128 protein-coding genes are annotated in these 109,451 nt (G+C 58.9%); 61 read left to right on the top strand and 67 right to left on the bottom strand.

What is annotated here, in order from left to right; genetic code table 11:
• Positions 1-694 precede the first annotated feature (694 nt).
• From ACR0EN_RS15875 to ACR0EN_RS15825, 11 genes are all read right to left on the bottom strand, one after another.
• Positions 695-1,249 (bottom strand): DUF333 domain-containing protein, encoded by a 555-nt coding sequence (locus tag ACR0EN_RS15875; RefSeq protein WP_480587681.1) that lies wholly within the window; start codon positions 1,247-1,249, stop codon positions 695-697.
• 86 nt (positions 1,250-1,335) lie between these two features.
• Positions 1,336-1,680, bottom strand: coding sequence for a DUF427 domain-containing protein (locus tag ACR0EN_RS15870; RefSeq protein WP_170392698.1), 345 nt, complete (start codon positions 1,678-1,680; stop codon positions 1,336-1,338).
• 63 nt (positions 1,681-1,743) lie between these two features.
• Positions 1,744-3,534 (bottom strand): aminopeptidase P family protein, encoded by a 1,791-nt coding sequence (locus ACR0EN_RS15865; protein WP_480587678.1) that lies wholly within the window; start codon positions 3,532-3,534, stop codon positions 1,744-1,746.
• A gap of 77 nt (positions 3,535-3,611) precedes the next feature.
• Entirely contained in the window at positions 3,612-4,778 is a 1,167-nt protein-coding gene (locus ACR0EN_RS15860) for an alpha/beta hydrolase (protein WP_480587675.1), read from the bottom strand.
• 265 nt (positions 4,779-5,043) lie between these two features.
• Positions 5,044-6,921, bottom strand: a complete 1,878-nt coding sequence (gene cobT / locus ACR0EN_RS15855) for a cobaltochelatase subunit CobT (protein WP_170392695.1) — start codon at positions 6,919-6,921, stop codon at positions 5,044-5,046.
• 121 nt (positions 6,922-7,042) lie between these two features.
• Entirely contained in the window at positions 7,043-8,029 is a 987-nt protein-coding gene (gene cobS / locus ACR0EN_RS15850) for a cobaltochelatase subunit CobS (protein ID WP_010437533.1), read from the bottom strand.
• A gap of 145 nt (positions 8,030-8,174) precedes the next feature.
• A complete protein-coding gene (locus tag ACR0EN_RS15845) occupies positions 8,175-11,522 on the bottom strand; it encodes an error-prone DNA polymerase (protein ID WP_480587671.1) in 3,348 nt (1,115 codons plus the stop codon).
• Positions 11,519-12,994, bottom strand: coding sequence for a Y-family DNA polymerase (locus ACR0EN_RS15840; protein WP_170818899.1), 1,476 nt, complete (start codon positions 12,992-12,994; stop codon positions 11,519-11,521). The genes ACR0EN_RS15845 and ACR0EN_RS15840 overlap by 4 nt, the downstream gene beginning before the upstream one ends.
• A 101-nt stretch (positions 12,995-13,095) precedes the next feature.
• Positions 13,096-13,827, bottom strand: a complete 732-nt coding sequence (locus tag ACR0EN_RS15835) for an amino acid ABC transporter ATP-binding protein (protein WP_480587668.1) — start codon at positions 13,825-13,827, stop codon at positions 13,096-13,098.
• Positions 13,827-14,660, bottom strand: a complete 834-nt coding sequence (locus ACR0EN_RS15830; protein WP_480587665.1) for an amino acid ABC transporter permease — start codon at positions 14,658-14,660, stop codon at positions 13,827-13,829. Before ACR0EN_RS15830 ends, ACR0EN_RS15835 begins: the two co-directional genes overlap by 1 nt.
• A gap of 1 nt (position 14,661) precedes the next feature.
• The gene (locus ACR0EN_RS15825) at positions 14,662-15,477 is read right to left on the bottom strand and encodes an ABC transporter substrate-binding protein (RefSeq protein ID WP_170662947.1); all 816 of its coding nucleotides are present in this window, start codon (positions 15,475-15,477) and stop codon (positions 14,662-14,664) included.
• A 322-nt stretch (positions 15,478-15,799) separates the two neighbouring features.
• On the opposite strand from ACR0EN_RS15825, the gene ACR0EN_RS15820 reads away from it, so the two are divergent.
• Positions 15,800-16,360, top strand: coding sequence for a CHAP domain-containing protein (locus tag ACR0EN_RS15820; protein ID WP_170392689.1), 561 nt, complete (start codon positions 15,800-15,802; stop codon positions 16,358-16,360).
• Positions 16,361-16,907: 547 nt separating this feature from the next.
• On the opposite strand, the gene ACR0EN_RS15815 is transcribed toward ACR0EN_RS15820, so the two are convergent.
• A complete protein-coding gene (locus tag ACR0EN_RS15815; RefSeq protein WP_170392687.1) occupies positions 16,908-18,299 on the bottom strand; it encodes an aminotransferase class III-fold pyridoxal phosphate-dependent enzyme in 1,392 nt (463 codons plus the stop codon).
• Positions 18,300-18,520: 221 nt separating this feature from the next.
• Between ACR0EN_RS15815 and ACR0EN_RS15810 the strand changes: the two genes are divergently transcribed.
• Positions 18,521-20,149, top strand: a complete 1,629-nt coding sequence (locus ACR0EN_RS15810; RefSeq protein ID WP_480587661.1) for an acyl-CoA synthetase — start codon at positions 18,521-18,523, stop codon at positions 20,147-20,149.
• Here ACR0EN_RS15810 and ACR0EN_RS15805 read toward each other — a convergent pair.
• The 6 genes from ACR0EN_RS15805 to ACR0EN_RS15780 form a co-directional block, all read right to left on the bottom strand.
• Positions 20,146-20,478 carry a DOPA 4,5-dioxygenase family protein gene (locus tag ACR0EN_RS15805; protein WP_170402428.1) on the bottom strand — a complete coding sequence of 111 codons (333 nt, stop codon included), beginning with the start codon at positions 20,476-20,478 and terminating at the stop codon, positions 20,146-20,148. The two genes, ACR0EN_RS15810 and ACR0EN_RS15805, sit on opposite strands and share 4 nt — an antisense overlap.
• An 88-nt stretch (positions 20,479-20,566) precedes the next feature.
• Positions 20,567-21,205 (bottom strand): maleylacetoacetate isomerase, encoded by a 639-nt coding sequence (gene maiA / locus ACR0EN_RS15800; protein WP_480587659.1) that lies wholly within the window; start codon positions 21,203-21,205, stop codon positions 20,567-20,569.
• Positions 21,206-21,212: 7 nt separating this feature from the next.
• Complete coding sequence (locus tag ACR0EN_RS15795; protein WP_170392683.1) at positions 21,213-21,755, bottom strand: VOC family protein; 543 nt, start codon at positions 21,753-21,755, stop codon at positions 21,213-21,215.
• 4 nt (positions 21,756-21,759) lie between these two features.
• Positions 21,760-21,957 carry a DUF2783 domain-containing protein gene (locus ACR0EN_RS15790; RefSeq protein WP_170392682.1) on the bottom strand — a complete coding sequence of 66 codons (198 nt, stop codon included), beginning with the start codon at positions 21,955-21,957 and terminating at the stop codon, positions 21,760-21,762.
• Between the two features lie 5 nt (positions 21,958-21,962).
• A complete protein-coding gene (locus ACR0EN_RS15785) occupies positions 21,963-23,573 on the bottom strand; it encodes an FAD-dependent oxidoreductase (RefSeq protein WP_480587656.1) in 1,611 nt (536 codons plus the stop codon).
• Positions 23,574-23,707: 134 nt separating this feature from the next.
• Complete coding sequence (locus ACR0EN_RS15780) at positions 23,708-24,658, bottom strand: MBL fold metallo-hydrolase (RefSeq protein ID WP_039541551.1); 951 nt, start codon at positions 24,656-24,658, stop codon at positions 23,708-23,710.
• Between the two features lie 52 nt (positions 24,659-24,710).
• On the opposite strand from ACR0EN_RS15780, the gene ACR0EN_RS15775 reads away from it, so the two are divergent.
• A complete protein-coding gene (locus ACR0EN_RS15775; protein ID WP_170818894.1) occupies positions 24,711-25,274 on the top strand; it encodes a DUF2585 domain-containing protein in 564 nt (187 codons plus the stop codon).
• 20 nt (positions 25,275-25,294) lie between these two features.
• Here the strand turns inward: ACR0EN_RS15775 and fahA are convergent, their stop codons facing one another.
• The gene (gene fahA / locus ACR0EN_RS15770; RefSeq protein ID WP_480587652.1) at positions 25,295-26,554 is read right to left on the bottom strand and encodes a fumarylacetoacetase; all 1,260 of its coding nucleotides are present in this window, start codon (positions 26,552-26,554) and stop codon (positions 25,295-25,297) included.
• Between the two features lie 22 nt (positions 26,555-26,576).
• Complete coding sequence (locus ACR0EN_RS15765; RefSeq protein ID WP_480587649.1) at positions 26,577-27,200, bottom strand: LysE family translocator; 624 nt, start codon at positions 27,198-27,200, stop codon at positions 26,577-26,579.
• Between the two features lie 65 nt (positions 27,201-27,265).
• Between ACR0EN_RS15765 and ACR0EN_RS15760 the strand changes: the two genes are divergently transcribed.
• Both ACR0EN_RS15760 and ACR0EN_RS15755 read left to right on the top strand, forming a co-directional pair.
• A complete protein-coding gene (locus tag ACR0EN_RS15760; RefSeq protein WP_170392676.1) occupies positions 27,266-27,718 on the top strand; it encodes a MarR family winged helix-turn-helix transcriptional regulator in 453 nt (150 codons plus the stop codon).
• Positions 27,719-27,780: 62 nt separating this feature from the next.
• Positions 27,781-29,016, top strand: a complete 1,236-nt coding sequence (locus tag ACR0EN_RS15755; RefSeq protein ID WP_170818891.1) for an adenylate/guanylate cyclase domain-containing protein — start codon at positions 27,781-27,783, stop codon at positions 29,014-29,016.
• 56 nt (positions 29,017-29,072) lie between these two features.
• Here the strand turns inward: ACR0EN_RS15755 and ACR0EN_RS15750 are convergent, their stop codons facing one another.
• Entirely contained in the window at positions 29,073-30,011 is a 939-nt protein-coding gene (locus ACR0EN_RS15750; protein ID WP_480587646.1) for a hydrogen peroxide-inducible genes activator, read from the bottom strand.
• Between the two features lie 122 nt (positions 30,012-30,133).
• Between ACR0EN_RS15750 and ACR0EN_RS15745 the strand changes: the two genes are divergently transcribed.
• A complete protein-coding gene (locus ACR0EN_RS15745; protein ID WP_170818890.1) occupies positions 30,134-30,820 on the top strand; it encodes a GNAT family N-acetyltransferase in 687 nt (228 codons plus the stop codon).
• A 46-nt stretch (positions 30,821-30,866) separates the two neighbouring features.
• On the opposite strand, the gene ACR0EN_RS15740 is transcribed toward ACR0EN_RS15745, so the two are convergent.
• Positions 30,867-31,676, bottom strand: coding sequence for a division plane positioning ATPase MipZ (locus ACR0EN_RS15740; protein WP_170402416.1), 810 nt, complete (start codon positions 31,674-31,676; stop codon positions 30,867-30,869).
• Between the two features lie 218 nt (positions 31,677-31,894).
• Between ACR0EN_RS15740 and ACR0EN_RS15735 the strand changes: the two genes are divergently transcribed.
• The 3 genes from ACR0EN_RS15735 to ACR0EN_RS15725 all read left to right on the top strand — a co-directional run bounded on the left by ACR0EN_RS15735 (position 31,895) and on the right by ACR0EN_RS15725 (position 35,219).
• Positions 31,895-32,782 (top strand): AEC family transporter, encoded by an 888-nt coding sequence (locus tag ACR0EN_RS15735; protein ID WP_170818889.1) that lies wholly within the window; start codon positions 31,895-31,897, stop codon positions 32,780-32,782.
• 118 nt (positions 32,783-32,900) lie between these two features.
• Positions 32,901-34,490 carry an MFS transporter gene (locus ACR0EN_RS15730; RefSeq protein WP_480587643.1) on the top strand — a complete coding sequence of 530 codons (1,590 nt, stop codon included), beginning with the start codon at positions 32,901-32,903 and terminating at the stop codon, positions 34,488-34,490.
• Positions 34,491-34,541: 51 nt separating this feature from the next.
• A complete protein-coding gene (locus ACR0EN_RS15725; protein WP_480587640.1) occupies positions 34,542-35,219 on the top strand; it encodes an SOS response-associated peptidase in 678 nt (225 codons plus the stop codon).
• A gap of 85 nt (positions 35,220-35,304) precedes the next feature.
• Here the strand turns inward: ACR0EN_RS15725 and rpmE are convergent, their stop codons facing one another.
• Positions 35,305-35,526, bottom strand: a complete 222-nt coding sequence (gene rpmE / locus ACR0EN_RS15720; protein ID WP_170392669.1) for a 50S ribosomal protein L31 — start codon at positions 35,524-35,526, stop codon at positions 35,305-35,307.
• 11 nt (positions 35,527-35,537) lie between these two features.
• Positions 35,538-35,921: a 50S ribosomal protein L19 gene (rplS, locus tag ACR0EN_RS15715; RefSeq protein ID WP_170328369.1), complete on the bottom strand. Its 384-nt coding sequence runs from the start codon at positions 35,919-35,921 to the stop codon at positions 35,538-35,540.
• A 370-nt stretch (positions 35,922-36,291) separates the two neighbouring features.
• On the opposite strand from rplS, the gene ACR0EN_RS15710 reads away from it, so the two are divergent.
• Positions 36,292-37,092 carry a glycoside hydrolase family 25 protein gene (locus ACR0EN_RS15710; RefSeq protein WP_170508530.1) on the top strand — a complete coding sequence of 267 codons (801 nt, stop codon included), beginning with the start codon at positions 36,292-36,294 and terminating at the stop codon, positions 37,090-37,092.
• Positions 37,093-37,094: 2 nt separating this feature from the next.
• On the opposite strand, the gene trmD is transcribed toward ACR0EN_RS15710, so the two are convergent.
• The 12 genes from trmD to ACR0EN_RS15650 form a co-directional block, all read right to left on the bottom strand.
• Entirely contained in the window at positions 37,095-37,898 is an 804-nt protein-coding gene (gene trmD / locus ACR0EN_RS15705) for a tRNA (guanosine(37)-N1)-methyltransferase TrmD (protein WP_170392667.1), read from the bottom strand.
• Positions 37,895-38,710, bottom strand: coding sequence for a hypothetical protein (locus tag ACR0EN_RS15700; RefSeq protein ID WP_170425117.1), 816 nt, complete (start codon positions 38,708-38,710; stop codon positions 37,895-37,897). The genes trmD and ACR0EN_RS15700 overlap by 4 nt, the downstream gene beginning before the upstream one ends.
• Complete coding sequence (rimM, locus tag ACR0EN_RS15695; protein WP_170425120.1) at positions 38,710-39,213, bottom strand: ribosome maturation factor RimM; 504 nt, start codon at positions 39,211-39,213, stop codon at positions 38,710-38,712. The genes ACR0EN_RS15700 and rimM overlap by 1 nt, the downstream gene beginning before the upstream one ends.
• Positions 39,206-39,352 (bottom strand): hypothetical protein, encoded by a 147-nt coding sequence (locus ACR0EN_RS15690; RefSeq protein ID WP_170818886.1) that lies wholly within the window; start codon positions 39,350-39,352, stop codon positions 39,206-39,208. Before ACR0EN_RS15690 ends, rimM begins: the two co-directional genes overlap by 8 nt.
• A 2-nt stretch (positions 39,353-39,354) precedes the next feature.
• Positions 39,355-39,990, bottom strand: a complete 636-nt coding sequence (gene bluB, locus ACR0EN_RS15685) for a 5,6-dimethylbenzimidazole synthase (protein WP_170392663.1) — start codon at positions 39,988-39,990, stop codon at positions 39,355-39,357.
• A gap of 12 nt (positions 39,991-40,002) precedes the next feature.
• The gene (gene rpsP, locus ACR0EN_RS15680; protein ID WP_010437590.1) at positions 40,003-40,392 is read right to left on the bottom strand and encodes a 30S ribosomal protein S16; all 390 of its coding nucleotides are present in this window, start codon (positions 40,390-40,392) and stop codon (positions 40,003-40,005) included.
• A 42-nt stretch (positions 40,393-40,434) separates the two neighbouring features.
• On the bottom strand, positions 40,435-40,731 hold the full coding sequence (locus ACR0EN_RS15675) for a chorismate mutase (RefSeq protein ID WP_170392662.1): 297 nt from the start codon (positions 40,729-40,731) through the stop codon (positions 40,435-40,437).
• Complete coding sequence (locus ACR0EN_RS15670) at positions 40,728-41,267, bottom strand: GNAT family N-acetyltransferase (protein ID WP_170818884.1); 540 nt, start codon at positions 41,265-41,267, stop codon at positions 40,728-40,730. Before ACR0EN_RS15670 ends, ACR0EN_RS15675 begins: the two co-directional genes overlap by 4 nt.
• Positions 41,264-41,815 carry a GNAT family N-acetyltransferase gene (locus tag ACR0EN_RS15665; RefSeq protein WP_170625087.1) on the bottom strand — a complete coding sequence of 184 codons (552 nt, stop codon included), beginning with the start codon at positions 41,813-41,815 and terminating at the stop codon, positions 41,264-41,266. Before ACR0EN_RS15665 ends, ACR0EN_RS15670 begins: the two co-directional genes overlap by 4 nt.
• On the bottom strand, positions 41,812-42,324 hold the full coding sequence (locus ACR0EN_RS15660; protein WP_170776226.1) for a GNAT family N-acetyltransferase: 513 nt from the start codon (positions 42,322-42,324) through the stop codon (positions 41,812-41,814). The genes ACR0EN_RS15665 and ACR0EN_RS15660 overlap by 4 nt, the downstream gene beginning before the upstream one ends.
• 41 nt (positions 42,325-42,365) lie before the next feature.
• Positions 42,366-43,874: a signal recognition particle protein gene (ffh, locus tag ACR0EN_RS15655; protein ID WP_170402391.1), complete on the bottom strand. Its 1,509-nt coding sequence runs from the start codon at positions 43,872-43,874 to the stop codon at positions 42,366-42,368.
• Between the two features lie 160 nt (positions 43,875-44,034).
• A complete protein-coding gene (locus ACR0EN_RS15650) occupies positions 44,035-44,553 on the bottom strand; it encodes a hypothetical protein (protein WP_170818880.1) in 519 nt (172 codons plus the stop codon).
• An 89-nt stretch (positions 44,554-44,642) separates the two neighbouring features.
• Between ACR0EN_RS15650 and ACR0EN_RS15645 the strand changes: the two genes are divergently transcribed.
• Positions 44,643-45,173: a prolyl-tRNA synthetase associated domain-containing protein gene (locus ACR0EN_RS15645; protein ID WP_480587635.1), complete on the top strand. Its 531-nt coding sequence runs from the start codon at positions 44,643-44,645 to the stop codon at positions 45,171-45,173.
• On the opposite strand, the gene ACR0EN_RS15640 is transcribed toward ACR0EN_RS15645, so the two are convergent.
• Both ACR0EN_RS15640 and ACR0EN_RS15635 read right to left on the bottom strand, forming a co-directional pair.
• Positions 45,174-45,914 (bottom strand): aspartate/glutamate racemase family protein, encoded by a 741-nt coding sequence (locus ACR0EN_RS15640; RefSeq protein ID WP_170465150.1) that lies wholly within the window; start codon positions 45,912-45,914, stop codon positions 45,174-45,176. It lies immediately after the preceding gene.
• Positions 45,915-45,978: 64 nt separating this feature from the next.
• The gene (locus ACR0EN_RS15635) at positions 45,979-46,560 is read right to left on the bottom strand and encodes an FMN-dependent NADH-azoreductase (protein ID WP_170392654.1); all 582 of its coding nucleotides are present in this window, start codon (positions 46,558-46,560) and stop codon (positions 45,979-45,981) included.
• A gap of 120 nt (positions 46,561-46,680) precedes the next feature.
• Between ACR0EN_RS15635 and ACR0EN_RS15630 the strand changes: the two genes are divergently transcribed.
• From ACR0EN_RS15630 to ACR0EN_RS15615, 4 genes are all read left to right on the top strand, one after another.
• Positions 46,681-47,559 carry a LysR family transcriptional regulator gene (locus ACR0EN_RS15630; protein WP_170513380.1) on the top strand — a complete coding sequence of 293 codons (879 nt, stop codon included), beginning with the start codon at positions 46,681-46,683 and terminating at the stop codon, positions 47,557-47,559.
• Positions 47,556-48,467, top strand: coding sequence for a DMT family transporter (locus tag ACR0EN_RS15625; RefSeq protein WP_480587632.1), 912 nt, complete (start codon positions 47,556-47,558; stop codon positions 48,465-48,467). Before ACR0EN_RS15630 ends, ACR0EN_RS15625 begins: the two co-directional genes overlap by 4 nt.
• A gap of 57 nt (positions 48,468-48,524) precedes the next feature.
• Complete coding sequence (locus tag ACR0EN_RS15620) at positions 48,525-48,803, top strand: hypothetical protein (protein WP_480587629.1); 279 nt, start codon at positions 48,525-48,527, stop codon at positions 48,801-48,803.
• An 81-nt stretch (positions 48,804-48,884) separates the two neighbouring features.
• Complete coding sequence (locus tag ACR0EN_RS15615) at positions 48,885-49,298, top strand: universal stress protein (protein WP_480587626.1); 414 nt, start codon at positions 48,885-48,887, stop codon at positions 49,296-49,298.
• Here ACR0EN_RS15615 and ACR0EN_RS15610 read toward each other — a convergent pair.
• Complete coding sequence (locus ACR0EN_RS15610) at positions 49,295-49,627, bottom strand: ArsR/SmtB family transcription factor (RefSeq protein ID WP_170392649.1); 333 nt, start codon at positions 49,625-49,627, stop codon at positions 49,295-49,297. The two genes, ACR0EN_RS15615 and ACR0EN_RS15610, sit on opposite strands and share 4 nt — an antisense overlap.
• Positions 49,628-49,858: 231 nt before the next feature.
• On the opposite strand from ACR0EN_RS15610, the gene ACR0EN_RS15605 reads away from it, so the two are divergent.
• From ACR0EN_RS15605 to ACR0EN_RS15585, 5 genes are all read left to right on the top strand, one after another.
• Positions 49,859-50,191, top strand: coding sequence for an AtpZ/AtpI family protein (locus tag ACR0EN_RS15605; RefSeq protein WP_170392648.1), 333 nt, complete (start codon positions 49,859-49,861; stop codon positions 50,189-50,191).
• Positions 50,192-50,193: 2 nt separating this feature from the next.
• On the top strand, positions 50,194-50,952 hold the full coding sequence (locus ACR0EN_RS15600) for a F0F1 ATP synthase subunit A (RefSeq protein ID WP_170392647.1): 759 nt from the start codon (positions 50,194-50,196) through the stop codon (positions 50,950-50,952).
• Between the two features lie 48 nt (positions 50,953-51,000).
• The gene (locus ACR0EN_RS15595) at positions 51,001-51,225 is read left to right on the top strand and encodes a F0F1 ATP synthase subunit C (protein ID WP_005981269.1); all 225 of its coding nucleotides are present in this window, start codon (positions 51,001-51,003) and stop codon (positions 51,223-51,225) included.
• An 86-nt stretch (positions 51,226-51,311) separates the two neighbouring features.
• Positions 51,312-51,863, top strand: coding sequence for a F0F1 ATP synthase subunit B' (locus ACR0EN_RS15590; protein WP_480587623.1), 552 nt, complete (start codon positions 51,312-51,314; stop codon positions 51,861-51,863).
• Between the two features lie 5 nt (positions 51,864-51,868).
• A complete protein-coding gene (locus tag ACR0EN_RS15585; protein WP_170818875.1) occupies positions 51,869-52,429 on the top strand; it encodes a F0F1 ATP synthase subunit B in 561 nt (186 codons plus the stop codon).
• 81 nt (positions 52,430-52,510) lie between these two features.
• Here the strand turns inward: ACR0EN_RS15585 and ACR0EN_RS15580 are convergent, their stop codons facing one another.
• Positions 52,511-53,281: a FadR/GntR family transcriptional regulator gene (locus ACR0EN_RS15580; RefSeq protein WP_170392644.1), complete on the bottom strand. Its 771-nt coding sequence runs from the start codon at positions 53,279-53,281 to the stop codon at positions 52,511-52,513.
• A gap of 151 nt (positions 53,282-53,432) precedes the next feature.
• Between ACR0EN_RS15580 and ACR0EN_RS15575 the strand changes: the two genes are divergently transcribed.
• The 5 genes from ACR0EN_RS15575 to ACR0EN_RS15555 all read left to right on the top strand — a co-directional run bounded on the left by ACR0EN_RS15575 (position 53,433) and on the right by ACR0EN_RS15555 (position 59,994).
• Complete coding sequence (locus ACR0EN_RS15575) at positions 53,433-54,626, top strand: aminotransferase-like domain-containing protein (protein WP_480587620.1); 1,194 nt, start codon at positions 53,433-53,435, stop codon at positions 54,624-54,626.
• Between the two features lie 45 nt (positions 54,627-54,671).
• Positions 54,672-55,067: a hypothetical protein gene (locus tag ACR0EN_RS15570; RefSeq protein WP_170392642.1), complete on the top strand. Its 396-nt coding sequence runs from the start codon at positions 54,672-54,674 to the stop codon at positions 55,065-55,067.
• Positions 55,068-55,208: 141 nt separating this feature from the next.
• Positions 55,209-58,664 (top strand): chromosome segregation SMC family protein, encoded by a 3,456-nt coding sequence (locus tag ACR0EN_RS15565; RefSeq protein ID WP_480587617.1) that lies wholly within the window; start codon positions 55,209-55,211, stop codon positions 58,662-58,664.
• 53 nt (positions 58,665-58,717) lie between these two features.
• Entirely contained in the window at positions 58,718-59,071 is a 354-nt protein-coding gene (locus ACR0EN_RS15560) for a hypothetical protein (RefSeq protein WP_170625094.1), read from the top strand.
• A gap of 125 nt (positions 59,072-59,196) precedes the next feature.
• Entirely contained in the window at positions 59,197-59,994 is a 798-nt protein-coding gene (locus ACR0EN_RS15555; RefSeq protein WP_170402350.1) for a class II glutamine amidotransferase, read from the top strand.
• Positions 59,995-60,004: 10 nt separating this feature from the next.
• Here the strand turns inward: ACR0EN_RS15555 and ACR0EN_RS15550 are convergent, their stop codons facing one another.
• Genes ACR0EN_RS15550 through cobD form a run of 3 tightly spaced genes read right to left on the bottom strand, consistent with a single transcriptional unit; the run spans position 60,005 to position 63,063 of the window.
• Positions 60,005-61,168, bottom strand: coding sequence for a lytic murein transglycosylase (locus tag ACR0EN_RS15550; protein ID WP_480587614.1), 1,164 nt, complete (start codon positions 61,166-61,168; stop codon positions 60,005-60,007).
• 12 nt (positions 61,169-61,180) lie between these two features.
• Complete coding sequence (cbiB, locus tag ACR0EN_RS15545) at positions 61,181-62,101, bottom strand: adenosylcobinamide-phosphate synthase CbiB (RefSeq protein ID WP_480587611.1); 921 nt, start codon at positions 62,099-62,101, stop codon at positions 61,181-61,183.
• The gene (gene cobD, locus ACR0EN_RS15540; RefSeq protein ID WP_480587608.1) at positions 62,098-63,063 is read right to left on the bottom strand and encodes a threonine-phosphate decarboxylase CobD; all 966 of its coding nucleotides are present in this window, start codon (positions 63,061-63,063) and stop codon (positions 62,098-62,100) included. The genes cbiB and cobD overlap by 4 nt, the downstream gene beginning before the upstream one ends.
• Positions 63,064-63,244: 181 nt before the next feature.
• Here cobD and ACR0EN_RS15535 point away from each other — a divergent pair, with 181 nt between their 5' ends.
• The gene (locus ACR0EN_RS15535; protein WP_008756687.1) at positions 63,245-63,607 is read left to right on the top strand and encodes a response regulator transcription factor; all 363 of its coding nucleotides are present in this window, start codon (positions 63,245-63,247) and stop codon (positions 63,605-63,607) included.
• Here the strand turns inward: ACR0EN_RS15535 and ACR0EN_RS15530 are convergent.
• Positions 63,589-64,578, bottom strand: coding sequence for a glutathione S-transferase family protein (locus tag ACR0EN_RS15530; RefSeq protein ID WP_480587605.1), 990 nt, complete (start codon positions 64,576-64,578; stop codon positions 63,589-63,591). The genes ACR0EN_RS15535 and ACR0EN_RS15530 overlap by 19 nt on opposite strands.
• Positions 64,579-64,790: 212 nt before the next feature.
• Between ACR0EN_RS15530 and ACR0EN_RS15525 the strand changes: the two genes are divergently transcribed.
• Complete coding sequence (locus ACR0EN_RS15525; protein ID WP_170513411.1) at positions 64,791-65,144, top strand: hypothetical protein; 354 nt, start codon at positions 64,791-64,793, stop codon at positions 65,142-65,144.
• Between the two features lie 91 nt (positions 65,145-65,235).
• On the opposite strand, the gene ACR0EN_RS15520 is transcribed toward ACR0EN_RS15525, so the two are convergent.
• Together ACR0EN_RS15520 and ACR0EN_RS15515 are read right to left on the bottom strand one after the other, a co-directional pair.
• Positions 65,236-65,934, bottom strand: coding sequence for a fumarylacetoacetate hydrolase family protein (locus tag ACR0EN_RS15520; RefSeq protein WP_170733734.1), 699 nt, complete (start codon positions 65,932-65,934; stop codon positions 65,236-65,238).
• 30 nt (positions 65,935-65,964) lie between these two features.
• The gene (locus tag ACR0EN_RS15515; protein WP_480587896.1) at positions 65,965-67,137 is read right to left on the bottom strand and encodes a MalY/PatB family protein; all 1,173 of its coding nucleotides are present in this window, start codon (positions 67,135-67,137) and stop codon (positions 65,965-65,967) included.
• A 93-nt stretch (positions 67,138-67,230) separates the two neighbouring features.
• Here ACR0EN_RS15515 and def (ACR0EN_RS15510) point away from each other — a divergent pair, with 93 nt between their 5' ends.
• The 6 genes from def (ACR0EN_RS15510) (at position 67,231) to speB (ending at position 70,543) form a co-directional block, all read left to right on the top strand.
• Positions 67,231-67,749: a peptide deformylase gene (def, locus tag ACR0EN_RS15510; RefSeq protein ID WP_170818870.1), complete on the top strand. Its 519-nt coding sequence runs from the start codon at positions 67,231-67,233 to the stop codon at positions 67,747-67,749.
• Positions 67,746-68,240, top strand: coding sequence for a peptide deformylase (gene def, locus ACR0EN_RS15505; RefSeq protein WP_170818869.1), 495 nt, complete (start codon positions 67,746-67,748; stop codon positions 68,238-68,240). The genes def (ACR0EN_RS15510) and def (ACR0EN_RS15505) overlap by 4 nt, the downstream gene beginning before the upstream one ends.
• 23 nt (positions 68,241-68,263) lie before the next feature.
• Positions 68,264-69,178: a methionyl-tRNA formyltransferase gene (fmt, locus tag ACR0EN_RS15500; protein WP_170818868.1), complete on the top strand. Its 915-nt coding sequence runs from the start codon at positions 68,264-68,266 to the stop codon at positions 69,176-69,178.
• 6 nt (positions 69,179-69,184) lie between these two features.
• Positions 69,185-69,421 (top strand): hypothetical protein, encoded by a 237-nt coding sequence (locus tag ACR0EN_RS15495; RefSeq protein ID WP_170392629.1) that lies wholly within the window; start codon positions 69,185-69,187, stop codon positions 69,419-69,421.
• A gap of 1 nt (position 69,422) precedes the next feature.
• Positions 69,423-69,659: a GlsB/YeaQ/YmgE family stress response membrane protein gene (locus ACR0EN_RS15490; protein WP_170818867.1), complete on the top strand. Its 237-nt coding sequence runs from the start codon at positions 69,423-69,425 to the stop codon at positions 69,657-69,659.
• Between the two features lie 62 nt (positions 69,660-69,721).
• Positions 69,722-70,543: an agmatinase gene (speB, locus tag ACR0EN_RS15485; RefSeq protein ID WP_170818866.1), complete on the top strand. Its 822-nt coding sequence runs from the start codon at positions 69,722-69,724 to the stop codon at positions 70,541-70,543.
• Here speB and ACR0EN_RS15480 read toward each other — a convergent pair.
• From ACR0EN_RS15480 to ACR0EN_RS15450, 7 genes are all read right to left on the bottom strand, one after another.
• Positions 70,540-71,139, bottom strand: coding sequence for a Clp protease/crotonase-like domain-containing protein (locus ACR0EN_RS15480; RefSeq protein ID WP_170818865.1), 600 nt, complete (start codon positions 71,137-71,139; stop codon positions 70,540-70,542). The two genes, speB and ACR0EN_RS15480, sit on opposite strands and share 4 nt — an antisense overlap.
• A gap of 24 nt (positions 71,140-71,163) precedes the next feature.
• Entirely contained in the window at positions 71,164-71,787 is a 624-nt protein-coding gene (locus ACR0EN_RS15475) for a trimeric intracellular cation channel family protein (RefSeq protein WP_170392625.1), read from the bottom strand.
• A complete protein-coding gene (gene rnhA / locus ACR0EN_RS15470; protein ID WP_170402325.1) occupies positions 71,784-72,251 on the bottom strand; it encodes a ribonuclease HI in 468 nt (155 codons plus the stop codon). Before rnhA ends, ACR0EN_RS15475 begins: the two co-directional genes overlap by 4 nt.
• Complete coding sequence (locus ACR0EN_RS15465; protein ID WP_480587597.1) at positions 72,244-72,831, bottom strand: class I SAM-dependent methyltransferase; 588 nt, start codon at positions 72,829-72,831, stop codon at positions 72,244-72,246. Before ACR0EN_RS15465 ends, rnhA begins: the two co-directional genes overlap by 8 nt.
• Positions 72,828-73,280, bottom strand: a complete 453-nt coding sequence (locus ACR0EN_RS15460; RefSeq protein ID WP_480587594.1) for a DUF3429 domain-containing protein — start codon at positions 73,278-73,280, stop codon at positions 72,828-72,830. Before ACR0EN_RS15460 ends, ACR0EN_RS15465 begins: the two co-directional genes overlap by 4 nt.
• The gene (gene ispH / locus ACR0EN_RS15455; protein WP_170392621.1) at positions 73,277-74,227 is read right to left on the bottom strand and encodes a 4-hydroxy-3-methylbut-2-enyl diphosphate reductase; all 951 of its coding nucleotides are present in this window, start codon (positions 74,225-74,227) and stop codon (positions 73,277-73,279) included. The genes ACR0EN_RS15460 and ispH overlap by 4 nt, the downstream gene beginning before the upstream one ends.
• A 202-nt stretch (positions 74,228-74,429) precedes the next feature.
• Positions 74,430-75,005 (bottom strand): LabA-like NYN domain-containing protein, encoded by a 576-nt coding sequence (locus tag ACR0EN_RS15450; protein ID WP_039541714.1) that lies wholly within the window; start codon positions 75,003-75,005, stop codon positions 74,430-74,432.
• 126 nt (positions 75,006-75,131) lie between these two features.
• Here ACR0EN_RS15450 and folK point away from each other — a divergent pair, with 126 nt between their 5' ends.
• The 15 genes from folK (at position 75,132) to ACR0EN_RS15375 (ending at position 86,163) form a co-directional block, all read left to right on the top strand.
• Positions 75,132-75,713, top strand: coding sequence for a 2-amino-4-hydroxy-6-hydroxymethyldihydropteridine diphosphokinase (gene folK, locus ACR0EN_RS15445; RefSeq protein WP_170818862.1), 582 nt, complete (start codon positions 75,132-75,134; stop codon positions 75,711-75,713).
• 94 nt (positions 75,714-75,807) lie between these two features.
• Complete coding sequence (rpoZ, locus tag ACR0EN_RS15440) at positions 75,808-76,161, top strand: DNA-directed RNA polymerase subunit omega (protein ID WP_010437681.1); 354 nt, start codon at positions 75,808-75,810, stop codon at positions 76,159-76,161.
• Positions 76,162-76,186: 25 nt separating this feature from the next.
• On the top strand, positions 76,187-78,319 hold the full coding sequence (locus tag ACR0EN_RS15435; RefSeq protein ID WP_170392619.1) for a RelA/SpoT family protein: 2,133 nt from the start codon (positions 76,187-76,189) through the stop codon (positions 78,317-78,319).
• A gap of 16 nt (positions 78,320-78,335) precedes the next feature.
• Positions 78,336-79,034, top strand: a complete 699-nt coding sequence (locus ACR0EN_RS15430; RefSeq protein WP_170392618.1) for a DUF2062 domain-containing protein — start codon at positions 78,336-78,338, stop codon at positions 79,032-79,034.
• On the top strand, positions 79,027-79,773 hold the full coding sequence (locus ACR0EN_RS15425) for a pyridoxine 5'-phosphate synthase (protein ID WP_170392617.1): 747 nt from the start codon (positions 79,027-79,029) through the stop codon (positions 79,771-79,773). Before ACR0EN_RS15430 ends, ACR0EN_RS15425 begins: the two co-directional genes overlap by 8 nt.
• The gene (locus ACR0EN_RS15420) at positions 79,770-80,393 is read left to right on the top strand and encodes a LysE family translocator (protein WP_170425202.1); all 624 of its coding nucleotides are present in this window, start codon (positions 79,770-79,772) and stop codon (positions 80,391-80,393) included. The genes ACR0EN_RS15425 and ACR0EN_RS15420 overlap by 4 nt, the downstream gene beginning before the upstream one ends.
• 16 nt (positions 80,394-80,409) lie before the next feature.
• On the top strand, positions 80,410-80,736 hold the full coding sequence (locus ACR0EN_RS15415) for a Dabb family protein (protein ID WP_170636242.1): 327 nt from the start codon (positions 80,410-80,412) through the stop codon (positions 80,734-80,736).
• Between the two features lie 27 nt (positions 80,737-80,763).
• Positions 80,764-81,741 (top strand): NADPH:quinone reductase, encoded by a 978-nt coding sequence (locus ACR0EN_RS15410; protein WP_480587591.1) that lies wholly within the window; start codon positions 80,764-80,766, stop codon positions 81,739-81,741.
• A gap of 1 nt (position 81,742) precedes the next feature.
• Positions 81,743-82,162 carry a holo-ACP synthase gene (acpS, locus tag ACR0EN_RS15405; RefSeq protein ID WP_170392613.1) on the top strand — a complete coding sequence of 140 codons (420 nt, stop codon included), beginning with the start codon at positions 81,743-81,745 and terminating at the stop codon, positions 82,160-82,162.
• Positions 82,163-82,221: 59 nt separating this feature from the next.
• Positions 82,222-83,061, top strand: coding sequence for a signal peptidase I (gene lepB / locus ACR0EN_RS15400; protein WP_170625107.1), 840 nt, complete (start codon positions 82,222-82,224; stop codon positions 83,059-83,061).
• Entirely contained in the window at positions 83,058-83,735 is a 678-nt protein-coding gene (gene rnc, locus ACR0EN_RS15395; RefSeq protein WP_480587588.1) for a ribonuclease III, read from the top strand. Before lepB ends, rnc begins: the two co-directional genes overlap by 4 nt.
• 19 nt (positions 83,736-83,754) lie before the next feature.
• On the top strand, positions 83,755-84,267 hold the full coding sequence (locus tag ACR0EN_RS15390) for a GNAT family N-acetyltransferase (protein WP_170425217.1): 513 nt from the start codon (positions 83,755-83,757) through the stop codon (positions 84,265-84,267).
• Between the two features lie 168 nt (positions 84,268-84,435).
• On the top strand, positions 84,436-85,344 hold the full coding sequence (gene era, locus ACR0EN_RS15385) for a GTPase Era (RefSeq protein WP_170392609.1): 909 nt from the start codon (positions 84,436-84,438) through the stop codon (positions 85,342-85,344).
• Positions 85,345-85,399: 55 nt separating this feature from the next.
• On the top strand, positions 85,400-85,729 hold the full coding sequence (locus tag ACR0EN_RS15380; RefSeq protein WP_480587584.1) for a DUF1491 family protein: 330 nt from the start codon (positions 85,400-85,402) through the stop codon (positions 85,727-85,729).
• A gap of 110 nt (positions 85,730-85,839) precedes the next feature.
• Positions 85,840-86,163 carry a SemiSWEET transporter gene (locus ACR0EN_RS15375; RefSeq protein ID WP_170392607.1) on the top strand — a complete coding sequence of 108 codons (324 nt, stop codon included), beginning with the start codon at positions 85,840-85,842 and terminating at the stop codon, positions 86,161-86,163.
• Between the two features lie 9 nt (positions 86,164-86,172).
• Here ACR0EN_RS15375 and ACR0EN_RS15370 read toward each other — a convergent pair whose 3' ends face one another.
• Positions 86,173-86,562: a VOC family protein gene (locus ACR0EN_RS15370; RefSeq protein ID WP_170402289.1), complete on the bottom strand. Its 390-nt coding sequence runs from the start codon at positions 86,560-86,562 to the stop codon at positions 86,173-86,175.
• Positions 86,563-86,730: 168 nt separating this feature from the next.
• On the opposite strand from ACR0EN_RS15370, the gene recO reads away from it, so the two are divergent.
• Entirely contained in the window at positions 86,731-87,456 is a 726-nt protein-coding gene (recO, locus tag ACR0EN_RS15365) for a DNA repair protein RecO (protein ID WP_170818859.1), read from the top strand.
• Here recO and ACR0EN_RS15360 read toward each other — a convergent pair.
• From ACR0EN_RS15360 to ACR0EN_RS15350, 3 genes are all read right to left on the bottom strand, one after another.
• Positions 87,440-87,832, bottom strand: coding sequence for an META domain-containing protein (locus ACR0EN_RS15360; protein WP_170818858.1), 393 nt, complete (start codon positions 87,830-87,832; stop codon positions 87,440-87,442). The two genes, recO and ACR0EN_RS15360, sit on opposite strands and share 17 nt — an antisense overlap.
• 12 nt (positions 87,833-87,844) lie before the next feature.
• Positions 87,845-88,387 carry a hypothetical protein gene (locus ACR0EN_RS15355; protein WP_170402284.1) on the bottom strand — a complete coding sequence of 181 codons (543 nt, stop codon included), beginning with the start codon at positions 88,385-88,387 and terminating at the stop codon, positions 87,845-87,847.
• A 216-nt stretch (positions 88,388-88,603) separates the two neighbouring features.
• Entirely contained in the window at positions 88,604-90,295 is a 1,692-nt protein-coding gene (locus ACR0EN_RS15350; RefSeq protein WP_170513458.1) for an acyl-CoA dehydrogenase family protein, read from the bottom strand.
• A 144-nt stretch (positions 90,296-90,439) separates the two neighbouring features.
• On the opposite strand from ACR0EN_RS15350, the gene ACR0EN_RS15345 reads away from it, so the two are divergent.
• Positions 90,440-91,204, top strand: a complete 765-nt coding sequence (locus ACR0EN_RS15345; RefSeq protein ID WP_170508472.1) for a sulfite exporter TauE/SafE family protein — start codon at positions 90,440-90,442, stop codon at positions 91,202-91,204.
• Here ACR0EN_RS15345 and ACR0EN_RS15340 read toward each other — a convergent pair.
• The 3 genes from ACR0EN_RS15340 to ACR0EN_RS15330 all read right to left on the bottom strand — a co-directional run bounded on the left by ACR0EN_RS15340 (position 91,201) and on the right by ACR0EN_RS15330 (position 93,987).
• Positions 91,201-91,743, bottom strand: a complete 543-nt coding sequence (locus ACR0EN_RS15340; RefSeq protein WP_255611805.1) for a hypothetical protein — start codon at positions 91,741-91,743, stop codon at positions 91,201-91,203. The two genes, ACR0EN_RS15345 and ACR0EN_RS15340, sit on opposite strands and share 4 nt — an antisense overlap.
• Positions 91,744-91,775: 32 nt before the next feature.
• Entirely contained in the window at positions 91,776-92,066 is a 291-nt protein-coding gene (locus ACR0EN_RS15335; protein WP_170392600.1) for a hypothetical protein, read from the bottom strand.
• Positions 92,067-92,388: 322 nt separating this feature from the next.
• Positions 92,389-93,987, bottom strand: a complete 1,599-nt coding sequence (locus tag ACR0EN_RS15330; RefSeq protein WP_170587887.1) for a phosphoenolpyruvate carboxykinase — start codon at positions 93,985-93,987, stop codon at positions 92,389-92,391.
• Between the two features lie 344 nt (positions 93,988-94,331).
• Here ACR0EN_RS15330 and ACR0EN_RS15325 point away from each other — a divergent pair, with 344 nt between their 5' ends.
• The 7 genes from ACR0EN_RS15325 to ACR0EN_RS15295 are packed head-to-tail and all read left to right on the top strand — an operon-like array spanning position 94,332 to position 99,739.
• Positions 94,332-95,036 (top strand): response regulator transcription factor, encoded by a 705-nt coding sequence (locus ACR0EN_RS15325; protein ID WP_170392598.1) that lies wholly within the window; start codon positions 94,332-94,334, stop codon positions 95,034-95,036.
• A gap of 32 nt (positions 95,037-95,068) precedes the next feature.
• Positions 95,069-96,778 carry a sensor histidine kinase gene (locus tag ACR0EN_RS15320; protein WP_170392597.1) on the top strand — a complete coding sequence of 570 codons (1,710 nt, stop codon included), beginning with the start codon at positions 95,069-95,071 and terminating at the stop codon, positions 96,776-96,778.
• Positions 96,779-96,781: 3 nt separating this feature from the next.
• On the top strand, positions 96,782-97,252 hold the full coding sequence (locus tag ACR0EN_RS15315) for an HPr kinase/phosphorylase (protein ID WP_480587579.1): 471 nt from the start codon (positions 96,782-96,784) through the stop codon (positions 97,250-97,252).
• Positions 97,249-98,130, top strand: a complete 882-nt coding sequence (rapZ, locus tag ACR0EN_RS15310) for an RNase adapter RapZ (RefSeq protein ID WP_480439341.1) — start codon at positions 97,249-97,251, stop codon at positions 98,128-98,130. The genes ACR0EN_RS15315 and rapZ overlap by 4 nt, the downstream gene beginning before the upstream one ends.
• Positions 98,127-98,519: a PTS sugar transporter subunit IIA domain-containing protein gene (locus ACR0EN_RS15305; protein WP_170625113.1), complete on the top strand. Its 393-nt coding sequence runs from the start codon at positions 98,127-98,129 to the stop codon at positions 98,517-98,519. Before rapZ ends, ACR0EN_RS15305 begins: the two co-directional genes overlap by 4 nt.
• A 16-nt stretch (positions 98,520-98,535) precedes the next feature.
• A complete protein-coding gene (locus ACR0EN_RS15300; protein ID WP_170392593.1) occupies positions 98,536-98,805 on the top strand; it encodes an HPr family phosphocarrier protein in 270 nt (89 codons plus the stop codon).
• A gap of 34 nt (positions 98,806-98,839) precedes the next feature.
• Positions 98,840-99,739, top strand: a complete 900-nt coding sequence (locus tag ACR0EN_RS15295; RefSeq protein ID WP_170625114.1) for a lysophospholipid acyltransferase family protein — start codon at positions 98,840-98,842, stop codon at positions 99,737-99,739.
• A gap of 79 nt (positions 99,740-99,818) precedes the next feature.
• Here ACR0EN_RS15295 and ACR0EN_RS15290 read toward each other — a convergent pair whose 3' ends face one another.
• On the bottom strand, positions 99,819-100,694 hold the full coding sequence (locus tag ACR0EN_RS15290; protein ID WP_170513461.1) for a 3-hydroxybutyryl-CoA dehydrogenase: 876 nt from the start codon (positions 100,692-100,694) through the stop codon (positions 99,819-99,821).
• 163 nt (positions 100,695-100,857) lie between these two features.
• Here ACR0EN_RS15290 and ACR0EN_RS15285 point away from each other — a divergent pair, with 163 nt between their 5' ends.
• Positions 100,858-101,676: a DUF6473 family protein gene (locus ACR0EN_RS15285; RefSeq protein ID WP_480587574.1), complete on the top strand. Its 819-nt coding sequence runs from the start codon at positions 100,858-100,860 to the stop codon at positions 101,674-101,676.
• Positions 101,677-101,739: 63 nt separating this feature from the next.
• Here the strand turns inward: ACR0EN_RS15285 and ACR0EN_RS15280 are convergent, their stop codons facing one another.
• From ACR0EN_RS15280 to ACR0EN_RS15255, 6 genes are all read right to left on the bottom strand, one after another.
• The gene (locus ACR0EN_RS15280) at positions 101,740-102,669 is read right to left on the bottom strand and encodes an electron transfer flavoprotein subunit alpha/FixB family protein (protein ID WP_170392590.1); all 930 of its coding nucleotides are present in this window, start codon (positions 102,667-102,669) and stop codon (positions 101,740-101,742) included.
• The gene (locus tag ACR0EN_RS15275; RefSeq protein WP_170392589.1) at positions 102,669-103,427 is read right to left on the bottom strand and encodes an electron transfer flavoprotein subunit beta/FixA family protein; all 759 of its coding nucleotides are present in this window, start codon (positions 103,425-103,427) and stop codon (positions 102,669-102,671) included. The genes ACR0EN_RS15280 and ACR0EN_RS15275 overlap by 1 nt, the downstream gene beginning before the upstream one ends.
• Positions 103,428-103,612: 185 nt before the next feature.
• Positions 103,613-104,185 (bottom strand): cob(I)yrinic acid a,c-diamide adenosyltransferase, encoded by a 573-nt coding sequence (locus ACR0EN_RS15270; protein WP_170425243.1) that lies wholly within the window; start codon positions 104,183-104,185, stop codon positions 103,613-103,615.
• Between the two features lie 3 nt (positions 104,186-104,188).
• A complete protein-coding gene (locus tag ACR0EN_RS15265; RefSeq protein WP_170392587.1) occupies positions 104,189-104,389 on the bottom strand; it encodes a twin transmembrane helix small protein in 201 nt (66 codons plus the stop codon).
• A 79-nt stretch (positions 104,390-104,468) separates the two neighbouring features.
• Entirely contained in the window at positions 104,469-105,296 is an 828-nt protein-coding gene (locus ACR0EN_RS15260; protein ID WP_170609723.1) for an SDR family NAD(P)-dependent oxidoreductase, read from the bottom strand.
• A gap of 69 nt (positions 105,297-105,365) precedes the next feature.
• Positions 105,366-106,007, bottom strand: coding sequence for an SH3 domain-containing protein (locus tag ACR0EN_RS15255; protein ID WP_480454364.1), 642 nt, complete (start codon positions 106,005-106,007; stop codon positions 105,366-105,368).
• A 200-nt stretch (positions 106,008-106,207) separates the two neighbouring features.
• Between ACR0EN_RS15255 and parC the strand changes: the two genes are divergently transcribed.
• The 3 genes from parC to ACR0EN_RS15240 form a co-directional block, all read left to right on the top strand.
• A complete protein-coding gene (gene parC, locus ACR0EN_RS15250; protein WP_170609722.1) occupies positions 106,208-108,556 on the top strand; it encodes a DNA topoisomerase IV subunit A in 2,349 nt (782 codons plus the stop codon).
• 97 nt (positions 108,557-108,653) lie between these two features.
• Positions 108,654-109,244 (top strand): hypothetical protein, encoded by a 591-nt coding sequence (locus ACR0EN_RS15245; protein ID WP_170392584.1) that lies wholly within the window; start codon positions 108,654-108,656, stop codon positions 109,242-109,244.
• Between the two features lie 116 nt (positions 109,245-109,360).
• Positions 109,361-109,451: GTP-binding protein (locus tag ACR0EN_RS15240; protein ID WP_036223564.1), on the top strand; the 91-nt coding region annotated here is incomplete at its 3' end.

Below are 109,451 nucleotides of genomic sequence, written 5' to 3'. Positions count from 1 at the left end.
TATGTCTGGTCGCTGCGCGACACTAGAACAGCAGATCGTCCAGGGCTACTGCAATCGCGGCACGGGTGATTCTGAAACCTATGTTGCGACTTACTGTTTCGAGGCGGGTGTGTGTTTATTGGCAGGTTTTCTCGGCCGCCGGTGCAGAGATTGCATCGAATGGCTGATCAGAGGTCGATTTGACCTATCGAAGAACCTGAACGAAACAGGCAAGGAACTCCACCTCGGGCATCAACTTTGCAACTTCTTCAAGCGCGCGAAGAGGCAGTTTTACATCAAGAACATTGGCCCCGGGGATATCGGCTCACGGAAACAAGGCGCTGTCATTTGTAACGGCATCGAGCACCAAGGATGCGGTCTGAAGGGCAAATCCGGAGATCAGGTATGTCGTCGATCCGGTCGGTCAGGCTGGTTTGTGCAATCCCGAAAAAGCGGTGAAATGCCCTGTCCAGACTTTCGTGAATCTCGAACCCTTCATCGAAAGCGAGGAAGGCAAATCCTAGTGAAATCTACAGCCAGATGATGTGCTTCCGTAGCAGGAAAACCTGAAAATTAGCCAAGGCGACTTAATGGACGCGATCAGGCTGTCGCAAAACGGTCACTACCACGCGCTCTGATCGTCGATAAACTGCGGCTCAATCGGGGCTTCAGGTTCATTTTGGGTGTGGATGTCGGGCTTGATTATCGGAACGGATCACTCGGGATTTTCCGCACGGAATAGGGCCCATGCGTCCTGCGAGGTGCCGTCCGGCTTGGTGCATATACCCACCTGACCCGAACCAGTGTCTTTGATCTTGTAGCTGCCGCCGATCTCAAGGCAGTAGGCTGCTGCTGGGTTCACCACCTGATGCGTTTTTCCATGTGCCTTGCGGTACAGCTCCCATGCATCGGCGGACGTACCGTCGCTCAGTGCGCAGCGAGACGTGGTCAGGTCATATTCGCCTCCAATTGAGCCACAGTACACGGCGGCGGGATTTGCAAGGCCGACCGGCTTGCTGCCATCCGCGCCCGCATGGTGTTCGCGAAAATAGGTCCAGGCATCGATCCGGGTGCCGTCGGGCAATTGGCAGATACCGCTCTGACCGTCCGGACCGTCATGTATACCGTAGAGCCCGCCTTGCGCGATGCAATATGTTGCCGCGGGATTGGCCAGACCGGTGTTGGCAGAGCTTGCGGCGGGCAGGGCCATTGAAAAGGCCATCGTCAGGGCCGCAATCGGGCCTGCGGAATTCAATAGACGCTTTGGCATGGTCACCTCGCAACATTGTGGACAGGGCAGGTTCTGAGGATCTTCGCCGTTTTGCAGATCGATCCGGTCCTGCACGGATACTGGGATCAGAGTTGTTCCACCTTGATCGAGTCTGCGGGATAAAAGGCCAGGTGATCCTTGATTTCGGCCACCGCGTCGATCGGGTTTTCATAACTCCAAGCGGCGTTTTCGGTGACTGAGGATTTGTTTACGATCGAGAAATGCGTGGCGTCTCCCTTGCCTGCGCATTGGGTGACTTTGTTGGTCCGATCCAGAAAGGCCATCGCAATGTCCGCACGCGGGAAGTAGATAACCGGGTCTTTGTCGCCTTCCAGAAGTTCCAGCGCGTTGTTGGTTTCACCCAAAATCGCGCCGCCTGAACGGACGCTCCATTTGCCCGGTGCTTTGCGGATCGTGATGGTGTCTGTCATTCCTGTTCCTTCCCTCGTCGTGTCAGGGCTTCTCCTCTGCCCAAACTATGTAACAATCCGGTGTCAGACCGGTGCGGTTGCGGCATCCAACCACAGTTGAGCGGCGTCGCCCAGCCTTGGCCGGACTTTTTCCGCCACGTCGCGGTGATAGGCGTTCAGCCAAGCACGTTCCTCTCGTGTCAGCATATCGACTACAATCAAACGCCTGTCGATTGGGACATAAGTCAGCGTACGCCAGTTCAGCATGGCGCGTTCGTCGTCACCGCTGGGCAGGTTTGGGGCCTCTTCCACTACGACAAGGTTCTCAAGCCGGATGCCAAAAGCACCCTCGCGGTAATATCCCGGCTCGTTCGACAGGATCATACCCGGCTCAAGCGGGACATGGCTGACCCGAGACAGACGCTGGGGGCCTTCATGCACGCTGAGATAGGTACCGACCCCATGACCGACCCCATGGTTGAAATCCTGCCCGGCCAGCCACAGCGGCAGCCGCGCTACGCATTCGATATCGCGTCCTGCCAAGCCAACAGGCCAGCGTAGCATCGACATGGCGATCATGCCTTTGAGGACGCGTGTAAAGCAGTCCTTTTCCTCATCCCCAACATCACCGATTGCAATTGTGCGGGTGATATCGGTGGTGCCGTCCAGATATTGCCCACCGCTGTCCAGCACCAGCAGGTGACCGTTTTCCAGCCTGCTGTCGGTTTCCTCGGTCACGCGATAATGCATGATGGCCCCGTTCGGCCCGGTGCCCGCGATGGTGTCGAATGAGATATCCTGCAGCGCGTTGTCCCGGCGGCGGCTTTCTTCCAGCCGCGTTACTACCTGTGTCTCGGTCAGGGTGCCGGGCTTCTGCGTGTCCAGCCAACACAGCAGTTCGATCACCGCTGCGGCATCTCGCAGATGTGCCTCGGCCGTGCCTGCGATTTCGGCCGGGTTCTTGCGGGCTTTGGGCAGGGCGCAGGGATCGCCGCCATCGACCATACGGTCCCCCAACGCATCCGCTATGATCTGCGGAACCGTTCCCGGATCGACCTGTACCTTGCCTTCAAGTGCCTCAACCGCTGTCAGGAACGCGTCGGGTTGGTGTTGGGTGACCTGCGGGCCCAGATGATCCCCGATCCCGGTCAGTTTGGCAGCGGCCATGAACAGATCCACCCGCCCATCACCGTGCAGGATGGCAAAGCCATGGGCCACAGGGTTGTATGCGATGTCCGCGCCGCGAATGTTCAACAGCCACATGATCGAATCCGGCAAGGTGATCACCGCTGCCGCACGATCTGCGCTCTGCAGGTCACTCGCGAGGCGCTTGATTTTGCTCTCGGCGCTTTCACCTGCAAATTCAATCGGATGTGCCCTGACAGGATTCATCGGAGGGTCGGGTTGATCCGCCCAAATTCGGTCTACAAGGTTATCACAGCGCACCAGTTCGACGCCGCTGCCTTCAAGCTCTTTCTGTGCAGACGAAATCTGTCCTGCAGCGTGGAGCCACGGATCAAACCCGACTTTGCCGCTATTTGGCAATTGCTCTTTCAACCACGCGCTCAGGCTGACATCTGGCCATGGGACCGGCGTGTAATCCTGTGCGACCTGGGCCTTTACCTGAGTGCGATAGCGCCCGTCGATGAAAACCCCGGCAATGTCCGTGAGCGCCGCGCAAAACCCCGCAGAACCGGTGAACCCGGTAAGCCAGGCCAGCCTTTCATCCCGAGGGGCCACATATTCACCCTGATGCGCATCCGCACGCGGGATCAGGAAGCCCTGCAGGCCTTCGCGCGCCAGCTCGTCCCGCAAAGCGGCCAGTCGTGGTGGGCCTTGCTCGGGGCGTGCGGTCACTTCGAAACTCTGGAACATGGGCGGCCTCATTCGTCAGTCTTGCTGCGCGCAAACCTGCGGCCTGCGGTAGGAAATGTCCAGCGCCCCGGCGCACACTATTCTTCTGTCTCAAGAAAGCGTTGAATGGCCTGGATATACGGGTTGTAGGCCTCATTTCCAGGCAATGGTATCTGGTTGCCGGTCTCAAGGATCACAAGCGAGGCATTGGGGATTCCAGCCGCCAGTTTGCGCGCCTCGGACAGGGGGTGAACGGCTGTGTGCCGCCCGTGCAGAACCAGCGTGGGGCATTGCACCATCGGAAGAAGTTGCAGCACCGAGGTGCTATTGGCGATGTCACGGTATTGAAGTCTTTCCTCGCTTGAATAAAGTGTCTGCAATTCATTCACCATGTGCCGAACGCTATCCAGCGGACCTTCGGGAAAATAGCTGAATTCAGCGCCCATAGCATAGCCGCTGCCCGGCTTGTTCCAGCCTTCCGCGATCAGTGACCGGATCGAGTCGGGTTGTTTGGTGTCTTCCCGGTAATCTCGCCCTTCAGCCCATCCGCCGGAGATAACCAGCTTGTCAATCCGCTCGGGGTGTCTTGCGGCGAAGTGTAGGGCAGGGAAGGTGCCGCCCATTTCACCGAGAATGGAAAAGCGGTCAAACCCCGCTGCATTCACGACGGTCAGGATTTCTTCTATTCTGCGGTCATACACCGCCTGATGGTCGATGTTTGAGCTGACGTCATTGTCCTTGTTGTAGCGTAACAGGCGGAAACGGTTTGCCATGTCCTGTAACCGGGTACGCTCGGACGGGATGCGCCATTCCGCCTCCAGATCGTGCACGACCGAACCGATGCGCAGCACCGGCAACCCATCACCGGAAAGCGTGTATGGAACAGCGCGACCCTTCGCACCGCGCGCGTAACGCAGCCGTTGCGTATGGTTTTCTACGCCTGAATCGGTGTCGGCGTCACAGGTCACATCCGCCGCCATTTGCAACCCGCGCCGTACGACTGTCCGAATGATCCGCTGCGCTTTGCCATCATCGCCGACTGCTTTACGCGCTGCTGCAATTCGTGCGCTGATGGTAGAATCCGAGACAAAGCGGCCACTCCATACCCGCGCGATGATCTCGTCCCGGGGCACCAGCTTACCTGGGTGCTGGGCCAAGAGGACCAACAGATCGAATACCTGAGGTTCGATTGCGACGGGCTCGCCCCGGCGGGTCAGGACGTGTCGATCCACATCCAGAATACAGTCTGCAAACTCATAGCGCATGGGGCAAATACACTCCGTTTCTCGCGGAACGACAAGGTTCAACAACAATCTCATGGGTTTCTAGGGCGTATCTCAGGACCAGCTACAAGCAGGCCGGGCAGGGTTGGGACACTATCCAAGCAGATAAACAGGAGAACGAATGATGTTCCTGCCCTTCGATTTAGCGCTTATGCGCTATCCGTTGCGCCACCATAAGCAAAGTCGCCTTCAGCGGTGCAAAAACTGGCTTGGATGGCACTAAGTCTGCACCGTCGAAGCAGGGCCGTCAACTGGCCCGCTTCATCCCCATCACGCGCGCGCGGGCGCGCGGATCGCTGTCGAACAGTGCGGCCAACTGCTCGGTCATAGCACCTGCAAGCTGCTCGACATCGGTGATCGTGACGGCGCGGTCATAATAGCGCGTCACGTCATGGCCGATCCCGATGGCCAGCAATTCCACCATCTTGCGTTTTTCCACCATCGCAATCACGTCGCGCAGGTGTTTTTCCAGATAGTTCGCCGGGTTCACGCTGAGCGTTGAATCATCCACCGGCGCGCCATCCGAGATCACCATTAGAATCTTGCGGGCCTCACGCCGCGCGAGCATCCGGCGATGCGCCCATTCCAGCGCCTCACCGTCGATGTTTTCCTTCAGCAGGCCCTCTTTCATCATCAGACCCAGATTGGGTCGCGCGCGCCGCCACGGGGCATCGGCGCCCTTGTAGATGATGTGGCGCAGATCGTTCAGACGCCCCGGTTGTTGCGGGCGGCCATCGTTCAGCCACGCCTCGCGCGCCTGACCGCCTTTCCAGGCCCGGGTGGTAAAGCCCAGAATCTCGACCTTGACGTTGCAACGTTCCAGCGTCCGCGCCAGGACATCTGCACAGATCGCGGCAATCGAGATCGGACGGCCCCGCATCGAGCCGGAATTGTCCAGAAGCAGCGTCACCACTGTATCGCGGAATTCGGTATCTTTTTCGACCTTGAAGCTTAGCGGCGTGGTCGGGTTGGCCACGACACGCGCCAGACGTCCGGCATCCAGAATGCCTTCCTCGCGGTCGAATTCCCAAGACCGGTTCTGCTGCGCCTGCAGGCGGCGTTGCAACTTGTTGGCCAGACGGCTCACTGCGCCTTTCAGCGGTTCAAGCTGCTGGTCAAGGTACGCCCGCAGGCGCTCCAGTTCAGCCGGTTCCGCCAGATCCTCGGCAGCAATCTCTTCGTCATGGGTGTTCAGGTAGACCTTGTAGTCCGGATCAGCCTCGGATGCGGGCGGAGGAGCAGGGGGTTCCAGCGGAGCCTCGCCCTCGGGCATTTCAGCCTCATCGCCCATCTCATCCTCGGCCATCTCGTCCATCGAGACCTGGGCCTGAGACTGGTCCTGCTGTTCTTCCTGAGTTTGTTCAGGGGTTGCATCGGCGTCCTGTTCGTCCTGATCATCCTGCCCGGTGCTGTCGGGATCGGGCTGCTCTTCGGCGTCTTCTTCGGCCTGATCTTCCTGTTCGTCGTCCAGTTCATCCGGGTCATCACCCAGCTGATCGCCGTAACCCAGATCTTTGATCATCTGTCGGGCGAACTTGGCAAATTCGGCCTGGTCCGAAAGGATTTCGTCAAGGTTTTCCAGCGTCCCGCCGGCCTGTTCCTCGATAAATCCGCGCCACAGGTTCATGACATTCTCGGCGGCAGGCGGCATGTCGCGGCCCGTGGCCAGATGCCGGATCAGATAGCCCGCCGCCACAGCCAATGGCGCATCCGCAGGCTGTTTGCACTGATCATAGCCGCGCCGGATCGCCTCGTGCCCGATCTTGACGTCGATATTCGACGCGGTGCCGGGCATGTCCCGCGCACCCATCGCCTCGCACCGGGCGGTCTCCATCGCCTCATAAAGATCCCGCGCCATATCACCTGGAGGGGCATATCGCGCATGGGTCGCGTCATCATGATATTTGCGTTGTAAAGCTAACGCGTCTGCCGTTCCGCGCGCCAACAGAACCTCTTCGCGCGTCATCCGGCGTGAGACCTGCGGCAAACGCATCGACTCGCCCGACAGGCCCGATGGATCAACAGTGTAGCTCACCGACAATTCGGGGTCGTCGGCCATAACTTTAGTAGCCTCGGCCAGAGCCTTCTTGAACGGATCAGCAGGATTGTCGTTCTTCTGCACCATGTTCAATCGCCCTTTGTGTTGCAGTGACCCGCCGCATCAATGCGAAACCGGATCCCCCTTCATCTGGCCAAAAATACCTCCGCCGGAGGCATTGCGCCCCGCAGGGCGCAATTCATATTGCTTAGCCCAAGCTCGCGCTCGCCGCGCTTTCCGGCAGTTCCTCATCAAAGCAGCGCTGATAGAACTCAGCAACCGTCTGGCGCTCTAGCTCGTCACATTTGTTCAGGAACGACAGGCGGAAGGCATAGCCGATGTTGCGGAAGATTTCTGCGTTTTGGGCCCAGTTGATCACGGTCCGGGGGCTCATGACGGTGGACAGATCACCGTTCATGAAGGCGGTCCGGGTCAGGTCAGCGACGGTGACCATCTGGCTGACGGTCTTGCGGCCCTCGGCGGTGTTGTAATGCGGCGCTTTCGACAGAACGATCATCGTTTCCGCATCGTGGCTGAGATAGTTCAGCGTCGAAACCAGCGACCAGCGGTCCATCTGCGCCTGGTTGATCTGCTGCGTGCCATGATAGAGGCCGGTGGTGTCGCCCAGACCCACGGTGTTGGCGGTGGCAAACAGGCGGAAGTTCGGGTTCGGTGTGATGATCTCGTTCTGGTCCAGCAAGGTCAGCTTGCCGTCATGCTCCAGCACGCGTTGGATCACGAACATCACATCCGCACGGCCCGCGTCGTATTCGTCGAAGACGATGGCAACGGGGTTGCGCAGCGCCCAGGGCAGGATGCCTTCGTGGAATTCAGTGACCTGCTTGCCGTCGCGCAGTTTGATCGCGTCCTTACCAATCAGGTCGATCCGGCTGATATGGCTGTCGAGGTTCACGCGCACGGCAGGCCAGTTCAGACGGGCGGCAACCTGTTCGATATGGGTCGATTTCCCGGTGCCGTGATAGCCCTGAATCATCACCCGGCGGTTATGGGTAAAGCCCGCAAGAATCGCCAACGTGGTTTCGGGATCGAACTTGTAGGTCGGGTCGATCACCGGCACGCGGTCGCTGCGTTCGGCAAAGCCTTTGACTGCCATATCGCTGTCAATGCCAAACACCTCGCGAACCGAAATGTCCTCGGTGGGTTTTGCGTTGATGTCGATCGATCCGTCAGCCATGCGCCTTGTCCTTATCCTTTGGCCCGTTCACCGGGTTTGAACCCGTGTGTGGTGCAACATATTGCGGGCAAGGGCAAGGGAAAGAGGTGACCGGATCACGTTAGCCAGATGTTTCTTTGAAACTGGCCTTATGCTGGCGCGGGTTCTAGTGAAAATCCCGGCTTGGGAACAGACGCTTGGCCTGTTCGCGCGGATGGCGGGCGCTTGGGCCGTTCTGCCGGGGGCGCGGGGTGTCATCCGCTTGCGGTTGGGTGATGCCGATGGCCTCATCCAGCGGATGCCCAAGCTCGGACAGTTTATGCGACATATCGGTGATTTCCTGCGCGATCAGATGCACGACGATCCCCTCGCGCTGCAGATACCCGCGGACCTGCAGCAACCGCCCGCCCATCACGATGCGGCGAAAGCGTTCATAGACCTTGGGCCAGACAACCACATTGCTGACCCCGGTTTCATCTTCAAGCGTCAGAAAGATCACGCCCGAGGCGGTTCCCGGCCGTTGGCGTGTGATCACCAGCCCGCAGACGCTGTAGCGGCCCAGCGGGATGTCCTGCAGCGTGGCATGCGGCACAAGGCCGGGGATGGATGGGCGCAACAGCTCCATCGGGTGCGAGCGTAGGGTCAGACGGGTCGAGACGTAGTCTTCGACAACTTCCTCGCCCAGATGCATCACCGGTAGGTTGACCTGTGGCTCGTTGATGCTTTCGCCATCGATCGGGTCATTGAACAGTGGCAGGGCGGTCCGGCTGCGGATGGCTTTGACATGCCACAGGGCGTCGCGCCGGGTCAGGTCCATGCCGGAGAATGCATCCGCCTCGGCCAGACGGGTCAGAACATCCGGGCGCAGCCCGGCCCGCAGCCACAGCGTTTCGGGGTCCGGATACCCATTGCCGCGCGCGGCCACGATCCAATCCGCATCCTCCTGCTTGAACCCCTTGATCTGGCGAAAACCCAGCCGCAGGGACAGCGCCCCATCGGCGCGGCGTTCCAGCAGATTGTCCCATTCCGAGGCGTTAACGCAGACCGGACGAATCTCGACCCCATGCTCGCGCGCGTCGCGCACGATCTGGGCAGGCGCGTAAAACCCCATGGGCTGCGAGTTCAGCAGCGCGCAGGCAAAGATCGCCGGGTGGTGGCATTTCATCCAGGCCGAGACATAGGCCAGCATCGCAAATGCCGCGGCATGGCTTTCGGGAAAGCCGTAATCGGCAAACCCTTCGATCTGGCCAAAGCAGCGGTCGGCGACCTCGGGCGTATAGCCATTGTTCAGCATTCCCGCGATGAACTTGTCGCGATAGGTGCCAATCGTCCCCATGCGCCGGAACGAAGCCAAGGAGCGGCGCAGGTGGTCAGCCTCTTCCGCCGAAAAACCTGCCCCAACCACGGCGATTTGCAGGGCCTGTTCCTGAAACAGCGGCACGCCCAGCGTGCGCCGCGTCACCTCTTCCAAGGCGGGGCCGAAGGGTTCGGATTTTTCCAGCCCGTTGCGCCGCCGGATATAGGGCTGCACCATATCGCCCTGAATGGGGCCGGGGCGGACGATGGCAACCTCGATCACCAGATCGTAGAATTCGCGCGGCCTCATCCGGGGCAGGAAATTCATCTGCGCCCGGCTTTCGACCTGAAACACGCCCACCGCATCAGCGGCGCACAGCATGTCATAGGTCGCCGTGTCCTCTTGCGGGACGGTCGCGATGCTGAGGGTTTCGCTGTTGTGCTGTTGCATCAGGTCAAACGCCTTGCGGATACAGCTGAGCATCCCCAGCCCCAATATATCCACCTTCAGAATGCCAAGCGCGTCGATATCGTCCTTATCCCACTCGATCACGGTGCGGTCTTCCATCGCGGCGTTTTCGATCGGGCACAGCTCATCCAGCCGCCCTTTGGTGATGACAAACCCGCCCACATGCTGCGACAGGTGGCGGGGGAAGCCGATGATCTCGCCAATCAGGCGAACCGTCTGCATCAGGCGCCGGTCTTTGAGGTCGAGGCCCAGTTCCTGCAGCCGCTCGGCATCAACGCCGCCATTGCTCATCCCCCAGATCTGGCCGGACAGGCCCGCGGTCACGTCCTGAGACAGGCCCATCACCTTGCCCACCTCGCGGATTGCCGCGCGGGATCGGAAATGGATGACCGTGGCACAGAGGCCCGCGCGGTGGCGGCCATATTGCTCGTAAATCCATTGGATCACCTCTTCGCGCCGCTCGTGTTCGAAATCCACATCGATATCCGGCGGCTCACCCCGGTATTTCGAGACAAAACGCTCGAACACCATGGCGATCATGTCGGGGCTGACATCGGTGATGCCCAGCAGATAACACAGGATCGAATTGGCGGCCGAGCCGCGCCCCTGACACAGAATGCCTTGCGAGCGGGCGAATTGCACAATGTCATGCACGGTCAGGAAATAGGCCGGGAAATCCAGATCGGCGACCAGCGCCAGTTCCTTTTTCATCAGGTTGATGGCCTTCTCGGTCGGGCCATCGGGATAGCGCCGTTTCAACCCCTCGCGCGCCAGACGTTCTAGCCGCGCCAGCGGGGTTTCAGTGCTGGCGATCTCGTCGGGGTATTCATAAGACAACTCACTTAAGTCAAAGCTGCAGCGGTCGGCGATTTCCAGCGTGCGGCGCAGCGCGCCGGGGTGGTCCTGAAACAGCCGGGCCATATCCGCGTAGCCTTTCAGCCGCCGCTCGGCATTGGGCAGGGCGCGGGTGCCGATCTGGTCAATCGTGATGTGTTCGCGCATGCAGGTCAGCACATCGGCCAGTTGGCGGCGGCTGCCACGGTGCATCAGCACATCGCCCACCGCCACCATCGGGGCCGAGGCCCGCAGCGCCGCCTGCGCACAGGCCGTCAGATAGGCCCGGTCGCTGCCGTCATAACGCGGCACGGCCCCCAGAAACACCGCATTGGGGAATTGCCGCCGGACGGTCTGAATATCGGGGATGGCCTGTTTCAACCCCGCCTGAGGCAGCGCGATCAGTATCATCCCCTGACAGGCCGCCAGCATGTCCTGCAGGTCCAGATGACAGTCGCCTTTCTCGGCCCGTCGCTTGCCCAGCGTCAGCAGCCGGGTCAGCCGCTGATAGGCGGCGCGGTCGCGGGGCAGGGCCAGCCAGTGCACCGCGCTGTCGCGCAGAACCAGACGGCAGCCGACGATCAACTTGGGCAGGGCGGGTACGTCCGGTTTGTCGATTGGCTGCACATGCCCGACCTCTTGTCGGGACGAAGAATCGAGGCGGTGCTGCGAGCGGATCTGAACCGCGCCTTCAGCCTCGCGCCGCAGTTCTTTCAACGCGCTCCAGCCCCGGACCACCCCAGCCAGTGAGTTCCGGTCGGTGATCGCGATGGCCTTCAGGCCCAGCTCTGCCGCGCGGGTTACCAGCTCTTCTGGGTGTGAGGCTCCGGTCAGGAAGGTGAAATTGGTGGTTACGCCCAACTCGGCATAGCCGGGGTCCTGCGCGTGCGAGCTGGGCGGGTTCGGTTTGCTCATGCGAATTCCCCATGCACGAACCATCCCGGATTTTGCGGCGTGTAATACAGCCACAACCGCCGCCCCTGCCGGGTTTCAACCTGCCAGTAATCGCGCAGGCCCGTGCGCCAGTTCTCATCTTCCAGCCACCATTCGGGGCAGATGCGTTCGGGGCCGGTTGAGCGGCCTGTGGTCAGCGACATCCGCCGCCAGCGAAAGCGGCGCGGCGGGTGCGGGCCTGATCCGGCGATAGGTTCTGGCGGAAACAGCTGCAGAGGGCGAGGGCGCAGGGCGACCCAACCGCCTGCAGGGTCGGAATAGGCGGCGGGCGAGATGATGAAGCTGCGCTCGGGGATATGGCTTTGCGCGGGCAGTAGGCGGTGGACCTGTTCCAGCCCGATCCGGGTGCCGATGCGGGTGATCAGGTCATCCAGTTGATCCTTGCCCCGGCTTGCGGCGCGGCTGATCTGGCGCACGGGCAGGGGTTCCACCAGCGTGGCCTCCAGCCGCAGCTGATCGACGCCAAAGCCTGCATCCACCTCGGTCAGTCCACGCTCGAACAGGGGCAGGATGCGATATGGATCACGCAAGGGGCGGGCCAGCCGCAGTTCGACCTGCTGATGATCCTGATCCACCCGGCGCAAGGTCATGCACAGCTTGCGCGCGCCCATTTCCTGCGCTTTCAGCTTGTCGCAGAGCCGTTCCAGCAGCCGTTCCGCCCCGGCCATCATGTCGGACAACAGCCCAATGGGCTCGGGCAGGGTCATGCGCACGCCGTAATGGGGCGGATCGGCCAGCGGGGTAATCTGTTCGGGCTGATCCCCCAACGCCTGATCCAGCCGCATCAGTACCTCGGGGCCAAAGCGGCGTGTCAGCGGCGCGCGCGGGGTTTGCGCCAGTTCGCCAATCCGGCGCAGTCCCAGCCGTTGCAGCGCGACCGAGGTATCCTCATCCAGCCGCAGTGCTGCCACCGGCAGGGCGCGGATGGCCTTCAGCGTATCCTGGGTCGCAACCCCTTCGCCATAATGGGCCAAAGCCCAGGCCGCACCGCGTGTCGGGGCCAGACCGATCTGCACCGCCAGCCCGGCCCGGGCCAGACGCCTGCGTATGTCGGTCAGCATCATCTCTTCCCCGCCCGCAAGATGCGCCGATCCTGTGATGTCCAGAACCAGCCCATCCTCACCCTCGAGCCCGACCCAGGGGCAATAGCGCGTGGCCCAGCGGCGCAGGGCGTGCAGAAACCGTTGATCCCCTTGCGGGTCGGCAGGATGGCTTTGCAGATCGGGGCAAAAGGCGCGGGCATCGGAATAGGGCATGCCGCTGTGCAGGCCCTGCCGCTGGGCCTGTACATTCAGGCAATACACCCGGTTTGCATTGTTCTGTTTCAGCGTCAGAACAAACGGCCCATCGACCGGGCGCACACGCAAAGCCCGGTCACTTGCCAGCCGGGGAAACCAGAGTGAAACGATACGGCGCTGCATCCCGCCGAACATATAAAACCCCCAAATGTTCTACATTTGTTCTTATATGTTCTTGACCCTCAAAGAGTCGAGTCCTTGAGGGTCAGATTGTCAGGGATTCAGAGCCCAGGCGCTTACTTCAACGCCCGCGCCAAAAAGGCTTGTGTGGTCTGGTGCGAAGGGTGGTCAAACACCGCGTCGGGCGGGCCTTCTTCGATGATCCGACCGCTGTCTAGGAAGCAGATCTTGTCGGCGGCCTCGCGGGCAAAGCCCATTTCATGCGTGGCCATCATCATCGTCATGCCCTGTTTCTTGAGCATCAGCAGAACATCCAGCACCTCGCCCACAAGTTGGGGATCGAGGGCCGAGGTGATTTCATCAAACAGCATGACCTCGGGCTGCATGGCCAAGGCGCGTACGATTGCGACGCGCTGCTGCTGCCCGCCCGACAATTGGTCGGGATAGTTGTGCATCCGGTCGGCCAGTCCGAACCGGGCAAACAGCGCTTCGACCTCGGGCTGCAATACAGCGCGCGTCAGCCCACGCACCCTGCGGGGCGCGAGCATGACATTCTCAAGCGCGGTCATATGCGGAAACAGGTTGAAGCTCTGGAACACGATCCCGATCCGGGCACGCACCGATTGCGGGTTCAGACCGGGGATTGAGATATCCTCGCCATCCAGAAAGATCGCGCCGTCTTCGATGGGTTCCAGCAGGTTGATACAACGCAGCAGAGTCGACTTGCCCGACCCGGATGCGCCGATCAAGCAAACCATTTGGCCCTCATCAACGGTGAGATTAATCCCGTCACAGACCGTGCGGTCGCCAAAGCGTTTCACCACGCCCTGAAGTTCCAGTTTGGGCATCAGCGCCTCTCTCGCATTTGGCGGGCCATCAGGTGATCGGCGTAGCGTGTGGCGGGGATGGTGACGATCAGGAAGATGATCGCCGCGCCCACATAGGGAGTGAAATTCGCCAGCAGCGACTTGAACACTCCGGCCTGACGGAAGATTTCGACCGGGCCGATGAAGCTGAGCAGAGAGACATCCTTTTGCAGCGCAATCAGCATGTTCATCTGTGAGGGCACCACGTTGCGGATCGCCTGCGGCAACACCACGTCGCGCATCACCTGCCGTTCCGACAAACCCAGCGATAATGCGGCGGCGCGCTGGCTGTGGTGGACGCTGTCGATGCCGGAACGGAAGATCTCGGCCACATAGGCCGAATAGGTCAGGATCAGCGCCAGCGAACCCCAGATATAAGGTGAATTCCACGGGCGCGGCAGGCCCAGCCCCGGAATACCGAAGCCGATCAGATAGACCGTCAGGATCACAGGCACGCCGCGGAAAATGTCGGTGAACGCCGCGCCAAAGATGCGCAGCGGAAACAGGGCGGGCGATTTGGCATCCCGCGCCAAGGCAATCAACAGGCCAAGCACGGCGATCGCCGGTGCGGACCACAAAAAGATCATCACGTTGATCCGAAACGCCTCAAGCAGTTTCGGGAAGGTTTTGACAAGCGTCTCGCCGTTAAAAAAGCTCTGCTGAACCTTCGACCAGCCCGGAGCCAGCGGCACCAGAAAGTAAATCGCGGCCACAACTGTGACCGTGCTTATCGTGGCGATCACCAACGACCTGCGTCGTTGGTGCGCCTCGTACCGTTCGCGGCGGGTCATCCCCGCCACCTTATGATCTGCCATGTTACTTGATCAGAGGGACACCAGTGGTGTCCTGCAGCCATACGGCTTCGATTTCGGCCAGTTTGCCGTTAGCTGCCAGTGCCGCCAGCGCCTCGTCCACGCAGGCTTTCAGAGGGTTGCCTTCTTCCATCAGCATGCCGAAATGATCCGGATTGTCATTTTCATCCGCCGGGAACTGACCGATGACCTTTGAGCCTTCGATCATCACTGCGCTCAGGAACAGCGCAGTGGGCAGATCGAACAGGGCCGCATCAATCTGGTTGGCCGACATGGCGGCGTTAACGTCAGCATTGTCGCCATAAAGCAGCGGATCGCTGTCGGGCTGGATGATGCTGGCCAGTTTCGGCACCGCCGTGGTCGAGCCGACGGCCCCCCATTGCAGACCTTTCAGCGCTTCAAGCGTCGGGGCAGTGTCGGTCGAATTGGGGCTGACCAGAACCGCCATCGGGGCGGTGTAGTAGGGGGCAGAGAAATCGACCACCTGATCCCGCTCGGGTGTGATCGAGTATTGCTGCATGTTGACGTCGAATTCCTTGGCGCCGGGCTGGATCGCCTCGTCGAAGGACGAGCGGACCCAGACCACATCATCAGCCGCGAACCCCATTTCTTCAGCCACGGCATAAGCAACGGCTGCCTCGAACCCTTCGCCGCTTTCAGGCGCGTCATCGATCACCCACGGATAGTAGGCCGGGTTGCCCGTTGCGATGGTGAATTTGCCGTCTGTCAGCGTTTTGCCAGCAGCGCATTGTTCTTGCGCATAGGCCGCTGTTGACAAAAACAGAATTGAAGTTGCCGCGATCGAGAGTGTCTTGGACATCCGATACAAACCTCCTGTTGGATTGGGTTGCGGTCAAAGTAATTCTGCCTAACCCGACTGTCCAGCGGATGCTTGATCGTCGAACTGCGGGACGGGTTGGCGCTCATGTGTCAGGTGACCTTGTGCCGGTCTCTTCGCCTGCCAGGAATCCCAGGGACGGCACAGGGAGGAAACCTGTTGAATAAGTGACCGCACGCTCGGCCAACGGCCGGAATGCGGCGCAGGAACTGGCAATATTCTGCCGGGGAGCAGCTGGGCTCTTTTCTTTTTCCTAAAGATATTATTAAAACTGCTTCACCACTCAAACCGGCAAAGAACCTTCTTGCAGTACAACGCACGCAATACCGATACGATCTGGTCGCGCCTGCCCGGCGTCGCGCGAATTGCCGTTGTTTTGGGACTTTTCAGTCTGATCTCGGCCTGTGCTAAGAATCCGAATGAGGTGGACTTGGATCCCGAACGTCAGGCCATGGCGTTGCAAGAGGTCTCAAGAAAACATGCGCTGGGACAAAGGGTGTGGTGCGTGCCCTACGCACGCAACCTCAGCGGCATCGAAATTCGTGGCAACGCCAAGGATTGGTGGGGCAAGGCTCGCAATGGGTTTGACCGGGGTAATGAACCGGAGGTCGGTGCGGTGATGTCGTTTCGGGCCACCAGAGGGATGCCCCTGGGACATGTGGCTGTCGTGTCCGATATTGTCACCGAGCGGGAAGTCATTGTGAACCACGCAAACTGGCTCCGGAATAAGGTGTCGTTGCAGATGGGCGTGAGGGACGTGTCCAAAAACAATGATTGGACGCTTGTGCGGGTTGAAAGCCGGCCGGGCAGCTACGGCAGTTCTTACCCGGTGAACGGGTTCATCTATCCGAATTTCGGCGAGTAACCCAAGCTCTCCTCACCCCCGCCAGTAGCTGGCACGGTAAAGCCGAGTGTCCGACATGCCGCTGTCATTCGGGCGTTTTTTGTTCGGTGGCGGGTTTGTTTACTTTGACACATGATCAATGCCCGCAGGGCGGACTTATCCGTCACTTATTTGTAGGCCAATTCCTTCAATTAACTCTGGCGCATCAAGCTTTCGAAACGCGTCTGCGACTGCATTCTGTGAATCCTGGTCAGCTAACTGTAGATGAGCTGCAATGTTTTCCAAGGCGCGAATATCGTTGTCACAATCCGTTGGGGCCTCGCGCGTCTCAATGTGTTTCACTGCTAGTGCGAGAGCCAAAGCCAAATTTTCCATCGCACAACCTCGATATGCTGAGATTTGAAGCTACAAGACCGAAATCATTGTGACAATGGGCTCTTACCTGCCCCTTGAATGCAAACCGAGTATCCTTGGCATCAGCTCATAAACTTGGCCGATGTCCACATAAAAAGAAACCCGCCAAAAGCTGGCGGGTTTCGTCTGTTTTAGCAATACTACAGCGGTCGGATCAGCCGAACACACGCCCCAGCGCGCCGTCTACGGCGTCGGTGATCTGGTCGATATCGTCCGCCGTTGCAATCAGCGCTGGCGAGAAGCACAGCGTGTTGTTGCGGCTGGGGATCGAGCGGTTGGTGGCACCGATGATGACGCCCTGCGCCATACAATCAGCAACCACGGCCTGAACGCGCTTTTCGTCCATCGGATCCTTGGTGGTCCGATCGGTTACCAGCTCGGCGCCAAGGAACAGACCCTTGCCGCGCACGTCGCCGATGACTTTGTGCTTCTCCATCAGCGCCTGCAGGTTGCCCATCATGCGATCACCCATGTCGACGCAGTTCTGCAGCAGGTTTTCATCCTGAATGATGCGCATGTTTTCAACCGCTGCCGCCGGACCGGCAGTGCAGCCACCAAAGGTCGAGATATCACGGAAATAGTTCATCGGGTCTGCCGCGTCGTCTTTGAACATGTCAAAGACTTCCTCGGTGGTGACCATGCAGGCGATCGCGGCATAACCCGAGGCAACGCCCTTGGCCATGGTCACGAAGTCCGGCTTGATGCCGTACTGCTGATAGCCGAACCACGTGCCGGTCCGACCTACGCCGCAGACAACCTCGTCAATGTGCAGCAGGATGTCGTATTTCTTGCAGATCTCTTGCACGCGGGGCCAATAGCCTTCAGGCGCTTCGATGACGCCACCGCCTGCGGTCACGGGCTCAAGGCACAGGGCACCAACAGTGTCGGGGCCTTCGCGCAGGATGACCTCTTCGATCTGATCTGCAGCCCATTCGCCAAAGTTCTCTTCCGGTGCGCCGTCCAGCTCGTGCTTGCGGTACTCCATGCAATGAGGCACGCGCACGAAATCGGGTGCAAAGGGACCGTACTGCGCGGTGCGCTCGTCCTGACCACCTGCCGACATTGTCGCCAGGGTGGAGCCGTGATAGTCGCGGTCACGGTACAGGATTTTGGTTTTCTTGCCGCCATATTTCTTGTGCGCGATCTGGCGGATCATCTTGAACGCCTTCTCGTTCGCCTCAGAACCTGAATTGGTGTAGTACACGCGGCTCATGCCCGGCATCTTGTCGATCAGCATTTCCGCGAAATTCGAACCGGGGATCGAGCCTGCGGTGTTGGCGAAGTAGCACAGCTTCATCAGCTGGTCATAAACCGCCTTACAGATAGATTCGCGGCCATAGCCCACGTTCACGGTCCAGACACCGCCTGATACGGCATCCAGGTGCTCTTTGCCCTTTTGGTCCCACACGCGCATGCCTTTGCCTTCGACAATGATACGGGGATCGTTGGTCTCAAACGGCTTGTGCTGGATCAGGTGATGCCAGAGGTGGGCGCGGTCGGCTTCGACGACGCGGGAAAGATCGTTTTCGTTGAACGTGCCGTCCATGACATGTCCTTTCAAAAGTGGGGCGCGCGGGGAATCAGTAGGTCCCGGCGGGCGCAAAGTGACGTGATACTGCAGATCAACGCGAATGGTGCGCGTGAAGTAGGGCCAGATTAGCCCATAGGATATCTCCAGTGTAGCTCAAACGCGTATTAATACGGGTTTGTTATGACGTAAACTTTGTGCTCAATACGACAATCTGACGAGTTTGGGAGGATCGCCGGATGACAGCCACACCTATCTACCAGCAACATCTGGATAAAACCCCGGCGAATTTCACGCCGTTGTCTCCGCTGAGCTATCTTGAGCGGACGGCGGCAGTGTATCCGGATTACCCATCCGTTGTGTATGGCGAGCGCCGGTATAGCTGGGCAGAAACCTATGTGCGGAGCCGACGTCTGGCCAGCGCGCTGACTACGCGTGGCGTAGGCGTGGGCGATACAGTCTCGATCATCGCGGCCAATATCCCCGAGCTGTATGAGGCGCATTTTGGCGTGCCCATGGCAGGGGCGGTGCTGAACGCGATCAACACGAGGCTGGATGCGCCGATCATCGCCTTCATTCTGAACCATGCCGAAGCCAAGGTTCTGCTGGTCGATCCCGAGTTTTCAGGCGTCGTGAAACAGGCGTTAGCGCAGGTGGATCACAACATTCTGGTGATCGACATCGAAGACGCCAGTTTTGACGGTGGCGAGCGATTGGGAGATCTGACCTATGAGGCTCTGTTGGCCGAGGGTGATCCAGAGTTCGACTGGTCTTTGCCCGCAGATGAATGGGATGCGATCACGCTGAACTATACCTCGGGCACCACCGGCAACCCCAAAGGTGTAGTCTATCACCACCGCGGCGCGGCGCTGAATGCAACATCGAACATTCTGACCTGGGGGATGCCGCAGCATTCGGTCTATCTGTGGACCTTGCCGATGTTCCACTGCAACGGCTGGTGTTTCCCGTGGACGATGGCGGCCAATGCGGGAACCTCCGTCTGCCTGCGCGCCGTACGGGACGAACCGATCTATCGCGCCTTCCGAGAAGAGGGCGTAACTCATTTCTGCGGCGCGCCGATCGTGCTGAACATGCTGGCCAATGCACCGGATCACCTCAAGGATTTCACGCAGCAGATTAAGGCGATGACCGCTGGCGCTCCACCGCCGGCCAAGGTGATCGAAGCGATGGAAGGGATGGGTGTCGAGGTTACCCATGTCTATGGGTTGACCGAGACTTATGGTCCATCCGTCGTCTGCGCCTGGAAGGACGAATGGAACGACAAGGGTGCAGAGGATCGCGCCGCGCTCAAGGTGCGTCAGGGTGTGAAATACGTGGCATTGTCTGGCTTGATGGTCGCAGACCCGGAAACCATGGAGCCTGTGCCCTCGGATGGCGAAACCATGGGTGAGATATTCATGCAGGGCAACATTGTCATGAAGGGCTATCTCAAGAACGCCGAGGCGACCGACAAAGCCTTCAAAGGCGGGTGGTTTGCCTCGGGCGATCTGGGCGTGATGCACCCGGATGGCTACATCGCGCTGAAGGATCGGTCCAAGGACATCATCATCTCGGGCGGCGAGAATATTTCATCGGTCGAGGTTGAGGATACGCTTTATAAACACCCGGCTGTTATGGAGGCAGCGGTGGTGGCCCGCCCGGATGAGAAATGGGGTGAAACGCCGTGTGCATTTGTTGAATTGAAACCGCAGGCAGAGGCGAATGAGGCGGAGATCATCGCTTTCTGCCGGGATCATATGGCCCATTTCAAAGCACCCAAGACGGTTGTGTTTGGGGCGTTGCCCAAGACGTCGACGGGGAAGATTCAGAAGTTCATCCTGCGCGACCGGGCGCGTGAATTGGCTTAATCGAAGATCGACAGATCAAGTGGCAGCATCTCGCCCATCCAGATAGCGCGATCCCGGTGATCAGCCAAGTGATCGCCGGTTTCTGGATGCGTAAAGATGGTCAGCCCTTGCCGGTTCAGGATCAGCCAGGGAAAGACCTGATCAAAGGCTTCGGCTGGAAAGCCCAGCTGGCAACTCCATCGCGGATGCGGGCCAACATTGCGCGCATGCATGTGGCCCATCTGGACAGCGGGAAACAGACGCGCGGCCTCTTCACAGACCTGCCGTGCCGTGTCCTGAGTGTCGGCGTCGAAATAGACATGGGCGTGGTAGCCGGTGATCTTGGGCATGGGGTTCTCCATCTGTCGTTGCATAGAAACCTAAGGACGGCGCGAGGATTTGTGCACCCGCACCGCCACACAGACTCTGTGCGCCGGTTCAGAGCGGAGCGTGCAGGTCAGGATGGGCTGCGGCAAAGGCCGAATGCTCGGCGCAGACGGCCTCGACTGCTGTCAGGCGTGGCATATCGGATAGATCAACTTCCCACCGGCGCGCATTATAAAGCTGTGGTATCAGGCAGATATCGGCCAGACCCGGCGTTTCACCGGTGCAGAACGGGGATTGATCAAAGCCGCCCAGCAGCGATTCAAACGCGAGCAGACCCGGCCGGATGAAGTGACGCATCCAGTCGCCGGGCATGTCGCCTGCACTTTGGGTGAGCGCGGTGGCATGTTTGGCAACCGACAGATTGCAGACCGGATGGATATCCACCGCGATACTGTGCGCCAATGCCCGCGCCGCGGCTCGCTTGGCCGGATCGGTTGGCAGCAGACCCAGTTCGCGGGTCTCATCCAGATAATCGATGATCGCCAGCGATTGGGTCAACCGAACCCCATCGATATCCAGCACCGGGACCAGACCTTGCGGGTTGCGGTCCAAATGATCCGGGGCGCGATGCGCCCCGTTCACCAGATCCACGACGACCGGGCGGTAGGTGATCCCAGCCAGATTCAGTGCAATCCGCACCCGGTAACTGGCGGACGAACGCCAGTAATCAAACAGAACCACTTCGGACATACGATGGTTAGCCTTTGCTTAGTTCCTTGGCATGCAGCCAGTCGGCATGCTGAGGGGCTCGTTTGGTGCGCGACCATTCTTCGAGCATATCCCATTTGACCGAATCCAGCCGGGCCAGCATGGCCTCTTCCTCGGGGTCGGGGCAAGCCAGTTCCACCCGGTGACCGTTCGGATCGAAGAAATAGATCGAATGAAAGATCGAATGATCCGTGACACCCAGAACCTCGACGCCGTTGGCTTCGAGATGGTCCTTGAATGCGATCAGCTCATCACGGTCCTTCACCTTGAATGCGATGTGCTGCACCCAAATCGGCGTGTTAGGATCGCGCCCCATTTCCGGCTTGGTAGGCAGCTCAAAAAACGCCAGCACATTGCCATTTCCGGCATCCAGAAACAGGTGCATGTAGGGATCAGGTTCATGGGTGGAGGGCACATGGTCTTCGGCAATCGCCAGAATGAAATCCATGTTCAGCATCTTGCCATACCATTCAACGGTCTCTTTCGCGTCCTTGCAGCGATAGGCGACGTGGTGAATCTGTTCGATTTTCATGGGCTTACTCCTGTTTCAGGGCTGCGGCGTCCAACGCCTGCTTCAGCACCGCGTTGTCGCCGATGTGGTTTGCCAGAACCAGCACAAGGCGCGCGTTGAACGCATCGCTTTCGGCTTTCTCAAGCCCTTCATGGGCGGCCACCAGATCGGCATAGAAATCGTCTGCCTGGGTCAGATTGGATGAGAGGATCAGATCAGCCATGTCGCTTACTCCTTGCCTGTGGCGCGGCGCACCGCGTGCCGGAATGCATTTTCTTCGTAGGTGTCGCGGCGGGCGGCCACGTGCTGATCGGGACGGATCAGATAGACCGCTCCGCTGGCATCGCCCAGATAGCGGCGCTTCAGCGTTAGGGTCGGGTCGTCTTTGACCGAGAGTGCCAGGCGTTTGACGATGATGCCATCGACCTCGATCTCATCTGGTGCATCGGCGTCGATGGTCAGCAGCGTGAACTGTCCAGCCAGTATAGGCAGTAGAAAGCCGTCACCCAAAGGCGCATCGGGACAGGACGCTCCGGGACGCGTCTGCGTCGGCCCGTTCAACGCATCCGCCGAATTCAACGACGAGCCGTCATAGACGCAAGGTACGCTCAGGCGGCCAGAATTCACCATCGGGCGGGCGAAGTCATAGTGCTCGCTCAAGTCCAGCACCGCGTCGCGCAGGATGCGGGACATCTGCGATTTCGGGGTGATGAAATCGGTCGAGCGGGTCGAGTTCAGGATGTTTTCGTCCGCACCGTGAATGCGTTCCTGATCGTAGCTGTCCAGCAGCGACTCAGGCGCTTTGCCGTCAATCACCAGTTTCAGTTTCCAGCACAGGTTGTCGGTATCCTGCACGCCCGAGTTTGCGCCCCGTGCGCCAAACGGGCTGACCTGATGGGCACTGTCACCGGCAAAGATCACGCGGCCATGGCGGAATTGCTCCATCCGGCGGCACTGGAAGGTGTAGATGCTGACCCATTCCAGCTCGAAATTTACCTCCTCGCCCAGCATGGCCTTGAGGCGCGGGATCACGTTTTCCGGGCGCTTTTCGCGTTCCTTGTCGATATCCCATCCCAGTTGCAGATCGATGCGCCAGACGCCATCGGGTTGTTTATGCAGCAACGCAGATTGGCCTTTGTTGAAGGGCGGATCGAACCAGAACCAGCGTTCCGAAGGGAAATCGGCCTCCATGATCACATCAGCGATCAGGAAGTTGTCTTCGAACACGCGGCCCACAAAATCCTTACCCATCATGGCGCGCATGGGTGAGCCCGCGCCGTCGCAGGCGATGACCCAATCCGCTTCGATGGTGTACGAACCCTCAGGCGTTTCGACCTCAAGCTTGACGTGATCGGGGTGGGTTCCAACGGCTTCGACCTTGTTGCGGCCGCGGATTTCGATCGGTGCACCCTGCGCTTGCAATTCGCGGACGCGGTCGACCAGAAACTGCTCGAAATAGTATTGCTGCAGGTTGATGAAGGCCGGGCGCTGATCGCCGCTGTCGGGCTGCAGGTCGAACTCGTAAACCTGACGTTCGTCGAAGAACACTTTGCCCTTGTTCCAAAGAACGCCCTTGTCCACCATCGGCTGCCCGCAACCCAGTCGGTCGAGGATTTCCAGAGGGCGCTTGGCAAAACAGATGGCGCGGCTGCCAAAGCTGACCTTGTCGTTGTCGTCCAGCACCAGCACCTCAACCCCTTGCTGGGCCAGATCGATGGCGGCGGCCAGACCCACCGGACCGGCCCCAACAACGATGACCTTGTGACGCACGGGCGCTGGCGCGGATTGATCCGGGCTGGCCTCGTAGGCATAAAGTGGAACTTCGAAAATCTTGTTCACGGTCTCTCTCCCAGTTCTGGTGCAGCGGGCACAACTCATCTGTTCTCCGGCGGGATAGCGCCGGAGGGTTGGTCTTAGCGTTTCACTGTCAAATCCGGGCCGCCACGATCTGGATCAAATCCGGCCCGGAAATCTTAGCCCTGCAGGGCCTCCCACATCTCCAGATCGCGCTGGGCGGTCCAGATCCGGGGCGTGTCGATGCCGCGGGCCTCGTCATAGGCGCGGGCAACATTGAAGGGCAGGCAGTGTTCGTAGATCGCATAGTCAGCGAATTTTGGGTCGCATTCTGCGCGCACGGCGTCCCAGGCTTCTTTCAGGCTGCCACCGCGCGCCGCAACCTTGGCCGCCGGGCGATAGGTGCTTTCGACGAAATCGCGAGTGTTCTCGATGGCCGCATTGACCATGTCCTTACCAACCAGAGCGTCGCCGCGCCCCGGCGCGATGGCGTCCACGTCAAACCACTTGATCTCATCCAGCGTATCGCCCCAGTCGCTGAAATGCCCATCGCCGCAATAGCACGCCGAGTGGTATTCGACGATGTCACCGGTGAACATGACATTCTGATCGGGCACGTGGATGACGATATCGCCAGCGGTATGCGCACGGCCCAGATGCATCAGGTCGATCCGGCGGTTGCCCAGATAAACCGTCATTGTGTCGCTGAAGGTGGTGGTGGGCCATGTGAGGCCGGGGATGCTTTCGTGTCCTTCAAAGAGACGCGGGAAGCGTTGGAATTCGCTGTCCCAGTCTTCCTGACCACGTTCAACCACCATTGCGCGCGCCATATCCGACATCAGTATCTGTTGCGCACCAAAGGCGCTCGCGCCCAGCACGCGTACTGCGTGGTAATGGGTCAGCGCCACATGGGTGATCGGCTTGTCAGTCACCGACCGCACGCATTCGATCACCTTGTTGGCCAGACGCGGCGTCGCCTGCGCCTCGACAATCATCACGCTGTCATCGCCGATGATCACGCCCGAGTTCGGGTCGCCTTCGGCAGTGAAGGCATACAGCCCTTCGCCCACCTCAGTGAAGCTGATTTTCTTTTCCGACATGTCCCCCTGGGACGCAAATGCCTTGGCCATATCAGTGATTTCCCTTCTGGACAGCGACTGGCTTTGATGATGTTGTCGCCATATGTTTGAACGTCGATTTTTGCCTTATTGGGCAACCGCTTGTGTTGTCATTGCCTGCGCCATCATCCTGCTGTGGATGGGCCGCGAACCGATTTGCAAATGCGGGTTTGTCAAGCTGTGGCATGGTGAAACCTTCAGTTCCGAAAGCTCGCAGCATCTGACCGATTGGTACACGCCCAGCCACATCATTCATGGCTTTCTGTTTTACGGTTTTCTGTGGCTGGTGGCGCGCCGCCTTGCCGTTGGCTGGCGGTTGTTCATCGCCACCTTGATAGAAGTCGCGTGGGAGATTTCCGAGAACACCAATGCCGTGATCGAACATTACCGCGCGGTCACGATCTCGCTGGACTACTACGGCGACAGTGTCGTCAACTCGATCGCCGATATTGGCGCGATGATGCTGGGGTTCTGGTTGGCGCGTCGCCTGCCGATCTGGATGACGGTCACCATTGCGCTGGGGTTCGAGATCGTGACCACCGCGCTGATCCGCGATGGTCTGACGCTGAACGTGCTGATGCTGCTTTATCCCATCGAGGCCGTTAAGGACTGGCAGAGCGCGCTCTGAATATGCGGACTGGACCTGCATCAATCTCTGGCGAATGGATTTTCGAGTGCGGGCAGCACGGTGCCGGTGCAATCGCCGAACCCGATGGTATAGCCGTCGCCCTTGGCTGCGCCGGTCAGGGTCAGCGTGTCGCCGTTCTCGATGAAGGTGCGGGTCTCGCCTGTGTCCAGCGTCAGTGGCTCTTTCCCGCCCCAGCTGAGTTCCAGAAGTGATCCGCGCTCTGGCTTGTTCGGCCCCGAAATGGTGCCGGACCCCAACAGGTCGCCCGTGTTCATCGGACACCCAGACGTCGAGTGATGCGCCAACTGCTGCGCCGCCGAGTAATACATCTCGCGATAATTGGTTCGTGCGATGGTCGTGGCGTCTTTATTCTCGGGCGCCATCGTTACGGATAGATCGATGTCATAGAGCATCGGGCCGCAATCCTTCAGGTGGTCCAGCAGTGCAAACTCACGGTCGGGCGTATCGCAGCGGAACGGTTCCAGCGCCGCTTTGGTCACGATCCACGGACTGATCGAGGTCGCGGTCGCCTTGGCCTGAAATGGCCCCAGCGGCTGGTATTCCCAGGCCTGAATATCGCGCGCGGACCAGTCGTTTAGCAGGACATAGCCAAAGATGTTGTCATCGGCTTCCTGCACTGAAATTGGGCCGTCAGACGGTGTGCCCACGATTGCACCCATCTCTAGTTCGATATCAAATCGACGGCTGGGCAGGAAAGCAGGCAGGTCCTGATCGGGCGATTTCAACTGACCCCAGGGGCGACGGATATCCGTGCCTGAAACGACAACAGACGAAGCGCGGCCGTTATAGCCGATGGGGATGTGCAGCCAGTTCGGCGGCAACGCGTTTTCCGGGCCGCGGAACATGGTGCCCACGTTCTGGGCATGGTGGCGGCCCGCGTAGAAATCGGTGTATTCGCTGACGGCAAAGGGCATGTGCATCTCGGCCTCGTCCTGCGGGATCAGCAGACCTTCGATCTTGTGCTGTTCGTCCGAATCTTCAGCCAATAGCGTAGAAAGGCGGTCGCGCAATGCAGCCCATACGGCAGGGCCTTCTTCCATTAGCGGATTCCAGAAGGGCAGATCGAACAGCGGCTCATCCGACAGCGCGATTAATCCATCAGCTTCGGCAGCAGTCACGTCGAAGATCATGTCGCCGATGGCAACGCCGCAGCGGGGCTCGGTGGTTTCGGTCGAGAACACGCCATAAGGCAGGTTGTTCAGCGGGAAGGGGTGGTCGGCGGAATTGGCCGATGCGACCCAGGATTTCTTCAAAGGCATATTGCGTCCTTATGTCTTTCGGTTACGAGGCGGCGCGCAGGGATTTGAAGCCCAGCAGGACTGCCGCCAATATCATGAAGCTGCCACCGATCCGGTCGAGCCAAAGCCTTGCCGGCCCCTGCAGGCGCCGGGCCAGCCAACTGGCAGTGGAGCCATAGGCCATCAGAAACAACCCGTCTATGATCAGATATGTGGCCGAGAGGATGGCGAATTGCGGCCAGAAAGGCAGCGCGCCATCGATGAACAGCGGAAACAGAGCGGCGAAGAACACCACCGCCTTAGGATTCGCGGCAGAGGTGATGAAGCCCTGCATCCACAGCGCCTTGCGGCTGGTGCGCGGCGCATCGTTGGTTTCGGCAACGCGTGCCTTCACGATTTGCTTGACGCCGAGATAGATCAGATAGGTCACGCCCAACCACTTGATCACGGTAAAGGCGGTCCCGGACGTAGCGATCAGGGCAGCCAGACCCAGACCGGCGGCCAACATTTGAAAGAAATTGGCCGTCAAATCCCCCGCAGCGGTAAAAAAACCTCGCCGCAGCCCATTGGTTGCCGAGTTCGACAGCATCAGCAACTGGCTTGGCCCCGGTGTGCTCATCAGCAGCAACACCGTCGCCACATAGGTGATCCAGATATCAAAACTCATCTCGTCTCCGGTGATCCTTCAACTTGTCACTTGTCGAATAATAGTTGATTTTGTAACTAACAAGGATGACCCAGCCTAAAAATGACCAAAAAGATGAGTTTGATTTGCGAAATTTCCTGCCGTTCCTGTTGAATCAGGCGGCCGAAGAAAGTTCGCTTGAGTTTCAGCGCGTTTACAAGGATCGCTACGGAATGCTGCGAACTGAATGGCGGGTGCTGTTTCATCTTGGCAATCATGGTGAGATGACCGCACGCGACATTGTTGAGCGTGCCAAAATCCACAAAACCAAGGTCAGCCGTGCGGTCAGCCGATTGCAACAGCGCCGATATCTGCAAAGGTTGCGGGATGAAAATGACCGGCGGGTTGAGCGGCTATCGCTGACCTCGGCTGGCCAAAAGGTTTATCGCGAGTTAAGCGGTATCGCGCAGGATTATGATCAGAAACTGGCATCGCGTTTCACCACGGGTGAGGCCGCTTTGCTGCGCATGATGCTGCGACGTCTGGCCGGAATGGATTAGGGCACTGGTAATCCGGTACAGCTGCCCCCAGATCAACGTCATAACGGACACAGGAACGACACATGACAGCGCCGGATTCCCCAACGGCAAAATCCCATGATCTGATAGATTGGTTGGTGACCCGAGGCCTGGAAGGGGCCGACAAACAAGAACTTTTGGACGGGTATTGCACCCGTTTGGTTGATCTTGGTGTTCCCTTGATGCGCTTTCATGCGGCGCAACCGGCCTTGCATCCCGTCTATGGCGGAACGGGCTATAGCTGGTACCGCAGCAAAGGAAGTAATCTGGAAACCTTCGAGTATTCCGAAGAGCCCAGTGAAGTTTGGACACAAAGTCCGCTGTATGCCGTATTGCACGAAGATATCGATGCTATCCGTGAACGGCTGGTCGATCAGAACGAACCCAGCCGTTTTCCCCTGCTAAACGAGTTGCGGGAAAACGGGGCCACGGACTATTACGCGACTGGCATCAGCTTTGATGTGCCGGCTCAACGCAACCCCTATGATGCGAAAGAGGCAATCGACGGCGTCTTGATGTCCTGGTCCAGCAATGCGCCGGAAGGATTCTGCGACGATGATCTGGACGTGATCAATACGGCGCTACCGCATCTGGGGCTGGCTCTGAAGTCAGCCTCGAACGCGCGGGTGTCGAAAGATTTGATGCGGGTTTATCTGGGGCGCGATGCCGGTCGTCGGGTCTTGTCCGGTGAAATCCGTCGCGGGTCACTGCAGCAGATTGATGCGGTGATCTGGAACTTCGATCTGGAAGGGTTCACCAGCTTGTCGGAAGAGATGCCAGGGATCGAAGTCATAGATATGCTGAATGACTACCTGGGTGTGGTGGTCGATGTTGTTCATCAATGCGAAGGCAACATCCTGAAGTTCATGGGCGACGGTGTCATGGCGATGTTTGATGTCGGCGAGATCGATGCCGATGCCCGCGCCGCGCTGGCTGCGGCGACCATGCTGCAAGAGCGTATGGCCGAATTGAACACTCAGCGGAGTTCACGGGGTCAACCGGTTTCGAATTATACGCTGGCATTGCACTCTGGTGAGATCCTCTATGGAAACATCGGCTCCGAAAGTCGGCTGGATTTCACCGTCATTGGTCCGGCGGTCAACCAGACGTCCAGAATTGCGGGGATGCATCGGTCGCTGGGGCAGCGGGTCCTGATTTCTGATGATGTCGCCCGCGCGGCCCATCCCTGCGATCAGGATCTGATCTCGGTCGGTCGCTATATGTTGCGTGGCGTGGCAGAGCCGAAAGAGCTGTTTACGATTTACAGAACGGCTGGCTAGGTCTGGCCATTGTACAGCTGCTTAATGCGGTAGCTTAAGGCCAGAGGTCAACACCACTATTTTTCAACGCTGACCAATCCAGAATAATCTGTCTTGGCAACGCTGCGAATGGCGTCTGAGATAAAGCTGAATGCGCGATGGTGGCCACTGGAGGCGCGCCAGACAAGGCCAATCGACCTATTCAGGCGGCCGGGCCTATAGGGCACAAGTGCCACGTCCCCGCCAAATTTGGGCACTTCGGACGCCACATAAAGTGATGGAAGGAATGAGATTCCGATATTTATAGCGGTCATCTGACGAATGGCATCCAAACTGGTGCCTTCATAGTCATACAGCAGATTTGCGCCGACCTCCTTGGTCAGGTTTTCGATCTGGCTGTGGAGGGTGAAGCGCCGCGACAGGACCAAAACGTTTTCCCCCTTTAGATCTTCGTCTTCTACGTATTCCTTTTTTGCCAGCGGATGGCTGAGGGCCACAGCCAGATGAAGAGGCTCTCGCAGTAATCGCTGAACAAAAACATCGGCCGATTTCACCGGCAGTTGCGTCAGAATAACGTCGTGCATTCCGCTCAACAGTTCTTGCAGCAGTTCTGAGGGGGGGCCGTCACGCACGATCAATCTCAGATCCGGGTGGTTCTGATGCAAATGCAGAAAAACGCGCGGCAACAGATAGGGCCCCAGCGTTGGGGATGAGCCGAGGCGAAAACTTCCTGAAAGTTCGGATTTCATCCGATTGTGTGTTTCTTGCAGGGCCATCACATCAGATAGTATGCTTCGGGTTTGCTCAAGAATTTCTCGTCCTTCAGGCGTCAGCATCGCTCCGGCGCGGCCTCGTTCGACGAGGTTCAGACAAAGCACAGATTCCAAATTAGCAATCTGCAGGCTAAGAGAAGGCTGGCTAATGCCGATACGCTCGGCGGCTTTCCTGTAGTGGCCAGTGTCGGCCAGCGTACGGAAATAGGACAGTTGTTTCAATGTCAGCTGGATGTCGATCAATAGGTTTTTCCAATCAAATATTGTTGAACAATAGGCTATCCTATTTTGTTGGAATATCCAACAATTGGCGCAGTCTCTTGTTTCAGAGCACTTGGTGTTGGTGTGTTCGCTCGGAGGACGTCATGAACATTCAAAACAAATCTATTCGATCTGAACACTCCTGCGGGCATTCGAGATCAGTTGATCTGCGCAGATTGAGGTCGCAGGGTGTTCTTTCCGAACGTGAAGTCAAATGGTGTCAGACGAACGGTGTCGAGGTCGCTTACGACCCGATTCAAATAGGCTGGGTCCCACTGGAATGTGAGGATGACATCCTGGGCACATTCGAGCGTCCGAATCCCCGGCCATTTCACTTCCGTGCATGGGATCTGAAGGACTCGGCAGTGTATGCGGCGATGCTTTCCTCTGAGCGCCTGTGGCGCTATCTGCCGGAGGTCTATCCAGGCCCAATCAGTGCGGACGATGCCGCCCAATTGATCGAACTGGGTTACGAAGATCATCATCAGGTGTTGGCCATCGAGAAAGATGGGCACGCAATCGGACAGGTTCGTATGCTAGAAAAGGGATCGGGCAGCGCCGAAGTCAGCTATTGGTTGGGTGAGAAGCATTGGGGCAAGGGGTACGCCAGTTCGATCGTCGCACAGTACTGTGACGAATATTTGCGCCAACGCCCCAATGTTTACCGGGTGATCGCGGTTGTGCACGCAGACAACTTGGCATCTCAAGCTGTTCTCCGGAAATGTGCGTTTACTGACTCTGCGCGCGACGGAGAGTGGCTTACACTTGAGCGGCTACGTAGAGCATCTTAAGGCACTTGGATTTACTTTGGTTAGCTGTGCAGGCGCTGCCACGCGGCTAGAAGTCGATCTCAACACCCGGCAAGCTCAGTTCCTTCATCATGTCGCGCAATTCCTGACGTGCGGCGATGTTTGAGATGTTTAATTGCTTGACCCCGATATCCTTGAGGTCCAGCAAAGTCAGTCCGCGCGGGAACAACTCGCGGAAAATCACTCGCTCGGAAAAGCCCGAGGCGACGCGGAAGCCGATGCGCTGTGACAGCATCTCGATCGCGCGTTGCATCTTTTCCTTGTTGACCATGCGCTGGGTGCCGACCCGGTTGCGGACGACGACCCAGTCGATCGGTTTCAGCCCAGCTTGGGCGCGCAATTGGCGGGCATTCCAGACCATCTCGGAATAGACTGAGGGGCCAAGGATTCTCTCACCTTTGGAATCGATCCGCGCCAGCAGGTCAAAATCGATGAAACTGTCGTTCAGCGGTGTAATCAGTGTATCGGCCAGCGAATGTGCAACCTGGCTGAGTCGAGTGTGCGAACCGGGGCAGTCGATCAGGATGAAATCGCTATCGCTTTCCAGTTCGGCCACGGCGGCCGAAAGGCGGTGGTCATAGATGTTTTCACCGGGTTGCAGAGCGCTGGCGTCAATCTCGGGCAGGTCGTGGTGGCGTGGGCTGGGCAGAGACAGGTCCGAGCCGTTCAGGAAGTTCAAGCGGTTCTCGAAATACCGGCCCAGACTGCGCTGCCGCAGGTCAAGATCGAGTGTGCTGACCTTGTGCCCCAGCCGTGCCAATGCGGTGGCCACATGCATCGACACGGTTGATTTGCCTGCGCCGCCCTTTTCGTTCCCGACCACAATGATATGTGCCATGCCTGTATTCCCAAGTCCCGCCGTGTTTGCCTACACGTTGTTGGCAGCCACTATATGTTGTGTAGGCCGGGAAGGGAAGAACCTCGGGCCGTCTTGAGCGCTATTATCAAGCCTCAAATTGGAAAAGTGCTTGGTACTTGGGGGTTAGGGTAAATCCTTGCCAAACACACACCCCTGTTTCACTGTCCATCCTATGGATTTGTGATCGAGGGCAGCCATTGGATCATCTGTTTCTGAACGTTTTGAACGTGGTTCTGCCTGTCCTGATTTGCGCTGGAATCGGTTACACTCTGGCTGTGATCAGGGCCCCTTATGACAACAAGGTTATTGGCGGGATCGTCTCGCGGGTCGGGTATCCGACGCTAATAATCTCGCACCTTTCAACCACCCAGATTGCGGTCGGCACCTTTCTTGATGTCATGATGGCCGCCGCTTTGGCGATTGCAGGTTTTGGGCTGTTGGGGCTTGTCGCGCTCAAACTGATGCGGCTGCCGGTGCGGGCATTTCTGACGCCACTGATGCATGGTAATGTCGGCAATATCGGCCTGCCCATTACCCTTTTGGCGCTAGGCGATGCGGGAATGGCCTATACGATGGCATTTGTGGTGGTTGTGCTGATCAGTATCTTCACGATCGGCATGTGGATTCCGGCCGGAGAGTTCTCGCCCAAGAAACTGGCGACTTCGCCGATTATTTACGCGGTCGCACTGTCGCTGGTGTTGATGGCGACGGGCACCAGCCTGCCGCAACCGGTGGCCAAATCCTTTGATATTCTGGGTGGGCTCTCGATCCCGCTGATGTTGCTGACGCTGGGCCACACGCTGGCGACCCTGCGGATCAAAAGCCTTGGCCGAGCCGTTTTGCTGACAGCGCTGCACCTGCTGATGGCTGCGGTGATTGCCAGCGCGTTGGTCTGGAGCTTCGGCTTCACCGGGGCTGAGCGGGGCGCGGTGATCCTGTGCTGTTTGATGCCATCCTCTGTCGCGACCTATTTGTTTATCGATCAGCATGTGCCGGAATACGGACCCGATGTGGCCGGGTTCATTCTGGTTTCGACTCTGTCCACGATCCTGGTGCTGCCATTGGCGCTGTCCTACTGGATCTAATAGGCGCTGGGCGCGCAGCGCGCTAAAAACAGTATCTATCAGCAAAAAACCGTTTAATAATAGGCACAACACGGTGCCCGAAGGGCCAGCGCGCTATTCCTGAACGGGGGACAGGCAGATGCCAAAAGACGTCACTGAGGACATATCCGGCGCGGGAGGGGCACGTCTGGTTCTGGTGATGACCGCGCTGTGCATGATGGTTGTTGGCTTCAACACAACCGCCGTTGCGACGATCCTGCCAAATCTGAAGGCCGAGTTCGATTTGTCGCCTTCCAGCCTGCAATGGGTGATGGCGATCTATACAGTGGTTAGCGCGACCCTCGTCACCATCGTCAGCCGACTTGGCGATATCACCGGCAAGATGGGCGTCTTCTTTGCTGGAATGATCGTGTTCGGTCTTGGCTCGGCCCTTGTGTTGTTTTCACAGGATGCAGCCATGTTGCTGGCAGGCCGCGGGGCCCAAGGTGCCGGGGCGGCAGCGCTGTTTGGCACCTCGCTTTCGCTGCTGACTGCCGCCACGCCCGAGGAACAACGGGCCAGCGTCACCGGTGCCTGGGGCGCGATCGTCGGGCTGGCAATTGGTGTTGGTCCGATCGTTGGCGGCGCGTTTGCGCATTACCTCAGCTGGCGGGGCGTGTTTGCCACCGATCTGGCGCTGCTGATCGTGGCGTTTGCGGTCGGGTTGCGGGTCAGCAAAGAGCATTACGTCCCCGACACCCGTCTTGCAGGCGCAAAGTTCGATCTTGCGGGAGCAGTCGCATTGGTCCTGCTGCTTGGCCCGCTATCCTTCGCGCTCAGCAACGGGGAAAGCCACGGATGGGCCACAAGATCGACCCTGATCCCGCTTGCCGTGTCGGCTGTAGCGGTGATTGCACTGATCATCACCTCGCGCCGCAGCGCGGACCCTCTGATCGAGCTGCGCTACTTCCGCCACCCCCGTTATTTCATGGCGGCGGCAGGGATGTTCATTACCGGCTTCGCGCTGTTCAGCTTTTTCGTCTATTTCAACGTCTTCGTGCAATCGCCAGATGCGTTTGGCCTGTCCGCTGTTGGGGCGGGGGTGGCGATCCTGCCGTTGAGCCTCAGTATGTTCGTCGTGTCCGTGGTGGCTCCGCGTTTTCTTGCACCTTACAGTTTTCGATGGCCGGTGATCCTGGGCATGGGGTTCATGACCTGTGGGTTCATGCTGTTGACGACAACGACGAACACAACAGGCATGGGTGCGATTTGGTGGAAGCTGGTGATTATCGGGATCGGGCTTGGCATCGGTTTTTCGTTATTGCCGCGTCTCGGGCTGCGCTTGTTGCCGGAAGAACATATGGGGCAGGGCTCGGGCGTAGTGAATGCGTTCCTCTATTTTGGTGCCACCCTTGGTGCCGTGGTTGGAGGTCTGGTCGAAGCAATCACTACCCGACGCGGCCTGTCCGAAGTGATCAACGCCTTGCCCACCGGGTCCGAGCAACGGGCTGATCTGGCCCATGCGTTGACACATGGCACTGCAAGTCAGGTGCAACAGCTTATCGCTGGGCTTGATCCGACCACAGGCGAAACGCTGGCGCGCGCCTTGCGAGATCTGCAGGATGATGCATTTAACAGTGCCATGCTTGTCGCCGCTATCGCTGCGCTTTTGGGGATGATCCTGGCTGCCGTAATGCTGCGAGGCCCCGTGCCTCCACCGCACAGCGCGGTTGATCTGACAAGGGACTGATCGTCGGTGGGGCCACTTGTGACCGGCACCCAATCGGCCTAGGCTTTTGTCATGTGTGGAAAGTTTGCAGCCGGTCACCTGACGCAGCGGGAAATGCTGGCGATTACCGAGTATTTTCTCTACGGCAAGGTCTCGCCTGATCTGCCCGAGCAGCTGCCTTCGGGTGGTTATAATGTGTCCCCCACCAATCGGGTTGGCATGGTCCGTTGGGACGGCGATCAGGCCGAATTGGCTACTGCGCGCTGGCAAATCAAGGATCCGCGCAGCAAGAAGCCGATGATCAATTCGAAGATCGAAAATGTCAGCTTCTGGCAGCAATACTGGAACAATGGGCGCTGTCTTATTCCGGCGCTGGGATATTACGAGTGGCCCAAGGACCAGGGCCATGATTGCCCGGTCTACATCACGGTTCAGCGCAATGCCCCGGTGATGTTTTTTGCGGGGTTTTACAGGACTGATGACGGCAGCCATAGCTGTACGATCCTGACCCGGACACCCAGCCCGCAGATCGCGCATATTCACAACCGCATGCCAGTGATCCTGACCCCGGATGAGATCGAAAACTGGCTATCAGGCGTCACGACCGCGCAAGAGGCGCAGCAGTCGTTGGGCACGCAGTACGAAGGCCGGTTTGAATATCACACCGTCAAACCCATCAAACGCGGAGCTGAGGGCGAAGATATGATTGAGCCTTACACGCCCCCGGTCCAGACCGGGTTTGATTTCTGAAACAGCCGCAAAGTGCAGTGGCGCAATTCCAAAACAAAAAAGGCCGCCCAAATGGACGGCCTTTCGCATTTCAACCAGGTCGGGATTAGAAGCCCAGACCTTCGTATTTCTTCTTGAACTTCGACACGCGGCCGCCTGCGTCCATCAGGCGCGACGAACCACCGGTCCATGCGGGGTGCACGGAAGGGTCGATTTCCAGAGCCAGCTGGTCGCCTTCGCTGCCCCAGGTGGATTTCATCTGAACCACAGAGCCATCGGTCATTTTGACGTTGATGACGTGATAATCGGGATGGATGTCTTTTTTCATCTTTCCGCTCCTTACGCCTCGGCGCCAGCCTTGGGCTTGTAGTTGGTGACTTCTGCGATACGCGCGGATTTACCACGGCGCGAGCGCAGGTAGTAAAGTTTGGCGCGACGAACGCGGCCACGGCGGACAACGGTGATGCTGTCGATATTGGTCGAATGCAGCGGGAACACACGCTCCACGCCTTCGCCAAACGAAATCTTGCGAACGGTGAACGAACCGGCGATGCCGCTGCCACCTTTGCGCGCGATGCAGACGCCTTCATAGTTCTGCACACGGGTACGCGACCCTTCGGTCACTTTAAAGCCGACACGGATGGTGTCACCGGCTTTGAAATCGGGGATGTCTTTCCCCAGGGCGGCAATCTGTTCCGCCTCAAGCTGTGCGATCAGGTCCATCGCAGTTACTCCTATCTGCTCGTGGTTGGTCCACGAAGTTTGGGCACGGCCTGAGAGCTCTTGGTCTTCACCGGGTCCTGCGCACAGCCCGCCAGAGGTCAGATCGAATGTTCCTTTTGGTCCGGTCCGCCCTGTCGCGCCGGTGCCGAAGAAAGCTGGGCGTCACGTCAGGATGCAAACCAAAACACCGGAGTCGCATAACGCCACACCGGATTGCGCTGCTTTACGGGCTTTGCGGGCGGGGATCAAGCCTTATTCTTGGTGAAACAGGTGAGTTTTTGCCACCCGTCAAATCCACCGTTGCCTTGTTCACCAGATCAGGCATTCTGGGATTAATTATAAGAGCAGATATTTGATACAGGATCATAAGATGCGCAAAGCACTTCTGCTGGCCGTTATGGCGCTTGCAATTGTCTCATGTGGTCGCCGCGGCCCGCAACCTCAGGCGGTTGAGCCGCAGGCCTTCGCGGACACGACCCCGCCTTCGATCATCTACCCCGCCTTTGGTGACGCTGACCCGCACCCGTGGGAAGGTCGCCACCCCGGCCAGTACCCCGTGCACGGGCTGGATGTCTCGCGTTGGCAGGGGCCGATTGATTGGCGCACCGCACAGAAGAACGGTGTCAGCTTTGCCTTCATCAAAGCCACCGAGGGCGGAGATTTTACCGACCCGATGTTCGACGAGCACCGACGCGGCGCACAAGCTGCCGGAGTGCCGTGGGGGGCCTATCACTATTACTATTTCTGCCGTCCGGCCCATGAACAGGCGCGTTGGTTCATCCAGAACGTGCCCAAAGGGGCCGACCTGCCGCATGTGCTGGATATGGAATGGACGCCTCATTCCAAAACCTGCACCCTGCGCCCTGATGGCCGAACCGTTCGGGCCGAGGCGCAGCGGTTCCTTGATATTCTCGAGCGCCACTATGGCCGACGCCCGATTGTCTACACGACGGTAGATTTCTACGGCGACACCGATATCGGACGACTTCCCAAAACCGAGTTCTGGCTGCGATCGGTCGCGGGCCACCCGCGCAACGTTTATCCAGGCTCGGTCTGGCGGTTCTGGCAATACACCGGCACCGGGCTGGTGCCGGGGGTTCAGGGTAAGGTGGACATCAACACCTTCAACGGCACGCCGGAAACCTGGGCGTTGTGGAAGGCAACCCGTTAGTCTTAGCCCTTATCTTCTGATTTTCGATAGGCGTCCCACAGATCGGGCCGCCGTTCGCGGGTGATCTGTTCCGACATTTCATGACGCCAATCCGCAATGCGTCCATGGTGGCCTGACATCAGGATCTCGGGGATCGGGCGGCCTTTCCAGTCGGCGGGGCGGGTGTATTGCGGATGCTCCAATAAGCCAGAGGAAAAGCTCTCCTCCTCGGCTGAGGCCTGGTTGCCCAGAACGCCCGGGATCAGCCGCACGGTGGCGTCGATCAGGGCCTGTGCGGCGATTTCTCCCCCGGTCATGACAAAATCACCCAAGCTGATCTCTTGCACGCCGTAGTGCTCCAGCACGCGCTCATCGACGCCTTCGAAACGACCACATAACAGGGTCATGCCATCGCAGCGAGCCAGGTTTTGCATCATTTTCTGATCCATCCGACGCCCACGCGGGCTGAGGTAGATCAGCGGCCAGTTGCCCCGGATGCCCGCCATCGTATGCTCAATGGCCTCACCCAGCACATCGGCACGCAGCACCATGCCCGCACCGCCGCCCGCCGGGGTGTCATCCACATTGCGGTGCTTGCCGATCCCGAATTGGCGCAAATCCACAGTTTCCAACTGCCATAGCCCTTCTTGCAGGGCCTTGCCGGTCAGGCTTTCGCCTAGAACACCGGGGAAGGCAGATGGGAACAACGTGATAATCTTGGCCTTCCACACCCCGTGCAGATCGGGCGTCGGCGTCATCAACTCGCGCGGCTTCAACGTTGGACGGATGGCTTTGCGGCCATGGGACTTTCCGGGTTTATCTGTCATCTCGAGCCGATCAGATCATTTTGGGTGCTTTGAACCAAAGCCGTCTTTTGATCGATCAGCGCAGCATCGTCCAGATCGGATCGGTTCATTTCCAGCATCTGCTGCAAGACATCCTCGGGCAGGCGTGGGTTTGATCGGGTCGGGCCTACCAATTCGGCGGCTTTGTCCGCAGGCAGGTCAAGGAATTCAGCAAAAGTGCTTCCAAGCCCATGTCGCTGGCCCTGCAGGTCTTCCAGCCATTCGGTGCGGACCGAGACCGAGGGCAAACGGTCGCGCACAGCCGCAGCAGCAATCTGAGGCGACGGCACCGGTTCAAGCCGGGCGCGAAAGGTCTCAAAATCCTGAATCAGGCGTGATCGTTGAAGATCATGTGCCCACAGGCTGCGCAGCCAGCTTCCGCGTTGGCGCAGCGAGTAGTAGATCGTGATATGCACCTCTTCCCCGGCAAACCGGTCGCGGATCAGGCCGACAAGGCACGAGGCAAGCTCGGGCGCGGCCTCATAGCCCACCGCGACATTGCGGCTGGGGCGCAGGCCCGAGAAGTTTTCTTCACTCAGAACCAGCCCGCGTTTCTGGCCGAATTCCAGCGAATTCAGAAAGTGCCGCATCTGATCCTTGAAATCGCTCATCGCGCCGGGGGTGCCGTAGACGGAATAGCGTGTGGCTGCTTCGGACAAGCCGGTTTTGCGGGTCCGATAGGGCAGGACCAACGCATGGTGCGGCCAGATCAGTGAGCGGTTTTCGAACAGAAAGGACTGTGCCGCCGTCGTCCCGGTCTTGTGCAGACCCAGATGCAGCAACACGCGGCGCATTACAGCAGGCCCTCGGGCGGATCAGCGATGATGCGGCCCTTGTCCAGATCAACGGTCGGAACGGATTCGAGTGTAAACGGCAGCAGCACGGTGGCCTTTAAGCCCGGACCGTGCAGTTCCAACAGATCCGCCGCGCCGTGATTTTGAACCGATTTCACCCGACCCAGCAGGGTGCCGCCGGTGTCATAAACCTCAAGCCCGATAAGGTCGGTGTGGTAAAACTCATCATCCGGCAGCGACGGCAATTGATCGCGCCGCGCGTAAAGGCGCAGGCCATTCAGCGCATCCGCCGCTTCCTTCGTCTCAATGCCACCCAGCCGGGCGGCAAAGCCGTTCTTGATCGCGCGGGTCAGGACTAGGGGATAGCGCTCTTTACCTTCTTCGTCTGTCAGCGGCGAATAGCCTTCGATATCCTCGGGGACGGCACAGAAACTTTTCAGCCGCACCTCGCCGCGCACCCCATACGAGCCCGCGATGCTGCCTACGCAGATCAGATCACTCATTTCGACCATCCGTCACACATAGCCCGTCCCGCCATTGTCCGATCACCTCGCACGCCTCGCGCTGGTTCGAGCGTTCGCAGAATACGCCCACAATAAATGCGATCGCCAGCAGGATGGGAAGACGTAACAATCCGAACATGTCTAGCGCACCTCGATGGGCAGAGAGGCGTCGCGGCATTCCCAGCCGACCTGCTCCAGCTCCGGCGTATCGGATTGGGCCTCGGGCCAGCCCAAGCAGAAATATCCGATCAACCGCCAGTCCTCGGGGACATCCAGATCGCGCACCATCTGGTCCGGGTCGAGGATCGAGACCCAGCCCAGGCCCAAGCCTTCTGCCCGCAAGGCAAGCCAGAAGAGCGTGATGGCTGAGACGACGGAATAACGCCGCATTTCGGGCATAGTGCCTGCGCCGAGACCTTGACCTTTGTCGGTGGCATCGTCGCAAAACACAGCCAGCTGCACCGGAGCTTCTTTCATCCCGGACAGTTTCAACTGGCTGTACAGCTGCGCCTTTTCGCCGGAATACCCGCTCAGCGCCCGCTCGTTGGCCGCTTGGAAATTCTTCAGCGCCGCGTCGCGCGCGGCCTGACTTTCGATGCGGATCACGCGCCAGGGTTCGCTGAGCCCAACAGAAGGGGCCAGTCGAAACGCGTCGAGGCAGCGCGTAAGCACTGCCTCGTCAATTGCATCGGTGCGAAACCGGCGCACATCACGCCGGAGCCGCATCAACAGATCGAACTGCGTGCGAAAATCGTCGGAAAAGGCCTGATCCTGCACGCGCCTGACTGCTTATTCTTCTGCAGCAGCTTCTTCAGCCGGTGCAGCAGCCGCTTCGGCAGCTTCAGCAGCCTTGGCAGCTTTCTCTTCCGCGCGTTCCTGAGCTTTCTTGCCCGGAGTACCCTTGTTGGGGTTGTTGCGCTCGGCCTTGTCACGGGCGCCGGCAGCTTCCAGCATACGTGCGATCCGGTCGGTGGGCTGTGCGCCCTGATCCAGCCAGTACTGGATGCGCTCCATGTTCATTTTCACGCGCTCTTCGCTGTCTTTCGGCAGCAGCGGGTTGTAGGTGCCCAGTTTTTCGATGAAACGACCATCGCGCGGCATACGGCTGTCAGCCGCAACAATGCGATAGAAGGGACGCTTTTTCGAGCCGCCGCGGGCGAGACGAATTTTCATTGCCATGGTGGTATCTCCTTTGAATGGCGTATCCGGTGCTAGACCGGCTTAGTTCTGGTGTTTCTTGTGGTGTCGGATGACTTCCTGAATGATGAAATTCAGAAAAGCCTTGGCGAAATCGGGGTCCAGATCGGCCTCTTTCGCCAGGTCTTCTAACCGTGCGATCTGCGCAGCCTCGCGCGACGGATCGGACGGGGGAAGGTCGTGTGCGGCCTTGAGCTTGCCAACGGCCTGCGTGTGCTTGAACCGCTCGCCCAGCGTATAGACCAGGATCGCATCCAGCCGGTCGATGCTTTCGCGGTGATCCTTCAACAGCGCGGCAGCTTGTGTCACGGGGTTGTTCATTGGCCGGTCCTTTCGGTGGTCAAATCAATCTGCGGATGACGCCAGATCTGAGCGTGCTTGCCCAAAAGCTCGGCTCTCTCAATCTCCAGCGTTGCGCCCAGCCGTTCGGCCAGAGCGCGCGAGCGATCATTGGCATGGGCGATGTAAGAAATCACACCGTTCAGCCCCTGATGCCGCGCTGCATAGTCGCGTGCAGCCGCGGCGGCCTCAAAGCCCAGACCTTTGCCTTCGGCCTCTGCCATCAGCGTCCAGCCCAGCTCGGGCTCCGCCCAGCCGGGTACGTAGATCATGCCTGCCCATCCCACGAATGCGCCGTTGGCCTTTTCAGTCAAATGCCACAGACCATAACCGCGCAGCGCCCAATGACCCAATCTGTTCGAAAGAGAGCTCCAGCTTCCAAGCGCGTCCTTGGGACCACCAACCATATGGCTGCGCTCGGTCGCGTAGAACGCGGTCATCGCAGGAAGATCGTCCAGATGCGGCGCGCGAAGGATCAGGCGATCGGTTTCGACGGTGGGTATAGTGAACGAGGTCATGCGTATGCCTCCACGCCACCATTTACCAGATCGGCAGGCGCAGAATGACGCCAGACCTGCATCGCCCCGAAAGCCGGGTGTTCGAACATATATTCAAACTGCGCGCCCAGCCGTTTCGCGACAGCCTTGCTGCCCAGATTATCCGGATCGATCAGCGAGATTGCGGTTTCCCAGCCCAGCACGTCATAGGCATGTGCACGTGCAGCCAGTGCCGCTTCGGTCGCATAACCCTTGCCGGTGGCGTGGTTCATAAGCGTCCAGCCAATTTCGGGCTCGGGCCAGCCGTGAGGGTTCCACAAGCCAACATGGCCTACATAGGTGCCGGTGTCTTTTTCCTCGACACCCCAGAAGCCATATCCCCGCATCGCCCAGTGGCCTAACAGCATCGCAACAGCGCGCCATGTCTCATCCGGGCGTTTCGGGCCGCCGACGAATTTCGAGGCGTCGCTGGCAAAAAACTCTGCCTCAGCCTCAAAATCGGCCTCGCAGGGGGCCCGCATGATCAGGCGTTCGGTTTCCAGCGTTGGTATGGCCATGGCAAGTGTCATGCCTGCACCTCGCCGTATCGCCAGACATGCTGTGTTGGACCAAAGGCGCTTTCGGCAACGGCGTCGCGCGTTGCACCCAGACGCTGTGCCAATGCGTTCGAACGAGCGTTGGACTGCGAAACGTAGCTTACGAACTGGCCGGATCCGAGCAGATCAAGCCCAAAATCGCGAACGGCGCTGCACGCTTCGGTCGCGTAACCTTGCATGCGGAACTTGCTATCGAACATATAGCCAAGCTCGGGCTCGTGATCGTCCCATTCGAGACCCAGAATGACAAAGCCAATGACCTGATCATCGTCTTTAAACGTGACGGTGAACAAGCCGTGACCATGCAAAAGCCAGCCTGATGTGTAGTAGGAAAACTCAGTCCAGGCGTCTTGCTCGGTATCGCCAAAGCTGTCCTTGCAGATCGATGTCCACACCGGCAGGTCGTCCAGAGTGGGTGCACGCAGAACCAGCCGCCGGGTCTCAATGACCGGCAGGGCCGCGCGATACTGCGCTGCTGCCATCGCCGCCTTTCCGGACGGGGGCTGGGTGCAGCGTGCTGACGTCACTTTTTCTTTCCAAAACCGCTCAACCCCGGGGGCAGGCCCATGCCGCCACCCAGTCCGGGCAGACCGCCGGGCATCTTACCGCCCATCGCTTTGGCGGCTTGTTCCAGCGCCTTGGGGTCCATGCCCGCAGCCATTTCCTCGGGGCTTGGGCCACCTTTGCCGAACATGCCTTTCATGGCCTGTTTCAGCATCTTGCCTTTGCCCATTTTGCCCATCTTTTTCATCATGTCGGACATCTGCCGGTGCATCTTGAGCAGCTTGTTGAGATCGCTGACCTCCATACCCGAACCGGCGGCGATGCGTTTCTTGCGGCTGGCTTGCAGCAGTTGCGGGTTGGCGCGTTCGCGTTTGGTCATCGACTGGATCAGCGCGATTTGCTGGCGCAGGATTTTATCGTCCAGACCGGCCTGATCCATCTGCTTGGCCATCTTGTTCATGCCCGGCATCATGCCCATCATGCCCTGCATGCCGCCCATCTGGATCATCTGCTCCAGCTGCATTTTCAGGTCGTTCATGTTGAACTGACCTTTGACCATGCGCTTCATCATGCGCTCGGTCTGTTCCATCTCCATCGTTTCCTGGGCCTTTTCGACCAGAGCGACGATGTCGCCCATGCCCAGAATACGACCGGCGATCCGGTCCGGCTCGAAGGTTTCGAGCGCGTCCATCTTCTCGCCCAGACCAACAAAGCGGATCGGCTTGCCGGTGACCGCGCGCATCGACAGCGCCGCACCGCCGCGCCCGTCACCGTCCATACGGGTCAGGACCACGCCCGAGATGCCGACCTTGGCATCAAACTCTTCGGCCACTTCAACAGCGACCTGACCGGTCAGGCCGTCGACCACTAGCAGCGTCTCGCGCGGGTCGACCACGTTACGAACCTGCTCGACCTCGTCCATCAGGACTTCGTCGATATGCAGACGGCCCGCGGTGTCGAGCATGTAGACGTCATAGCCGCCGAGCGTTGCCTGTTGCTTGGCGCGCTTGGCGATATCAACCGGCGTCTGGCCGGGAACGATCGGCAGCGTATCTACACCAACCTGCGTGCCCAGGACCGCAAGCTGATCCATCGCCGCCGGGCGATAGACGTCCAGCGAGGCCATCAGGACCTTCTTGCCCTCTTTCTCTTTCAGGCGTTTCGCCAGCTTACCGGTGGTGGTTGTCTTACCGGAACCCTGCAGGCCGACCATCAGGATCGGGGCAGGCGGGTTGTCGATCTTCAGCGCGCCGGGGTCTTCTTCGCCACGCAGTGTATCAACCAACGCGTCGTGCACGATCTTGACGACCTGCTGGCCGGGCGTGATCGATTTGGTGACAGCTTGACCGGTCGCCTGTTCCTGTACTTTCTTGACGAACTCGCGCGCCACCGGCAGCGAGACGTCGGCCTCAAGCAGGGCAACGCGGACTTCGCGCAGGGCGGTTTTCACGTCTTCTTCAGACAGGGCACCCTGTTTGGTCAGCCGGTCAAAGACGCCGGAAAGGCGTTCGGATAGATTTTCAAACATGCCTTCGGCCTCCTTAGCCGGTTATCTGGTGGCGTGCCCTAGATAGGACGCGTCGGTTAAATGCACAAACGCCCCCACGGGCGAAACTCGCTGGTGGGGGGCGATCCCTGAGCGACTCAAGGGACCGGAAGATCAAACGCTTCCGGATGTTGGCGGCGATTTAGGCCGATTGGCTGGCAGAGTCAACCTTGCGCGCCGGAAGCCAGTCATTGATCGCATCAACCAGCCGATGCGCGCCGCGCCCGCTGGAATAAGCCTCGACAATGGGATGCCGCCCGGCGCTCATGCCTTCATCCAGTATTAGGACAGGGCGATAGAGGGTCGATGTGCCATTGTCGCTACGCGAGGTCGTGCTTTCGGTTTCCGCGTGCGAGAGGTGCGAGAGCTCATGTTCCACCGCATCATATCCAAAGACTGACTGTCTGCGGATCAGGATGCTGTTATTATTGCGATCCAGTATGACCTGCACGCGCCGGACAAAGGCGCAAAATGCACCAAAACCCATGCCTCCGCCGAATAGTGCGAAGAAAATGCCGAACAAGATACCCTCGCCACCTTCACTGGCCAAGAAGACGCCCGCGCCGACAAATGCCAGAATGAAGAAAACCAGCGTGATGCCGATGAACCATGGCGTATTGGACAGGATCAGTTGGCTCGGAGTGTTACGCGTGACTTTCATGGCGGCACGCTAGCACCGAATGCCGCGCCTGTCGTGGCTTGAATTTACCTGTCGGTTGGGCGATGAGCGCGCCATACGAGGAGGTTCCCATGGACGCATCATCTGCCTTTCAGGATACGTTGCCGCTCAGCTCGGATGCGCTTTTGGTGCAGTTGGATGAATGGGGGCTGCCCTATCGGTTGCATACTCATATCCCGCTGCGCACCGTTGAGGATGCCAAAGGGGTCGAGGGCCAGTTCATGGCGCCGGGTGAAAATACACTGCGGCTTAAGAACCTGTATCTGCGCGACAAGAAAAAGCGGAATTATCTGGTGACGCTGGAACAGAGCCGCGAGATCGACCTCAAGGCGCTGGGCGCGGAGTTGGGGGTTGGCAACCTGTCCTTCGGCTCGGCGGATCGGCTGTTCCAGAACCTCGGCATCCGCCCTGGCGCGGTCAGTCCGCTGGCGATGATCAACGGCGTTGAGAACAACGTTAAGTTCTTCATGGACGCCGCCGCGCAACAGGCCGATGTCATCAACATGCACCCTTTGGTCAACGACCGAACCGTCGTTTTGTCGCGCGATGATCTGATGGCGTTCTTTGATAAGATCGGGTGCGAGGTGACCTGGCTGCCGTGATCACCCTTCAAGCGCTTCGTTCAAAGCGGCAGCGACATGGGCGGCGGAGGGGTTGACGAACAGGTGACCGTCCGCCTCGAACACCGGATCGTCCAGATGATCGGGGAAGGCCAGAGGCAACTCGGTACAGGCCAGCAAGATCGCGGTTCCGGGTGTGGCGTGTTTGTTGCAGAAGGCCAGCAGGCGCGCATGTGCGGTGTCGGATGCGCCGCCGTAGAAATCACTGTCGATCATCGCCTGCATCTCGGCGATCTCAGGCTCGGGCAGGCGTGTGTTTGCCGTGATACCCTCGGCGGCCAGCCGGTCGGCATAGTTTGTGGCCTGCATAGTGACTGCGGTTCCAAGGACCAAAGCATTGGTGGCGCCGGTCGAGGCGGTCGCGTCGGCGGTTGCGTCAAAAATGCTGAGAATAGGCATGGAGACGCCTTCGCGGATCGTGTGAAGCCGCGCGTGTGGCGTATTGGAGGCGATGATGCCGAAATCGCAGCCTGCGTGTTCCAAAGTCAGCAGTGCTTCGCGGAACACCGCGTCGAAAGCGGCCCAGCTGTCTTCGTCACCGGCCACGCCGCGCAAGGCGCGGGTTTTGGCTTGGGTGACGGATTCGATGGTCATGGGTGGGATGGGCAGCGGCGATCCGTGGCCGCGTTCAGCAAAATACCGACCCGCGCCTTCAGCGATCGCCCGGTAGTAGTCGACAGTTGAGGCCCAGCCAACACCGCCCAATATTCCAATCTTTTTCATGTGAAACGCCCAGTCTGCCGATTTGCCTCGGCGCAGACTGGACGGTTCAAGGGGGGCAGGTCAATCAGGCTGCCAGTTTGGTGACAGCTTTCTGCGCATTGGACAGGGTTGTTTCGGGGTCCAGTGCCATGCGATCTGCGGCGATGACTTCGACATCATGGATGCCGATGAAGCCCAGAACATGGCGCGCATAGGTGGTGGCAAAGTCGATCTCGGAGCCCACCGCCGTACCGCCTGATGCAACAGCAAGGATGGCGCGTTTGCCTTCCAGCAGACCTTTCGGTCCTTCTTCGGAATAGGAGAATGTCAGACCGGCACGGGCGACCAGATCAATCCAGGCCTTGAACGCGGCGGGAACTGAGAAGTTGTAGATCGGCAGGCCGATGACGATCGTGTCGGCCTTTTGCAACTCGGACACCAATTCGTCCGACAGGGCCAGCAGGTCTTTCTGTACCGCGTCACGCTGGTCGGCGGGGGTGAAATTGGCGCCGATCCAGTCCTCGGTCAGCAGGGGCAGGGGAGTGGCCAGATCGCGGCGGATGATACGCCCGGCGTTCAGGTGGCGAACCACGCGGTCGGACAGATCGCGGGTGGCAGATCCAGTGCGGCGGGCCGAGGCGTCGATATGCAGGATGGTTTTGGTCATTTCGGGGCGTCCTTTGTTGCGGAATTAGCTTCTGTTGCCCCAATATGGCTGTTGCGTGCATGAACAAAACTCGGATATATCAACAAGCATTGTTAGAATTTGCACATTGGATCAGATGCAATGGACAATTGGGATGAAGTGAGAACCGCCTATCAGGTGGCGCGCATGGGAACGGTCAGCGGCGCGGCGGATGTGCTGGGTGTGCACCACGCCACCGTGATCCGCCATATAGATGCGATCGAGGCACGGTTGGGCGTCAAACTATTCCAGCGTCACGCGCGTGGGTACACACCAACCGAAGCGGGTGAGGACTTGTTGCGGGTCGCGCAGGCAACCGAAGATCAGTTCAACCAGTTGGTCGGTCGCATGAAGGGGCGCGGAGACGATGTCTCGGGCGAGATCGTGGTCACCTCACTGGCCTCACTGGCCCCGCTCATCGTACCGACGCTGACCGAGTTCCAGCAGACCCACCCGGGATTGATCGTGCGCTATCTGACCGGCGACCGCCTGTTCCGGTTGGAATATGGCGAGGCGCATGTGGCGATCCGCGCCGGGGCCGCGCCGGATCAACCGGACAATGTGGTGCAGCCGTTCATTCCACAAGAGGTCGGACTATTCGCTAGCAAGGCCTATCTCGCGCGCCACGGCAAACCCGCGGACGTTGCAGATTTCGCCAATCACCACTTCGTCGGCAATGATGACGAAAACAGCCGCGCGCCGTTTTCCCGCTGGCTGCGTGCCAACGCGCCGGAGCAGGCGATCACTTTCCGCTGCACCAATAATTTCTGTATGCGAGAGGCTGTTCTGGCCGGTGCAGGCATCGGCTTTATGGCCCGTTGGGAGGCCGCGCGCGATCCCGATCTGGTCGAGGTGATGGCACCGTTACCCGAGTGGTCTGGCAAGCTTTGGTTGGTGACTCATGTGGATCTGCACCGGACCACTAAGGTGCAGGCTTTCCTATCCTTCCTGAAAGATCAATCCAAGGGCTGGCTGCCGTGACACCGCAGGCGCGCGGCCATCTGGCCATGCTGACATTCTCGGCTTTGGTGGCGGGCAGTTTCTCGCTTGGCTCAATGGCGGCAAATGAGATCGCACCGTCGGCGATCACGGCAGCGCGCTTTGCGATTGCGGCGGTTGTGATCGGCATCGCTGCGATTGCCACAACGGGCATTCCGCGCAGCGCGGCTCGGGCACCATGGCGCTATCTGGTTCTTGGCGGATTGTTCGGAGCCTACTTTGTCCTGATGTTCTACGGATTGAAAACCGCTCCCCCGGTCAGCGCGGCGGCGGTCTTTACGCTGACCCCGGTCATGTCGGCGCTGGCCGGATGGGTGCTGCTGCGCCAGATCACCACCCCACGCATGGCGCTGGCCCTGACGGTCGGTGCGGTCGGTGCGCTGTGGGTGATCTTCAGAGCGGATTGGCAAGCCTTTCAGGTCTTCGAGATCGGAGGCGGCGAGATCATCTATTTCTGGGGTTGCGCCGCGCACGCCGTCTATACGCCGATGATACGGCGATTGAACCGGGGCGAGCCTGCGGTGGTGTTCACCTTCGGTACGTTGGTTGCGGGGTGTTTGATCCTGACGGTCTGGGGCTGGTCCGATATCCGTGCAGTAGATTGGGGCAACCTTCCCGGGATTGTCTGGGTGACGCTGCTTTATATCTCGTTGTTTGCGACCGCCGCCAGTTTTGTACTGGTTCAGTTTGCAGCCCTGCGTTTGCCCGCGGCAAAGGTCATGGCCTACACTTACCTGACACCCAGCTGGGTGATCCTGTGGGAAATCGCCCTGGGACGTCCTGCGCCGACGGCATTGGTGTTGGTTGGTGCCGGGCTCACCGCTGTTGCGTTGTTGTTGCTGCTGAAAGGAGAAGACGCGCCTGCAAACACTCCGGGGCGCTCGAATTGAAGCTTGTGATTTCTACCTGATGTGGCAGCCTGCCTGTCACCACCAAGGAGCTGGGCCATGAAAACAATGTCACTTATTCCCGCATTGCTGGCGCTGTCCGCCTGTGCCCCCGGTGGCGCGAAAGACGCTGCAGAGGTGGACCTGCAAGCCAGCTGCGAAGCTCTGGTGGGCGCCGAAACCGGCACAGGGCCTGATGGTGTCAAAGCGATGTCGACCCAGTCCAGCCCGACAGGCTCGGTCACCAGCGTATTCGTGGCAGGGGCCGAGGCTCCGTGGCTCTGTCGTGCCGACCCAACGGGGGTTGTGACCGGGGTGGAATATAGCCGCGAGGGCTGAGCCTGCCGTTTGGATCGTCCCGACGGGTCAGACTGGCGAACCGCCCGGGTCGACATATCTCAGGATCAGGAGGACGCCAATATGTTCAAACACATCATGGTCCCGGTCGACCTGCACTTGCCGCCCGAGGTCAAGACAGCCACCGAGGTTGCCGCGCAATTGGCCAAATGGCAGGGCGCCAAAGTGACCATCGTCAGCGTCACCGGCCCGCAGCCTGGGGATAGCCACCTGACAACAGACGCGATCAAACAAGAATTGCTGACCTGCGCCAGTGAAATTGCGATGCAAAGCGGCACAAGTGTGGACACACGCAACATTCACTCGGTTGATGTCGCGGTCGAGATCGACAAGGACCTGACCCACGCAGCAGAGGAAATGGGGGCCGATCTGATTGTTGTGGGAACCCACGCACCCCGGATCACAGACTATATCCTGTCCAGCCACGCGGGATATCTGGCCAAACACGCCAGCATGTCGGTCTTAGTTGTGCGTTAGGCCTCATCCGGGGGCAGTTCAACTTCTAGAAACCGCTCGAACGCATCCAGATTGACCGGTTCGAACTGTCCGAACCCCTGCATCCAAACCGAGGCCGCACGAAGCGCGTCGGGTTCAAGTTTGCACCACTTCACCCGTCCGCGTTTTTCCTGAGAAATCAGACCTGCTTTGGTCAGGATCACCAGATGCTTTGAAATCGCGGCCAGCGACATTTCGAACGGTTCGGCCACGTCGGTGACGGCCATGTCATCTTCCAGCAGCATCGCTAAGATGGCGCGGCGGGTGGGATCGGCGAGGGCTGCGAAGACAGTGTCGAGGTCGTTGGACATGGTTCCGCTGAACCATAGCCTGTGAGTTTGGTCAACCATTTGGTTGAATATGCGGATTCAGGCTTATCCGCCCGGTCAGCGAATTATACGCCATCGACAGGTTTCGCGTGGTCTGTAAATTTATTATAAAAATCATATGCTTAGCGACGTTCATGCTGCGGCTTCATTGCCGTTGACTCTGCGCCCTCAGCCCCTTAGCACCCTACCCAAGACTGTGCGAGGGAAACGCCCGTGACCGAAGATGACCAAAAGCAGCGTATGGCGCAGCTGGAGGCCAAGATCGAAGCGGCGAAAAAGGCCAAAGCGCCGAAACCTCGTGCGGATGCTGACGTATCCGGAGGCGAGCTTGCCTGGAGGATGGTCATCGAAATGGTTTCCGGTCTGGGGATCGGATTTGGCATCGGATACGGGCTGGACAGCCTGCTCGGGACGATCCCGATCTTTCTGGTGCTGTTCACATTGCTGGGCCTTGTCGCGGGCGTGAAGGTTATGCTCCGCAGCGCGAAAGAGGTTCAAGAGAAACAAGCGGCCGCAAGCGCGACCGAGAAGGACGAGAGGGACTGAACGTGGCAACCGAGACCACCGCAGAAAAAGGCAGCAGCCTGGCTTTCCATCCAATGGACCAGTTTATCGTCAAGCCGTTGTTCGGCGACGGTGCGATTGCCTGGTACACGCCCACCAACGTGACCCTGTGGCTGTTCCTGGCGATTGCGGCGATCTTTGCCCTGCTGGTTCTCAGCACGTCCAAGCGCGCCATTGTTCCGACGCGGATGCAGTCGGTGGCCGAGCTGGCCTATGGTTTTATCTACAAAATGCTGGAAGACATCTGCGGCAAGGAAGGCGTCAAGTACTTCCCCTATGTCATGACCCTGTTCATGTTCATCGTCTGCGCGAACTTCCTGGGCATGTTGCCCATGTCCTTCACCACCACATCGCATTTCGCCGTGACCATCCCGCTGGCGCTGGCCGTGTTCCTGACCGTGACCGTTTTGGGTTTCGTCAAGAACGGCGCTGCGTTCCTGGGCTTGTTCTGGGTCTCCAGCGCGCCGCTGGCGCTGCGCCCTGTTCTGGCGATCATCGAGCTGATCTCGTACTTCGTACGCCCGGTCAGCCACTCCATTCGTCTTGCCGGTAACGTCATGGCAGGCCACGCGGTTATCAAGGTGTTCGCAGGCTTTGCCGCGATTGCCGTGATCTCGCCCGTGTCGGTTCTGGCGATCACCGCAATGTATGGCCTTGAGGTCCTCGTGTCCTTCATTCAGGCCTACGTCTTCACCATTCTGACCTGTGTGTATCTGAAAGATGCGCTGCATCCGTCGCACTAAGGTCCGAACCCCCAACATCGAAACTTCCAAATCGTAAGGAGAATTCTCATGGAAGGCGATCTCGCACACATCGGCGCAGGCCTGGCAGCAATCGGTTCCGGCGCAGCCGCAATCGGGGTGGGCAACGTTGCAGGCAACTTCCTGGCCGGCGCCCTGCGCAACCCTTCGGCGGCTGCTTCGCAGACCGCAACCCTGTTCATCGGTATCGCGTTCGCAGAAGCGCTGGGCATCTTCGCATTCCTGGTCTCGCTGCTGCTGATGTTCGCCGTATAATCTGCGGAACCTGATCCTTACGCGCAGGTGGGCCCAAGCCATAGCGGCCCATCTGTTGTAAAGACAACGTTCCGACGGAGGACATCATGGCGACTGAACCCATTGCTGAAGAAGTAGTAGGCACATGCGTTGATTCCAGCGGCTACGCCGTCGGGATGCCGCAGCTCTGCTTCGATTGGTTCCCCAACCAGATTTTCTGGCTGGTCATCACGCTGGTCGTCATCTTTCTGGTCCTGTCCCGCGTGGCTCTGCCCCGCATCGCGGCAATCCTGGCTGAACGCCAGGGGACCATTACAAATGACCTGGCTGCGGCCGAAGATCTGAAGGCCAAAGCGGTCGAGGCCGAAGAGGCCTATAACAAAGTGCTGGCCGATGCCCGTTCTGAGGCTCAGCGTATCGCAGCGGAAGCCCGCGCCGAAATCCAGTCTGGTCTGGATGACGCGATTGCCAAGGCGGATGCGGAAATCGCTGCAAAGGCGGCTGAATCGGAAAAGGCAATTGCCGAAATCCGTGCCGGTGCGCTGGAAAGCATTCAAGTGGTTGCCAAGGATACGGCGGCTGAACTGGTCACAGCACTGGGCGGCGAGGCGGATGCCAAAGCCATCAACAGTGCAGTAGATGCGCAGACGAAAGGATAAGTGACATGCGGAACACTCTTGCCCTTATCCTGACCGTTGGTGCCGCCAGCCCCGCGCTGGCCGCAAGCGGCCCGTTCTTCTCGCTTGCCAACACTGACTTTGTCGTCACTCTGGGCTTCATCGTCTTTATCGCGGTCCTGTTCTACTTCAAGGTCCCCGGTATGATCGGTGGTGCGCTGGACAATCGCGCCGAAGGTATTCAAGCCGAGCTGGACGAAGCCCGCGCCCTGCATGAAGAAGCACGCAGTCTGTTGGCCTCGTACGAGCGCAAGCAGCGCGAAGTTCAGGGTCAGGCCGATGCTATCGTTGCCGCGGCCAAGGAAGACGCGGTTCTGGCGGCTGAACAAGCTAAGGTGGATCTGGAAAAATCCATCGCGCGCCGTTTGGCCGCTGCGCAGGATCAGATCGCATCGGCCGAGGCTTCTGCAGTTAAAGAAGTTCGCGATCAGGCCATCACCGTAGCGGTTTCGGCAGCCAACGCCGTGCTGGCCAAACAGATGACCGCAACGCAGGCGAACAAGCTGATCGATGCATCCATCGCGGATGTGGGTGAAAAGCTACACTGATCGCCTGGATCATATGATTTGAAAAACCCGAGGGCTTCAGGCTCTCGGGTTTTTTCTTTTTGTGGCTTCCAGTTTGAAGGATCAGACCTCTCCAGTCTCGTGCTTCAAACGCTGTTGCGCTATCTCTTCATTGCGCAGGGCCTTCTGCTGATCGGCCATGCAGCTTTTGACAAAGTTCAGATGATCCTCGACCGCCTTCCGTGCCCCTTTCGGGTCGCGGTCCTGCAGGGCTGTGTTGATGGCTCGGTGCTGGTCCAGAATTGCGTCGCGGGTGGTGCGTTGCTGGAACATGATCTGTCGGTTGTAGAATACGCCCTGCCGCAGCAGATCGAACATCGACCGCATCATATGCAGCATCACCACGTTATGACTGGCCTCGATGATCGCCATATGGAACTGGGCGTCCAGATGCGCCTCTTCTTCGGCTGCATTGCGGGCGTGGGCGTCTTCCATCTTGTCCAGTATGGTCTGCACCACCTTCAGATCGCTGCCCGAGCCCATGCGGGCGGCACGCTCAGCCGCTAGACCCTCCATGTCACGCCGGAATGAGAGATAGTCGAACACTGCCTCGTCGTGATTGCCGAACAACCGGATCAAAGCTGGCGCGAAGGCCGAGCCCAGAACCTCGGCCACATAGATGCCCGATCCGGCCTTGGCAGTCAGCAATCCCTGCTCCTGGAGGTCCGAGATTGCCTCGCGCAGCGACGGGCGCGACACGCCCATCCGCTCGGCCAGCTCCCGTTCTGAGGGCAGGCGTTCTCCGGGGCGCAGAATGCCGCGCAGGATCAGCAGTTCGATCTGGCGCACAACAGCCAGTGACAGTTTTTCGGTTTGAACTTTTTGAAAAGGCATCTGGCTACCACTTGGAATTGGTCAAGTCACTTGACCACGTTTGTAAGGGGCGTTCAAGTCGCTCACAGAGGTTGAAACATTAGGTCAGAATTATTGACATAAGAGGCGCATTGCCTAATCTGCGTCCCAAGGGCGGAGGAGGCCCCCTACGATGGATCAGCTCTACGCCACCCGAACCGCTCGGATGAAGGCTTCCGAAATCCGCGAATTGCTGAAACTGCTGGGCGAGCCCGGTATCATTTCCTTCGCAGGCGGTATTCCCGACCCCGCTTTGTTTCCAGCAGAGGCTTTCGCCGAAGCGTTTCAAAATGCGCTTAGCCCAGATCAACAGGCGCAGGCGCTGCAATATTCGGTCAGCGAGGGCTATGCCCCGCTGCGTGAATGGCTGGCCGACCATATGCGTGGGATCGGCGTTACGTGCGGCATCGACAACATCCTGATCACCTCAGGCTCGCAGCAAGCGCTGGATTACTTGGGTAAGTTGTTCTTGTCACCGGGTGATACTGCGTTGGTTGGGTGGCCCACATATCTGGGCGCGCTCAATGCGTTTGACGCTTATGAGCCGCGCTTTGACCAGCTTAGCATCAATGGCAATCGCGGGGCTGCCGAATACCAGGCCGCCGCCGGTAACAGCCCGATCAAATTCGCTTATCTTTCCGCCGATTTTGCAAATCCGACTGGTGAGACGGCCGATTTGCGGGGCAGGGAGGCGCTGCTCGATCTGGCAGATGAATTGGATTGCGCAGTAATCGAGGACGGAGCCTATCAAGCGCTGCGCTATGACGGCGATCCGATCCCTCCGATCCTCGCGTTAGAACAGGCGCGCAAGGGATCGATCGAGAACTGCCGGACGATCTATTGCGGCAGCTTCTCGAAAACTCTTTCACCGGGGTTGCGGCTGGGTTGGGTGGTTGCAGCAAAACCGGTGATCTCGCAACTGGTGCTGCTGAAACAGGCGGCTGATCTGCATTCTTCTACGATCAACCAGATGGCGGTGTATCAGGTGGCACGGGATCGCTTCGACACTCATGTCCCCATGCTACGCCAGACCTATGCCGCGCGCCGCGATGCGATGCTTGAGGCGCTCAACCAGCACATGCCCAATGGCGTCGACTGGACCCGACCCGAGGGTGGCATGTTCATTTGGGTCACTCTGCCCAAGGAAATGAACGGCGCCGACCTGCTGGCGAGGGCGCTGGAAACGGTCAAGTTGGCCTTTGTACCCGGTCAGGCTTTCTATCCCGACGACACCGGGTCGAATACCATTCGACTGAGTTTTTCCAACTCGGATGAGGACACGATCCGCGAGGGTATACGCCGGTTAGGAGAAGTGTTGCGCGCCTGAACCGGGGAAAGGTTTCATTAACCATATTGTCGCTAATAAAGCAGCATGATCCGCGTGCTCGCTTTCCTGTGCCTCGCCGCCTGCTCGGGTGGTACACCCTATTTTCGCGACTTGCCCGCAACGCGCGTCGCGGTGAATGGCAGTATCTTCGACGTCCGCGTCCGCAATGAACTGGCCGAGGCCGTCCGCGTGAACCCGCAATACGCGCCGCGTCTGGGTCCGATCCGTGACCGGGCCGCGCTGGCCATGGCGCAGGTCTCGGGCTGTCCGCTTCTGGACGTTCTTGGCGATGCGGCCGTCACTGTGGGCGTGCTGGGCTGCGACCAGGAACTGGGGGAAAAACTGATTTTCGGCGCACTCCTTCGCCGTCCCTATGAATGCGTTGATTACGGATATTACGAAGACTACGGATATCAGGTCTTTGAATGCTCGCCTTACTGAGATACGCGAGACTCCGCGTAGTTTTGCCAAGATGTTGTGGATAACTTGGTCCAATCTCCCATATCCTGCGCAATCACGTTGACACCTCCCCCATCCGTTGCGCAGACTTCTTACCCATAGGAATCATACCAAGAGCAGCCATTGCGCTTTAGCAAACTCAAACTGACCGGCTTCAAAAGCTTCGTGGACCCGACCGATCTGATCATCGCGGACGGGCTGACCGGAGTGGTTGGTCCGAATGGCTGCGGCAAGTCCAATCTGCTGGAAGCGTTGCGCTGGGTGATGGGTGAAAACCGTCCCAAATCCATGCGCGGTGGCGCGATGGAAGATGTGATCTTTGCGGGCGCTGCCACTCGGCCTGCGCGCAACTTTGCCGAGGTGGTCCTGACGATGGACAACTCGGAACGTTTGGCGCCATCCGGCTTCAACGACAGCGACCAGTTGGAAATTGTCCGCCGCATCACCCGCGATGTGGGCAGTGCCTACAAGACCAACGGCAAGGACGTGCGCGCCCGCGACGTTCAGATGCTGTTCGCGGACGCCTCAACCGGCGCGCATTCGCCAGCACTGGTGGGGCAAAACCGCATTGCCGAACTGATCAACGCCAAACCCCGCGCACGACGTCGCATTCTGGAAGAGGCCGCCGGCATCTCCGGGCTTTATCAACGCCGCCACGAGGCAGAACTGAAACTGAAAGGCACCGAGGCCAACCTGACCCGCGTGGATGACGTGCTGGAACAATTGGGCGGGCAGTTGGCACAACTCGCCCGTCAGGCCCGGCAGGCGGCGCGGTATCGCGAGATCGGCGAGCTGTTGCGTCAGGCCGAAGGGATGCTGCTCTATCGCCGTTGGAAAGAGGCCGACATGGCCCGTCAGGCGGCCGAGGAAAAGCTACGCGACCGGATCACCGAAGCCTCTCGCGCCGAGGCATCCGCCCGTGAATCCGCCGCCAAACGCGCCGAGATCGAGGAAACCCTACCGCCCCTGCGTGAGGAAGAGGCCATCGCCGCAGCCGTCCTGCAGCGCCAGCAGGTGCAGCGCGATCAGCTGTCGGATCAGGAAACCCGCGCACGCCAGACGATCGAGACTCTGACCAACCGTATCCAGCAATTGGGCAACGATATCGAACGCGAATCCGGTCTGAACCGGGACGCGGGTGAGATGATCGAACGGCTCGAATGGGAGGCCCGCGAGCTTGCAAAAGCCGCCGATGGCTATGACGAAAAGGTCGCTGAAGCTGCAGAAGTTGCGCGCGAGGCCGCGTCGGTGTTGCAGGATCGCGAAGATCACCTGTCGCAGGAAACCGAAGACATGGCCCGTCTGGTGGCCCGCCACCAATCGGCGCAACGACTGGTTGAAGATAGCCGCAAGACACTGGCTCGTTCCGAGGGCGAGGAAGAAAAGGCCCGCGCCGCCGTGGACGAGGCGCGCAATGCCCTTTCCCGCGCCAGTGAGGCGTTCGAGACCGCGCAAGAGGGTGAGGAAGAAGCCCGCGAAGCTGCTGAAGCAGCGGAAGAAGCACTGGCCGCCGCCGACGAACTGCGCAACGACACGCAGGCGCGTGAGGCCGAGGCCCGCGCCAAACGCTCCGAGGCCGAGGGTGAACTGGGCGCGATAAGGGCCGAGACCACCGCGCTGGCCAAGCTGGTCGAACGCGACACGGCTGAGGGTGGGCAAGTGCTCGACATGCTGCGGGTGGCAACGGGCTTTGAAAAGGCATTGGGGGCTGCGCTGGCGGATGACCTGCGTGCACCGTTGGTCGAGGGCGACGGACCTTCAGGTTGGGTGCAGGTAGCGGGCTATGACAGCGACCAGCCCTTGCCCGACGGGGCCGAGCCGCTGGCGTTGCATGTGTCCGGCCCCGACCGCCTAAGTCGCCGTATTGCGCAGATCGGTCTGGTCGATGCGGATCAGGGCGCGCGCCTGCAGGCGTCGTTGAAACCGGGTCAACGACTGGTGTCGCGCTCGGGTGATCTGTGGCGCTGGGACGGATTCCGCGCCTGGGCCGAGGATGCACCAAGCGCTGCCGCCCTGCGTTTGGAGCAGCTCAACAAGCTTGAGGCGCTGAAACAGGAACTGACCCGCACCGAGGCGCAGGCCGAAGGTGCCCGCGCCGCGCATGAAGCGCTGTCACAGCAACTGGCCAATGTAACCGAGGCTGACCGCCGCGCCCGCGAGGCCCGCCGTGCCGCGGATCAGCGCATGGCGGAAACCGCGCGGATGCTCAGCCGGGCTGAGGCGGATCGAAATCTGGCGCAGGGCAAGCTGGAAACACTGACCCTCGCGGTCGACCGTCACAAGGAAGACGCCATGTCCGTCCGCGCACAACTGCGTGAGGCTGAAGGCGCGTTGACTGGCCTGGGCGATCTCGTCAGCGCCCGCGCGCAGGTCGAGGACATCAAGCAGACGGTCGAGGCGGCGCGGATCACCATGCTGACCCACCGCTCGACGCATGATGAATTGCGCCGCGAGGGCGAGGCGCGCACCCGGCGCACGCAGGAGGTGACTAAGGACCTCAGCGGTTGGCGGCATCGTCTGGAAACGGCGGAAAAGCGGATATCGGAACTGGCCGAACGCAAGGAAAGCTCGGAAGAAGAACTGACCGAGGCGATGGCGGCCCCCAGCGAAATCGCCGAGGCACGGGAAGAACTGAACGAGCTGATCGAAACCGCTGAGTCTCGGCGCGCCGAAGCCGCCGACAAGTTGGCCGAGGCCGAGACCCAGCAGCGCGAGGTGGTTCTTGCCGAGCGCGAAGCCGAACGTCTGGCCTCGGAGGCGCGCGAAAGCCGCGCGGCGGCTGAGGCGCGTTGCGACGCCGCCAAGGAAAGCGTAGTCGCCGCAGCAGAACGCATTGCCGAGGATCAGCAACTGACGCCGAACCAGCTGCTGAACCAACTGGACGTGAACCCTGACCAGATGCCCGCCGCCGACGCACTTGAAGCCGAAGTGAACCGTCACAAGCGTCAGCGCGACGCCATGGGCGCAGTGAACCTACGGGCTGAAGAGGACAGCAAAGAAGTTCGGGAAGAATTCGACACGCTGAACGGCGAAAAGGCCGATCTGGAAGAGGCGATCAAGGCCCTGCGCAGCGGCATCGCCAGCCTCAACCGCGAGGGTCGCGAACGCCTGCTGACCGCGTTCGAGCAGGTGAATTCCAACTTCGCCATGCTGTTCAAGCACCTGTTTGGTGGCGGTGAGGCCAATCTGGTCATGGTCGAAAGCGACGATCCGCTGGATGCGGGCCTTGAGATCATGTGCCAGCCGCCGGGCAAAAAGCTCTCGACTCTCAGCCTGCTTTCGGGCGGCGAACAGACCCTGACCGCGACGGCGTTGATCTTTGGCGTGTTCCTTGCCAACCCCGCCCCGATCTGTGTGCTGGATGAGGTCGACGCCCCGCTGGACGATGCCAACGTCACCCGCTTCTGCGACTTGCTGGACGAGATGTGCCGCCAGACCGATACGCGTTTCCTGATCATCACCCACCACGCGGTGACCATGGCGCGGATGGACCGTCTGTTTGGCGTGACGATGCAGGAACAGGGCGTCAGCCAGCTGGTCTCGGTCGACCTGAAAAAGGCCGAGCAGATGGTCGCCTGAGCGATCACCGCAACGTTATGACCCATTCCCGGCTTGCCGGGTTAGGGTAGCGTATGACCCGATCACTGATCTTTTTTCTGCTATGCGCCACCCCACTTGCGGCCGCCGAATGGGCCACTAAACCCGGAGACCAGCCGCTTTCTCCGCAAGAGCTTGAGGCTTTGGCGGGCCAGACTCTGACATTCTATGATGACGGTCAGTCCAAATACTCGGCCGGAGGGGCCTATTCCTATACCTATGCCAGCGGAGAATCCGCCTTTGGCACCTATTCCATCGCCGGGGACGGCAGTGTTTGCATCGCGTATCGCAATGGGTTCAGTCGATGCGACCTATATGTCCGCAGTGGTGAGCGGTTGATCCTGATCGACGAGAAAGGCGATCGCTATCCGGTCAGAGCGAGTAATTGATCTGTTTTTCCCGATCAGTTGGTAAATTTGATAGAGCCTTTGAGTAAAAACGGAAGAAAACGGGATAATCATCGTCAAATCAAGTTGTAGAATGCCCTGGATCGAAAAACTGATGGGGATGCCAAATGTGCCGTTTTTTGGCTTGGGTTGGGGAGCAGCGATATCTGGATGAATTGATTCAGGAGCAAGAGCAATCGCTTGTCATTCAAAGCCGCAACGCGTTGATTGGGAAGACACCAATCAATGCCGATGGGTTTGGACTGGCCTGGTATTCTGATCGCGAAACGCCTTGTTTCTACAAGGACACTCATCCCGCATGGTCCGATGCAAATCTCAAACAACTGGCTCATCACACACGATCACGACTGTTTTTGGCCCATGTAAGAGCGTCGACAGGCACTGCGACCTCGCGCAACAACTGTCACCCCTTTGGAGTTGGCAAATGGAGCTTCATGCACAATGGCCAGGCTGGAGGGCATGACCAAATCCGGCAGCAGCTCGATGCTATGATCCCGGCACATTTATACGGGCACCGAATGGGTGCGACAGAAAGTGAAGCGATCTTTTTGATTGCTCATGGCGAAGGTCTGGATTCAAATCCGATCGACGCAATGGCACGGGCCGTGGGGCGGGTGGAAGCGCTGTCCCGACAATGCGGATCGTCGCCTTATATGCGGTTTGCTGCGTGCTGGTCAGATGGCAGGCGTGTATTTGCGGCGCGTTATGCGTCTGACCGTTATGCACCCAGTCTGCATTACCGAACCTCTGAAGACGGGATAGTGATATCTTCCGAGCCGCTTGATGCAGACAGTGACGGCTGGGTTGAAGTACAGCCCAATACCGCCATCGTCACAGAAGGCTCGCTGGTATCTATCCATGCGTTTGATCCGTCAGTGAAACGTGAACCAGCAAAGGTCGCCTAGGCGCTGACCCTTATAGCTGGTTCAACAGCTGTGTCGTTGGCCACGCATCCGCTGGCAAACCCAGACGCAATTGTTCAGCCTGCACAGCCGCACGGGTTCCGGCCCCAAGGATGCCGTCGATCTTGCCTACGTCGTGCCCGCGCGCCTGCAGTTTGCTCTGCAACTGTCTCATTTGCGCGCCCGTCAGCCCCGGCGCTGGATTACCTGCATCGTAAATCTGCGCGCCTTCCAGCCGTGTGCCGAAATAAGCGGCGGTCAGGACGTAAACGAAGCTCTGGTTCCATTCGAAATATACGTCGAAATTCGGGTAAGCCAGAAAGGCGGGGCCCTTGTGCCCTTGTGGCAGGATCAGCGAGGCGGGCAGGTCGCTCAAAGACCCACTGCGCGCCTGTACGCCCATCGCCTGCCATTCGGACACCGGGCGGGGCTTGCCGGGGCCTGATAGTGACCAGTCCATCTGCGCGGGCACGGTGACCTCCTGCAGCCATGGCTGACCCGGTTGCCAACCCAGATGCGACAGCATCTTGGCCCCGGACATCAGTGCATCTGGCGCCGAGGTTTTTAGCGAAACCTTGGCGTCTCCGTCCCCATCCACGCCGTTTTCCAGAATGTCGCGGGGCAGCATCTGGACCATGCCGATTTCACCGGCCCAGGCTCCGGTAGTGCGGGCCGGGTCAAAATTGCCCTGGCTGTACAGCTCGATCGCGGCGAAAATCTGCGGGCGGAACAACTCGGGGCGGCGGCAGTCGTGGGCCAGCGTCACCAGCGCGTTGCGAGTGTTGAAATCGCCCTGAAAGGACCCGTAGTCGGTCTCGAACGCCCAAAATGCCAGCAGCACACCCCGCGAAATGCCGTATTCCTGCTCAATCCGGTCAAACACCGCGTCGTATTTGCCCGACATGGCCTTGCCCCGGTCGATCCGGTTCTGTGAAATCAGGCGCCGCGAGAAGTCGATGAATGGTTTCTGGAATACGCCCTGCGCGCGGTCGGCTTTCAGAACGGCTCCGTCCTGCTGCACGCCCTTGAAAAAGCTGTTGACGGTGGATTTGTCGTAACCCTGCTGAATGGCTTCGGCTTTCAGCCCTTTGACGAAGGTATTGAACCCACCGCCGCATTGGGCGAGTGCAGGCGAGGCGAAGAGGGCGGCGGCAATAAGGCCGGAAAGGAAACGCATAAGGCTGATCCGTCAGAATATGAAGTTGAACCCAACCCACACCGACACGAGCCCAAGCGCAAGCCCCCATACCTGCCAGAGTATGTCTGATGCGCGAAAAACCTCCGCCGCGTCGATATTCTGCCGCGCATTCCCGTTCACCCAAGCAAGATCCCGCATCTGGCCATCATAGCTGCGCGGTCCGGCCAGTGCGATATCAAGCGCACGTGCCATCGCGGCCTCGGGCCAGCCTGCGTTGGGTGAGATATGGCGGCGTGCATCCTCAACCATCTCTCCCCAGCGCGACCATTGGCTGGACAGCGCGACGATCATTACGAAGGTCAGGCGTGCCGGGACAAGGTTCAGCAAATCATCCAGCCGCGCTGCTGCCCAGCCGAAGGCGCGGTATTTGTCGTTGCGATAACCGATCATACTGTCGGCGGTGTTGACGACCTTGTAAACCAGAAGCCCCGGCAGACCTGCGACCAGAAACCAGAAGGCTGGGGCAATCACCCCGTCGCTCAAGTTTTCGGCGGCGCTTTCGATGGCCGAGCGCGCCACCTGCGCCTCGGTCATATCTCGCGTATCGCGCGAGACAATCATGGCGACCTGCGCGCGCCCTTCGGCAAGCGAGGTCAACAGGCCTTCGCCAACTGCGCGAACATGGGTGATCAGGGATTTCTGGGCCAGAAGGATGGCGCAGACCACGATCTCGACGATCGGACCAAGCAGCGCTAGCAACCGGCCAAGGATGAGTGCCACCGCAACCAGGATGAGTACCGTCGCAACCCCTTTGAGGCGGCGATACGCCCCATGGTTCAGCCGGTTGTCCAGCCAGCCAATCGCGTTGCCCATCAGTACGGCAGGGTGGCGAATCCGCGACCACAGCCAATCCGGCTCACCCAATGCTGCGTCCAGACACATAGCGCAGACCAATAGGAACGCGGTGCTCACAGCGCTGCTTCCAACCGGGCCCAACCATCTGCTGGCGGTAATCCAAGGCGCAGGTAGGTCCGGGAATAGGGGAAAATTCGGCTCCAGATATGCGCCCGCGCCAATCGGTCTTGCCAGGCGGTCGCGTCATCAACGTCGTAGAGGCGGAACAGGCTGGTGCCGCCAATCAGCCGCGCACCTTTGGACGTTAAAAGCTGATCCAACCGTGTTGCTTCATTTGCCAGACGCATGCGCGTTTCATCAGCCCATTTTACATCGTGCAACGCTTGCGCGCCGATCCGCAGTGCCGGGCCGGATACGGCCCATGGTCCGGTCAGGTCGTTCAATCGTGCAATCAGATCGGGATGGCCAATTGCAAAACCCAGTCGCAACCCGGCCAACCCCCAAAATTTGCCAAAGCTCTTCAGCACCACGATGCCGGGCCGCTGGGCCAGATGAATCAGCGAGGCTTCGGGCGTTACGTCGCAGAAGCTTTCATCGATCACCGTCAGCGGCGCGTCGACATCCGCGTCCTGCCAGATGCGCCCATCAGGATTGTTGGGGTTTACGATGACACGTGCCTGAGCCGGGCCGCTCTCGTGCATCGTCCAACCCTGAGCGGTGAATGCAGCGGCATGTTCGTTATAAGTGGGCATCGTGATCTGCACGCGGCCGGCTTTGGTCAGCGCGGGCACGCGGGCAATCACCGCAGAGGCACCAGGCGATGGCAGAATCTCGGCCCCATCAGGCACGTTCCAAAACACCCGCGCCGCGTCCGAGAGGCGTTCGAACGCGCCATGATCCGGCAGTTCCTTCCAGTCCGGAGGCTGCAGGCCCGAGACCTCATAAGCATGCGGATTGATCCCCGTGGACAGATCGATCCAGTCTGCGCGCGTGCCCCCAAACCGCGTCATCGCGCCATCCAGCCCTCCGCCATGATCGCGCGCAGCCCGAGGGTTCAATCTGTCATCCTGTCCAACCATCTGCCCCAGCCGGAATCGCCTATTTCTCATGCTTCAAGCGGATTTTTGCCGTTCTTACAAGCGAATCCGCCCGATCACGGCGCTGTGCGGGCCTTGTTAACACTTTGTTAAGGAAATCGCGTGATCACGGACAACAGGGGTCGGCACCACTCACCCATATCACGTGCCGAGGTTGTTGCAAATGAAAGTACTGATTGTTGAGAGTAACCCCGATCTAGGTCGGGTCTGGCAGCGGCATCTGCAAAGGCAGGAGGCCGAAGTCACGCTGGTCGAAACGCAAGAGGCCGCGATCCTGGCACTGTATGGTACCGCATTCGATATCATCGTGCTGGATCTGGTTCTGGAAACCGGCAGCGCCTTGGCGGTTGCCGATTTCGCAAGCTATCGCAGGCCCGAGGCGCGAGTGATCTTCGTCACCAACACCACATTCTTCTCGGACGGATCAATCTTTGCCCATAGCGCCAATGCCTGCGCCTATGTCCAAAGCTCGACCCCGCCCGAGGATCTGGCGGCCATGGTCGAACACTACGCGGCGGGGCGCTGATCCCGCCCATGGGGTTCTGAATAGTCCAACGTTGGATTCACCGGAATAATTCGGTGCGGATTGATGCTGTCATGGCTGTAGTGATAGTGGCGCACGATGTGGTTCATGTTCACTGTCTGCGCCACGCCGGGCCATTGATATAGCTCCCGCGTAAAGGCCCAGAGGTCCGGGTAGTCCACCAACCGACGCTTGTTGCACTTGAAATGTAAATGATAAACCGGGTCGAACCGGATCAATGTGGTGAACAGGCGCCAGTCGGCCTCAGTCACGCGGTCACCCATAAGATAGCGGTTCCGGGCCAGACGATCCTCAAGCCAGTCCAGCGTGTCGAACAGAGGGCCAACCGCGGCGTCATAAGCTTCTTGCGAGGTGGCAAAGCCGGATTTGTAGACCCCGTTATTGACATCGGAATAGATGCGCGCGTTGACCTCTTCGATCTCGTCCCGCATTGCCTCGGGCCAGTAGTCGTCTGTGTTGCCGGTGATCCCGTTGAAAGCCGAGTTGAACATGCGGATGATTTCCGAGCTTTCGTTCGACACGATCGTTTTCTCAACTTTGTCCCACAGGATCGGAACCGTAACGCGGCCCGAATAGTGAGGGTCGGCACGGGTGTAGATTTGATGGGCAAATTCTGATCCGAACAGTTTGTCGCCGGTCGCGCCATGGTCGTCGGTCTCAAAGGTCCAACCTTTATCCAGCATATCCGGATGCACGACCGAGACCGAGATGTGGTCGCTCAGCCCTTTCAACTCACGAAAGATCAGTGTGCGGTGCGCCCAAGGGCAGGCGTGCGAGACATAAAGGTGATAGCGCCCAGATTCCGCCTCGAACCCGCCGCGCCCCGAGGGGCCGGGCGCGCCATCGGCGGTGATCCAGTTGCGAAACTGTGCGGCCGAGCGTTTGAACGCCCCGCCTGTGGATTTGGTGTCATACCAGGTGTCATGCCATTCGCCGTCGACAAGCAGGCCCATCGTTATTCCTTTCGCATTGCGATTGGGTCAAAGATAGGCCGTCTTGCGCCCCGATCCTATTTCACCGGGCGCGCATCAGGCCTGCATGCGCGCACAGGTGGGATGCGGTGTCTGGGCACCAGAACCGCAATGCCAAAACTTATGTGACGCCGTTCACTGGATTTTTACAGGAATCGCGTCAGACTAATGAGTGTTAAGGGGGGAAGTTTATTATGAGTACCTATGTTTCCAAGGAAATTCGCGCCGAATTGGATGCGGCCCGAATCGCTACCCTCAAGAAATCCAGCCGTTTGCGGGTGGAGGTTGGCGACAATAGCTTCAAAATTTTGACATTGTGGAAGGATGGTTTCACCGTCGAGGCCGAAACCACGCCACGCCTGCGCGGGCTCGTCGATATCTATGACGGTGCCAATCACATGTATCAGTGCCTGATCATCGCAGATGAAGAAGCGGTGGGTGAGATGCGCTATGAGTTCAAGCGCAGCACCGTGGCAGCCGACAAGGCCCCGCTGGATTTCTACCGCGCCCCGGATGCACCGATCGCATTGCTTGAAAACCGAGACTGACGCGCGCACCGTTTGACCTTTGGCACCGACGCGCCACCGGCGCTCGGGCGGCAATGGGGCCTCAAGATTCTAAGGGATCAGGCCGGACGGTTTAGTCGGAGGCCGTCAGGGTCAGGTGCACAGGAGCCAAACCATCGATGCCGCCTTCAATTCGGTCTCCGGCGACCACAGGCCCGACCCCGGCGGGTGTGCCGGTCAGGATCAGATCGCCGGGGCGCAAATGGTAGAAGCCCGATAGATGGGAGATCAGTTCATCGATCTTCCAGACCAACTCTGACAATGTGGCGTCTTGTACGACCCGCTCATTGACGCTCAGATAGATGCGCTTGTCATCAGATGGGCTCCAGTCATCGGCGCGGGTCAGCGGAGCGAAGACCGCGCCGTTTTCCACATCCTTGCCCAGATCCCAGGGGCGCTGTTTGTTGCGCTCGCGGATCTGCAGGTCGCGGCGCGTCATGTCCAGCGCACAGCCATAGCCAAAAATCGCGTTGCGGGCCTCAGTGGCTGTGGCCTGAAAAACCGGCTTGCCGATGGCAACGGCCAGTTCCATTTCATGATGATAATCCTCGGTCCCTGCCGGATACGGCACATGCGCTCTGGTCAAAACCGCGTTGGGCGCGGATTTGGTGAAGTAAAACGGCGCCTGACGATCCACCTCATGCCCCATCTCGGCAGCGTGGGCCGCATAGTTGCGGCCCACGCAGAAAATCCGCCCGATCGGATAGGTCGCCTGTTCCCCCTGCACCGGGATGCTCGGGATGTCCGGAAGCGTAAAAAGGTGGTTGGGCATGACGTGCCTCCGTTTATTTTTGAACGGGGTTCATTGCAAATCGCCAAAGGCTGCTTTCAATCGCGCACAGGCTTCTTCAACCCGCTCGCGTTGGGTGGCCAGATTGAAGCGCTCGAAGGTTTCTCCACCGGTGCCGAAACCGGGGCCAGAGGATGTCGCGATCCGCGCATCTTCGCGTAGGCGGCGGACAAACTCATCGTGGCTCATACCCGTGCCCGAAAAATCGACCCATGCCAGATAGGTCGCCTGAAGCGGCATCGACCACAGGCCCGGTATCTCGGCTATGGTAGCATCAAACAGCTTCCGGTTCGCGTCCAGGTGGGCAATTTGTTCATCGACCCATTTTGCACCTTCCGGCGAATAGGCGGCAGTGATCATCGCCACACCCAACGCACTGGGGTCATAGTCCAGCGTGGTGATCCGGTGCCGCATCTCGGCCCGCAGCTTGGCGTCGGGAATGATCATGTTGCCGGTACGCTGACCGGCGATGTTGAATGTTTTCGACGCCGCGGTCAGTGTCACCGTCCACGGGCGCGCGTCGGGGGCGGCCGTATCCATCGGTACGAAGGTATTGCCCGGATAAACCAGATCATGGTGAATCTCGTCCGACACAAGGATCAGCCCGTTGCGCTCCGCAAACGCCGCTACAGCGCGCAGTTCATCCGGCGTCCAGACCCGACCTGACGGGTTTTGCGGCGAGCACCACAGCAGCAGCTTTTCTGATCCGTCCAACCGCGACTGCGCATCGTCCAGATCAAGCCCATAGCTGTCGCCATCGCGTATCAGCGGGCATTCCACCACGCGGCGGCCGGATTTGTTCACCTTATGGGCAAACTCATGGTAGACGGGCGTGAAGATCACGACGCCATCTCCCGGTTCACTCCAAACATCCAGACACAGGGCAATCGCATTGCCCAACCCTTGCGAGGTCAGAATCCAATCGGTGTCGATCTCCCAGTTGTGGCGTGTCTTCATCCACCACTGGATTGCATTCAGATAATCCGGGTGCATCCATGAATATCCAAACGCGCCATGATCGGCCGCTTCCCGCACCGCCTCGATCACGCAAGGGGCCGTGGCATAGTCGGAATCAGCCGTCCACATGGCCAGCCCATCCTCGGGGGCGACACCGTAAAGCTGCTCCATCTTGTCCCATTTTGAAGAGTTGGTGCCCCGGCGGTCGATCAGGTCGTTGAAAGTCATGTCATCTCCATCTGTCGAGGCGAAGCTAACCTCAAATCCGCCATGTGCAAGGGGGCCGTTGCGGTGGCGGGCGCGATGGCCTAAATCAGCCTCATGAAACGCAATATCCTGATCCATCCCGATCCCCGCCTGAAAAAGGTCTGCGCGCCGGTGGCCGACATCACCGACGATCTGCGCAAACTGGCTGATGACATGCTGGAGACGATGTATGACGCGCCCGGTATTGGCCTTGCTGCGCCGCAGATCGGTGTGCTCGACCGGCTGATCGTGGTGGACTGCGTCAGAGAAGAAGGTGAGGCCCCACGCCCACTGGTGATGTTCAACCCCGAGGTCATCGCCTCCTCGGACGAGACCAACGTTTACGAAGAAGGCTGCCTGTCGATCCCCGAGCAATATGCCGAGGTCACCCGCCCCAAGGTGGTGGACGTAACATGGATGGATCGCGACGGAAATCTGCAGCAGGAAACCTTTGACGATCTCTGGGCCACCTGCGTGCAGCATGAGATCGACCATCTGAACGGTAAGCTCTTCATCGACTATCTCAAACCGCTCAAGCGTCAGATGATTACGCGCAAGATGCAGAAGCTGAAACGCGAAAAGGCACGCACATGACGGTGCGAACCTGCCTGCCATGGCCCGACAAACGCCTGCGCACCAAGGCCGAGGACGTCCCCGAGATCAATGATGACATCCGCGCCATCTGGAACGATATGATCGACACGATGGAGGCCATGCCAGGCGTCGGCCTTGCCGCGCCTCAGATCGGAGTGATGCTGCGGCTGGCTGTCGTGGATGGCTCGACCGAGCGGGGCCGCGCCGTGCGTCTGGCCAATCCGGAAATCCTGCACAGTTCGATCGAACTGCGCGAACATGACGAGGCCAGCCCGAACTTGCCCGGCGTGTCTGCCAAGGTGAAGCGACCGCGCGCAGTGACCGTGAAATTTCTCAACGAACAGGGCCAGATCGACCGCCGTGATTTTGTCGGCATCGAGGCCACCAGCGTGCAGCATCAGATCGACCACCTGAACGGGCGGATGTATTTCGACCGGCTCAGCAAGGTCAAACGCGACATGCTGCTGCGCAAAGCACAGAAGAAGGGGTGAAACCCCATCCTACGGAGGGACGGATGCGTATCATCTTCATGGGAACGCCAGATTTCTCGGTGCCGGTGCTGGATGCGCTGGTCCGTGCCGGGCACGAAATCGCCGCCGTCTATTGCCAACCGCCACGCCCCGCCGGTCGCGGTAAAAAAGACCGTCCAACCTCGGTGCACGCGCGTGCCTTGGCCCTGGGTCTGGACGTTCGCCACCCCACCTCGCTGAAATCACCCGAAGAACAGGCCAGCTTTGCAGCGCTGAATGCCGATATCGCGGTGGTCGTCGCCTATGGCCTGATCCTGCCACAACCTATTCTGGACGCGCCAACCCATGGCTGCCTGAACATTCACGCCAGCCTGTTGCCGCGCTGGCGTGGGGCCGCGCCAATACACCGCGCGATCATGGCAGGCGATGTGCAAACCGGTGTTTGTATCATGCAGATGGAGGCTGGGTTGGATACAGGCCCCGTTCTGCTGCGCGAGGCCACCGAGATCGGGATTGAGGAAACCACGGCGCAACTCCATGACCGCCTGTCGGATATGGGCGCGGCTCTGATCGTTGAGGCTCTGGCCAAACTGCACAGCCTTACACCTGACCCGCAGCCCGATGAGGGCGTGACCTACGCCGCCAAGATCGACAAAGCCGAGGCGCGGATCGATTGGTCGGCCCCCGCATCCGAAGTGGATAGAAAAATCCGCGGTCTCTCCCCGTTCCCCGGCGCATGGACCGAGGTCGAGGGTAATCGGATCAAACTACTGGCTTCGCGGCTGGCCGAAGGGCAGGGCACGCCCGGCGAGGTACTGGATGACCACCTGTGCGTGGCCTGTGGCGAAGGCGCGGTTGAGCTGCTGCGCTTGCAACGGGCAGGCAAGGGCGCGCAGGATAGGGAAACTTTTCTGCGGGGATGGCCCATGCCGGCCGGGACCCGCCTGTCATCGGAGTAGGCGTACATGATCATGATCATGATGGGCACGGTCGTGATTGCCGGGATCGTAGGCTATCTGTCTGAACAGACTGGCTTTACCCATAACGGCTATCTGCAGTCGATCATCATCTGCGTGGGTGGTGCTTTCCTGTTCTATTTCGTGCGCATCATGTTCGGCATCAGCTTTGGCCCGCCGGGGTTGGACGCGGTGCTGTCCTCGATCGGTGCGTTGATCATCGTGCCCACGCATTGGAGGAAATGATATGCCGATCATCGCCCTGATCATCGTCGGAGCCGCTGCAGGTTTCCTCGCCACCCGCCTAATGCGGATCGAGGCCGATATTCCAACCACCATGCTGATCGGCATTGTCGGCGCTTTGGTGGGCGGTTTGGTACTGCGCACGCTCATCACCGTGATGGGCTGGCTCTCAGGGTTTATCGGCGCCGTTCTGGGGGCGCTCTTGGTGATCTGGCTCTGGCAGACATATATCCGCCGCTGATCGCTTGACCCGACCGTGATCTGCGACCAATGTCCCGTCAATTCTTTGTTGAAAGGCCTCTCATGTCGCATGATCTGACCGCCGGAGACGTCGCCCTGATGGGTGTGCCGTTGGACCTGCATTCCTCATTCCTGCAAGGCCCCGCGTTTGCCCCGGGTCGCATCCGCGAGGCGTTGCATTCCGGCGCGGCCAACCTGACCGCCGAGGATGGCACTGATCTGGGCGCAACCGACCGTTTCAAGGATACCGGCGATCTGGATGTGTTCGAGATGATGGGGCAGGAACCCATCGACCGGATCGAGGCAGGGGCCGCCGCCCGGATCGAAGCCGGTGCACGATTATTGTCGTTGGGGGGCGATCACTCGGTCGCCTATCCGCTGATCAAGGCCCACGCGGACCGGTATGAGGGGCTGAATGTCTTGCATATCGACAGCCACCCCGACCTCTATGACAGTCAGCAGATCGGCCCGCTGGGCCATGGCTGCCCGTTTGCCCGCGTGATGGAAACCGGCAAGATCAACCGTCTGGTGCAGGTCGGGATCCGCACCATGAACATGCACCAACAGGAACAGGCCGACAAGTTCGGGGTCGAGGTGATCGACATGCGCAACTGGAGCCCCGATCTTGAGATCAGCTTTGATGGCCCGGTTTACCTGTCACTGGACCTAGATGCGCTGGACCCGGCCTTTGCCCCCGGGGTGTCGCATCACGAACCCGGCGGACTCAGCACGCGCGAGGTGATCGACCTGATCCATCGCTTCAAAGGGCAGCTGGTCGGCGCGGATATTGTCGAGTTGAACCCGCACCGCGACCCCTATGGCATGACCGCCATGGTGGCGGCGAAATTCGTCAAGGAAATCGGCGCGCGGCTGCTCAGTCGCTAACGTTCGTCGCAGATTGCGGCAGTGCCAAGGCGAGTGGCGGACCGTGTAGTCATGTCGAACCGGTTCGCCTCGGACGCCGTCATCCAGTGCATCTCTTCCTCGGATGCTGCATCCAGCGTGAACCAGTAGAAGTCGGGATCGACGCCGATATCTTCGAAATAGTTCAAATACCGGTCATGCTCGGGGTGATCTTCGGGTAGCTCCGCAGCGACATAGCCGCCGCCGCCCCAGCTGTGGACCCCCACGCAGGCGCCGGGTTCCAGCACGCGTCGGTTACCCGCTAGAAACAAATCGGTGCCGCCCGAGGCCACCAGCCCGTTTGACGGAACCACCGTGTCGAACCCTTCCTCACGCACTACGCGACTGAAGACCACATTCGAGTCATCATCGACCGAACCTTCGATATTTTGCAGCACCAGTGTCTTGATCTCGGGGTTTTCGTCCATCACTTCTTCAAACGCGCTGAGCGTTGTGTGGTCGATCGTTCCGGATGCGACGATCTGATTGCCCACTGCCGTGAAGCTGACCGGGGCGTATTGCTCTGCACATGCCGTTAGCAGCAGTGCCGTGGCCAGAAACGAAAGTCTGTAGGTCATCGCGATCTCTTGTCCGTTTCTACCCTATTGCCGAGGCGGTCGGGCCTTGTAAACCGGCAACTGCCAACCGAACAGCAGAGATCCGGCGCGCAACGCCCAGCAAATCAATGCACATAAGCCCAATGCCAGCAGGCCTTCCAGCCCGAGGCGGGTGGCAAACACAGCGGTCAAGGCTCCGATAAAGGCGCAGGATACATAAAGCTCACCCTGTTTCAGTACCAGCGGCACCTCGTTGCACACCACGTCACGCATCAAGCCGCCCAAACAGCCCGTGGTCACCCCCATCAGCACTACGATGATACCGGATTGATCCAGTGACAACGCTGCACCCGTGCCAGCAGCGACCGCGATGGACAGGGCGAAACTGTCCAACCAGACCAGCCAATTATACCGGCTTTCGACCAGATGAGCGGTAAAAAACACCAGTACCGCAGCGCCGCAAGCGATCAGGATATAAGCGGGCTGACCGACCCAGAAGATCGGATGTCGGTCCAGCAGCAAGTCGCGTACGGTACCACCGCCCACTGCCGTCAGGCAGGCGATGAACGCAAACCCGACCAGATCAAGCTGCGCTCGGCTGGCCACCAGCGCACCGGTCAGCGCAAAGACCAAAACCGAGGCGTAATCCAGCAGGGCAAGCCCGCTCACGCCTGCGCCTTCTTAGGTTTGAATGGAGCCATGCCAGCGCGTGCCAACTCATCCGCGCGTTCATTTTCGGGATGGCCCGCATGGCCCTTGACCCATTCCCAGGTCACCTGATGCCGCTCTTGCGCCTCATCCAGCCGCTGCCACAGATCGACATTTTTGACCGGCTTCTTGTTCGACGTCTTCCAGCCGTTCCGCTTCCACCCGAAAATCCATCCCGTCACGCCGTTCTTCACATAAGCGCTGTCGGTGACGATGGTCAGTTTCGAGGGCCGCTCCAGCGTCTCCAAAGCACTGATTGCAGCCAGCAGTTCCATCCGGTTGTTGGTTGTCTCGGCTTCGCCTCCGCTCAGCTCGCGTTCTTTCAGGATGGTCTCGCCATCCATCGCGCGCAGCAGTACGCCCCAGCCGCCGGGGCCGGGATTTCCGGAACAGGCACCATCGGTATAGGCAAAGAGATCAGGCATGAGCGAATACCAGAATGAACCCGTCGTAAGACCCGGCCAAACCTTTCCCCATTCCCTGCACGGTACGATCAATGGTGAAACCTGCCGAGGTCAGGGCGTCCTTGATCTGGGTCTCTGAATAATAGGTATAGTAACGGTCCAAATCATCGCGATGCTCGCCCGTGCCCAGCTTCATTCCCAGAAACAGCTGCCCGCCCGGCTTCAGTGCGGTGTGGATCGCGTTCAGATGACGCGGGAAATCGGCGCGCGGGGCGTGCAGCAGGCAGAAACTGGCATAGACGCCGTCATACTCTGCTACCTCTGTGACGTCATCGAAGGTGCCAAGGTGGGCGTCAACACCGTTGCTCCGCGCATGTTCAACAAAGGCAGGGGTTGCATCCAGCGCCCGTACCTTCAGCCCTTGCCGCATCAGAAACGCGCTGTCTGATCCGGGACCCGAGCCCAGATCCAGCACATATCCACCCTCGCGGACCGCATCTACAAAAGCCTGACGCGCCTCTAGCTGCTCGGCGGGCAGGGGGATCCTTAGGTAATCCGCAACGCGATCCGAGTAGGCCTTGATGGTCCGTTCATCACTCACAGGTAAACTCCCACAGCAAGACAGGTCAGCACGACAGCGGTTAGCAGGACGCGCAGCCGCATCCACCAGACCGGGGTCAACCGCCAATATGAGAACATGGCGTCCAGCAAAAGCAAGCCCGCAAACCCATACATCAGGTTGGTGCCCGCATTCACCGGACCGCCGCCGGTCGTGAAAAATGCCCAAAGTGCAGGCAACACCGACAAGGTGTAGCAGGCCGCAGCTTTGTTACCTGAGGTTTTGGTGGCGAAGCCCCACAGCACGCCCGACATGAAACTCAGGATTACCGAGCCATAAAATAGCTGAATATACGGCCCCACGAAGCGCGACCCCAGCGTCTGCCGACCCCAATCGTTCAAATCACCGTTCAGATAAGTCAGCGCGCCCCACACAAACGGGATCAGCCCAGCCAAACCAAGGAATAACGGCGCGCGGGGGATGCCGCTCATGCTGGTTCCCGCAATACGCGGGGAACTTTGAACTCGACATTCTCGACAGCGGTTTCGACCAGCTCGACGGTGACATCGTAGTGGTCGCGGAATGCGTCGATCACCTCGTTCACCAGCACCTCGGGCGCGGATGCCCCGGCGCTAACCGCAATGCTGGAAATTCCTTCCAGCGCACGCCAGTCGATCTCGGTCGCGCGCTGCACCAGCTGCGCATAACTGCATCCGGCGCGCGAGGCGACCTCGACCAGACGACGTGAATTCGATGAGTTCGGCGCACCCACCACCAGCAAGGCATCGGCTTTCGGAGCGACGGCTTTCACCGCTTCCTGCCGGTTGGTGGTGGCATAACAAATGTCTTCCTTGTGCGGCCCGACGATGGCGGGGAAGCGGGCCTCAAGCGCGGCAATAATGTCCTTGGTGTCATCCACCGATAGGGTTGTCTGGGTGACAAAGGCCAGCTTTTCGGGGTTACGCACAGCGACCTGCGCCACATCTTCTACCGTTTCAACCAGCAGTACCTCGCCATCGGGCAGCTGTCCCATGGTGCCGATTGTTTCGGGATGGCCCTTGTGACCAATCATGATCATCTGCAGCCCGGCATCCGCGTGGCGCTGCGCTTCGACATGCACCTTGGATACAAGCGGGCAGGTGGCGTCGACATATATCATCTCGCGCTGGGCTGCTGTGGCGGGCACCGATTTTGGCACACCGTGGGCCGAGAAGATCACCGGGCGATCATCAGGGCATTCGTCCAGCTCCTCGACAAACACGGCACCCTTGGCGCGCAGACCGTCGACGACGAATTTGTTGTGAACAATCTCATGGCGCACATAGACAGGCGCCCCCCATTTTTGAAGGGCCATTTCCACAATCTTGATGGCACGGTCCACACCGGCGCAGAACCCGCGCGGGGCGGCCAGATATAATGTCAGCGGCGGCTTTGTCATTCGGCGATCTCCTGGACCGAACACCTAGGTCTTTTCATTGCCATGGTCCAGACAGCACTGCGTCATTTCACTGACATGAATCGCTGTTAGCACAAGGGTGTTTTCAGCACCTATACCTTTAAAGTCGCGCGGCCAGGGCTTCTGGCCCTGGCCGCGCATATTCTTGCCAACCCCCATTGGTGAGTGGTGGGGTTTGGTGGGGTCAGTGCCCGCCTGCAGCTGCGACGCTGCGGGGTTCAGTCGGCATCTCGCGCGGAGGGCGGCCGATCACGTCGCGCAGGTCTTCCAGCTCAATGAAGTTATCGGCCTGGCGGCGCAGTTCGTCCGAAATCATCGGCGGCTGGCTACGGATGGTCGAAACAACGGAAACACGTACGCCCTGCCGTTGCAGGCTTGCGATCAGCGGGCGGAAATCCCCATCGCCCGAAAACAGTACGATATGATCAACGCGTGGTGCCAGTTCCATGGCATCGACGGTAAGCTCGATATCCATGTTTCCCTTGACCTTCCGACGCCCCATGCTGTCGGTGTATTCCTTGGCCGGTTTGGTGACCATGGTGAAGCCATTATAGTGCAGCCAGTCCACCAGAGGCCGGATCGGGGAATACTCGTCATTTTCCAGTAGCGCTGTGTAGTAGAAAGCTCTAAGCAGTTTGCCTCTGCGCATAAATTCCTGACGCAGCAACTTGTAGTCGATGTCAAACCCCAGTGCTTTGGCGGCTGCATAAAGATTCGAGCCGTCGATGAACAGCGCTAGCCGTTCGTCCTTGTAAAACATAAAATGGTCCTTCCGGTATAAGCCACCGCACCGTGAGCTCCGTGAGTGATAAAGTAATAGGTCAGTGCAATGGTGTCCTTAAAATAGGTGTTTTAGGCTTTATCGCAAGTATTCTCTGGTCCGAATATGGGGTCTGAAGTGGACAAAACCTTGTCAAAAGCGGTCATTGCCCTAGGGGCAAATCTCAGTCTGAGAGGTTGTGGGCCCAAGGTGACACTTGAGCGGTCGCTGATCGCGATGGCCGAGGCGGGCTTGGTGATTCGCAAGACAAGCCGGTTTTTTGCCACCCCATGCTTTCCGGCAGGGGCAGGGCCGGACTATGTCAACGCAGCGGTTTTGATCGAATCGGACCTCACGCCACAGGGTGTTCTGGACCTGCTGCACCGCATCGAACATGATTTTGAGCGCGCCCGTGAACAGCGTTGGGGCATGCGCACTCTGGACCTCGATCTGGTCTGTTGGGATGAACTTGTGCTGCCGGATGACGCCGAATACCAGCGCTGGCTGACCCTTCCCCCCGAAGATCAGACCAAATCTGCGCCGGAACACCTTATCCTGCCCCATCCGCGCTTGCAGGACCGCGCTTTTGTGCTTGTTCCCATGATGGATGTCGCCCCCGATTGGCGCCATCCCGTTCTGGACCGGACAGTGACGCAGATGGTTGCAGCCTTGCCGCCCGATGAGGTGGCAGAGGTCAAGCCTCTGTGATCCTCGCATTTGCGGCATTTCTTGCTTGTCAAGGCGGGGATTCGCGCTTAGATAAACCCCTTCCTGCCACGGATTCATTTACGGAGAGCGCCCCATGGCCCGCGTTACGGTCGAAGATTGTGTAGACAAGGTCCCGAACCGGTTCGAACTGGTGATGCTTGCGGCCCACCGGGCGCGCGAGATTTCTGCTGGTGGCCCGATCACCGTTGACCGCGATAACGACAAGAACCCTGTCGTCTCGCTACGCGAAATCGCCGACGAAACCCAAAGCGCTGATGAGCTGCGCGAGCGTCTGATCGAAGCCAACCAGACCCAGATCGAGGTTGATGAGCCCGAAGAAGATCAGATGGCCCTGCTAATGGGTGCGGAATCCGACAAGCCGGCGGATGACGACATGTCGGAAGAAAAGCTCCTGCGCGCTCTGATGGAGGCCCAGGGCCAAGGGTAACCCAAGCGACAAAGGTGCGGACCGGATGATTTCAGAAGAAGACCTGATTGCGCTGGTCCGCAATTACAATCCCAAGACAAATGCCGACCGCATCGAAAGGGCCTATGAATTTGGCCAACAGATGCATGAAGGCCAGTTCCGCCATTCCGGCGAGCCCTATTTCTCGCACCCCGTTGCCGTTGCCGCCATCCTGACCGAACAGCGTCTGGATGATGCGACCATTATAACGGCCCTGTTGCACGACACGATCGAAGACACCAAAGCCAGTTATGGCAAGGTTACCGAACTGTTCGGGGATGAGGTCGCCAAGCTGGTCGATGGCGTCACCAAGCTGACCAACCTGCAGCTGTCCAGCCGTGAGACCAAACAGGCCGAGAATTTCCGCAAGCTGTTCATGGCCATGTCCAAGGACCTTCGGGTTATTCTGGTCAAACTCGCCGACCGCCTGCACAACATGCGCACGATCAAGGCGATGCGCCCTGAAAAGCAGGTGCAAAAAGCGCGTGAGACAATGGATATTTACGCGCCGCTTGCGGGCCGGATGGGGATGCAATGGATGCGCGAGGAACTCGAAGACCTTGCCTTCCGCGTCCTGAACCCCGAAGGCCGCCAGTCGATCATCCGCCGCTTTATCACTCTGCAACGCGAAACCGGCGACGTGATTCATCGCATCACCGGCGACATGCGGCACGAATTGGAAAAGGCGGGCATTGAAGCCGAAGTCTTTGGTCGTGCCAAGAAACCCTATTCGATCTGGCGCAAGATGCAGGAAAAGGATCAGGGTTTCTCACGTTTGTCCGACATCTACGGGTTCCGCATCATCACCCAGACCGAGGAAGACTGCTATCGCACACTCGGTGCCATCCACCAGCGCTGGCGCGCGGTGCCAGGGCGATTCAAGGACTATATCAGCCAACCGAAATCGAACGGTTATCGCTCGATCCACACAACAGTTTCGGGGCGCGACGGCAAACGGGTCGAGGTCCAGATCCGCACCCGTCAGATGCACGATGTGGCCGAAACCGGCGTTGCAGCGCACTGGTCCTATCGCGACGGTGTGCGGTCCGAAAACCCCTTTGCGGTTGACCCGGCAAAGTGGATCGCAAACCTGACCGAGCAATTCGACAGTGAGGATGATCATGAGGATTTCCTCGAAGCTGTGAAGCTCGAGATGTATTCGGACCAGGTGTTCTGCTTCACCCCCAAGGGCGATGTGGTGAAACTGCCGCGTGGGGCGACGCCGATTGATTTTGCTTACGCAATCCACACCCGCATTGGTCATGCCTGCGTGGGGGCCAAGGTTGATGGCATTCGTGTGCCGCTCTGGACCCGGCTCAAGAACGGTCAATCGGTGGACATCATCACCGCCGATGGCCAGAGCCCGCAGGTCACTTGGCTTGAGATCGCGGTTACCGGCAAAGCCCGCACCTCGATCCGCCGCGCCTTGCGCGAGGTCGACCGGGAACGCTTCATCAAGCTGGGTAAGGAACTGGCCCGCGCCGGGTTCGAAAACCTGGGCCGCAAAGCCACCGACAAGGCGCTGGAAACCGCGGCCAAACACCTGCGTTTAAAAGATCGGGACGAGTTGCTGGCCCGTCTGGGCAGTGCCGAGTTGACCGCCCATGAGGTGGTCGAAGCCGTATACCCCGAACTCACCAAGGATGATGGCGACGCGATCTCGCCCCGTCGTGCTGTGATCGGGCTTGAACCGGGCCAGAAATTCGATCGTGCCCCCTGTTGCCAGCCACTGCCAGGCGAGCGCATCGTCGGAATTACTTATCGTGGCAAAGGTGTTGTCGTGCACGCCATCGACTGCGATCGCCTGACCGAGTTTGAAAATGAACCCGAGCGCTGGGTTGATCTGCACTGGCATTCGGGCACCCACCCCGCCGTCTATGGCGCGACGCTGGATTTGACCATCGGCAATGATGCCGGGGTGCTGGGGCGTATTTGCACATTGATCGGCGAGAAAAAGGCCAATATCTCGAACCTCGAATTTGTCGACCGCAAACCGGATTTTTATCGGCTGATGATCAATGTCGAACTTCGCGATCTTGAACAGTTGCATTCGCTGATGCTGATGCTCGAGGCTGAAAGCGACGTTGCTGCGGTCGAACGGTACCGGGAAAGTGCGAAACCCGCCGTTGCGGCTGGCTGAGAAGGGGTGATCACGAGTGGTTTTCAAGCGCCGAGATCGCCGCTCGCCTGTCCAAGTCGCGTCAGAGTTCGTCTATCCGCGCGGCGGATGGACCCGTGCCTTTCACTATGTCAAACATCGGGTTCGGCGCCTGCCTGACAGCCCGGAACGCATCGCGCGTGGCATCGGGGCAGGGGTGTTTGCCTCGTTCACGCCTTTCTATGGCTTGCATTTCCTGGTCGCCGCCGTGCTGGCGCGCCTGCTGAACGGCAACATTCTTGCCGCGCTCAGCGGCACGTTCTTTGGCAATCCCCTGACCTATGTGCCGATCGCGGTCATCAGCCTGCAAACCGGGCATTTCCTGCTGGGGACCAAGTTCCGCAAAGACGATACCGATGGGTTGATGGGGAAATTTGCGGATGCGATGGGCGATCTCAAGGACAATTGCATCGCCATGTTTACCCATCGCGAGGCGGACTGGCACGGGCTTAGCCGGTTCTATGACGATGTGTTCTTTCCTTATATGATCGGCGGGGTCATTCCAGGCATCGTGGCCGGAGTGATCTGCGCCTATCTTAGCCTGCCGCTTATCCGTACTTATCAGCAACGCCGCCGCGCCAGAATCAAAGCGAAGTTTGAACAAATCAAACGCCTTGCTCAGGCAGAGGCTGACGTTCCCCCGACAAAACCACTAGGCTCGACCTCAGGGACAATGAAGGATTCGAAAGATGTCTGACAACCGTTTGCGTCTGGGCGTGAATATCGACCACGTAGCCACCGTGCGGAATGCGCGCGGCGGGGCCTATCCCGACCCACTACGCGCCGCCCGGATCGCGGAAGAGGCCGGGGCCGACGGCATCACAGCACATCTGCGCGAAGATCGCCGCCACATCTCGGACGCCGATATCGACGGGTTGATGGAGATCCTGTCGGTGCCGCTGAACTTCGAGATGGCCGCAACGGACGAGATGCAGAAAATCGCTCTGCGCCACAAGCCGCACGCTGTCTGCATCGTTCCCGAAAAGCGCGAGGAACGCACAACCGAAGGGGGGTTAGAAGTCGCGCGCGAGGAAAATAAGCTGGCCCATTTCATTGCGCCCCTGCGCGATGTGGGTTGCCGCGTGTCCATCTTCATCGCCGCCGACCAGCGCCAGATCGACGCCGCCCACCGCATTGGGGCCGAGGTGATCGAACTGCACACCGGTGCCTATTGCGATTTCCACGCCGAAGGCAAACTGGACGACGCCGCGCGCGAACTGGAAGCCCTGCGCGAGATGTCCGCCTATGCCCATTCGCTGGGTCTTGAAGTTCATGCGGGTCACGGGCTGACTTACGACACCGTGCAACCGGTGGCAGCCTTCCCTGAAGTGCGAGAGCTGAACATCGGCCACTTCCTGATCGGCGAGGCGATATTCCGGGGCCTCACCCCTGCGGTTCACGAAATGCGCCGCCTGATGGACGAGGCGCGGGCATGATCACACCCGGTTTTGTGGCGATCTGGTTTGCATGGCTCATGGCCGGGGGCTCTCCGGGCCCTGCCACCATGGGCATCGCAGGAACCGCCATGAACGAAGGCCGCACCGCCGGTCTGGCCTTTGCGCTGGGCATCTGCGCCGGGTCCGCCGCGTGGGGCATCGCCGCCGCGCTGGGGCTGTCGGCGATCATGCTGGCCAATGTCTGGGTGTTCGAGGTGATCCGCTATATCGGCGTCGCTTATCTGGGCTGGCTGGCGCTCAAGGCGCTACGTCGCGCGCTGACTTCGGATGAAGTGGCGCTGGGCAATCCGGTCACCGGCTCATTGGGTACGATATTTGCCAAAGGTGCGGCGATCCATCTGACCAACCCCAAGGCGATCCTCAGCTGGGGCTCGATCTACGCCATCGTTGCGCCAAATGACGCCAGCCTTGCTATGCTGCTGGGTTATTTCGCCATGCTCTATGCGGGTTCACTGCTGATCTTCATCGGCTACGCCTTCTTGTTTTCGTCTGCGCGCATGGTCAACGCCTATCGCCGCGCCCGCCGCTGGTTTGATTTTGCCTTCGCGGGTTTCTTTGGCGTGGCCAGCTACAAGATTCTCACGGTGCGCCTGTCATGACCTCTGAGGTGCAATGATGATCCGCCATTGCGTGATGCTGCGACTCAAGCCTGATCACGACACCGCAGAGCTTGCCGCTGTGATGGATGGGCTGGGCGCGGTCGCAGACCGTTTGTCGGGCTGCGGTGGCTTCATCCACGGCCCCAACCGCGATTTTGAGGCAAAATCCCCAAGCTATCCCTACGGCTTCACACTGGATTTCGCGGCTCAGGCCGACCTACAGCGCTATGCCAGTGACGAAACCCACCAGCAACTTGGCGCACGGCTCGTCGCGCTGTGCGTGGATGGGGCCGAGGGCGTCTTGGTGTTCGATCTGGAAACGCCCGACGCGGCTGACCAATAGCTGACCAATAGGAGACGAGGGACTGTCATGAAAGCAATCACCTATCGCGGATTTGGTGCGGCGGCGGATGTCCTTGAGTTGGTCGATCTGCCCACGCCCAACCCCGGCCCAGGCGACGTTCTTGTCCGGGTCCATGCCAGCGGCATCAACCCCTCAGACGTCAAGCTGCGCGGCGGCGCGCGCCCTGGCGCTGTGATGCAATACCCGATGGTTGTTCCCCACTCGGACGGGGCCGGAGTGATTGAGGCCGTAGGCGAAGGGGTCGATCCCGCGCGCGTCGGCGAACGTGTCTGGATCTGGAACGGCCAATGGCAACGCGCTTTTGGCACTGGGGCCGAATACATCGCGCTCCCCTCCGAACAGGCCGTATTCCTTCCAGATACGACCGGCTTCGCCGAGGGCGCGTGTTTTGGTATCCCCGCCTTGACTGCATGGTACGCGCTCTATTGTGACGGACCGATCACTGACCAGACCGTGCTTGTGACCGGCGGCGCAGGCACGGTCGGACGCTACGCCTGCCAGATGGCCGCACTGGGCGGCGCACGCGTTATCACAACGGTCAGTTCAGATGAAAAAGCCGCCCATTCCGGCGCGTCCGAATGGATCAACTACCGCACGCAAGACGTGGCCGAGGCGGCGATGGACATGACCAACGGCGCAGGCATAGACCGCATTGTCGAGGTTGATTTCGCAGCCAACCAACCCGCTTCCCTTTCTATGATCCGCCCCGGTGGCACCATCGCCTGCTATGCCTCGGCTTCGCAAATGAAGCCCGAACTGGATTTCTATGGCTTCATGTTCAAGAACATCCGCCTGCATATGCTGATCGTCTACCAACTCGACGCCGCCGCCCGCCGTCGTGGCGAGGCGCAGTTGGGCCAGTGGCTGGAACAAGGCGCACTGTCCCACGCCATCGTCCCTGGCGGAGGGCTGATGGATGCGGCAAATGCACACGCAATGGTCGAGGCGGGGCAAAAGCTCGGGACCGTTGTGTTGGAGGTCTGACATGATCCTCGGCATCGGCACCGACCTCGCAAATATTGATCGCATTCAGGGCACGCTCGACCGGTTCGGCGACCGCTTCCGTAACCGTGTCTTCACTGAAACCGAACAGCGCAAGGCTGAGCGTCGCGCCGATACTGCGGGCACCTACGCCAAACGCTGGGCCGCGAAAGAGGCGTGCTCGAAGGCGTTAGGCACCGGCCTGCGGATGGGGATCGCGTGGAAAGACATGGCGGTGACCAACCTGCGCACCGGCCAGCCCGTCATGCATGTCACCGGTTGGGCCGCCGAGCGTCTGAAAGAAATGACTCCCGAAGGCCACGAGGCGATCATCCACGTCACCCTGACCGATGATCACCCCTGGGCGCAGGCCTTTGTGGTGATCGAGGCCCGTCCGCTGCAAGAAGCACCCGCGCAGCCTTGACTTGCCTCCACCCGACACGCATGTAGCACCCCAACCACGCATAGACTGGAGAGAGCAGTATGGCCGAGGAAGCCAAATCCGGAAACGCCGTCTGGGAGACGATCAAAACTATCGTCTACGCCCTACTGATCGCGGGCGTTTTCCGCACGCTTTTCTTTCAGCCGTTCTGGATTCCCTCAGGCTCCATGAAGCAGACGCTGCTGATCGGTGATTTCCTCTTCGTCAATAAGATGGCCTATGGCTATTCCTACGCGTCCTGCCCCAGCCTGATCATCCCCAGCGTCGGCCTGAACATCGATGCCGAGGATGTGTGCGGTTGGATGCAGGGTGATGACAACTCCCGTCTGCTGGGTGGCGATCCCGAGCGGGGCGATGTCATCGTCTTCCGCCATCCGGTGACAGGGCGCGACTATATCAAGCGACTGATCGGCCTGCCGGGTGATCGTATCCAGATTCGTGGAGGCCAAATCATCCTCAACGACACTCCTGTGCCGCAGCAACCCGACGGTGTGTTCACCGAAGTTGCTGAACCGCAGGGCCCACAAGGCCTGCGCCCGCGCTGTTCCAACGGTCCCGTCGGGATCGGCGGTGTTTGCGAAAAGAACCGCCTGATCGAGACCTTGCCAAATGGCGTTTCCTACGACGTGCTGAACATCGGCAATCAGGGCTCCGACAATACCGGGGTCTATACCGTACCCGAGGGCCACTATTTCTTCATGGGTGACAACCGCGACAACTCAGCCGACAGCCGTCTGCCGCAATCCGCCGGAGGCGTTGGCTTTGTGCCGTACGAAAACCTGATCGGTCGCGCCGACCGGATCATGTTCTCCTCCGCAGGTCGCTCGATGCTGTTCTTCTGGACATGGCGCGGTGACCGCTTCTTCAAGGCGGTCAATTGAAGCTATCGGCTGAGATAAAGGCGTTCCAGCAGCGCTTGGGGTATGAGTTTTCCAACCCTGAACTGCTGGTGCGCGCGCTGACCCACGGCTCGGTGTCCTCTGCCACGCGCCCCGACAATCAGCGTCTTGAATTTCTGGGCGACCGCGTCCTGGGCCTCGTCATGGCCACTGCTTTGCTTGAGGCTGACAAGAAAGCTTCCGAAGGCCAACTGGCCCCCCGTTTCAACGCGCTGGTGCGCAAGGAAGCCTGCGCCGATGTGGCCCGCCAGATTGATCTGGGTGCGGTGCTGAAACTGGGCCGGTCCGAGATGCTGTCCGGAGGTCGTCGCAAGCAGGCCTTGCTGGGCGACGCGATGGAGGCGGTCATCGCGGCCATCTACCGCGACGCAGGGTTCGAGGCTGCCCGAGACGTGATCCTCGCCCTCTGGGGCGATCGCATCCACAAGGTCGAGGCCGACGCCCGCGATGCAAAAACCGCCCTGCAGGAATGGGCACAGGCCCGCGGCCAGAAACCACCCAGCTATGTCGAGGTCAAACGCACCGGCCCTGACCATGCCCCGATCTTCACGATCGCCGCTCGTCTGCAGAATGGTACCGAAGCTCAGGCCACCGCAGGCTCCAAGCGACAGGCCGAACAGGCAGCGGCAAAGGCGTTGTTGGAACAGTTGTCTTGATCCTCTGCGCAGCCAGATCATGAAAATCAGACCCGCCCAGAAAGCCGACGCCGCCAGCCTCGCGGCCCTGTCGATTGAGGTCTGGATCGGAACCTATCTAAAGCGTGGTGTGAACGCCTTCTTTGCCGAGTTCGCACTGTCCGAGTTCACGACCGCCCGGTTCGAAGCCATATTGGAGGACGGCCAAGACCTCTTGATGGTTTCCGAAAACGAAGACGGGATCGACGGCTATATTCGGCTTGCGGAAAGTCGCGCCGCACCTGTGGACGGGCTTTCTGACCTAGAAATCGTGACGTTCTACGTCCAGCACCGCCATCAAGGTAAAGGCATCGGCTCAGCGCTGCTTGATATCGCGATTGACTACATGCGTGAAAAAGGGCGCCCGTCGATTTGGCTGACAACCAATTCCGAGAACACGCCCGCAATCGACTTCTATCTAGCCAAAGGGTTCCGGCAGGTCGGAGTCACAGATTTTCGGATCGGGGACCAAGCCTATCCGAACCAAGTTCTGGCGTTGAACACTACAACCTGATCGCGCGATCAAGCCCGGCCAATGCCGGCACCGGCCGACCGGGCAGCGTCGCCCTATGGGCCGCAGACTGGCCTTCGCTCACTGATATCCGCAATGCGACAAATCCCTCTGGCCCGTCCGCGCATTCTGCTATAGGGGTGCGCACTTGCAAACAGGATCGCAGGACACATGAGCACACGCGCCGGATTTATCGCCCTGATCGGAGAGCCCAACGCAGGCAAATCCACCCTTCTGAACCGCATGGTCGGAGCCAAAGTCTCGATCGTGACGCACAAAGTGCAAACCACCCGTGCTCGTATCCGTGGCGTGGCGATGGAGGGCGATGCGCAACTGGTCTTTGTGGATACGCCGGGCCTCTTCAAACCGCGCCGCCGTCTGGACCGTGCCATGGTAGCCGCCGCTTGGGGCGGGGCTGCAGATGCGGATGTGGTCGTGCTGATGATCGAGGCGCATCGCGGCATCACCGAAGGTGTCGAACGCATCCTCGAAGGCCTGGAAGAGATCGGACAGGGCCGCACCATCGCACTTGCGATCAACAAGATCGACAAGGTGCCCTCGGAAAAGCTGCTGGCGCTGACCAGTGACCTGAATGCGCGTTATCCCTTTGCCGAGACCTTCATGATCTCGGCCGAAAAAGGCCACGGTGTCGACGACCTTCGCAAATGGCTGGCCTCGGAACTGCCTGAGGGCCCGTGGCTCTATCCAGAAGACCAGATTGCGGATCTGCCTCTGCGCATGATCGCGGCTGAGATGACGCGCGAGAAACTGACCCTGCGCCTGCATCAGGAACTGCCCTACCAGCTGACCGTCGAGACCGAGAACTGGGAAGAGCGCAAGGACGGCTCGGCCAAGATCGATCAGGTCATCTATGTCATGCGTGATGGCCACAAAGGGATTGTGCTGGGCAAACGTGGTGAGACCATAAAGGCCGTCAGTCAAGCGGCGCGTGCCGAGCTGGAAGAGTTTTTGGACCGCAAGATTCACCTGTTCTTGCAGGTGAAAGTCCGGCCCAACTGGCTGGAGGAGTCCGAGCGCTACTCGGAAATGGGTCTGGATTTCAAAGACGGCAACGCATGACCCGGGCCAAGAATTTTCGTCGAAAATTCTCAACCCCTACGGAAAGGTCAGAACCATGACCCGGCTGACAGCTGAATTCTGGGTGCATGCCTATCTGGCGCGGCTGCGGTTGCAGGAAATACCTGCTTTTGTTGTGGCGCATGGGGATGACACCGCTGGGGCGGTGCTAATCAAACTCAACACACTCAACGGGCGGGCCGCAGCCTTTCAGCGCAGTTTTGATCTGATGAGCGGCGAGCGCAAATGGGTGGAGCTCTCATCCGGAGAAGAGGCAGACGTAGATGCCGCCATCACCCGCCAACGCAGTTTTGACCCCGACCTTTGGGTAATCGAGGTGGAAGACCGCCAAGGCAGGCACCTGCTGGGTGAAGAAGGTCTGGACTAACCCGCGCCAAATGATCTTGGACGCGCGGCGCAAAGCGACTATTTTGCTTTGCAACCGGCTGAATGAAACGGCCCAATCTTCCGGGGGCCGCAGGAACAGGAGGGGGTTGAGTGGCTGAAACGCTTGCCCAGAAACTGGAAAACTCAAATCTCGGTCACTGGATGCAGCGGTTCGAGGGGTTCATGGTCTTCATCGGCGTCGTTGGCCCCTTCGCCACGCTTCCACAACTGATCAAGCTTTATTTCACCCACTCCGAACATGCGACCGGACAGTCGCTGCTGTCCTGGTCTCTGTATGCTGGGCTGTCGTTTTTGTGGTTCGCCTATGGGCTGGTGGTGGGCAAGTTGCCCATCTATGTGGGCAACGGTATCTCAATGGTGCTGAACCTGCTGATGGTTATCGGCATTCTGATTCACGCAGGTATGACGTTCTAGGGCGCACGATCAGCCCGCATCGCTAAAATAGACAAAGCTCATCTTGTTGCCATCAGGATCGCGCGCATAAGCGCCATAGAAGTTCGGGCCATATTGAGGTCGATCTCCGGGGTCACCTTCATTTGTTCCGCCATTGGCAAGAGCCTCGGCATGTACCTCGCGAACTTCCGCTTCACTTTCGCAAAGCAAGCCAACCATGTTGCCGTTTCCAACCGTCGCGGCCTCTTTGTCAAAGGGCGTCGCGACCCACATGGACCCACCGCCCCGCAGCTCGTAACAAACAGCGTGGGGCATATATTCAGCAATAACCTTGCCGCCGATTTTGGGCACAACCGCATCGTAAAAGCTTCGCGCTTTGACGACATCATTTGAACCGATCATGACATAGTTAAGTGACATTTCTTAAATTCCTCCGTGTAGAACATAAAGTGAACACTATTGCGTGAACAGATGTCACGCAACGTGTTTTTGGTGTTCCACAGGGTCAACCTGACGCGTTTCCACCTTGAACCTGCAACGGCCATAAGATTTCCTGCGTATATATCTGGTGACCTGACGAGGCCAAACTTGGACTGGCGTGATCACGGCATTCTTCTGACTTCTCGCCGTCATGGTGAGACAGCGGCGATCATCGAGGTCTTTACCGAAGCCCATGGTCGTCACGCCGGCATTGTGCGCGGAGGCAACAGCCGCAAGATCGCCCCGATCCTGCAACCCGGCGCGCAACTGGACGTGCTTTGGCGCGCGCGGCTCGAAGAACATCTTGGTACCTTTCAGGTCGAACCCCTGCGTTCGCGTGCTGCAGCGGCGTTTTCAGGGCGGCTGGCGCTGGCCGGATTAAATGCGGTGGTGGCGCTGCTGTCCTTTTGCCTGCCCGAACGCGAGCCTCATCCGGCGATCTATCAGCAAACAGAACAGTTGATGGACCTGCTAGGGCAGGATGACGTCTGGCCACTGGCCTATCTGCGCTGGGAACTGGCGCTGCTGGAAGAGTTGGGCTTTGGCTTGGATCTTTCGGCCTGCGCAGTGACAGGGGCGACCGAGGTGTTGGTCTATGTCTCTCCGAAAACCGGCCGCGCGGTCAGTGCGGCGGGGGCAGGGGACTGGGCCGATAAGCTGCTGCCTTTGCCCCCCTGCCTGCGCGGCGAAGGCGCGGCTCCGGATACCGAGATTGCTGAAGCCTTGCGCACGACCGGGTATTTTCTGGAAAACCATCTGGCTCCGTCGCTGGGTCATACGCCTTTGCCGGACGCACGCGCGCGATTTGTGGCGCAGTTTACTCGGCGGCTTTGAACACCATCTCGTGCCCGTCCTCATTGCGCAGGATCAGCACATCGCCGGACACCTCGGACTGGGTCATCGCCATCAGTGCGGCGAAATAAAACCCCTCGGCTTCAAGCCCGGCGCAAGCCGCGCGGGTGGCGACAAGATCGGTGACCTCGAACCACGGGTAGGGTGCATTCAGTGTACCTGAATAGGTGTTGCACGGGGCATTGCCCTCAATCCTACCCTCTTCGGGGAATCGCAAAAGGGCGCTGGCCTCAAAAGGCTGCCCGTCGATCTCTTGCAAAGCCCATGTCTGATCCGCTGCGCCATAGGCGGCGACAGTCTCATCCTTGTCGCATTGGAACAGGGTCAAAAGGGGCAGGAACAAGGCCAGACGTAACATCGCAATATCCTGTCAGTAGGGGTTCACACCGCTGATTAACTCTTCGCGCACTTCAAGGCGGGGGCGCCAGTTGTATTTGGTGTCCTCGCGCACCTGATCCCAGTAAAGCACCCCGCTGTTGCGCCACGGGTCAAGGATGATGCCTTCATACATTGAATCTCCCTTAGCGCTGATCAGAGCCGAATGGTGGATGATCCGGAACGCAGTTGGAGGCGACGTGGCCCAGTGCAGGTCCAGCGTGCGAAAGTTCTCTTGCTTCAAACGCGTGGTCATGGCCTGCGCCCAATCATTGCACAGACCTTTTTCGCGAAATCCGTTGATGACCTTTGCGTTGTGGATGATGGCTGGATCGGTGACGTTCCAGTCCTGTTTCAGTTGATTGGAATAGGCATAAGATATCTCGGCTGCACGCCGCGCCTCGGCAGGGTCAACCTTGGGGTCAAGCTGCTGGATCGCTTGTGCCAACTGGTCCACATCATCGGGCCCGGTGTTTGGTGCCATGGCGCATCCGGCAAGGGCCATGCAGGTGGCCAAAACTGCGATGATGATCTTCACGCTCGATTCTCCTCTGGCCAGCTTGGGCGCTGGGTTTGGTTGACGCCCTTTACCCGATTTCTGCGCTCGATCCGAGGGGGAAGTTTCGCCCATTAAGCCCTGAAACCGAGTTGTACAACTCGGAAGAAATAGGCCTGAAGGTCCGTACAACACGGAAGAAAAAGAAAACCCGGCGCAAGGCCGGGTTCAGTTGGGGAAACCGCGTCGCTTCGGGCGTCAGCCCAGCAATCGACGCGCGATGACTTGCGCCTGTATTTCTGCGGCGCCTTCAAAGATATTTAGGATGCGCGCGTCACAAAGCACGCGGCTAATTTTGTATTCCAGAGCGAAGCCGTTGCCGCCATGAATCTGCAGCCCGTTATCCGCCGCAGCCCAAGCAACTCGAGCGCCCAGCAGCTTGGCCATCCCGGCCTCAAGGTCGCAACGTTGACCGTGATCTTTTTCCCAAGCAGAATAATAAGTTAGCTGTCGCGCGATCATGATTTCGACCGCCATCATCGCCAGCTTGCCCGAGACGCGAGGGAAATTGATCAGAGATTTGCCGAACTGCTTGCGGTCTTGTGCATATTGCATGGCAATGTCCAAAGCACTCTGCGCTACGCCGATGGCGCGGGCAGCCGTTTGGATGCGGGCAGACTCGAAGGTTTCCATTAACTGCTTGAAACCTTTGCCTTCTTCGCCGCCCAGCAGGTTTTCGCCCTTCACTTCGAAGCCGTCAAATCCCAGCTCGTATTCCTTCATGCCACGATAACCCAACACCTCAATCTCACCACCAGTCATGCCGGGCGTGGGGAAGGGGTTCTCGTCGGTTCCAGGTGTCTTTTCAGCCAGGAACATGGACAGCCCACGGTGATCGGTACTGTCGGGATTAGTCCGCGCCAACAAGGTCATCACATGGGTGCGCGCCGCGTGCGTGATCCATGTTTTATTTCCTGTTATCTTATAGTTACCATCTTCACCCTTGACGGCCCGCGTGCGCAGGCTGCCCAAATCCGATCCGGTATTGGGTTCAGTGAAAACAGCGGTTGGCAGGATTTCGGCGCTGGCCAGTTTTGGCAGCCAGTTGGCCTTTTGTTCATCCGTACCGCCCGCGATGATCAGTTCTGCGGCGATTTCGGACCGTGTGCCCAGAGAACCCACACCGATGTACCCGCGCGAAAGCTCTTCCGAGACCACACACATTGAGGCTTTGGATAGGCCGAACCCGCCGAATTCTTCGGGGATGGTCAGACCGAACACGCCCATCTCGGCCAGTTCCTCGATAATCTCGATTGGGATCAGTTCGTCCTTCAGGTGCCATTCATGGGCATTAGGCTCAACCTTTTCAACGGCATAGCGGCGAAACTGGTCTCGGATCATCTCCAGTTCTTCGTCCAGACCAGACGCACCAAACATCGTGGCACCGGACTGGTCCTGCATCAACTCAACCAGACGCGTGCGCGCGGCCTGAGAGTTGGCTTGCGCCATCAGTGTCTGCACTTCGCTGCATTGGAATCCCGACAGCGCATCCCAGCCAAGGCCAAGATCCTGCAAACGTACAACCTCGCCCTGGTTCATCGGAATACCACCGGCGATCTGATGCAGGTATTCCCCAAAAGCGATCTGATGCAACAGTTGCTCCATCTCGCCGAATTTACCCTCGGCCTGAAGCGCCTCGGCCCAGCGCTGCATCTGCTGCAGCGACTGGTGGTATGTGGCCAGCCAAGCCAGCCCATGGGCGGCTGTCTGATTGGCCTCGATCAGTGCGCCCGATATGCGACCTTCGCTTGTCACCTGCGCGCGAACCGATTCGACCGCCTTATCGAACACCGCTTGAACGCCGGGCAGGGCTGCTGCGCTGAGTGTTAGAAGATCGGGTAAAACCGCTGGCTGCGTCATGTTCGTCACATCCTGTCCGTCATGGGCCATGAATCACGTCCTCTGCTGGGTTGTCTGGTCATATCATGCTGCACATGCAGCGCAACAAAAATACGCAAATCATCCATAAAAAGTTCAAAAATTGCTTAGTGACTTTTGCAGTGCAGAAATTTTTTGGGCTGGTATGAAGGGTCGATGGGACTGTTTTCACTTATGTCGCCGCAGGATTTCTGTCTGGCTTTGGTCGTTGCCTTCGTCGCGGGCTGGGTCAAAGGCATGGTCGGTTTTGCCATGCCAATGGTGCTTGTTTCTGGTCTTAGCATGATGCTGCCGCCTGAGCTGGCGCTGGCAGGTCTAATCTTGCCCACGCTGGTGACCAATGGGGTGCAGGCCTTGCGGGAAGGTTTACCCGCGGCGGCGGCGTCAGTTCGAAAGTTCAAGGTATTTCTGAGCGTTGGACTGGTCTGTCTATTGGCCAGCGCGCAGCTGATCAACATCCTGTCGCCCAAGGCATTTCTGCTGATCTTAGGCGCACCAGTTTCGTTCTTCGCTCTGATGCAACTACTGGGGCTGAAACTGACGCTTCAAGCGCCCTCAATGCGGGTTGAGGCTATGGTGGGTGCGGTGGCCGGTGCTGTCGGCGGCATCTCGGGCGTGTGGGGACCACCAACCGTGGCCTATCTGACAGCCTTGAATACACCGAAGAAGGATCAGATGCGGGTGCAGGGCGTGATATACGGTCTGGGCGCTGTGGCACTTATTGTGGCGCATCTGGGTTCGGGTATTCTAAGGACTGACACAGCGGTGTTCTCAGCGCTGCTGATTATCCCTGCCTTACTGGGAATGCGCGGCGGTCAGTTTCTGCAGGATCGTATCGATCAGGCACAGTTCCGCAAACTCACTCTGCTTGTACTGCTGATTGCAGGGCTGAACCTGCTGCGCAGGGGTCTTTTGGGTTAATTGCGTCTTTCAGCAAACCGAAAGGCGAAATAGAGGCCCAACATTAGGAAAAAAAGACCTGAGATATCACCGATCAGATAGGCGATATACTCGGCCGTTGCGCTGCCGAAGGCCATGTTGGTGAGAACGGACACCAATACCGATGTGATGATTCCAACGCCCATCACGCACAGCCAGCATGGCTTCCGATCGACGCGCGGAAACAAATCCCAGCCCAACGCCTTGCAGACATAAAAAACCGCTGGAACTGTGGTGACCGCGATAGTGATCGCCAGCAATCTGCTGGGCAGAAGAACATCCCAACCGCCCACAAGGGCAAAGACGATGGCAACGCCGGGCAACAGTGCGAATATCGCCCTCCATCCCAATAACCAGGCCGACAGAACCCGCACGCCGTGCGGCAGGAACAATAAGCTGGCATAGCTGGGGTATGCGGGAAAAAACACGTTCTGAAGCGGCATCAGCACCTGGAATGTTAGGAACGATGCAGCGACATAGGCCAAAGAGGCATAGAATGTTTCAGAGGCCCATCTGCGCACGGGGTCAGCCGATTACAGATCTGGGGTGGCGATCACCTGGGCGCATGAACCAGATACCGTCCGCGATTGGCGCTGCCGCTTTGCGACAGATAACCCTTTTGAACCAGAGACTTCAGCGCGCGGAAAAATGTCGGGCGAGATACGCTTTTGACCAGCGTGTGTTCGATCAGACCAAAGGTGCGTACTTCGCGATCATCTTTAGACAGTTCTTCGGCGGCATAATAGATGTCGCGTTCGACCGGTGAGAGTTCTTCCAGCCCAAGAGTGCGCTCCATGCTTTGCATCAGTTTGCGCAGTTCGGTGAGTTTTGAGATTTCAGTCATTACTTGCCTATAGTTTCCGTGACGGACCGAGGCAGTTCGAAAGGCTGACCTTTTGAACACATCACGCCGACACCCATCCCCGTGTAGAAATAATCATTACCTTGTTGAACGGCCCGAGACATGATGTGAGTAAGATAGCCCGGATCGCCCGATGTTCAAATTTAACAGAAGCCGCTGCCAAAGGACGCCGGGCTTCGAAGCGTCTTGGGTAAATTGCGATAGCGCATGTTGCACGTTATCGCAATGAACTTGTCTGTGTGCACGCAAGGTGCCGAAGCGTAAGCTCTGGTGGGTCAGGGGCCAAGGTGGCCCCTGAATTCGATCAGCCGATCGCTACGGCTTTGATGTCTTCGTCGATGAAGGGCAGGTACTGTTCAAAGTTCTCTGCGAACATGTGCACCAGTTTTTCCGCCTGTTTGTCGAACGCTTCCTGGTCGTCCCATGTGCGGCGCGGATCCAGCAGGACCTCGGGCACGCCCGGAACGGATACCGGTACGTCGAAGCCGAAATTGGCGTCTTTGCGGAATTCCGCATCGGTCAATGATCCTTCCAGCGCGGCGGTCAGCAGCGCGCGGGTGGCCTTGATCGGCATCCGGCTGCCTACGCCATAGGCACCGCCGGTCCAGCCCGTGTTGACCAGCCAGCAGGTGGCGCCATGCTGGGCGATCTTGTCGCGCAGAAGGTTGCCATAAGCCTCGGGGCGGCGCGGCATGAAGGGTGCGCCAAAGCAGGTCGAAAAGGTGGGCTGCGGCTCGGTCACACCACGTTCGGTCCCGGCGACCTTCGAGGTGAAGCCGGAAAGGAAGTGATACATCGCCTGTGCAGGCGTCAGCCGCGCGATCGGAGGCAGAACGCCGAACGCATCGCAGGTCAGCATGATGATGTTCTTAGGATGCCCACCCAATGCGGTTTTCGATGCGTTCGAGATGTATTCCAGCGGGTAGGCGCAGCGCATGTTCGCGGTCAGCGAGTCGTCGTTGAAATCCAGTTCTTTGGTCTCGGGATCAAAGACCATGTTCTCGATCACGGTGCCGAATTTCGACGTGGTGGCGTAGATTTCCGGCTCGGCCTCGGCGTTCAGATTGATGGTCTTGGCATAGCAGCCGCCCTCGAAGTTGAAGGTGCCACGATCCGACCAGCCGTGTTCGTCATCACCGATCAGGGTGCGCGACGGGTCGGCAGACAGGGTGGTCTTTCCGGTGCCGGACAGGCCGAAGAACACTGCAGTGTCGACCGGGTTGCCGACCGCATGGTTGGCCGAACAGTGCATCGGCATCACGCCTTTTTCAGGCAGCATGTAATTCAGCAGGGTGAAGACGGACTTCTTGTTCTCGCCAGCATATTCGGTGCCGCCGATCAGGATCAGCTTGCGATCGAAGTTCATCGCAATCACAGTCTCGCTGCGGCAGTTGTGCTTGGCCGGGTCGGCCTGAAAGCTGGGGCAGTTGATGACGGTGAAATCCGCGGTGAACTCGTCCAGATCCTCACGATCCGGGCGGCGCAGCAGGTGGCGGATGAACAGGTTGTGCCAGGCCAGCTCGGTCACCATGCGCACATTGATCGAATAGCTGGGGTCGGCCCCGCCCACGAGGTCCTGCACGAAGTAGTCGCGGCCCTTCATATGGGCCAGCATATCTTCGTACAGCGCATCGAAGCCTTCCGGGCTCATCGCAGCGTTGTTTTCCCACCAGATGCTGTCGGCAACACTGTCAGTCTTGACGACATGCTTGTCCTTGGGCGAGCGGCCAGTGAACTTGCCGGTGGTGACCAGAAAGGCTCCGCCATTGCCAAGGGTGCCTTCGCCGCGCTTCAGCGCCTCTTCGATCAGCGCAGGTTCCATGAAGTTGTAATAGACATTGCCCAGACCCTCGATGCCCTGATCTTCGAGGCGGAATTGCGGGTTAACCCGTCCAGATGTCATGTGTGTCTTCTCCTGTGGCGGCGCGAGGGCCTTGGGCCGGGTGCACCATTGGGGCGGATACCGGAAAGAGCCGGCGGTCAAGCGCCTCTTATCACGGTATTTTGGGACATGAACAGGAGGGTTGGGGGTAGTTAGCGCAACCAAGTTGAGGTTTAGCGCCATCACGATTTGTCTGCCGTAAATCAAGGCAGCTATTTGGGCGCAGCAAGGCAAATTTGCCGCATACCTGCCGCAAGAATGGCACGATTCGAGGTTACGAGTTGATTCGGTGGCTCAAAACCGCCAACAATGCCTTACAAAAAAGCGTATTATTGCGCGAGTGAGCAGGAATAGGGGTGAACCCGATGTCAAAGATTGCACTGGTGGACGACGACAGAAATATCCTGACGTCCGTGTCCATGACACTCGAAGCCGAAGGGTTTGAGGTCGAAACATACAACGATGGTCAGGCTGCGCTGGACGCTTTCAACAAAAAGCTGCCAGACATGGCCGTACTGGATATCAAGATGCCGCGGATGGACGGCATGGATCTGCTGCAAAGGCTGCGGCAGAAAACCCAGATGCCCGTGATTTTTCTGACCTCCAAAGATGACGAGATTGACGAGGTTCTGGGTCTGCGCATGGGTGCAGATGACTACGTCAAAAAACCATTCTCTCAGCGGCTGCTGGTCGAACGGATTCGCGCCTTGTTGCGCCGTCAGGAAGCGGTCGATGGTGATGTGACCAACGCGGCCTCGGGCGATACAAAAGTGATGGAGCGGGGCGAGCTGCGGATGGACCCGCTGCGCCACGCAGTCAGCTGGAAAGGCAATGATGTCTCGCTGACAGTTACCGAGTTTCTGCTGCTGCAGGCCTTGGCGCAACGTCCGGGCTTTGTCAAAAGTCGCGATCAGCTGATGGATGTGGCTTATGATGATCAGGTCTACGTGGATGACCGCACCATTGACAGTCATATCAAGCGTCTGCGTAAGAAGATGCGCGCCGCCGATCCCGAGTTTTCGGCGATAGAAACGCTGTACGGTATCGGGTATCGTTACAACGAAGAATAGGCGCGGCCGTTTTATCAAGCCGAAGGGGTCTCGTGCGCGATACTGAACAAGCCAACCAAGTGCACGACGCAGACGTCGTTCTTGGGGATGACTGGGTCATCCCCCAAGACCCTGATGCTGCCGAGCTACAGGCCAAGCGATCGCGGCGAAACCTGTTTTCGATGCGCTATTCGCCTCTGGCGCGCAGGATCATTACCTTCAACCTCATTGCCCTTGTCATTTTGGTGGCAGGGCTGCTGTATCTGGACGACACGCGAAAAGAACGGGTTCAACAGACCGCGCAGAACCTGGTCGGTGATGCGCAACTTGTCAGCAACGTTTTTGAAACCCAGCTGCGTCAACCCTCTGCCAATGGTGCAGGCACATTGGATGTCCGTGATACGCTAGCGGGTCTCAGCTTGCCCGAAGGCGGCGAGGTTTTTGTTTATGACGGCACGGGCACTCTGATCGGTTGGACACGCGGGGCGTCCATGGCCGACAAATTGCCCAGCCTTTTGCATCAGGACGCCGACAGCGCCACGGGAAGCACTTTGATCAGCGACGCATTGAATGCGGTTTGGAATGGTGTGTCTGCGGTCTTTAGCGGTTCTTCCGAAAGCGAGGCTCCGACGCTGGCGCAACGGGTGCAGGAAATGATCCCGCAGGCGCTGAACGGCGGATTGCAAGTACAGGCCGTGCACGACGATAAAGGCAAGACGGTGATTGTCGCCGTGGCCCCGATCCTATTGGACGATACGCCTGTGGGTGCCGTTGCTATGGCGGGCCCGGCAGGCGAGATCGATGCGCTGGCCCGCAAGGAGCAAGAGCGGATCCTGCAGATGTTTGTGGTGGCACTGCTGGTCTCGATCGGTCTGAGCCTCGTTTTGGCCTCAACGATTGCCAATCCTCTTGCTGATCTGGCCGCCGCTGCCGAGATGGGCAAGGACCGCGGAGCCGGAGTGAACCCCGGACGTATCCGCATCCCGGATCTCAGTGCGCGTCCGGATGAAATCGGCCGCCTGAGCCAGGCTTTGCGCGGGATGGTCACGGCGCTTTACAACCGCATTGACGCGAACGAACAATTTGCGGCCGATGTCGCGCATGAGATCAAGAACCCACTGGCCAGCCTGCAATCCGCCGTGGGCACCATGCGCATGGTAAAACGCGATGATCAGCGCGAAAAGCTATTGGGCGTGATTGAGCATGATGTGCGGCGATTGGATCGACTGGTCAGCGATATCTCGAACGCATCGCGGCTGGACGCGGAACTGGTGAAAGAAGAAGAGCAGCCCTTTGACCTGCTCAATCTGCTTGGCAATATCAGTCAGTTTCTGGGTGAAGATGCCCGTTCGAAAGGCATCGAATATATCACAGACCTTCCCTCCGACCCCATCGTGGTCAACGGGCTCGAGGCGCGTCTGGCGCAGGTCTTTGTCAACCTGATCACCAATGCGATTTCGTTCTGCGAAGACAAAGACGCCATCCGGGTCTGGGTCCGCCGTCGTGACAACCGCGTGCTCGTGGTGGTTGAAGACACCGGTCCCGGCATTCCTGATCAGGCGCTGACCAAGATCTTCAAGCGTTTCTATTCCGAACGCCCCGAAGAGCATTTCGGCAACAATTCGGGCCTTGGATTGGCGATTTCGAAACAAATCGTCGAGGCGCATGGTGGTGTGATCTGGGCAGAAAACATCCGTCCGACCGAAGCCGATATCACCTCGGACCCGCTAGGTGCGCGGTTTGTTGTCGGGCTTCCCGTCTAGGTTATGAGCACCACCCCACTTTCTGAGATAGCGGATCAAGGGTCGGCCTGCATTCATGGGACCTGTGTTGCGCTTCAGGAAAAGGGCGTATTGATCATTGGCGCCTCGGGTACGGGCAAATCTTCTTTGGCGCTACAGATGATGGCGCTTGGGGCGCAGCTTGTCGCTGATGACCGGGTCGAATTGACCGGACAGGCCGATCACGTGATGGCAGCTGGACTTCCGCAGATCCGCGGCCTGATTGAAGCGCGCGGCATCGGGTTACTGCGAGCTGAAGCCGCGAGGCCGGTCCGATTGGCATTTGTTGTGGATATGGACCAAGCCGAGCCTGCGCGGCTGCCTGAACCCACTGAAATTCTTGTGCTGAAGCAAACTGTTCCCTTGCTTCGGGGGGCTGGCGTGCCCAATTTGGCTGCAGGACTTATTCAACTTGTGAAAATGGGGCGCGTAGCCCCGGAATGGCCGAATACATGACAGCACAACAGCGCGTCGTTCTGATAACAGGTCCTTCCGGTGCAGGGCGATCGACCGCAATTCATGTGCTTGAAGATCTGGGGTTCGAGGCGATTGACAACCTGCCGATGGGGTTGCTGGCTCGCCTCGTCGACAATTCGGAGCCTGCGCGCCCAATGGCTTTGGGTATCGACGCGCGCAATCGCGATTTTTCAACCACCGGGTTTATCGAACTTGCCGCTAAACTGGGCCGGATGGAGAATGTCGACCTGACAATCCTCTATCTGGATTGCAGTGACGAGGTGCTGCTGCGTCGCTTCTCGGAAACCCGCCGCCGTCACCCGGTTGCGACTGATGCCAGCCCGGAAACCGGCATTTGTCAGGAGAAGGAACTATTGGCCCCAATTCGCGAGTTTGCCGACACGCTGATCGACACCAGCGCGTTGAATGTGCATCAGCTGCGGGAAGAGGTCGAACGCTGGTTCGCCCCAAAGGGCGGGCGGCATCTGGCGGTGTCGATCGAATCCTTCTCGTACAAGCGGGGCTTGCCGCGCGGTCTGGACATGGTGTTCGATTGCCGGTTTCTGGCCAATCCATACTGGCGGCCTGAACTGCGGGATGCGGATGGTCGAAACTCGGATGTGGCGGCCTATGTTCAATCAGATGCAAACTATGGCGTCTTCTTTGACCGGGTGGTCGACCTGCTGATCGAACTGCTTCCGGCCTTCCGTGAGGAAGGCAAAGCGCACCTTTCAGTTGCATTTGGGTGCACCGGAGGGCAGCACCGCTCGGTCGCGGTGGCTGAAGCAGTTGCAAAGGCCCTTGCAGAAGGGGGGCAGCAGGTGGCAATTAGGCATCGCGAAATGGAACGACGCGCGTTGAATGTGAGGCCGGAGTGATCGGGATCGTTATTGTTGCACATGGTGGGTTGGCTCAGGAGTATCTTTCGGCCACGCAGCATGTGGTTGGAAAGCAACCCGGACTGGTGGCCATCCCGATAGAAGCCGACCATGATCGCGAAGCGAAACAAGTTGAAATCTGCCGCGCGGCGGACGAGGTCGATATGGGCGATGGCGTCGTTGTGGTGACCGATCTGTTTGGCGGCAGCCCCTCGAATCTGAGCCTGCGCGCATGTGCGCCACAAGACCGGCGAATCCTTTACGGGGCCAACCTTCCCATGCTGATCAAACTGGCCAAAAGTCGCCACTTGCCACTGGCCGAGGCCGTGCGTTTGGCTTTGGAAGCTGGACGAAAGTACATCAATGCGCAAAATGTGACATTGGATTGACACCGGATAGACTCATATGACGACCAAGAGTTTGAAAATTATCAATGAAAAGGGCCTTCACGCCCGCGCTTCTGCCAAGCTGGTCGAGGTGGTCGAAGGCTTTGATGCGCGCGCCGAGGTGTCACGAGACGGGCTTTCTGCCTCGGGCGACAGTATCATGGGCCTTTTGATGTTGGCAGCGTCGCGCGGAAGCACTATTGACGTCGAGACGTCCGGCCCGGATGCTGAGGCGTTGGCAGAGGCTTTGGAAACATTGGTGAACGATAAGTTCGGCGAAGGGTTCTGACAGCCACGACACCAAGGACGGAAAGACAAGGCAATTGGCGGAAACCACGCACGATACCAAGACAGGTCCTGTAGTGGATCACGACACCGATCAGGGTGAAATCTACGACCGCAGAACCCTGACCTACGCCAACTCGTTTGACGATGCCTGGACGTCTACGGCCATTCGCGCCATCGAATGGTGCACAGGCAAGCTGACCATCTTGCGCATGGTCAACAAGTTCGAGAAGCAGAACGAACGCTATCGAGGTCAGAAGTTCTGGGGCGGTGCGCTCAAGACCATGGGTATCGAGCTGACAACCCCAGCCGAACAGATCGCCCGCATCCCAAAAGAAGGCCCCGTAGTGGTCGTCGCGAACCATCCGCACGGCATGGTTGATGGCATGATCTTCGCTGAACTCATCGGCCGGGTCCGCAGTGACTATCGCATCCTGACCCGCTCAGTCCTGACCGGGTTGGATGAAGCTGCGACCTCATTCATGATCCCGGTGCCGTTCCCACATGATCCTGAAGCGCAGGCCAAGATGCTTGAGATGCGCAGCAAGACGATGAAGCATCTGGCAGATGGGGGTGTTGTCGCGTTATTCCCGTCAGGTGTTGTGATGTCTTCGGATGATTGGTTCGGACCAGCCATCGAGCGGGAGTGGAATGTCTTCACCGCGAAGATGATCCGTAGGTCGGGTGCCAAGGTCGTGCCGATCTTCTTCCCCGGCAGCAACTCGCGCTGGTATCAAATTGCCAACCGGATATCGCCCATCCTGCGCCAGGGCCTACTGCTGCACGAAATCGTCCGATCCTGCAACAGGCCCCAGTCGCCGGTGATCGGTGATCCGATATCGGATGAAGACATGGCGCTGCTGGAACGCGACCCACGCGGCTTCATGGCCTGGCTCCGGGATCACACCATGGCGCTGGGCAAGACCCTCAAACCCTGATCCGCCCCTTCATCTGGCCAAAAATATCTCGGGAGTGAATTGAGCCATAGGCTCAAGAGAGGGCTGGCCCTCTCAGATTCTACCGTGTGGGTACCGGAACCTCGCCTCGATAATCATAAAACCCGCGTTCGGTTTTGCGTCCCAGCCATCCGGCTTCGACATATTTCGTCAATAGCGGGCAGGGGCGATACTTGGTGTCTGCCAGCCCGTCATGCAGCACGTTCATGATCGCCAGACAGGTATCCAAGCCGATGAAGTCCGCCAGTTCCAATGGGCCCATAGGGTGGTTTGCGCCCAGTTTCATCGATTGGTCAATGGACTGCACATTCCCGACACCTTCATACAATGTGTAAACCGCCTCATTGATCATGGGCATCAGAATGCGATTCACGATAAAGGCCGGAAAATCTTCGGCGCTGGCTGAGGTTTTGCCAAGCCGGTCCACTACGGCTTTACAGGAGTTAAAGGTTGCTTCATCGGTGGCGATGCCCCGGATCAACTCGACGAGCTGCATCACAGGGACCGGGTTCATGAAGTGGAATCCCATGAAACGTTCGGGCCGGTCGGTGCGACTGGCCAGCCGGGTAATTGAGATCGACGAAGTGTTCGATGTCAGGATCGTATGTGGCTGTAGGTGCGGCAACAGGTCTTCAAAGATTGCCTGTTTCACCGTTTCCCGCTCGGTCGCGGCTTCGATTACAAGATCGGTCTGCCCCAAATCCGGCAGATTCAGCGTCGTCGTGATCCGACTCAACGCGGATTTCACTGCATCATCCGAGATTTTGCCGCGTGACGCTTGACGCGCCAGGTTGGTTTCAATGGTTGCCATAGCGCTGTTTAGCGCGTCCTGGCTGACATCGTTCAGTAGAACATCATACTCTGCCAATGCCATAACATGAGCAATCCCGTTGCCCATCTGTCCAGCGCCGATCACTCCGACTGATTTTACGTCCATTTGTTCGATGCCCTTGTTCGCAGAATATGGCGACATTATCGGCAGTTCCCTATGGGCGGCAAGGGGACGGGGACAGTCAATTTCGCTTCAAATGCGCGCATTAGGACTTTCTCAAGACTTGCGGCGGCAAAATGGCGGTCGGGTGAATATTTGGGTGAGTGTGATGAGCTATCAATCGATCAATGCGGTCCATTCCGCGGAAACGACGTGCGAATATGAAAATTCGAAACTACGTTTCAGGGGCCCCCAAAGGGCGTTGAACAACCCCTATGTGGCATGTTTGGGGGGCGAAGAGACCTTTGGCCGTTTCGTAGAAACCCCCTTTCCCAATGAGTTGGAACGTCGTCTGGATCGCCGCTGCCTCAATCTGGGCAGCCTGTTCTGCGGTGCCGAGGCGTTGACGCAGGACAAAGGGCTACTGGAGATCGCAAACCGGTCTGATATATGCGTCCTGCAGTTACCCGGCATGCTGGGGCTATCGAACCGATTCTACCGGGTGCACCCACGACGCAATGACCGTTTCGTTGCGCCAAATGCCGATCTGGTTGCGCTGTATCCCGAAGAAGATTTTACGGATGTCCATTTTATACAGCACTTGCTGAACCGCCTGTCGGCACGCTCGGATGCCCGAATTGAACTTGTGGAACAAGAGTTGCGCAATGTCTGGATCGAAAAGCTCGGCAAGTTTCTTGCAGAAGTAGGCCCGCCCGTCCTGCTTTTGCATCTGCAAGTGGAGAGAAGCGATTTGGATTCGACACCGGGTGTCGGCTTTGCAATCAACCCCGAGATGATTGAGCCTTTGAGACCCCATTGTACGGATATTTTGTCCTTGCAGGTTCAGGTGTCTGGCGTATCCGATGAGCTTGAAGACATGTTGTTTGGCACCCTGCAACAACCGATTGCCGAGCATATGATCGGCCCAGCCACACATCGCAATATCGCTGGCTCACTTGCCCAAGTGATCAACGACCTGGGCGTATAAACAGCAAAGGCCCGCCAGTGGCGGGCCTTCTAAGATTTTTCGTCGAGAAATCTTTGTCTGAAATCAGCCGAGTTTTTCGGTGAGTTCCGGCACGGCCTGGAACAGGTCTGCGACCAGACCGAAGTCTGCGACCTGGAAGATCGGCGCTTCTTCGTCCTTGTTGATCGCAACGATGACCTTGGAGTCCTTCATGCCCGCCAGGTGCTGGATCGCACCCGAGATGCCGACTGCAACGTAAAGGTCAGGGGCAACAACCTTGCCGGTCTGACCCACCTGCCAGTCGTTCGGGGCGTAGCCCGAGTCAACTGCGGCGCGTGAGGCACCAACGGCGGCTCCCAGCTTATCGGCCAGGCCTTCGATCAGTTTGAAGTCGTCTTCCGAGCCAACACCACGGCCACCCGAAACAACAACACCAGCCGAAGTCAGTTCAGGACGGTCGCTTTCAGCAACCTTGTCCTCGACCCACGACGACAGGCCGGGGTTTTCGCCGACCGAGATGGTCTCGACCGCCGCCGAACCACCTTCGCCCGCCGCATCGAAGCTGGCGGTCCGGATGGTCACGACTTTCTTGGCGTCGTTCGATTTCACGGTCTGGATCGCGTTACCGGCATAGATCGGACGCTCGAAAGTGGTGGCATCGACCACGCCGGACGCGTCCGAGATCACCATCACGTCCAGCAGAGCTGCAACGCGCGGCATCACGTTCTTGGCGTCGGTGGTGGCAGGGGCAACGATATGCTCGTACCCATCGGCCAGCCCCACGATCAGGGCTGCGGTCGATTCCGCCAGGCGATGACCCAGCGAGGCGTCTTCAGCGACCAGAACCTTGGATACGCCATCGATCTTGGCAGCGGCCTCACCAGCAGCAGCGGCAGAACCACCTGCGGCCAGAACGGTGATTTCACCCAGCGATTTGACAGCGGCAACGGTCTTGGCTGTGGCGTCAACCGACAGCTCACCATTGTTAACCTCTGCGAGAAGAAGAACAGCCATTACACAGCCCCCGCTTCTTTGAGTTTCTCGACCAGCTCATCAACCGAGCCCACGATGATACCAGCAGCACGTGCCGGCGGCTCTTCGGTCTTGACGACTTCCAGACGCGGAGTGACGTCGACGCCATAATCGGCGGCGGTTTTTTCATCCAGCGGCTTTTTCTTCGCCTTCATGATGTTCGGCAGCGACGCATAGCGCGGCTCGTTCAGGCGCAGGTCGACGGTCACGATGGTTGGCATCTTGACGGAGATGGTCTGCAAACCGCCATCCACCTCACGGGTGATCTTGGCAGTGTCGCCTTCGATGTCCAGTTCGGACGCGAAAGTGCCTTGGCTCCAGCCCAGCAGGGCTGACAGCATCTGACCGGTGGCGTTCATGTCATTGTCGATCGCCTGCTTGCCCGCCAGAACGATGCCCGGCTGCTCTTCTTCGACCACTTTGGCGAGGATCTTGGCAACGGCAAGCGGTTCGATGTCCTGATGCACGTCATCTGCCGCGACAACCAGAATGGCACGGTCGGCGCCCATGGCCAGTGCGGTCCGCAGGGTTTCCTGCGACTGTTTCACACCGATCGAAACGGCAACAACCTCATCGGCCTTGCCCGCCTCTTTCAGGCGGATCGCCTCTTCCACGGCAATCTCGTCGAAGGGGTTCATCGACATTTTTACATTGGCGAGATCAACTCCGCTGCCGTCCGCTTTCACACGAACTTTCACGTTGTAGTCAATCACGCGCTTGACAGGCACAAGTACCTTCATTTTTGCGTATGCTCCTTACAAAAACGGCAAGCCGCGCAGCGACTCCACCAATGCTCTCGCTGGCCTAGATAGCGAGTCGTGATGCCTCGCAACAGAGCAAAATCGTCACGTCATGGTTTCGAGACGTCGCGTTTTGTCATTTTTTGGACCAGAAACGAAATTTAGTTTCCCGACGGCAGGCGCGATCACCGGTTTGCACCGGGAATCCAGAGCACATCATCGTGCCCGCCGTTGTTGGCACAGCGCGCGGCGACAAAGAACCAATCGCTCAGGCGGTTGAGGTATTTGACAGCCACCTCATTGACCGGTTCCATGTTTGTCAGCTCAACCGCCAACCGCTCGGCCCGGCGCGAAACTGTTCTGCACACATGCAGATGCGCGGCCAAACGTGAGCCACCGGGTAGGATGAAACTGCGCAAGGGCTGGAGCGCTTCATTCATCGCATCGATCTCGGCTTCAAGCCGGTCGATCTGAGCGGAAACGATACGCAGGGGCGGGTAGTCGGCCTCGGCATCCTTATCCATGTCGGGGCGGCAGAAATCGGCACCCAGATCAAACAGGTCATTCTGGATACGGGACAGGGCGGCTTCGACTTCTCCGTCTGCTTCGGTCCGTGCCACGCCGACAAAGGAATTAAGCTCATCCACAGTGCCATAGGCCGCGACACGCCCGGAATACTTGGCAACGCGCTCACCATTGCCCAGAGCGGTTTTCCCATCATCGCCGGTGCGCGTGTAAATCTTGTTGAGAACGACCATGCCTTACCCTCCCTGCCCACGCAGATAGACGTAAAGTACGATCAGCAGCACCGCAATGAACTGAAACAGGATACGCAGGCGCATCAGCTTGTTGCTTTTCAGCGCGGCCTCTTTGCCGGGTTTTCCAAAATTGGCAATGCCCATCACCAGCACGACGACGACCGCCGCCATGGCCAGAAGCAGTATGACCATCGTCAGGTCCATAGCTCACCGTCCGTGTTTGTTCAGTTGTTGAGCCGTCATCTAGCGTTGATAGCGGCAAAAGCGAACAGGTAATTTCGCCTCATATGTCCGAGAGGATGCGATCAATGGCCCGGGTGGGCAGAATACGGCGCAGATATCCGGCGATATAGGTGGGCGTCGTCACATAGTATCGCGGACGTGGGCGCTTGGATTCAACCGCATGCGCCAATTTGGCGGTAACAGCCGAGGCAGGCAGTTCGAACTTGTCAGGTCCGGAGGATTCGTAGAGGCGTTTCAGCAGCGTTTCCTCGTATCTCTGTCGCAGGGCTGAGCTTTTCCAGTCAATAAAGCGTTCGAAGACAGGGATCGCGTTCACACGGATCTTCGAGGTGACCGGGCCTGGTTCGATCAGGATGACCTTGATGTCGGTGTCTCGCAGCTCTAGGCGCAAGGTGTCGGTCAGGCCTTCGATGGCGTATTTGGTGGCGACGTATGCCCCGCGCCAGGGGAACGCGACCAGTCCCAACACTGATGAGTTCTGCACGATGCGCCCATGGCCCTGAGCCCGCATCACGGGAATCACTTGTCGGGTTAGTTCGTGCCAGCCAAATACGTTGGTCTCAAAAATTAGGCGAAGCCCTTCGATTGGGACATCTTCAACCGCGCCGGGAAGGCCGTGAGCGCCATTGTTGAACAACGCATCCAGCGTGCCACCGGTCGCGTCCAAAACCTGCTGCAGGCCTGAGGTAATGCTATCGGAATCGGTATAGTCGATCAGCGGGCTGTCGAAACCCTGTGCCCGTAGCCGATCACAGTCACGCTGTTGACGGCATGAGGCAAAAACGCGCCAACCGCGCGCGCGCATCCCGTGCGCCGCGTCCAGACCTATCCCGGATGAGCAGCCTGTGATCAGAATCGATTTCTGCATATTGCCCCCGCCTGTGTACTTCGCCCATAGCTATGGCGAGCTTTAGGTCAGGACAATGACACAGTTGCGTCAGTTTGTTGGTTTCCGAACCAGTGAGGCAGAAATCCAACCCACCCGCTGATCAGGGTATAACCGCAAACGCAGCCAGCCGGTGCCGGAATCGCTGAGAACCTCAACGCGCTGGCCAAGTTTGGCTTTGGCGATGATGGGGTAAATCGTTCCGGGCCCATCGCGCATATTGACCCGCGTGCCCGAGATTTCGCGGATATCTTTCTCTGGCTCGATGACTTGATTCACAGGTGTGATGTCATCCTGCACCTCGGCCTCGACCTGCAACAGTCCGGCGGCTCCGTCTTCAAGCGAAGCCAGAGTAAAGCTGACGCCGTTCTCGTCAAATGCAGAGAACTGAGACAGCGGATCGTTGGTGACTTGTGACAGGACGACTGCGGCATCCTCCTCTACTTGTGGCTCGGGCTGAGCGCGCGCCTGTACAATGCGCGCGGCAACGTTGGTCACAAGGTCTTCAGCCCGAGGTGCGTGGTCGTCTTTAGCCCGAGGTGCGTGGTCGGATGCAGGCTCATGTTCTGGCACAGAGGCAACGCGAACCGGTTGCTCGGTGCGGGTGCCGCGCGGTTCGAAATCCGGGCCTCCGCTCATCACATAGAAGCTCCAGCCGAGCATGGCGAAAGTGATAACAATAACACGCTTCATGGCGCACCCCCTGGCAATCGTAACATCAATAAAAGGCAGCAGTCTTAATGTTCGAAAGCCTAACATAGATTCAGCTTCGAGTCGAAAAGCGGGGGAAATCCTATACTTGCCTCCCCCTGTTGCAAAAAGCCCGACTTGTCCCCAGCAAAATATGCGCCGATTGCTTTACCCGCGCGCGCTTGCGTCGTATCACATCATGTATGAACGATACGATCGACGACCCCAATATGGAGACCCCTGACAATGGGGGCGAGGTAGCCGAGCCGCTGCGCCGCGCAATTGGCGAGCGCTACCTGACCTACGCGCTTTCCACCATCATGCACCGCGCTTTGCCAGATGCGCGCGATGGATTGAAGCCGGTTCACCGGCGAATCCTCTACGCGATGCGCGAGTTGCGACTCAGTGCGACGGGCGGTTTCCGTAAGTCAGCGAAAATCTCTGGCGACGTGATGGGTAACTATCACCCGCATGGCGACGCGGCGATTTACGACGCAATGGCGCGCTTGGCACAGGACTTCAACGTCCGATATCCACTGGTCGACGGGCAGGGGAATTTTGGCAATATCGACGGCGATAATCCGGCGGCCTCTCGATACACCGAAGCGCGGATGACCATCGTGGCCGAAGCCCTGTTGGAAGGGTTGAACGAAGACGCTGTCGATTTCCGCGACAACTATGACGGCACACTGACCGAACCGGTCGTGTTGCCCGCACAGTTCCCGAATCTACTGGCCAATGGCGCAAGCGGCATCGCGGTGGGCATGGCGACTAATATCCCGCCGCATAATATTTCTGAGTTGTGCGACGCTTGTCTGCATCTGATCAAGACGCCGGATGCGCGTGACGATACGCTATTGAATTATGTTCCCGGCCCGGATTTTCCGACCGGCGGCGTCATTGTCGAGCCGCCCGAAAATATCGCACAGGCCTACCGCACCGGGCGTGGATCCTTCCGGCTGCGCTGTAAATACGAGGTTGAAGATCTGGGGCGTGGCCAGTGGCAGATCATCGTCACCGAGATTCCCTATCAGGTTCAGAAATCCAAGCTGATCGAAAAGATCGCGGAACTGATCCAGACCAAGAAGATCCCGATCCTCGCCGATGTCCGCGACGAATCCGCTGATGACATCCGCCTGATCCTTGAACCACGTTCTAAGAACGTGGACCCCGAGGTGCTGATGGGCATGCTCTATCGCAACTCGGACCTTGAGGTGCGCTTCAGCCTCAACATGAACGTGCTGATCGACGGGGTGACGCCTAAGGTCTGTTCGATGAAGGAAGTGCTGCGCGCGTTCCTTGACCACCGGCAAGAGGTGCTGATCAGGCGGTCGCGTCACCGCATGGCCAAGATCGACCACCGCCTTGAGGTATTGGAGGGCTTTATCGTCGCCTTCCTGAACCTCGACCGGGTGATCGATATCATCCGCTACGACGACGACCCCAAGGCCGCTCTGATGCGCGAAGATTGGGGCATCGATCACGTCCGCGCAACCGATGAGTCCGACTATATCTCGCCCAAACCGGGTGAGGGTGAGTTGTCCGAAGTTCAGGTCGACGCCATCCTCAACATGCGCCTGCGTAGCTTACGCCGTCTGGAGGAGATGGAGCTAGTCCGCGAACGCGACGAGCTGATGCTGGAACGCGCCAATCTCGAAGACCTGCTGGCCGACCCCGCCCTGCAATGGGCCAAGATCGCCGAGCAACTCAAAGAGACCAAGAAGACCTTCGGCAAAGACTATGAAGGCGGCGCGCGCCGGACACAATTTGCCGAGGCAGGTCAGGTCGAGGAAGTGCCGCTTGAGGCGATGATCGACAAGGAACCGATCACGGTCGTCTGCTCTCAGATGGGTTGGATCAGGGCAATGACCGGCCATATCGATCTGAAGCGCGAGTTGAAGTTCAAAGATGGTGACGGCCCACGTTTCATTTTCCACGCGGAAACTACGGACCGCCTGCTGGTCTTTGCGTCAAATGGCCGATTCTATACAGTCAGCGCCGCTAACCTGCCCGGCGGGCGTGGCATGGGCGAACCGCTACGTCTGATGGTCGACCTGCCGAACGAGGCGCAGATTATCGACATCCTGATCCACAAACCGGGGCGCAAGCTGCTTGTGGCCTCGGATGCGGGCAACGGCTTTATGGTGCCGGAAGATGACGTTCTGGCGCAGACCCGGAATGGCAAACAGGTGCTGAACGTCAAAGGAGACGAGACGGCGATGATCTGTAAGCCGGTTGAGGGCGATCATGTTGCTGTTGTCTCGCAGAACGGGAAATTCCTAGTGTTCCCGACAGAGGAACTGCCCGAGATGACCCGTGGTAAGGGTGTCCGCTTGCAGAAGTACAACATGGCGCGTGGGCGGCAGGGCACACTGGAATTGGATGGTGGGTTATCCGATATCACCACCTTCAACTGGGAAGAGGGCCTGAAATGGTCCATGGGCGGCGACAAAACCCGGCACGAGGCAGATATGTCCCAATGGTTGGCCAAGCGTGCGGGTGTTGGGAAAAAAGCACCTTATGGCTTTCCGAGGGATTACAAGTTCTCGTGATATGCTGTCCGCTTGGTGAAAATCTGCCGATACGGCTTGGCACAACCCGTATCGGTGCGCTACATCCAAAGAAAACAGGCCTATCGAGACGAGAGACATGCTGCGCATTCTGACACTGATCACCGGGTTGGCCCTGATGGGCGCATGCACCCAAACGCAGGTTTATGAAGACCCCGAGTCGCTGGGTGAATTCAAGCTACGCGTGAATTATGCCTTTGCGGAAAAGGCCGTTCAGGGACCGGTTTCGCGGGATGCTACGCCGGATGAATGGACCAAAGCGATCCAGAATGCAGTGGACATCAGGCTTGGCCGGTATGAAGGTTCACAGGAATACGACATTGGCATCAGTCTCGAGGGCTACATGTTGGCACCTCCGGGAATTCCTGTGATTTACAACCCCAAAAGCACCGCCATCGTTCTGGTAAACGTCTATGACGTTGAAAAGAAAGAGTTCCTTGCTAAAGGCAAGCAGTTTCAGGTGCTCGAAGATACCACCGGTGAAAGCGCCCTTACAGGATCAGGAAATGCGCGCACCCGAGAAGAACAGATGAACGGTCTGGCCTTGAAGGTTGCCGACCGGGTTGAGGAGTGGCTGGCCGAAGAGCACAAGGATGATGGCTGGTTTGACAAGCGCCCCAGCTTGATCCAGCCGCTTGAAACCGAAGCTGTCACACAAAATCCGGCGTGATGGATGCATTTCCCTCAGGATGTGCTTGATTTTCCCCCCTGAACCAAATATCTCGCGCGCGCAGATGTAACCACGGGACCAAGGGTCCCCCAAATTGCAAAAAGGGCGCCTGAGGAATGGCAAAGGAAAAGTTTGAGCGTAATAAGCCGCACGTCAACATCGGCACGATTGGCCACGTTGACCACGGCAAGACCACGCTGACCGCAG

This window comes from Ruegeria sp. AB7, assembly GCF_056542625.1.
Note: the sequence above shows the minus strand (reverse complement) of the source record. Positions and strands in the feature narration are given on the sequence as shown.

Coding starts and splice junctions, on each gene's coding strand:
- ACR0EN_RS15300 (WP_170392593.1), top strand. CDS start 98,536: ATGACGACCAAGAGTTTGAAAATTATCAATGAAAAGGGCCTTCACGCC.
- ACR0EN_RS15550 (WP_480587614.1), bottom strand. CDS start 61,168: ATGCGTTTCCTTTCCGGCCTTATTGCCGCCGCCCTCTTCGCCTCGCCT.
- ACR0EN_RS15570 (WP_170392642.1), top strand. CDS start 54,672: ATGATCCGCGTGCTCGCTTTCCTGTGCCTCGCCGCCTGCTCGGGTGGT.
- ACR0EN_RS15435 (WP_170392619.1), top strand. CDS start 76,187: ATGATTTCAGAAGAAGACCTGATTGCGCTGGTCCGCAATTACAATCCC.
- ACR0EN_RS15530 (WP_480587605.1), bottom strand. CDS start 64,578: ATGGGCCTGCTTGTCGACGGCGAATGGCATGACACCTGGTATGACACC.
- ACR0EN_RS15275 (WP_170392589.1), bottom strand. CDS start 103,427: ATGAAGGTACTTGTGCCTGTCAAGCGCGTGATTGACTACAACGTGAAA.
- ACR0EN_RS15865 (WP_480587678.1), bottom strand. CDS start 3,534: ATGTTCCAGAGTTTCGAAGTGACCGCACGCCCCGAGCAAGGCCCACCA.
- ACR0EN_RS15805 (WP_170402428.1), bottom strand. CDS start 20,478: ATGCCCAAGATCACCGGCTACCACGCCCATGTCTATTTCGACGCCGAC.
- ACR0EN_RS15615 (WP_480587626.1), top strand. CDS start 48,885: ATGTTCAAACACATCATGGTCCCGGTCGACCTGCACTTGCCGCCCGAG.
- ACR0EN_RS15255 (WP_480454364.1), bottom strand. CDS start 106,007: ATGAAGCGTGTTATTGTTATCACTTTCGCCATGCTCGGCTGGAGCTTC.
- ACR0EN_RS15660 (WP_170776226.1), bottom strand. CDS start 42,324: ATGGCAGCAGCGCAGTATCGCGCGGCCCTGCCGGTCATTGAGACCCGG.
- fmt (WP_170818868.1), top strand. CDS start 68,264: ATGCGTATCATCTTCATGGGAACGCCAGATTTCTCGGTGCCGGTGCTG.
- ACR0EN_RS15260 (WP_170609723.1), bottom strand. CDS start 105,296: ATGCAGAAATCGATTCTGATCACAGGCTGCTCATCCGGGATAGGTCTG.
- cobS (WP_010437533.1), bottom strand. CDS start 8,029: ATGGCTGACGGATCGATCGACATCAACGCAAAACCCACCGAGGACATT.
- ACR0EN_RS15280 (WP_170392590.1), bottom strand. CDS start 102,669: ATGGCTGTTCTTCTTCTCGCAGAGGTTAACAATGGTGAGCTGTCGGTT.
- def (WP_170818869.1), top strand. CDS start 67,746: ATGACGGTGCGAACCTGCCTGCCATGGCCCGACAAACGCCTGCGCACC.
- ACR0EN_RS15760 (WP_170392676.1), top strand. CDS start 27,266: ATGACCCAGCCTAAAAATGACCAAAAAGATGAGTTTGATTTGCGAAAT.
- ACR0EN_RS15380 (WP_480587584.1), top strand. CDS start 85,400: ATGACCCGGCTGACAGCTGAATTCTGGGTGCATGCCTATCTGGCGCGG.
- def (WP_170818870.1), top strand. CDS start 67,231: ATGAAACGCAATATCCTGATCCATCCCGATCCCCGCCTGAAAAAGGTC.
- ACR0EN_RS15675 (WP_170392662.1), bottom strand. CDS start 40,731: ATGAACAACCCCGTGACACAAGCTGCCGCGCTGTTGAAGGATCACCGC.
- rpsP (WP_010437590.1), bottom strand. CDS start 40,392: ATGGCAATGAAAATTCGTCTCGCCCGCGGCGGCTCGAAAAAGCGTCCC.
- ACR0EN_RS15870 (WP_170392698.1), bottom strand. CDS start 1,680: ATGACAGACACCATCACGATCCGCAAAGCACCGGGCAAATGGAGCGTC.
- rpmE (WP_170392669.1), bottom strand. CDS start 35,526: ATGAAAAAAGACATCCATCCCGATTATCACGTCATCAACGTCAAAATG.
- ACR0EN_RS15515 (WP_480587896.1), bottom strand. CDS start 67,137: ATGACTTTCAACGACCTGATCGACCGCCGGGGCACCAACTCTTCAAAA.
- ACR0EN_RS15555 (WP_170402350.1), top strand. CDS start 59,197: ATGTGCCGTTTTTTGGCTTGGGTTGGGGAGCAGCGATATCTGGATGAA.
- ACR0EN_RS15335 (WP_170392600.1), bottom strand. CDS start 92,066: ATGACTGAAATCTCAAAACTCACCGAACTGCGCAAACTGATGCAAAGC.
- ACR0EN_RS15490 (WP_170818867.1), top strand. CDS start 69,423: ATGCCGATCATCGCCCTGATCATCGTCGGAGCCGCTGCAGGTTTCCTC.
- ACR0EN_RS15860 (WP_480587675.1), bottom strand. CDS start 4,778: ATGCGCTATGAGTTTGCAGACTGTATTCTGGATGTGGATCGACACGTC.
- ACR0EN_RS15665 (WP_170625087.1), bottom strand. CDS start 41,815: ATGACACTTGCCATGGCCATACCAACGCTGGAAACCGAACGCCTGATC.
- ACR0EN_RS15830 (WP_480587665.1), bottom strand. CDS start 14,660: ATGGCAGATCATAAGGTGGCGGGGATGACCCGCCGCGAACGGTACGAG.
- ACR0EN_RS15590 (WP_480587623.1), top strand. CDS start 51,312: ATGGCGACTGAACCCATTGCTGAAGAAGTAGTAGGCACATGCGTTGAT.
- ACR0EN_RS15795 (WP_170392683.1), bottom strand. CDS start 21,755: ATGAAAATCGAACAGATTCACCACGTCGCCTATCGCTGCAAGGACGCG.
- ACR0EN_RS15745 (WP_170818890.1), top strand. CDS start 30,134: ATGAACATTCAAAACAAATCTATTCGATCTGAACACTCCTGCGGGCAT.
- parC (WP_170609722.1), top strand. CDS start 106,208: ATGAACGATACGATCGACGACCCCAATATGGAGACCCCTGACAATGGG.
- ACR0EN_RS15730 (WP_480587643.1), top strand. CDS start 32,901: ATGCCAAAAGACGTCACTGAGGACATATCCGGCGCGGGAGGGGCACGT.
- ffh (WP_170402391.1), bottom strand. CDS start 43,874: ATGTTTGAAAATCTATCCGAACGCCTTTCCGGCGTCTTTGACCGGCTG.
- ACR0EN_RS15245 (WP_170392584.1), top strand. CDS start 108,654: ATGCTGCGCATTCTGACACTGATCACCGGGTTGGCCCTGATGGGCGCA.
- rapZ (WP_480439341.1), top strand. CDS start 97,249: ATGACAGCACAACAGCGCGTCGTTCTGATAACAGGTCCTTCCGGTGCA.
- ACR0EN_RS15725 (WP_480587640.1), top strand. CDS start 34,542: ATGTGTGGAAAGTTTGCAGCCGGTCACCTGACGCAGCGGGAAATGCTG.
- ACR0EN_RS15875 (WP_480587681.1), bottom strand. CDS start 1,249: ATGCCAAAGCGTCTATTGAATTCCGCAGGCCCGATTGCGGCCCTGACG.
- ACR0EN_RS15495 (WP_170392629.1), top strand. CDS start 69,185: ATGATCATGATCATGATGGGCACGGTCGTGATTGCCGGGATCGTAGGC.
- ispH (WP_170392621.1), bottom strand. CDS start 74,227: ATGACAAAGCCGCCGCTGACATTATATCTGGCCGCCCCGCGCGGGTTC.
- ACR0EN_RS15575 (WP_480587620.1), top strand. CDS start 53,433: ATGGATCAGCTCTACGCCACCCGAACCGCTCGGATGAAGGCTTCCGAA.
- ACR0EN_RS15360 (WP_170818858.1), bottom strand. CDS start 87,832: ATGTTACGTCTGGCCTTGTTCCTGCCCCTTTTGACCCTGTTCCAATGC.
- ACR0EN_RS15755 (WP_170818891.1), top strand. CDS start 27,781: ATGACAGCGCCGGATTCCCCAACGGCAAAATCCCATGATCTGATAGAT.
- ACR0EN_RS15270 (WP_170425243.1), bottom strand. CDS start 104,185: ATGGTCGTTCTCAACAAGATTTACACGCGCACCGGCGATGATGGGAAA.
- ACR0EN_RS15840 (WP_170818899.1), bottom strand. CDS start 12,994: ATGTTCGGCGGGATGCAGCGCCGTATCGTTTCACTCTGGTTTCCCCGG.
- ACR0EN_RS15315 (WP_480587579.1), top strand. CDS start 96,782: ATGAGCACCACCCCACTTTCTGAGATAGCGGATCAAGGGTCGGCCTGC.
- ACR0EN_RS15825 (WP_170662947.1), bottom strand. CDS start 15,477: ATGTCCAAGACACTCTCGATCGCGGCAACTTCAATTCTGTTTTTGTCA.
- rplS (WP_170328369.1), bottom strand. CDS start 35,921: ATGGACCTGATCGCACAGCTTGAGGCGGAACAGATTGCCGCCCTGGGG.
- ACR0EN_RS15480 (WP_170818865.1), bottom strand. CDS start 71,139: ATGACCTACAGACTTTCGTTTCTGGCCACGGCACTGCTGCTAACGGCA.
- ACR0EN_RS15710 (WP_170508530.1), top strand. CDS start 36,292: ATGCGCAAAGCACTTCTGCTGGCCGTTATGGCGCTTGCAATTGTCTCA.
- ACR0EN_RS15640 (WP_170465150.1), bottom strand. CDS start 45,914: ATGAAAAAGATTGGAATATTGGGCGGTGTTGGCTGGGCCTCAACTGTC.
- rpoZ (WP_010437681.1), top strand. CDS start 75,808: ATGGCCCGCGTTACGGTCGAAGATTGTGTAGACAAGGTCCCGAACCGG.
- ACR0EN_RS15650 (WP_170818880.1), bottom strand. CDS start 44,553: ATGAAAGTCACGCGTAACACTCCGAGCCAACTGATCCTGTCCAATACG.
- ACR0EN_RS15775 (WP_170818894.1), top strand. CDS start 24,711: ATGTTTGAACGTCGATTTTTGCCTTATTGGGCAACCGCTTGTGTTGTC.
- ACR0EN_RS15580 (WP_170392644.1), bottom strand. CDS start 53,281: ATGCCTTTTCAAAAAGTTCAAACCGAAAAACTGTCACTGGCTGTTGTG.
- ACR0EN_RS15390 (WP_170425217.1), top strand. CDS start 83,755: ATGAAAATCAGACCCGCCCAGAAAGCCGACGCCGCCAGCCTCGCGGCC.
- ACR0EN_RS15525 (WP_170513411.1), top strand. CDS start 64,791: ATGAGTACCTATGTTTCCAAGGAAATTCGCGCCGAATTGGATGCGGCC.
- folK (WP_170818862.1), top strand. CDS start 75,132: ATGGGGTCTGAAGTGGACAAAACCTTGTCAAAAGCGGTCATTGCCCTA.
- ACR0EN_RS15415 (WP_170636242.1), top strand. CDS start 80,410: ATGATCCGCCATTGCGTGATGCTGCGACTCAAGCCTGATCACGACACC.
- ACR0EN_RS15670 (WP_170818884.1), bottom strand. CDS start 41,267: ATGACCTCGTTCACTATACCCACCGTCGAAACCGATCGCCTGATCCTT.
- cobT (WP_170392695.1), bottom strand. CDS start 6,921: ATGGTGCAGAAGAACGACAATCCTGCTGATCCGTTCAAGAAGGCTCTG.
- ACR0EN_RS15845 (WP_480587671.1), bottom strand. CDS start 11,522: ATGAGCAAACCGAACCCGCCCAGCTCGCACGCGCAGGACCCCGGCTAT.
- ACR0EN_RS15740 (WP_170402416.1), bottom strand. CDS start 31,676: ATGGCACATATCATTGTGGTCGGGAACGAAAAGGGCGGCGCAGGCAAA.
- maiA (WP_480587659.1), bottom strand. CDS start 21,205: ATGTCCGAAGTGGTTCTGTTTGATTACTGGCGTTCGTCCGCCAGTTAC.
- ACR0EN_RS15450 (WP_039541714.1), bottom strand. CDS start 75,005: ATGTTTTACAAGGACGAACGGCTAGCGCTGTTCATCGACGGCTCGAAT.
- ACR0EN_RS15460 (WP_480587594.1), bottom strand. CDS start 73,280: ATGAGCGGCATCCCCCGCGCGCCGTTATTCCTTGGTTTGGCTGGGCTG.
- acpS (WP_170392613.1), top strand. CDS start 81,743: ATGATCCTCGGCATCGGCACCGACCTCGCAAATATTGATCGCATTCAG.
- speB (WP_170818866.1), top strand. CDS start 69,722: ATGTCGCATGATCTGACCGCCGGAGACGTCGCCCTGATGGGTGTGCCG.
- ACR0EN_RS15560 (WP_170625094.1), top strand. CDS start 58,718: ATGACCCGATCACTGATCTTTTTTCTGCTATGCGCCACCCCACTTGCG.
- ACR0EN_RS15535 (WP_008756687.1), top strand. CDS start 63,245: ATGAAAGTACTGATTGTTGAGAGTAACCCCGATCTAGGTCGGGTCTGG.
- ACR0EN_RS15700 (WP_170425117.1), bottom strand. CDS start 38,710: ATGCGCCGCGTGTTGCTGCATCTGGGTCTGCACAAGACCGGGACGACG.
- rnhA (WP_170402325.1), bottom strand. CDS start 72,251: ATGCCTGATCTCTTTGCCTATACCGATGGTGCCTGTTCCGGAAATCCC.
- era (WP_170392609.1), top strand. CDS start 84,436: ATGAGCACACGCGCCGGATTTATCGCCCTGATCGGAGAGCCCAACGCA.
- ACR0EN_RS15595 (WP_005981269.1), top strand. CDS start 51,001: ATGGAAGGCGATCTCGCACACATCGGCGCAGGCCTGGCAGCAATCGGT.
- ACR0EN_RS15645 (WP_480587635.1), top strand. CDS start 44,643: ATGGACGCATCATCTGCCTTTCAGGATACGTTGCCGCTCAGCTCGGAT.
- ACR0EN_RS15265 (WP_170392587.1), bottom strand. CDS start 104,389: ATGGACCTGACGATGGTCATACTGCTTCTGGCCATGGCGGCGGTCGTC.
- ACR0EN_RS15420 (WP_170425202.1), top strand. CDS start 79,770: ATGATCACACCCGGTTTTGTGGCGATCTGGTTTGCATGGCTCATGGCC.
- ACR0EN_RS15835 (WP_480587668.1), bottom strand. CDS start 13,827: ATGCCCAAACTGGAACTTCAGGGCGTGGTGAAACGCTTTGGCGACCGC.
- ACR0EN_RS15810 (WP_480587661.1), top strand. CDS start 18,521: ATGACAGCCACACCTATCTACCAGCAACATCTGGATAAAACCCCGGCG.
- ACR0EN_RS15330 (WP_170587887.1), bottom strand. CDS start 93,987: ATGACATCTGGACGGGTTAACCCGCAATTCCGCCTCGAAGATCAGGGC.
- ACR0EN_RS15520 (WP_170733734.1), bottom strand. CDS start 65,934: ATGCCCAACCACCTTTTTACGCTTCCGGACATCCCGAGCATCCCGGTG.
- ACR0EN_RS15425 (WP_170392617.1), top strand. CDS start 79,027: ATGTCTGACAACCGTTTGCGTCTGGGCGTGAATATCGACCACGTAGCC.
- trmD (WP_170392667.1), bottom strand. CDS start 37,898: ATGACAGATAAACCCGGAAAGTCCCATGGCCGCAAAGCCATCCGTCCA.
- ACR0EN_RS15410 (WP_480587591.1), top strand. CDS start 80,764: ATGAAAGCAATCACCTATCGCGGATTTGGTGCGGCGGCGGATGTCCTT.
- ACR0EN_RS15350 (WP_170513458.1), bottom strand. CDS start 90,295: ATGGCCCATGACGGACAGGATGTGACGAACATGACGCAGCCAGCGGTT.
- rimM (WP_170425120.1), bottom strand. CDS start 39,213: ATGAGTGATCTGATCTGCGTAGGCAGCATCGCGGGCTCGTATGGGGTG.
- ACR0EN_RS15345 (WP_170508472.1), top strand. CDS start 90,440: ATGGGACTGTTTTCACTTATGTCGCCGCAGGATTTCTGTCTGGCTTTG.
- ACR0EN_RS15815 (WP_170392687.1), bottom strand. CDS start 18,299: ATGGACGGCACGTTCAACGAAAACGATCTTTCCCGCGTCGTCGAAGCC.
- ACR0EN_RS15285 (WP_480587574.1), top strand. CDS start 100,858: ATGAGCTATCAATCGATCAATGCGGTCCATTCCGCGGAAACGACGTGC.
- ACR0EN_RS15630 (WP_170513380.1), top strand. CDS start 46,681: ATGGACAATTGGGATGAAGTGAGAACCGCCTATCAGGTGGCGCGCATG.
- ACR0EN_RS15635 (WP_170392654.1), bottom strand. CDS start 46,560: ATGACCAAAACCATCCTGCATATCGACGCCTCGGCCCGCCGCACTGGA.
- ACR0EN_RS15690 (WP_170818886.1), bottom strand. CDS start 39,352: ATGTTCGGATTGTTACGTCTTCCCATCCTGCTGGCGATCGCATTTATT.
- lepB (WP_170625107.1), top strand. CDS start 82,222: ATGGCCGAGGAAGCCAAATCCGGAAACGCCGTCTGGGAGACGATCAAA.
- cobD (WP_480587608.1), bottom strand. CDS start 63,063: ATGGTTGGACAGGATGACAGATTGAACCCTCGGGCTGCGCGCGATCAT.
- ACR0EN_RS15620 (WP_480587629.1), top strand. CDS start 48,525: ATGAAAACAATGTCACTTATTCCCGCATTGCTGGCGCTGTCCGCCTGT.
- ACR0EN_RS15290 (WP_170513461.1), bottom strand. CDS start 100,694: ATGGACGTAAAATCAGTCGGAGTGATCGGCGCTGGACAGATGGGCAAC.
- ACR0EN_RS15765 (WP_480587649.1), bottom strand. CDS start 27,200: ATGAGTTTTGATATCTGGATCACCTATGTGGCGACGGTGTTGCTGCTG.
- ACR0EN_RS15790 (WP_170392682.1), bottom strand. CDS start 21,957: ATGGCTGATCTGATCCTCTCATCCAATCTGACCCAGGCAGACGATTTC.
- ACR0EN_RS15585 (WP_170818875.1), top strand. CDS start 51,869: ATGCGGAACACTCTTGCCCTTATCCTGACCGTTGGTGCCGCCAGCCCC.
- ACR0EN_RS15370 (WP_170402289.1), bottom strand. CDS start 86,562: ATGTCACTTAACTATGTCATGATCGGTTCAAATGATGTCGTCAAAGCG.
- ACR0EN_RS15325 (WP_170392598.1), top strand. CDS start 94,332: ATGTCAAAGATTGCACTGGTGGACGACGACAGAAATATCCTGACGTCC.
- fahA (WP_480587652.1), bottom strand. CDS start 26,554: ATGCCTTTGAAGAAATCCTGGGTCGCATCGGCCAATTCCGCCGACCAC.
- ACR0EN_RS15610 (WP_170392649.1), bottom strand. CDS start 49,627: ATGTCCAACGACCTCGACACTGTCTTCGCAGCCCTCGCCGATCCCACC.
- ACR0EN_RS15780 (WP_039541551.1), bottom strand. CDS start 24,658: ATGGCCAAGGCATTTGCGTCCCAGGGGGACATGTCGGAAAAGAAAATC.